Genomic DNA, 110,711 nt, shown 5'->3' on the forward strand with positions numbered 1-110,711 from the left:
ATGGTCCCGGCGACATAGAGGCTGGTCAGCTCGATGACCGCGCCGCCGCTCCAGCGCTCGCCGATGTAGGCCACGCTGCTGGCGAACAGCAGGGGAATCAGCATCCCTTCGGCGAAGCGCCAGAGCAGGAAGGCGGCGAAGCTGCCGGCATGGGCGGCCAGCAGCATGGGCACGCAGAGCAGGCTGGCGGCGAAGGCGATCACCCGGCTGCGCTCGCGGCCGCCGCTGAGTCGGCCGACGAAGGGCGCGGCGAGAGCCACCGCCAGGGTGGTGGCGGTGATGCTCCAGTTCGATTGATGGGCGCTGATGTGGAAGCTCGCCGCCAGTTCGTCGAAGATGCCCTGGGTGGTATAGAGATTGAGGAACGCAGCGCAACCGCAGAGAAACAGCGCGAGGCGGGGGAAACCCTGGGACGAATTCATGGAACGCTCTGCCTGGACGAGAAACCCCCTGTTATAGGGGCGCTCCCGACGGGCTGGCCAATACCGATTCAGGACCGATCGATACCGAGGAACCGCATGCTCGACCTACGCCGCCTGCGCTGCTTCGCAGCCGTTGCCGAAACCCTGCATTTCGGCCGCGCCGCCCAGCGCCTGCACATGGCGCAGCCGCCCTTGACCCGGCAGATATCCGCGCTGGAGGAAGAGCTGGGCTTTCGCCTGTTCGACCGCTCCAGCCGGGCGGTGACCCTCACCGCCGAGGGCAGCCTGTTCCTGCCTTACGCACGCGCCCTGCTGGACCAACTGGAGCGCACCGCCGGCTTCGCCCGCAAGCTGGCGCAGGGGCTGGCCGGCCACCTGACCCTCGGCTACGCCAGCTCCATCGCCCTGTCGGACCTGTTCACCGAGGCGATCCGACTGTTCCGCGAGCGCCATCCGGAGGTGCAACTGGAGCTGCTCGAAGGCGCTTCGGCGGCGCAATGGGCGCAGATCGCCGAAGGCGGCATCGATGTGGGGCTGGGGCGCCTGCCGCCGCCGGAAGGCCAGGTCGGCATCGAGGTGCTGGCCCTGGGCGGCGAGCCGCTGGTGGTGGCCGTGCCCAACGGCGATCCGCTGGCGCGGCAAGAGCGGATCGACCTGTACGATCTGCGTGATCGGCCGCTGATCCTGTTTCCACTGGACTACGGCTCCGGCCTCAACGAACTGATCGAGCGCCTCTACCGGAAGGCCGGGCTGGCGCTGACGAGGGGGCCGGCCGGACGCCAGATCACCTCGATCATCGCCCTGGTCGCGGCCGGCCAGGGCGTTGCCCTGGTGCCGCGTTGCAGCACCGCGCTGGCCCGGGCCGGAGTCGTCTATCGCCCGCTGGCCGAGCCCGAGGCGCTGGCCGATTTCCTCGTCTTCACCCGCCGCCATGGCCGCAGCGCCGCGGTGGAGGCGTTCCTCGCCATCCTCGGTGGCTTGGACGCAGGCGAAACACCCCGACACATTTAGTCGCGCGGGTTCGCAAGCGAGATTTCTTATCATTCGTGCCTACGTTCCGCTGACGAGGCTGTTCTTCATGCAGGCAAGCAAAGCTCTACTCGCCGCCCTGGCCCTGGGCATCACCGGCCTGGCCCAGGCCGCCGACGAAGTGGTGGTGTATTCCTCGCGCATCGACGAGCTGATCAAGCCGGTGTTCGATGCCTACACCAGCAAGACCGGCGTGAAGGTCAAGTTCATCACCGACAAGGAAGCGCCGCTGATGGCGCGGATCAAGGCCGAAGGCGCTAACACCCCGGCCGACCTGCTGCTCACCGTGGACGCCGGCAACCTCTGGCAGGCCGAGCAGATGGGCCTGCTGCAACCGTTCAAGTCGGCCACCATCGAACGGAACATTCCCTCGCAGTATCGTTCCAGCACCGATAGCTGGACCGGACTGTCGCTGCGCGCGCGGACCATCGTCTACTCCACCGAGCGGGTCAAGCCGGAAGAGCTGAGCACCTACGAAGCCCTGGCCGACAAGCAATGGGAAGGCCGCCTGTGCCTGCGCACGGCGAAGAAGGTCTACAACCAGTCGCTGACCGGGACCCTGATCGAGACCCACGGGGCGCAGAAGACCGAGGAAATCCTCCAGGGCTGGGTGAACAACCTGGCCACCGACGTATTCGCCGACGACAACGCGGTGATCCAGGCGGTGGACGCCGGCCAGTGCGACGTCGGCATCGTCAATACCTACTACTACGGGCGCCTGCACAAGCAGAACCCGAACCTGCGGGTCAAGCTGTTCTGGCCGAACCAGGCCGACCGCGGCGTCCACGTCAACCTGTCGGGCATCGGCCTGACTCGCCACGCGCCGCATCCCGAGGCAGCCAAGGCGCTGGTGGAATGGATGACCGGGCCCGACGCCCAGGCGCTGTTCGCCGGGATCAACCAGGAATTCCCGGCCAACCCGCAGGTCGCGCCGTCAGCCGAAGTCGCCAGCTGGGGCAGCTTCAAGGCCGACAGCATCCCGGTGGAAGTTGCCGGCAAGCGCCAGGCCGAGGCGATTCGCCTGATGGACCGCGCCGGCTGGAACTGACCGCCGGTTATACTCGGCGCCCCGGCTCGTCCGAGCGGGGCGTCGTTCGTTCCGCACCGAGGATTTCGTGGCCCATCCCGCTCCCCGCCGCTGGTACCCCATCACCTTCACCGTTGCCGCGCTGGTGCTGCTGCCGCTCAGCGTGCTGCTGCTGAGCTGGCTGGAGATCGACCGGGAAATCTGGAGCCACCTGTGGGATACCCAGTTGCCGCGCCTGCTCGGCAACACCCTGACCCTGGTGCTCGGCGTCGGCATCGGCGTGACTCTACTCGGGGTCAGCCTGGCCTGGCTCACCAGCCTCTGCGAATTCCCCGGGCGGCGCTGGCTGGACTGGGCGCTGATGTTGCCGTTCGCGATCCCGGCCTACGTCCTGGCGTTCGTCTTCGTCGGCCTGCTGGATTTCGCCGGACCGGTGCAGAGCCTGCTGCGCGAGTGGTTCGGCAGCGGCCTGCGGTTGCCGCGCGTACGCTCCACCGGCGGGGTGATCCTGGTCCTGGTGCTGGTGTTCTATCCCTATGTCTACCTGCTCGCGCGCAGCGCCTTCATCGCCCAGGGCAAGGGCCTGATGGAAGCCGCGCGGGTTCTCGGCCTGTCGCCCTGGCAGGCGTTCCTGCGGGTCGCCCTGCCGATGGCGCGGCCGGCGATCGGCGCCGGCCTGGCGCTGGCGGTGATGGAAACCCTGGCCGACTTCGGCGCGGTATCGGTGTTCAACTTCGACACCTTCACCACCGCCATCTACAAGACCTGGTACGGCTTCTACAGCCTCTCCAGCGCCGCCCAGCTGGCCAGCCTGTTGTTGCTCGGGGTATGCCTGGTGCTGCTCGGCGAGCGCCACACGCGAGGCCGAGCCAAGGCCGCCAGCGAGCGTCCGCGCGGCGCGCCGCTGTATCGCCTGCGCGGCGCCAGGGCGCTGGCGGCGAGCGCCTGGTGCGGGCTGGTGTTCCTCTGCGCCTTCGTGATTCCCGTGGCGCAACTGGTTGTCTGGTTCTGGCGCCAGGGCCGTTTCGACCTCGACGAGCGCTACTGGGACCTGATCGGCCATACCCTGACGCTGGGCGGCATCGGCGCGCTGGCGACGGTCGCCGTGGCCCTGCTGCTGGCCTTCGCCGTGCGCCTGGCGCCGACTCGCGCTATCCGCGGCGCGGTGGGCCTGGGCAACCTCGGTTATGCGCTGCCGGGCTCGGTCCTGGCGGTTTCGATCATGCTGGCCTTCAGCTGGCTGGACAATCACTGGGTGATCCCGCTTTCCAGCGCCCTCGGCGGCGCCGGCAAGCCGCTGCTGCTGGGCAGTCTGTTCGCCCTGCTGCTGGCCTACCTGATCCGTTTCATGGCGGTGGCCTACGGGCCGCTGGAAAGCGGGCTGGCGCGGATCCGCCCGTCGCTGCCGGAAGCTTCGCGCAGCCTCGGCGTGGGCGGCCCGCTGCTGTTCCTGCGGGTCTACCTGCCGCTGTTGCTGCCGGCCTCGCTGAGCGCCGCGCTGCTGGTCTTCGTCGACGTGCTCAAGGAGATGCCGGCGACCCTGCTGATGCGTCCCTTCGGTTGGGACACCCTGGCCGTACGGATCTTCGAGATGACCAGCGAGGGCGAATGGGCGCGCGCCTCGCTGCCGGCCCTGACCCTGGTGCTGGTCGGCCTGCTACCGGTGGTCGGGTTGATTCGTCGTTCTGCCCATCATTCAGATCGCTGAGCCCAGTATCCATGCAGGTCGTAGGGTCTATGCACGGATCGCGGCACGCTTCCATGGTGTCCTGCTCCGGGGCTTGCGGCTACAATGCGCGCGATTTCGTGCCGGCGGTCCCTGCCGACGGCACCCGCTACGCCCGGAAGGAGAATACCCATGGGATTGCGCACCCCGCTTTACGAGCTGCACGTCGCGCTCGGCGCCAAGATGGTCGATTTCGGCGGTTGGGACATGCCGCTGCACTACGGTTCGCAGGTCGAGGAGCACCATCAGGTCCGGCGTGACTGCGGCGTCTTCGACGTGTCCCACATGACCGTGGTCGACGTCGCCGGCGAGCAGGCCACGGCCTATCTGCAGCATCTCCTGGCGAACGACGTGGCGCGTCTCGGCGAAACCGGCAAGGCGCTCTACAGCGCGATGCTCAACGAAGAGGGCGGGGTGGTCGACGACCTGATCGTCTACCTGACCGAGCACGGCTACCGGGTGGTGGTCAATGCTTCCACCCGCGACAAGGACATCGCCTGGATGCAGGCGCAGGCCGCCGGCTTCAAGGTCGACCTGCAGGAACGCGGCGACCTGGCGATGCTCGCCATCCAGGGCCCCAACGCCCGCGTGCACAGCTCCGAACTGGTATCCCCGGCACGCGCCGCGCTGATACGCGAACTCAAGCCGTTCCAGGGCCGTGCCGAGGGCGACTGGTTCATCGCTCGCACTGGCTACACCGGCGAGGACGGCCTGGAAATCATGCTGCCGGCCGCCGAGGCGCCGGGTTTCCTCAACGAGCTGGTTGGCGCCGGGATCTCCCCGGCGGGCCTGGGTGCGCGCGATACGCTGCGCCTGGAGGCCGGGCTCAATCTCTACGGCCAGGACATGGACGAAAGCGTTTCCCCGCTTGCCGCCAACATGGGCTGGACCGTAGCCTGGGAGCCGGTTGCGCGGGACTTCGTCGGCCGCCGCGCGCTGGAAGCGCAGAAGGCCGCCGGCGACCAGCCGAAGCTGGTCGGCCTGGTACTGGAGGAGCGCGGCGTGCTGCGCGCCCACCAGGTGGTGCGGGTAGCTGGCATTGGTGAGGGGGAGATCACCAGCGGCAGCTTTTCGCCTACCCTGAACAAGTCCATCGCGCTGGCCCGCGTGCCGGCCGCCACCGGCGACCGCGCCGAGGTGGAAATCCGCGGCAAGTGGTACCCGGTACGGGTGGTCCAGCCCAGTTTCGTGCGTCACGGCAAGCCCCTGATCTAACCTGGCAATGGCGACCGCCGTCGCCCCCGACTTCGAGGAAAACAAGATGAGCAATATTCCCGCCGAACTGCGTTACGCCCAGAGCCACGAATGGGCTCGCCTGGAAGCCGACGGCAGCGTTACCGTGGGCATTTCCGACCATGCCCAGGAAGCCCTTGGCGATGTGGTCTTCATCGAGCTGCCGGAGCTGGGCAAGACCCTCGCCGCCGGGCAGGAAGCGGGCGTGGTCGAGTCGGTGAAGGCCGCCTCCGACATCTATTCGCCGATCGGCGGCGAAGTCATCGCCATCAACGAAGCCCTGGCCGACACCCCGGAAGACGTCAACAACGACCCGTACGCGTCCTGGTTCTTCAAGCTCAAGCCGAGCAATCCGGCCGAGCTGGACAAGCTGCTCGATGCCGCTGGCTACCAGGCCGCCGTCGACGCGGAAGGCTGAGCCGCCGCGTAGTCGCGACAAAACCCGCTATCCTTGGACAAGGCCTCGATCATTCGAGGCTTTGTTCTTTTTGCAGCGGCGAAATGCGTTTTCGCCGTCGTTGCTTTCTCATTCGATATCCGTTCGGCGACGATCGCTGGCAGGGCGATGCCGCCCCCAACGAGACCGAAGCCATGTCGCAGACGCCGTCCCTCGCCCAGCTCCAGCCCGCCGATGCCTTCCTGCGCCGCCACCTCGGCCCCGATCCTGCGGAACAGCAGGCCATGCTGGACTTCCTCGGAGTTTCCACTCGCGCCGAACTGATCGTGCAGACGGTGCCGCCGGCGATCCGCCTCAACCGGCCGCTGGAACTGCCCGCCGCGCTCGACGAACAGGCCGCCCTGGCGCGCCTGCGCGGCTACGCCGGGCTCAACCAGCGCTGGACCAGCCTGATCGGCATGGGCTACTACGGCACCGTGACGCCGTCGGTGATCCTCCGCAACGTGCTGGAGAATCCCGGCTGGTACACCGCCTATACGCCCTACCAGCCGGAAATCGCCCAGGGCCGCCTGGAAGCGCTGCTGAATTTCCAGCAACTGACCATCGACCTCACCGGACTCGACCTGGCCAGCGCCTCGCTGCTCGACGAAGCCACTGCCGCCGCCGAGGCCATGGCCCTGGCCAGGCGGGTGGCAAAGGCCAGGAGCAACCGGTTCTTCGTCGATGCGCATTGCCATCCGCAGACCGTTTCGGTGTTGCGTACCCGCGCCGAGGCGTTCGGTTTCGAGCTGGTCGTCGACGAGCCGGACAATCTTGCCGCCCACGCGGTGTTCGGCGCCTTGCTGCAATACCCGGACAGTCGCGGCGAGATCCGCGACCTGCGCCCGCTTATCGAGGCGTTGCACGGCCAACAGGCGCTGGCTTGCGTCGCCAGCGACCTGCTCGCCCTGTTGTTGCTGACCCCGCCGGGGGAACTCGGTGCCGACGTGGTGCTCGGCAGCGCCCAGCGCTTTGGCGTACCGATGGGCTACGGCGGGCCGCACGCGGCGTTCTTCGCCACCCGCGAAGGGTACAAGCGGGCAATGCCGGGGCGGATCATCGGCGTTTCCCGCGACGCCCGCGGCAACCCGGCGTTGCGCATGGCCCTGCAAACCCGCGAGCAGCACATCCGTCGGGAAAAGGCCAACTCGAACATCTGCACCGCCCAGGTGTTGCTGGCCAACATTGCTTCGCTGTATGCCGTCTACCATGGGCCGCAGGAGCTGAAACGCATCGCCCAACGCGTCCAGCGCCTGACCGCGCTGCTGGCGGCGGGCCTGGAAAGCAAGGGACTGCGGCGGCTCAACCGGCACTTCTTCGACACCCTGACCTACGAGGTCGGCGAGCGTCAGGCGGCGATCCTCGAACGGGCGCGGGCGGCACGGGTCAACCTGCACGTGGTCGACGACCGGCGGCTGGCCCTGAGCCTCGACGAAACCTGTGACGCGGCGACCCTGGCGACCCTGTTCGAGATCTTCCTCGGCGCCGGCCACGGGCTGGATGTCGCGCACCTGGATGGCGGGGCGGTGGCCGACGGCATCCCGGCGGTCCTGCAACGCACTTCGGCCTACCTGCAGCATCCGGTGTTCAACGCCCACCACAGCGAGACCGAGATGCTTCGCTACCTGCGCCAGCTGGAAGGCAAGGACCTGGCGCTGAACCAGGCGATGATCCCGCTCGGCTCCTGCACCATGAAGCTCAACGCCAGCAGCGAAATGATCCCCATCACCTGGCCGGAATTCGCCGAACTGCATCCGTTCGTGCCGCGCGAGCAGGCCGAGGGCTATCGCCGGATGATCGACGAACTGGAAGCCTGGCTGCGGGCGATCACCGGCTTCGACGCCATCTGCATGCAGCCGAACTCGGGAGCACAGGGCGAATATGCCGGGTTGCTGGCGATCCGCCGCTACCACCAGAGCCGCGGCGATAGCCAGCGCGACATCTGCCTGATCCCCGCATCGGCGCATGGCACCAACCCGGCCTCGGCGATCATGGCCAGCATGCGGGTGGTGATCGTCGAGTGCGATCCCTGCGGCAACGTCGACCTCGACGACCTGCGCCTCAAGGCGGCCGAGGCGGGCGACCGGCTGTCCTGCCTGATGATCACCTATCCCTCGACCCACGGCGTCTACGAGGAGGGGATAGGCGAGATCTGCGAAGTGGTCCACCGCCACGGCGGCCAGGTCTACATGGACGGCGCCAACCTCAACGCCCAGGTCGGCCTGGCGCGACCGGCGGACATCGGCGCGGACGTCTCGCACATGAACCTGCACAAGACCTTCTGCATCCCCCATGGTGGTGGCGGGCCGGGCATGGGGCCGATCGGGGTCAAGCGGCACCTGGCGCCGTTCGTCGCCAACCATCCGGTGATCCGCGTCGAAGGGCCGAACCCGCTGAACGACGCGGTCAGCGCGGCGCCCTGGGGCAGCGCCAGCATCCTGCCGATCAGTTGGATGTACATCGCCATGATGGGCCCGCAGTTGGCCGACGCCAGCGAGGTGGCGATCCTCTCCGCCAACTACCTGGCGAACCGCCTGGACGGGGCGTTCCCGGTGCTCTACCGCGGGCGCAACGAGCGCGTCGCCCACGAATGCATCCTCGACCTGCGACCGCTCAAGGCGCAGACCGGGATAACCGAGGAAGACGTGGCCAAGCGCCTGATGGACTACGGCTTCCACGCCCCGACCATGTCCTTCCCGGTGCCGGGCACGCTGATGGTGGAGCCGACCGAGAGCGAGTCGAAGGCGGAGCTGGATCGTTTCGTCGAGGCGATGCTGAGCATCAGGGCCGAGATCGGCAAGGTGGAGAGCGGCGCCTGGCCGGCGGAGGACAACCCGCTGAAACGGGCGCCGCATACCCTGGCCGACGTCACCGGGATCTGGCAGAGACCCTACGAGATCGCCGAGGCGGTGACCCCGAGCGAACATGCGCGGGCGTTCAAGTACTGGCCGGCGGTTAACCGGGTGGACAACGTCTACGGTGACCGCAACCTGTTCTGCGCCTGCGTGCCGCTGGACGACTACCGCGAGTGACCTCGCCTCCGGGCGGAGGCGAGGTCGCCGTGGCCTACTGCTGGACGGCGGACTGCTCGCCGCCGGCGAGGATCGCGCTGGCCAGTTCCATGTCGCTGGCCTGCAGGTCCGGGTTGTCGTTGCGCAGCTTCTGCAGGGCGGCTTCCAGGTACGGCCCGCGGATCGCGCCGTCGCTGGCGATGTAGCTGCCGGCGTCGTCCTGCGCGGCGACGATCAGCTTGTGGTCGTGGCGGAAGGTCAGGTAGGTGGAGGCCGTGGTGGCACCCGAGGAAATGATGTTGCGCCAGAAGGTATCGGCCATGGCCGAGCCCAGCGGCAGGGCGGCGATGACCAGGGTGGCGGCGGCGAGTTTGACGGAACGCATGGGGGAACTCCTGATAGGGGGCTGCGTGTTACATCAGATCGCGTTTGCCGTCCCGGAGTTCCAGTGGGGATGACCGTCCGGTCGCTTTTTCCACTGCCGTACAGCCCCCGCCGGCCGGGAGCTACAGCGATTCAGGGCGCGGCAGGCTCGACGTGCAGCAGGGCGCCGTCCTGGCCGGTGACCCGGACCAGGGCGCCGCGCGGCAGGTCGGGACCGCTGACCAGCCACGACGCGTCCTCGACGCGCAGCTCGCCGAGCCCGCCGACGATCGCCCGGTGCAAGGGAAAGGTGCGGCCGAACAGGTCGTCGCCGCGTCGCTGCAACCCTGGCGTTTCCTCGACGCTACCGGCCTTGCGGCGACGGCGTCGATGCAAGGCGGCGACCAGCCCGGAGAGCAGGACGAACAGCCCTACCTGCCAAGGCCAGGCCAGTCCCGGCAGGAGCGCGCCGAGCGCACCGACACAAGCGGCGGTGAGGCCGACCCGCAGCAGATAGCCGCCGGCACCGAAGATTTCCAGGAGCAGGAGGGCGGTACCGAAGGCCAGCCAGTCCCAGAAGTCCAGGCGTAGCAGCAGGATTTCCATCGGCCGGCCCTCAGCGCCGGCTCGGCGGCCGGCCGAGCCATATCGGGCCAGGGACGCCGCTCGCGGCTCGCCGCAGGTGCGGTGCGCCACGGCTGGGGAGCGTCGGCGCGGGGACGGCGGGGGGAACGCTCGTCATCGTCTACATCCTTGTCTGTGGGCCTGGCAGGCCCGTCCGGCGTTGTGCCGTGCAACCGTCGGAACTCCGCCGACGGGATGTGCCGCTACTTCTGTTCGCTCTGCGGGGTCACCCGCAGTACTTCCTCCAGCGTACTGATACCTGCGGCGACCTTCTGCGCGCCGGACAGGCGCAGGCTGCGGGTGCCTTCCTTGTACGCCTGGCGGCGCAAGGCGACCAGGTCGGTGTCGGCGGTGATCAGTTCTTTCAGGCTATCGCTGAGCAGCATGATTTCATAGACGCCGGCGCGCCCGCGATAGCCGGTGTCGCGGCACTCCAGGCAACCCACGGCCTGGTGCGCGCCGCTGGGCGGCGGGGCGCTCCAGGGGCGGGTCAGTTCGTGCCAGTCGCTGTCCGCCAGTTGCATCGGCGCCTTGCAGTGCGGGCAGAGCGTGCGCACCAGGCGCTGGGCCATGACCCCTAGCACCGTGGCGCGGATCAGGTAGTAGGGCACGCCCAGTTCGAGCAGGCGGGTGATCGCCGTGGGGGAGTCGTTGGTGTGCAGGGTGGAGAGCACCAGGTGCCCGGTGAGCGCCGCCTGGATCGCCATCTCGGCGGTCTCCAGGTCGCGGATCTCGCCGACCATGATGATGTCCGGGTCCTGCCGCAGCAGGGCGCGTACGCCGCTGGCGAAGGTCAGGTCGATGTTGTGCTGGACCTGCATCTGGTTGAACGAGGGCTCGATCATCTCGATCGGGTCCTCGATGGTGCAGACGTTCACCTCATCGGTGGCCAGTTGCTTGAGCGTGGTGTAGAGCGTGGTGGTCTTGCCCGAGCCGGTGGGGCCGGTGACCAGGATGATGCCGTTGGGCTGGCTGGTCATGCTCTGCCAGCGGCGCAGGTCGTCGGCGGAGAAGCCGAGCTGGTCGAAGCTCTTGAGCAGCACCTCGGGGTCGAAGATGCGCATCACCATCTTCTCGCCGAAGGCGGTGGGCAGGGTCGACAGGCGCAGCTCCACCTCGGCGCCGTCCGGGGTCTTGGTCTTGACCCGGCCGTCCTGCGGCTTGCGTTTCTCCGCCACGTTCATCCGTCCCAGCGACTTCAGGCGGCTGACCACCGCCATGGTCACCTGCGGCGGGAACTGGTAGACGTTGTGCAGCACGCCGTCGATACGGAAGCGCACGGTGCCCTGCTCGCGGCGCGGCTCGATGTGGATGTCGCTGGCGCGCTGCTGGAAGGCGTACTGGAACAGCCAGTCGACGATGGTGACGATGTGCGCGTCGTTGGCGTCCGGCTCCTGGTCGGCGGCGCCGAGGTTGAGCAACTGCTCGAAGTTGCCGACGCCGCTGATCTTCTGGTCCGGCGAGGTGGCGCCGCTGACCGAGCGGGCCAGGCGGAAGAACTCGACGGTGTAGCGCTGGATGTCCGCCGGGTTCGCCACCACCCGCTTGATCGGTCGCTTGAGCACATGCACCAGGTTGCTTTCCCAGCCCTGTACGAAGGGCTGGGCGCTGGCGATGGTGACTTCCTCCGGACTCAGCGCGACGGCGAGGATGCCATGGCGCTGGGCGAAGGCGTAGGACATCAGCGGAGTCACCGCGGCGACGTCGATCTTCAGCGGGTCGATGCGCAGGTAGGGCTGGCCGGCGTACTCGGCCAGCCACTGGGTGAGGGTCTCCAGGTCGAGCTTGCGTCCGGGGCGCTTGAGATCCTCGACCTGCTGCGCGGCGAGGAACTCCAGCGGATGCTGCTGGTTGCGCACTGCGCTGCGGCGGATCGCCAGGCACTGTTCGGCCTGCTCCTGCCCGACCCGGCCCTGGGCGACCAGCTCGCGGAGCAGGTCGCCGAGGTCCAGCAGGCGGTCCTGGGCGGCGGTGGCGAACACGGACATGCAGACTCCCTTCGGATGATGGCGGTAGCGGCGAAGCTTATTTCATCAGCGCCTTCCAGGGTTTGAGCGTCAGCACAGTATGGGCCTGCGTGGCGCGGGCAGCCAGGCGCTCGGCATCGACAGGTTGCCGCAGCAGCTCCAGCAACTTGGCCAGTTCGCCGTAGAGGCGGTCGGCTTCCGGCAGGTCGAGCACGCCGCGCGCCAGGCGCAACCAGGTAAGCATGCGCTGCAGGCGCGGCGCTTGGTCGGGGAGCAGCTCGGGATGCTGGTGGGCGCGCGCCAGCGGCGTGGCCTGGGCTTCTTCGGCAAGGCTGCGCAGCAGCCACTTGCCCAGCGCGGCAGAGCCCTGGCGGTTGCCGCGCTCGTTGCGCGACTCGGTCCAGGCCTTGGCCAGCAGCCAGCGCGAGGCATTCAGGGAGAACAGGCCCCAGCGGGTCTCGTCGAGTTCGCCGCGGAACAGTTGCGGCGCCTGCTGGCGTAGCGTCTCGTCGTCACGGCCGCGCTCGATGCGCGGCGCCCAGTCGGCGAGGAGAGCGTCCAGCGCTTCGCGCAGCTCGCGACTGCTGGCGCGTGGCACCGCCTGGCCGAGGCTGCCGAGCAGGGTACGCAGGTCCTGCAGGTGTTGCAGCCAGTCCTCCAGCAGGCGCCAGTGGCCGTTGAAGCGATACTGTTCGGCCAGTCGCTGGCTGCTGCCGAGCAGGTACCAGGCGATGGCGGCGAAGGCACCGTCCAGCGGGGTTTCCGCCAGCAGTTTCTGGGCCGGGGGATCGACCTCGTAGCTGTTCGGGTCGAACAGGCGGTAGCCGCGCTCGGCCTTGCTGATGTCGCAGGGCATCAGCGGCAGGTCGGCGGCCAGTTCCGCGGCCAGCTCCAGCAGCGCGGCGGCATCGCCCTGGCGCAGTTCCAGCTCCAGTTCGCAGATTTCCTCCTGGTTGTCGCCGGCGACCACCTTGCCCAGGTCGAGCGCCGCCTCCACGACTACCCTGGCCTTGCCGCGGCCCCAGGCGATCTCGGCGCGCTGGCGGACGAAGTCGGTGCTGAAGATCGGCTTGAGCTGCTTCTTGTCGAGATCCTTGAGGGCCGCCGGCCAGCACTTGTCGTCGAGTTTCTTCAGGTCGAGCTTGTTCTTTTCCAGGTACCAGTCCCACTCGTTGCGTTCGGACAACCCGGCCACGCTCTGCCCGCGGCTTTTCAGCGTCTGGATGTACTGCTCGCCGTCGCGGCGCATGCGCAGCGCGACCTTGGCCCGGGCCAGCTCGCGGCCGGGGGTGTCGTAGTACTGGTTGTACAGTTCGCGGCGCTCCCAGCCCGATTTGTTGCGCTTCTTCAGCAACGGGTGCTCCTGCAAGGCTTCCAGGGTGGCGCGGCTGACGCGGAGTTTGATTTCGGTTTCTTTCTGCATGGGGCGATGTCCGGCTCGGGACGCCAGGCGTCCGCGGGTGAAGGTGTTCCAGATCAAAGGCGCGCGGGGTGGGTGGCCTATACTTTTCGGCATTTCCACCAGGGAGGCGTTCCATGCCGACCAATCCGTTCATCAGCCTGTTCGGCCGTTCGCCGATCGGGCCGATGCAGCAGCACATCGCCAAGGCCCACGAATGCGCGGCCGGCCTGTTGCCGTTCTTCCGCGCGGTGATCGCCGAGGACTGGGCGCAGGTCGAACAGGTTCAGCAGGACATGGTGCGACTGGAGCAGGAAGCCGATCGGCTGAAGAAGAACGTCCGGATGCACCTGCCCAAGAGCCTGTTCCTTCCGGTGCCGCGCTCCGATCTGTTGGAGCTGCTCAGTGTACAGGACAAAGTCGCCAATCGCGCCAAGGACATCGCCGGGCTGATGCTGGGCCGGCGCATGCGCATCCCGCTGCCGCTGCAGGGCCAGATGCTCGCCTACGTGCAGCGCTCGGTGGACGCCAGCGCCCAGGCGTTGCGGGTAGTCAACGAACTCAACGAACTGCTCGAGACCGGCTTCGGCGGGCGCGAGACCAGTCTGGTGGAGAGCATGGTGGAGGAACTCGAGGCGATCGAGAACGACACCGACCGCATCCAGGTCGAGGTGCGCCGCGAGCTGTTCCGCCTGGAAAGCGAGCTGCCGCCGGTGGACGTGATGTTCCTCTACCAGATCATCGAATGGATCGGCGATGTCGCCGACCGCGCCCAGCGGGTCGGCAACCGCCTGGAGCAATTGCTGGCGCGTTGAGCGCCAGGTTTCTTTCCGCCTTCTGCCCGCATACGGATCCCCGCCCATGTCCCTGATCGCCGACCACGGCTTCGCCTTCCTCGTACTCGCCTGCCTGTTCGGTTTCTTCATGGCCTGGGGCGTCGGCGCCAACGACGTCGCCAACGCCATGGGCACCTCGGTGGGCTCACGGGCGCTGACCATCCGCCAGGCGATCCTGGTGGCGATGGTCTTCGAGTTCTGCGGTGCCTACTTCGCCGGCGGCGAGGTCACCGAAACGATCAGGAGCGGCATCGTCGACCCGCAGTACATGACCCCCGACCTGCTGGTCTTCGGCATGCTCTCGGCCTTGCTGGCCGCCGGGGTCTGGCTGTTGCTGGCGACGATCAAGGGCTGGCCGGTGTCGACCACCCACTCCATCGTCGGCGCGATCATCGGCTTCGCCTCGGTCGGTGTCTCGGTGCACGCGGTGCACTGGGGCGCGATCGGCCCGATCGTCGCCAGTTGGGTGGTGACGCCGGTGCTGTCCGGGCTGCTCGCCTTCGCCCTGTTCAGGAGCGTGCAGTGGCTGGTACTGCATGCCGAGGACCCGTTCCGCAGCGCGCGCCGCTACGTGCCGCTGTACATGTTCCTGGCGGGCTTCATGGTCGCGCTGATGACCGTCGGCAAGGGCCTGAAGCATGTCGGCCTGGAGCTTTCCGGCCTCCAGACGCTGGGCCTGGCGTTGCTCGCCGGCGGCCTGGTGATGGGCCTGGGCATCGTCCTGCTGTTGCGCATCCGACCCACTGGCGGAGCCGATCCGCGTGGCGGCTTCGCCAGCGTCGAGCGGGTCTTCGCGGTGCTGATGATCTTCACCGCCTGCTCCATGGCTTTCGCCCATGGTGCCAACGACGTGGCCAACGCCATCGGCCCGGTGGCGGCGGTCGTCGCGGTGGTCCAGGCCGGCGGCGACCTGGATCTGGTGAGCCGTTCGCCGGTGCCGTCCTGGGTACTGCTGCTGGGCGCGGTGGGCATCGTCATCGGCCTGGCTACCTATGGCTACCGGGTGATCGCCACCATCGGCCGGGAGATCACCGAGCTGACCCCCAGCCGCGGCTTCGCCGCCGAGCTGGCGACCGCCTCCACGGTGGTTGGCGCCTCGGCCATCGGCCTGCCGGTATCCACCACCCATACCCTGGTCGGCGCGGTGCTCGGCATCGGCATGGCGCGCGGCATAGGCGCGCTCAACCTGCGGGTGATCGGCTCGATCTTCCTGTCCTGGGTAGTGACCCTGCCGGCCGGCGCGGTGCTGGCGATCCTGTTCTTCCTGGTCCTGCGCGCGCTGTTCGGCGCCTGAGCGCGATCTTCGTCGGCTGGCGCAGGCGGAACCGGAACGGACGGTTTTATCCACTGTCGCGATAGGCCATGATGGGGCTCGATCCGTGTGGAGAGTCCCATGCCGTTGCCGTCTCTGAAAGACCAGTTCGGCGCGCTGATCGCCGCGTCTTCCGTCAGTTGCACCCAGCCCGAGCTGGACCAGACCAACCGCCCGGTGGTCGACCTGCTGGCCTCCTGGCTGGGCGATCTAGGCTTCCGCTGCGAGATCCGGGAAGTCTCGCCGGGCAAGTTCAACCTGCTGGCCAGCTACGGCAGCGGTCCCGGCGGGCTGGTGCTGGCCGGCCACACCGATACCGTGCCCTACGACGAAGCGCTGTGGAGCAGCGATCCGCTGCGCCTGGACGAGCGCGACGGCCGCTGGTACGGCCTCGGCAGTTGCGACATGAAGGGCTTCTTCCCGCTGGCCATCGAGGCCTTGCTGCCGCTGCTCGACCAGCCGTTCCGCCAGCCGCTGATGATCCTCGCCACCTGCGACGAGGAAAGCTCGATGGCCGGCGCCCGTGCCCTCGCCGAAAGCGGGCGACCGCTGGGTCGCGCCACGGTGATCGGCGAGCCGACCAACCTGCGGCCGATCCGCCTGCACAAGGGGGTGATGATGGAGCGCATCGAGATTCTCGGGCAGAGCGGCCATTCGTCCGATCCGAACCTCGGCCGTAGCGCCCTGGAGGCCATGCACGCGACCATCGGCGAGCTGATGGCGCTGCGCGGGGAATGGCAGCGGGCCTGGAACAACCCGCAGTTCAGCGTGCCCCAGCCGACCCTGAACTTCGGTTGCATCCACGGTGGCGACAATCCCAACCGCATCTGCGGCCAGTGTTCGCTGGAATTCGACCTGCGCCCGCTACCCGGCATGCAGCCTGAGCAGTTGCGCGAGGCGATCCGCCAGCGCCTGCGGCCGCTGGCCGAACGGCACCAGGTGAGCATCGACTACCAGCCGCTGTTCCCTGCCGTGCCGCCGTTCGAACAGGCGCAGGACAGCGAACTGGTACGCGTCGCCGAACGCCTGACCGGGCATCGCGCCGAGGCCGTGGCGTTCGGTACCGAGGCGCCGTACTTCCAGCGCCTGGGCAGCGAGACCCTGGTCCTCGGTGCCGGCGACATCGCCTGTGCCCACCAGCCCGACGAGCACCTCGAACTGGCGCGTATCGAACCGATGGTCGGCGTGCTGCGCCGGCTGATCCAGCATTACTGCCTGACGCCCGCCGCCGACTGAAGCGCGGCGTGGCCGGCGACCAGCTCGAAGCCGCCGTTGATGACGAACTGCACGCCCATCGCCACCAGCAGGAAGCCGACCACTCGCGAGATGGCGTCGATCCCGGATTCGCCGAGGAACTTCATGATGCGCCCGGAGCTTTGCAGGGCGATCCAGAAGATCAGCGCGGTGAGCAGGGTGACGGTGATCGCCGCGAGGTGGATGAACAGCGGAATGCTTCCGTAGGTGGATTGCAGCGTCGACGCCGAGCTGACCACCAGGGCGATGGTTCCCGGCCCCGCGGTACCCGGCAGGGCCAGCGGAACGAAGGACAGGTCGCGGAAGTGCGGGGTGATCTTTTCCTCGTCCGACAGCAGGTCGTGCTGGACTTCGGTCTCGTCCGGCGTGGTGGCGGGGAACAGCATGGTGAAACCGATATAGGCGACGATCAGCCCGCCGGCGATGCGCAGGCCGGGAATGGAGATGCCGAACACCTGCATCACCAGGCTGCCGCCGTAGAAGCTGACCAGCATGATCAGCGCCACGTAGAGGCTGGCCTTGAATATCTGCCGGTTGCGCTCCGCCGGCGGCAGGCTGCCGCCGAGGCCGAGCAGTAGCGAGACGCTGGTCAGCGGGTTGGCCACCGGAAGCACGGCGAGCAGTCCGATCAGGACGTGATGGAAGTATTCGCTCATGAATTTTCCTCGTTCGCGTGGTTGCGCGCCGGACGGCACGGCGAACGAGGCAGCCTAGCGAAAAAGCGCTGTGCGAGTTAACCGGGGTTTTCGGATAGTTTTTTTCAAAAATAGTGGTAAAACGGTTGGTTCCGGCCCCAGGCCCCGTACCATGGTCGAATCCCGCGGCCGGGGGGCCGCCGAGGGTTTAAACTCGCGCGTGATCCATCCGTCTCGTTAACCAGAAAGTGAGGAGAAGCCTGTCGATGTTGCTGCGACGACGATAACGGCGCCCTTCGGGCCGTCCCGGCCGCTCACGCTTTGCTCTCGCTCACGAAACGACAGGCTTTCCCCACCATGCCCGACTACGTCAACTGGTTACGTCACGCTTCGCCCTACATCAACTCGCACCGGGACCGCACCTTCGTGGTCATGCTCCCCGGCGAAGGGGTGGAGCATCCCAATTTCGGCAATATCGTCCACGACCTGGTCCTTCTCCACAGCCTCGGTGCGCGCCTGGTGCTGGTGCACGGTTCGCGTCCGCAGATCGAGGCGCGCCTGGCCGCGCGCGGCCTGGCTCCGCGCTATCACCGCGACCTGCGAGTGACCGATGCACCGACCCTGGAGTGCGTCATCGACGCCGTGGGTAGCCTGCGCATCGCCATCGAGGCGCGGCTGTCGATGGACATGGCCGCCTCGCCGATGCAGGGCGCGCGCCTGCGGGTCGCTGGCGGCAACCTGGTCACCGCGCGGCCGATCGGCGTGGTCGAGGGTGTCGACTATCACCATACCGGTGAGGTCCGTCGCATCGACCGCAAGGGTATTGGCCGCCTTCTCGACGAGCGCAGCATCGTTCTGCTCTCGCCGCTGGGCTACTCGCCGACCGGGGAAATCTTCAACCTGGCCTGTGAAGACGTGGCCATGCGCGCCGCCATCGACCTGGAAGCGGAAAAGCTGATTCTCTACGGCGCCGAACAGGGCTTGCTGGACGCATCCGGCAAACTGGTCCGCGAACTGCGCCCGCAGCAGGTGCCCGCGCACCTGCAACGGCTGGGCAACAGCTACCAGGCCGAGCTGCTGGACGCCGCGGCGCAGGCCTGCCGGGCCGGGGTCAAGCGCAGCCATATCGTCAGCTACACCGAGGACGGCGCGCTGCTCAGCGAGCTATTCACCCGCACCGGCAACGGCACCCTGGTCGCCCAGGAGCAGTTCGAGCAGTTGCGCGAGGCGGGCATCGAGGACGTTGGCGGGCTGATCGAGCTGATCCGCCCGCTGGAAGAGCAGGGTATCCTGGTACGCCGTTCCCGCGAGGTGCTGGAACGCGAGATCGAACAGTTCAGCATCGTCGAGCGCGAAGGGCTGATCATCGCCTGCGCCGCGCTCTACCCGATCGCCGATTCCGAGGCGGGCGAGCTGGCCTGTCTGGCGGTCAACCCGGAGTACCGCCACGGCGGGCGTGGCGACGAACTGCTGGAGCGGATCGAGGAGCGCGCGCGCGGACTCGGCCTGAAGACCCTGTTCGTGCTCACCACGCGGACCGCGCACTGGTTCCGCGAGCGCGGCTTCCAGCCCAGCAGCGTCGAACGGCTACCGGCGGCGCGGGCCTCGCTGTACAACTTCCAGCGCAATTCGCAGGTATTCGAGAAGAGCCTGTGATCCGCCGGCGCGTCCCTGGGCGCAGGGGCGCGCCGGCTTGGCTCAGTTGCTGATCAGGCCGAGGATGCTCGCCTGGTAGGCGGCGACGAAGGTATCGAAGTCGCCATCCTGGTCGCGTTCCAGCTCCGTCTGTTCGGCCAGGGAGTCGCTGGCCATCTTCTCGAAGCGCGCCTGCTCTTCGGCGGCCAGCGGATGCTGGCGGAAATACTCCGCGTGTTCGCGGCTCTGGCGCAGGGAGAACGCTTCGAAGCTCTCGCCGCGCTCGCGCATGACCTTCAGCACCTGCGCCGAAGGCGTCAGTTCCGCATCGGCCACCTTCGCCCGCTGCGCCGCCAGCGCCGCCGCGTGGGCTTCGCCGCCGCGCGCGCGGTCGAGCAGTGCCGCGGTGTCGGCGATTCGTTCGAGCAGCTCGTTCGCCCAGACCTGCAATTCCACCGGCTGGCCGCGGCGTTGCAATTGCAGGCCCGGCCGCCTGCCTTCCTTGACCACGGCGAGGAAGTTGTCGGTGGCGTCGCTGCACTCGCCGTTCAGCAGCGGGCTGTCGCTGAACGCGCAGAACAGCAGGAAGGCGTCGAGGAAGCGCGCCTCGTCCAGGTCGATGCCCAGCGGCAGGAACGGGTTGATGTCCAGGCAGCGCACTTCCACGTACTGCACGCCGCGAGCGGCCAGGGCCTGCACCGGACGCTCGCCGGTGTAGGTGACGCGCTTTGGCCGGATGCTCGAGTAATACTCGTTTTCGATCTGCAGGATGTTGGTGTTCAGCTGCACCCATTCGCCATCCTGCTTGGTGCCGACCTTCTCGTAGGGCGGGTAGGGCGTGCTGACCGCCTGGCGCAGGCTGTCGATGTAGCTCTGCAGGTCGTTGTAGCAGGGCGTCAGGCCGGCCTGGGCGTTGTTCTGGTAGCCCAGGTCGCTCATCCGCAGGCTGGTGGCGTAGGGCAGGTAGAGCGTGTGTTCGTCGAGGCGCTCCAACTGGCTCGGGCGGCCACGCAGGAAGCCGGCGTCGAGGGCCGGCGAGGCGCCGAACAGGTACATCAGCAGCCAGCTGTAGCGGCGGAAATTGCGAATCAGGGCGATGTAGGCGGCGGACTGGTAGTCGCGTTCCGATAGCTCGCTGCCTTCGGCCTGGCGCAGCAGCGGCCAGAGCCTCTCCGGCAGGGAGAAGTTGTAGTGGATGCCGGCGATGCACTGCATGGTCTTGCCGTAGCGCAGCGCCAGGCCCTTGCGGTAGACGTACTTCAGGCGGCCGATCAGCGAGCTGCCGTAGCGGGCGATCGGGATGCTCTCCTCGTCCGGCAGCTCGCAGGGCATCGATGGACTCCACAGGTACTCGCCGTCCAGTTTCGAACTGGCGAAGCGGTGGATGCGCTCGAGATCGCCCAGAGTGTCGGCGACGTCGGTTTCCGTGGGCGTGATGAACTCCAGCAAGGCCTCGGAGTAGTCGGTAGTGATCTGTGGATGGGTCAGGGTCGAACCCAGGGCCCGGGGGTGGGGGGTGAGCGCCAGCTTGCCGTCGCTATCGACTCGCAGGCATTCGCGTTCGATGCCATGCAGGCACTCGGTCAGCAGGGGCAGGTTGGCTGCGGCGCCGAGCAGAGCCAGGCGGCGGGAGAGAAGATCGCTCAAGTCGGGATTCCTTGTGATCGCGTCCCAGATCGGTCGCCCCAATATGAGGGTGGACCGAGCGGTCTACAAGAGGGAGGACGTAAATGCGTTTTCGCTTCGTCCTGGGGCCGGTCGCCGCGACTTCGGCGGGAGCCGTCGAGGCGGGCGCCCGGCACGGATCGGGATCGCCGTTGCGCGCCATTCTGCCGCATGGCGGTCGCGCCGGTTTACAACTGGGCGAAGGTACCTTGTCCTTTCGCGACCAGTTTGTCGCCTTGCCGCACCTCGGCTTCCACCACCAGGCTGCGGCGCCCGGCATGGAGGACGCGGGCGACGCAGCGCACCTCGCCGTCGGCGACGGCGCGGATGTAGTTGATCTTGCATTCCAGGGTGACGCTCTGGCGGTCGAAACCATGGGAACTGGAGCAGGCCAGCCCCATGGTCACGTCCATCAGCGAGAACAGCACGCCGCCATGCATGACCCCGCCGCGGTTGCGCAGGTGCGCGGCCATCGGCAGGCGTACCTCGGCGACGCCGTCGCCGAGGCTGACCGGGTCCAGGCCGACCAGTTCGCTGTAGGCGCTGATCATCTGCTCGCGGGCGGGCATCTCGCTCATGGACGGCTCCGTCACTTCTTCTTCAGTTGCTTGGCGTTGGCGAACAGCGCGGCCATGGCGTTGTTCGCCGGCGGCGCGCTCTGTCCGCGCGGGGCGCCACGCTCCTGGCGCGGCTGGCCGCTGCCGGTGGGACGCCCGCCGCGCTGGCCTTCGACCTTCTCGCCGGGGGTGTCGCTCATGCGCATGGACAGGCCGACACGGTTGCGCGGGATGTCCACTTCCATGACCTTGACCTTGACGATGTCGCCGGCCTTGACCACTTCGTACGGATCCTTGACGAACTTCTCGGACAGCGCCGAGATATGCACCAGGCCGTCCTGGTGGACGCCGATGTCGACGAACGCGCCGAAGTTGGTGACGTTGGTCACCACGCCCTCCAGGACCATGCCCGGCTTGAGGTCCTTGAGGCTCTCGACGCCTTCCTGGAATTCTGCGGTCTTGAACTCCGGACGCGGGTCGCGGCCGGGCTTGTCGAGTTCCTTGAGGATGTCGGTGACGGTCGGCAGGCCGAAGGTCTCGTCGGTGAACTTCTTCGGGTCGAGGCGCTTGAGGAACGCCGAGTCGCCGATCAGCGAGCGGATGTCGCGCTCGGTGTCGGCGGCGATGCGCTGCACCAGCGGATAGGTCTCCGGGTGCACCGCCGAGGCGTCCAGCGGGTTGTCGCCGTTCATCACGCGGAGGAAGCCGGCGGCTTGCTCGAAGGTCTTTTCGCCCAGGCGGCTGACTTTCTTCAGCTCGTCGCGGGTGCGGAACGCTCCGTTGGCGTCGCGGTGCGCGACGATGTTCTGCGCCAGCGTCGAGTTGAGGCCGGAGATGCGTGCCAGCAGGGCGGCGGAGGCGGTGTTGACGTCGACGCCGACGGCGTTCACGCAATCCTCGACCACCGCGTCCAGGCTACGCGCCAGCTTCAGCTGGGACACGTCGTGCTGGTACTGGCCGACGCCGATCGACTTGGGCTCGATCTTCACCAGCTCCGCCAGCGGGTCCTGCAGGCGGCGGGCGATGGACACGGCGCCGCGCAGGGACACGTCCAGCTCGGGGAACTCCTTCGCCGCCAGTTCGGAGGCGGAATACACCGATGCGCCGGCTTCGCTGACCATGATCTTGGTCAGCTTCATGCCCGGATATTTCTTGATCAGTTCGCCGGCCAGCTTGTCGGTCTCGCGGCTGGCGGTGCCGTTGCCGATGGCGATCAGCTCGACCTGGTGTTTGGCGCAGAGCGCGGCGAGCACGGCGAGGGTCTGGTCCCACTGGTTCTTCGGCGCATGCGGGTAGACGGTGGCGGTGTCCAGCAGCTTGCCGGTGGCGTCGACCACCGCGACCTTGACCCCGGTGCGCAGGCCCGGGTCGAGGCCGAGGGTGGCGCGCGGTCCGGCCGGGGCGGCCAGCAGCAGGTCGTGCAGGTTGCGCGCGAACACGCTGATCGCCTCGTCCTCGGCGCCGTCGCGGAGCTCGCCGAACAGGTCGGTTTCCAGGTGGGTATAGAGCTTGACCTTCCAGGTCCAGCGCACCACCTCGGCCAGCCACTTGTCGGCGGCGCGGCCCTGGTTGGACAGGCCGAAGCGCTCGGCGATCATGACCTCGCATGGGTGCAGGGTGCCCGGCGCTTCCTCGCCGATCTTCAGCGAGGCGCTGAGGACGCCTTCGTTGCGTCCGCGGAAGATCGCCAGGGCGCGGTGCGACGGGGCGCTTTTCAGCGGCTCGTCGTGTTCGAAGTAGTCGCTGAACTTGGCGCCTTCCTGTTCCTTGCCGGGGACCACGCGGGCGGTCAGGGTCGCTTCGTTCTTCATGAACACGCGCAGCTTGTCGAGCAGCGTGGCGTCTTCGGCGAAGCGCTCCATGAGGATGTACTTGGCGCCTTCCAGCACCGCCTTGACGTCGGCGAAGCCTTTCTCGGCGTCGACGAAACGCGCGGCCTCGCTTTCCGGGACCAGGGTCGGGTCGTCGAACAGTGCGTCGGCCAGCGCGCCGAGGCCGGCTTCCAGGGCGATCTGGCCCTTGGTGCGGCGCTTCTGCTTATAAGGCAGGTAGAGGTCTTCGAGACGGGTCTTGGTGTCGGCGAGCTTGATGTCGCGGGCCAGTTCGGGGGTCAGCTTGCCCTGTTCCTCGATGCTGGCGAGGATCGCGCCGCGGCGTTCTTCCAGTTCGCGCAGATAGCGCAGGCGCTCTTCCAGCATGCGCAACTGGGTATCGTCGAGGCTGCCGGTGACCTCTTTGCGGTAACGGGCGATGAAGGGAACGGTGGAGCCTTCGTCGAGCAGGGCGACGGCAGCGGCGACTTGCTGCGGTTGAACGCGGCCGGAGGGCAGTGCGGAGAGCTCTTCGGCGATACGGGTGTTGATGCTGTCCATTGATCCACCTGGTAAAACGAACGAAAACGGGCCGTGTAGACAACGCCCCGCCGCAAAAGCGCCGCATTATACCTGCCAAGTTTCGCCTTGGAGGGCGGCTGGTCGGGGAAAAATCTGCTAACAATGGACAGTCCGGCCCAGCCGCTACCTGGGCGATAATGCCCGCCTGACTCATTCTGGGAGTTTCTATGTCGAACCCTGCCGCCCTGGCCGAAGGTGAAAAGATCCTCGTCGTCGACGACGACGCCCGCCTGCGCCGCCTGCTCGAACGTTTCCTCGACGAGCAGGGCTACCGCGTCCGCGCGGTGGAGAACACCGAGCAGATGGATCGCCTTCTATCCCGCGAACTGTTCCAGCTGGTTGTGCTCGACCTGATGCTTCCCGGCGAGGACGGCCTCACTGCCTGCCGCCGCCTGCGCGAACAGAACAACCAGGTGCCGATCATCATGCTCACCGCCAAGGGCGACGAGGGCAGCCGCATCCAGGGCCTGGAACTGGGCGCCGACGACTACCTGGCCAAGCCGTTCAACCCGCGCGAACTGCTGGCGCGGATCAAGGCCGTGCTGCGCCGCCAGGCGCCGCTGGTGCCCGGCGCGCCTGCCGGTGCCGACGAGGTGGTGACCTTCGGCGACTACCAGCTGTTCCTCGCCACCCGCGAACTGAAGAAGGGCGACGAGGTACACATGCTGACCACCGGCGAGTTCGCCGTGCTCAAGGCCCTGGTGCAGCACGCCCGCGAACCGCTGACCCGGGACAAGCTGATGAACCTCGCCCGTGGCCGCGAGTGGGATGCCCTGGAGCGTTCCATCGACGTGCAGATCTCGCGCCTGCGCCGGCTGATCGAGCCGGATCCGTCCAAGCCGCGCTATATCCAGACGGTCTGGGGCGTCGGCTACGTGTTCGTGCCGGACGGCAACGCGCGCAAGGCCTGAGTCTCCGCGCGGCCGGTGCAGCGATGCACCGGCCGCGTCGTCTTACCCGCAACAGGCGTCGGCCCCGTCCGCCGGCGCGCAACCGGTCCGATCGATGAAAACGCCGCTCTGGTTCCCGCAAAGCTTCTTCGCCCGCACCCTCTGGCTGGTGCTGATCGTCGTGCTGTTCTCCAAGGCGCTGACCCTGGTCTACCTGCTGATGAACGAGGACGTGATCGTCGACCGCCAGTACAGCCACGGCGCGGCGCTGACCATCCGCGCGTTCTGGGCTGCCGACGAGGAGTCGCGCGCGGCCATCGCCAAGGCTTCCGGCCTGCGCTGGGTGCCGAGCAGCGCCGACCAGCCCGGCGAGCAGCACTGGCCGTACACGGAAATCTTCCAGCGGCAGATGCAGATGGAGCTGGGGCCGGACACCGAGACCCGCCTGCGTATCCACCAGCCGTCGCAGCTCTGGGTGCGCGCACCGAGCCTCGGCGAAGGCTGGCTGGCGGTGCCGCTGTATCCGCATCCCTTGCGTGGCCAACGGATCTGGAGCGTGCTCGGCTGGTTCCTCGGCATCGGCCTGCTCTCCACCGCCGCCGCCTGGATCTTCGTCCGCCAGCTCAGCCAGCCGCTCAAGCGCCTGGTGGTCGCCGCCCGCCAGTTCGGCCAGGGGCGCAGCGTGCGCCTGCCGCTGGGACCGGAGACGCCGAGTGAAATGGCCGAGGTGTATCGCGCCTTCAACCAGATGGCCGAGGACATCGAGCAGGGCGGGCGCGAACGCGAATTGATGTTGGCCGGTGTCTCCCACGACCTGCGCACCCCGCTGACGCGCCTGCGCCTGTCGCTGGAGTTGCTGCCGGAGAGCGAACGGGAGATGGTCGAGGACATGGTCCGCGACATCGAGGACATGGACGCGATCCTCGACCAGTTCCTCGCCTTCATCCGCGACGGCCGCGACGAGCCGGTGGAGGAGGGCGACCTGACCGACCTGGTGCGCGAGGTCGTGGCGCCGTTCAACCAGACTCGCGAGCAGGTGCGCATGGCCTTGCAACCGGTACCGGCGATGCCGTTGCGGCGGGTGTCGATGAAGCGTCTGCTGGGCAACCTGATCGACAATGCCCTGAACCACGGTGGCGGTTCGGTGGAGGTGGCCAGCTACGTGGCCGGCGAAAGCGCGGCGCCCTACGTGGTGCTGAGTGTGCTCGATCGCGGCCAGGGCATCGATCCCGCGGAAGTGGACAGCATCTTCAATCCCTTCATCCGCGGCGACAAGGCGCGTGGCGGCAAGGGCACCGGCCTCGGCCTGGCGATCGTCAAGCGCATCGCCGCCCAGCACGGCGGCAGCGTCGAACTGCGCAACCGCGATGGCGGCGGCCTGGAAGCGCGGGTCTGCCTGCCGCTGGGGTTGCTGCTACCGCGCGGCGCGGCCTGATACTCGACGGGTTTGTGCCGTTCCAGCGGCACTTCCCAACCCCTCTCGCGCTTACGGAGAGGGGCGCGCCCCGTCCCTACCAGCGCAACCGGTTTCCCTCGAGCACCGCGGTCTTCCCGTAAGGCCAGGCTCGGTTCTGCGCACCATGCCCGCTGGGCAGGTGGTGGTAGAGCGGCACCTCGATGGCGGCGGCGTATTCGCCGAAGATCCGCTCCAGGCTGTGGGCGACTTCCTTGCGCGGGCAATCGGTGAACGAGCCCAGGCAGATCGCGCCGAGCTGGCGCGCGTCGATGCTTTCGAGCAATTGCCAGAGGCTGCGCTCCAGGCGGTAGTAGGGTTCGCCGACGTCCTCCAGGACCAGGATCGACCCCGCCGGGGCGTGCAGGCCGCCGAGGGTGCCGGCCATGCAGGCCAGGGCGGTGAGGTTGCCGCCGATCAGCGCGCCTTCGACGCGTTGCTTGTGTCCGCCGAGGTGCTGCACCGGGAGTTCATGGTCGATTCCGGCCAGCAAGCGGCTGACCGAGGCCAGAGAGGCTAGCCGCTCCTGCTGCTCGCGGGGGGCGCTCAGCGGCGACAGACCGAGTCCGGTGGCCACCGGGCCGTGGATCGCAGGCAGGCCGTGGCGGTGGAAAGCGCTGAGCAACACCGAGATGTCGGAGAAACCGATCAGTGGCCGCGGCGAGGCCGCCTGCAGGCGCCCCCAGTCCAGGCCCGGCAGCAACTGGCCGCAGCCGTAGCCGCCGCGCAGGCACCAGACCGCGGTGATGTCCGGCATGTCGAAGGCGTTGTGCAGGTCTTCCAGGCGCTGCTCGACGGTCCCGGCGAGGTAGCGGTAGCGGGCTTCGACGTGGCGGCCGAGATGGTAGTCCACGCCGTGCACTTCCAGTTGCCGCAGGGTCGCCTCCAGCACGTCGGTGGCGATGGCCGAGGCTGGCGCGATCAGCGCCACCCGGCCGTCGATGGGCTGCCAGGTCTGGTCGGAGGAGGGACGAGGGGTCATGCGGCGATTCCATGAAGCGTCAGGAAAGGATTCGAGTGCCGGAATAGCCCAGGGTTCGGCGGGGTTTCCGGCATCGGTTGCGGCGGTGCTTCATTCAAGCGTGGCATGGACCTTCTGTCGAGGCCGGGATCGCCAGCGTAACGCGGTGCGTCCGATGGGCCGGGACAACGCATGCGTTGTCTGGTCCGGCTCACCCCTTTCCCTTCGTCCTGGCCAGGTGGGGGCCGCCGTTCTTTTCCAGGTACTGGATGATGATCCCGGCGATGTCCTTGCCGGTGGTGGATTCGATACCTTCCAGGCCCGGCGAGGAGTTCACCTCCATTACCAGCGGACCATGGTTGGAGCGCAGGATGTCCACCCCGGCGACGTTCAGGCCCATCACGCGGGCGGCGCGGATGGCGGTCATGCGTTCTTCCGGGGTGATCTTGATCAGGCTGGCGCTGCCGCCTCGGTGCAGGTTGGAGCGGAACTCGCCGGGCGCTGCCTGGCGCTTCATCGAGGCGATCACCTTGTCGCCGACCACGAAGCAGCGGATGTCGGCGCCGCCGGCTTCCTTTATGTACTCCTGGACCATGATGTTGTGCTTGAGCCCCATGAAAGCCTCGAGCACCGATTCGGCGGCCTTCTCGGTTTCGCAGAGGACCACGCCGATGCCCTGGGTGCCCTCCAGCAGCTTGATCACCAGCGGTGCGCCTCCGACCATCTCGATCAGGTCCGGGACGTCGTCCGGGGAATGAGCGAAGCCGGTCACCGGCAGGCCGATGCCCTTGCGCGACAGCAGTTGCAGCGAGCGCAGCTTGTCCCGCGAGCGAGCGATGGCGACCGACTCGTTGAGCGGGAACACGCCCATCATCTCGAACTGGCGCAATACCGCGCAGCCGTAGAAGGTCACCGAGGCGCCGATGCGCGGGATCACCGCGTCGAAGCCCTCCAGCGGTTGTCCCCGGTAGTGGATCTGCGGCTTGTGGCTGGCGATGTTCATGTAGGCGCGCAGCGTATCGATGACCACCATTTCATGGCCGCGCTCCCGCCCGGCCTCCACCAGGCGACGGGTCGAGTAGAGCCGGGGATTGCGCGACAGCACGGCGATTTTCATTCAGCACCTGTGGATGGGTTGGACCGGCTGGCGGGCAGCGGCGGCGAGGCTGTGGGTTGTCGTCGCGGCAGGCATCGGACCGGCCGTTTCGGGAATGGATGGAGGTTGGACAGGTGCTGCCGGCGAATGGCTCAAACCGGGCTCCCGTCGAGCAGGTCGATGCTCGTCGCCGCGGGCAGGGCGGCCGGCGACTCGGGACGATCCTGGACGTAGGCCAGGGCCGGGTTGACCACCAGTTGCCCGGCGATCAGCGCCTTGGAGCCGAGCAGCACGCGATAGCGCATGGACTTGCGGCAGGCCAGGGTGAACTCTACCGGCCACATGCGATCGCCCAGCGCCAGGGTGGTGCGGATCACGTAGCGGGTCTGGGCCTGGCCGTTGGAGCTGCGAATGCTCTTGCGCGCGACCATCGGCGCTTCGCAACGGTGCCGGCGCTGCACCAGCGTGCCGAGGTGGGCGGTGAAGCGCACCCACTTCTCGCCGTCGCGCTCGAAGGGAACGATGTCCGAGGCATGCAGGCTGGAGGTGCTGGCGCCGGTGTCGATCTTCGCGCGCAGCCCGACCATGCCCAGTTCGGGAAAGGCGATCCACTCGCGCAGACCGATGACGGAAAGCTGGTCGAATGTCTTCACGGGTAGGCATTCCAGGCGTTTTGCCGGCATTCTAGCAGGGCTATGGGCGGCCGCCAGACGGCTGCCCGAGGATGCCGAAGACGAACCTAGCGGCTGTCGATGACAGTCGCGAGACAGCGGCGGAACGAATACGGGAAATGCCAGTGAGCGAGAAAGACGACGACAAGGTGCGCCTGGACAAGTGGCTCTGGGCGGCGCGCTTCTTCAAGACCCGGGCGCTGGCCAAGGCCGCGATAGAGGGCGGCAAGGTGCATTGCCGGGGCGAGCGGTGCAAGCCGAGCAAGGAACCCAGGGTAGGGGAGGAGTTGACCATTCGTACGGGCTTCGACGAGCGAACCGTGACCATTCGCGCGCTTTCCGTAGTCCGGCGTGGCGCGCCGGAGGCCCAGGCTCTCTACGAGGAAACCGCGGACAGCGTGGCAAGCCGCGAGCGCGCGGCGGCCATGCGCAAGGCCGGGGCGCTGGGCGTACAGACAGAGGGGCGGCCGAGCAAGAAGCAGCGGCGGCAGATCCACCAGTTGCGCGGCGGCCAGGACTGAGAAGCGCCGGTCTCCCGCAGGGGAGACCGGGATGGCCTCAGGCCGAGTCGCGGACCACGCCGAGGCGGCCGATCAGCGGCAATTTCGCCAGCAGGCGGAACAGCGGTTCGGTCACCTGCACCAGCCAGCCGCTGGCCTTCGCCGCCAGCGGTGTGTAGCAGCCCCAGGCGAGGGCCAGCAGGGCCATCTGCAGGCCGCCGATGTAGTCGTCCTGGCCCCAGTGCGCGCCGGCTACCAGGCGCGGCATCATGAACAGCACGGCCAGGGTCCAGATCAGCAGGAACTGCCCGGCGCGGCGAGCGAACAGCGACATGAACAGCGCCCAGACCAGCAGCACCGAGGCGTGGTCGCCGGGGAAGCTGCGCTTGGAGCGGTCCTTGATTTCCCACACGCGTTCCCAGTCCGGGAAGTGGTCGCTGAGGTGGATGGCCTTGTCCATCAGCATCGACAGGCTGGCGTGCTGCCAGTGCAGGTGGTGGGCGATCTTCGCGTAGAGCACGCGGATCACCACCAGGATCAGCAGGGTCACGATGAAGCCGAAGGTCAGCCGCCGTACCTGGTTCGCCGGCAGCAGCCAGTCGCCGCGAATCAGCAGGCAGAGCAGGATCACCCCGACCACCGCGTCGAACGGTCGGGTACTGAGCAGGCCCCAGAGTTTCAGCCAGGTTTCGTTGAGGGCGAGGGAGCCGTTGAGCTTGTCGAAGAGCCAGAAGTCGAAGCCGTTCATCAGCTCGCGGGTGGGGCCCCAGAGCCACAGGATCAGCAGCAGGAGCGCCAGAAGATGACAGATGGCGAACTTGCGCCATTGCCAGGCCGCTTGGAACGGAGAGGCATTATCCATAAAATCGTTTCCCCCTATCGGCGCCGGGTCGGCGTACGACTGTCACGAAGCGCGCTTTTATAGGCCTTTGTCACTCACTTGTCATTCCCTCATTCGTAGCGTTGTGTCCCGCATGTCCCATTCAGATCAGAGCCAGCGTTTCCTTTTCGACGATACCGACGTGCGCGGCGAGATGGTCGATCTCGAGCGCAGCTACAGCGAAGTGCTGGCCAAACATCCCTATCCGGAACCGGTCGCGCAGCTGCTCGGGGAGATGCTCGCGGCGGCCTCGCTGCTCTGCGGCACGCTCAAGTTCGACGGCCTGCTGGTATTGCAGGCGCGTTCCAGCGGCGCGGTGCCGCTGTTGATGGTGGAGTGTTCCAGCGACCGCCAGGTGCGTGGCCTGGCCCGCTATTCGGCGGAATCCATCGGCGCCGACGCCGGCATGCAGGAACTGATGCCCGAAGGCGTGCTGACCCTCACCGTGGACCCGGTCAAGGGCCAGCGCTACCAGGGGATCGTCGCCCTGGAAGGGGTGAACCTGGCGGAATGCCTGTCCAACTACTTCGCCAGCTCGGAACAGCTGCCGACCCGTTTCTGGCTCAACGCCAACGGCCGCCGCGCCCGCGGCCTGCTGCTGCAGCAGCTTCCCGCCGACCGCCTGAAGGACCCCGAGGCCCGCGAGGCCAGTTGGCAGCACCTGACCACCCTGGCCGACACGCTGACCGCCGAAGAGCTGCTGGCGCTGGACAACGAGACCGTCCTGCACCGCCTCTACCACGAGGAAACCGTGCGCCTGTTCGAGCCGCAACCGCTGGTCTTCCATTGCAGTTGCTCGCGGGAACGTTCGGCCAACGCCCTGGTCAGTCTCGGGCAGGCCGACTGCGAGCGGCTGCTCGAGGAGGAAGAAGGCTCGATCAGCATCGACTGCCAGTTCTGCAACCAGCGCTACCTGTTCGACGCCTCCGACGTCGCCCAGTTGTTCGCTGGCGCTGGCAGCCAGGGGCCTTCCGAGACCCGCCACTGACGATTTTTCATCCAGCGGGCTTTTCTGGCATAATCCCGCCACTTTTTTCCTGTAGTGAGTTTTTTGAAGCGCTACGAAGTTTGGAGGACTCGGCCTCTGGCCGACGGGGAACCACATGACGCAAGCCAACAACGCCGTGTACACCGATATCAGCGCCGCCCAACTGGTAGAAGAAGCCATTCGCCGCGGTGAGGGCGAACTGGCCGCCAACGGCTCGCTGGTCGTACGTACCGGCCATCGCACCGGCCGTTCGCCGGTCGACCGTTTCATCGTCGAAGAGCCGAGCACCAAGGACGCGATCGCCTGGGGCAACATCAACCGTCCGTTCCCGGCCGACAAGTTCGATGCGCTGTGGGCCCGCGTGGAAGCGTTCAACAACGCCCAGGACCATTTCGTTTCCCATGTTCATGTAGGTTCCGCCGAGGCTTACTACCTGCCGGTGAAGATGACCACCGCTACCGCCTGGCAGAATCTGTTCGGCCGTTGCCTGTTCATCGAGCCGGAGCAGTACAACCCGGCCGGCAAGGACGAGTGGCAGGTCCTCAATGTCGCCAACTTCGAATGCGTGCCCGAGCGCGACGGCACCAACTCCGACGGTTGCGTGATCCTCAATTTCGCCCAGAAGAAAGTGCTGATCGCAGGCATGCGCTATGCCGGCGAGATGAAGAAAGCCATGTTCTCCGTGCAGAACTTCCTGCTGCCCGAGCGCGACGTGCTGCCGATGCACTGCGCTGCCAACATCGGCGAAGCGGGCGATGTGACCCTGTTCTTCGGCCTGTCCGGCACCGGCAAGACCACCCTGTCCGCCGATGAAAGCCGTTACCTGATCGGTGACGACGAGCACGGCTGGGGCGAGGGCGTGGTGTTCAACGTCGAAGGCGGTTGCTATGCCAAGTGCATCGACCTGTCCGAGAAGAACGAGCCGGTCATCTGGAAAGCCATCAAGTTCGGCGCCGTGCTGGAGAACGTGGTTCTCGACGAAGAGCGCGTGCCCAACTACGCCGATGACAGCCTGACCCAGAACAGCCGCGCCGCCTACCCGCTGGAGCACGTCGAGAAGCGTTCGGAGAAGAACCTCGGCGGCGAGCCCAACGCGGTGATCTTCCTGACCTGCGACCTGACCGGCGTACTGCCGCCGGTATCGATCCTGAACAATGAGCAGGCGGCCTACCACTTCCTGTCCGGCTACACCGCGCTGGTCGGCTCCACCGAGATGGGTTCCGGCGGCGGTATCAAGTCGACCTTCTCCACCTGCTTCGGTGCTCCTTTCTTCCCGCGTCCGGCCGGCGTTTATGCCGAGCTGCTGATCAAGCGCATCAAGGCCTTCGGCTCCAAGGTCTACCTGGTCAACACTGGCTGGACCGGCGGTGGCTACGGCGTCGGCAAGCGCTTCAACATCCCGACCACCCGTGGCGTGATCGCGGCGATCCAGAGCGGCGCGCTGATCGGCGCGGAAACCGAGCACCTGGAGATCATCAACCTGGACGTGCCGAAGGCCGTTCCGGGCGTCGAGACCAATCTGCTCAACCCGCGCAACACCTGGGCTGACAAGGCTGCCTACGACGAGGCGGCGAAGGGCCTGGCCAAGCAGTTCATCGAAAACTTCAAGAAATTCGAGGTTTCCGATGCGATCAAGGCCGCCGGCCCGCAGCTGTAAGCCACGTTTCGGCACCATGAAAAAACCGCCTTCGGGCGGTTTTTTCATGGGCGAACGTCAGGGGTAGGTGACGGTGATCAGGTAGTTGCCGGAGCGGCGACCGCTTCCGGCCAGCTCATAGCGCGCCGAGAAATCCCGTTCATCGATGACCGTATCGCTGGGTTGCAAGTGGCGCACCTCGCCGGTCTTCATCGAACGGATGCTGACATCCGCGGTGCGCGCCTGCATGGGACAGCCACTGAGGTGGAAACTGCCCTTGCTTTCGTCTTGGCGGGGAGCGCTCATCGAGCATGGTGGCTCGACAAGGGCGCCGGTGAAGCGGATGACGCCGCTGATGCTGCCGGGGGCGGCGAACAGGTTGCTGGAAGTTCCTACAAGAAGACCGAACAAAGCCAGTTGGCCCATCCTGTTCATGAGCTTACTCCTACGTGAGTTCATCCTTATTTTTCTGCGTTCGTGCGTCCCGGGAGGGGCCCTCTCCCAGGCGCTGGCATTGGAGTGGAATATAGGACAATTCCTTAGGAAAATTCCTTCCTAGGAATAGTCCTAGTCCTAATTCTGTAAGTAGCTGCTGTGGGGCTGCGTCGGATTTATTGAAGTCTGGTTTATCTTCTCGCCAATGCCCTAGAGTGGGCGCCCCTTTTTTCCCTCGCAGTGGATTTCCCCCATGCATATCGAAGACGCCGTTCGTAGTCGCCGTGCCATCAAGGGCTACGACTCATCCTTCAGCCTGACTCGCGAAGAGAAGGACCATCTCCTGGACCTGGCGCTGCATGCGCCTTCCGCCTTCAACCTGCAACACGTGCGGCTGGTCGAGGTCAGCGATCCGCAATTGCGCGTGCAGTTGCGTGAAGTGGCCTGGGACCAGGCTCAGGTCACCGACGCGGCGATGCTGGTGGTGGTGTGCGCCCAGCTCGACAGTTGGGAGCGCAACGCGCAGCGGGTCTGGGACGGTGCTCCCGAGGCGGTACAGGCGTTCATGGCAGGCGCCATCGACACCTACTACCGCGGCAAGCCCCAGGTACAGCGCGACGAAGCCATGCGCAGCTGCGGCCTGCTGGCGCAGACCCTGATGCTGGTCGCCCGCGGCCAGGGCCTGGATTCGTGTCCGATGGATGGTTTCGACTTCGATGCCGTGGCCCGGCTGATCAACCTGCCGGACAACCATGTGATCGGCCTGATGGTCGCGGTCGGGAAAAAGGCCGTTGAACCCTGGCCGCGCAGCGGCAAGCTGCCGCGGGAAGAACTGGTCATTCGCGACCGCTTCTGACTGCCCGGATTCCCCTAGTCCGGTCCGGCGGCCCCGACCTGGCGGATCTGTTCGACCAGCCATTGCAGGGCGATGTCGCGTTCGCGCTGGGCCAGAAACACCAGTTCCAGGTGGAACGGGCCGAGGTCGAACGGCAGGTCGAACGATTGCAGGGGCAGCAATCGTTCGAAGTAGTGCGCCAGTTGTCGCGGCAGGACGCCGACCAGGTCGCTGTACGCGGCGATGTGCGCTGCCTGCAGGTAGTTCGGCGTGGTGTAGGCCACTTGCCGCTTGAGCCCCTGGCTGCCCAGCCACTGGTCGACCATCCCCTTGGTCTGCCCGCCGTGCACCCACAGGTGCTGCAGCTCCAGGAAGGTGGCCAGGTCGGGAGCCTGCGCCAGCAGCGGGTGCTGACGCCGGGCGACCAGTTGCAGGGTCTCGCTGGCCCAATGGCGGCGCTGGAAGCGCGCCGGGACGTTTTCGAAGCGGCCTAGCACCAGGTCCAGTTCGCCTTTGTCCAGCGCCTCGGCCGGCAAGGTCGGGGTCAGGTGCTGGATGGCGATGGAGATTCCCGGCGCCCGCTCACTCAGGCGGCGCATCAGGGCGGGCATGCAGATCAGTTCGACGTAGTCGGTCACCGCTACGGTGAAGCGCTGCCGGCTGCGCCCCGGATCGAAGCCCTCGCCGTCGCCCAGGCTCTGTTCGATCTGCCGCAGCGCCGCGCGGATCGGCGCTTCCAGCGCCAGCGCCCGGGGCGTCGGCTGCATCGCACGACCGGCGCGGACCAGCAGCGGGTCGTCGAGCAGCTCGCGCAGGCGGTTCAGCGCATTGCTCACTGCCGGCTGGCTCAGCGCCAGGCGCTCCGCCGCGCGCGAGACGTTGCGTTCGCGCAGCAGCGCGTCAAGGACGCGTAGCAGGTTGAGGTCGAAGGTTTGGATATTCACTGCCTGAATTCCAGCTATCACAAGACTAAATTTCAAAAATAGTACGACCTTCCCCTAAGGTAGTGGTCGCTTTTTGTGCGGTCGGACTGCCCCAGGTTTCGTCCACCGTTCCTCCTGCGCTCGCTACAACGAGGACAAGACCATGAGCCAGAACTTTTCCTTCCGCCAGGCCGCGGTGATCGGCGCCGGCACCATGGGTCGCGGTATCGTCATGTGCCTGGCCAACGCCGGTCTCGACGTGCAGTGGCTGGACAGCAACCCGCAGATGCTCAACCAGGCGCTCGGCGCCGTGGCCGACACCTACGCGCACAACGTGCGCCAGGGGCGCATCGGCGAAGAGGAAGCGGCCGCGCGCCGCGCCCGCATCACGCCGGTCCAGCACCTCGCCGCGATGCGCGAGGCGGACCTGGTGATCGAGGCGGTCTACGAGAACCTGGAACTCAAGCAATCGATCTTCCGCGAGCTGGACGCGGCGCTGAAGCCCTCCGCGGTGCTGGCCAGCAATACCTCCTACCTGGACATCGACGCCATCGCCGCGGTCACCGCGCGTCCGCGTCAGGTGCTCGGCCTGCACTTCTTCAGCCCGGCGCACATCATGCGGCTGCTGGAGATCGTGCGCGGCGCGCAGACCGCGCCGGCGGTGCTGGAGGCGGCCCTGGCGCTGGGCGAGCGGATGGGCAAGGTCAGCGTGGTGGCCGGCAACTGCCACGGCTTCATCGGCAACCGCATGCTCGAACCCTACGCCACCGAGGCCCGCCTGATGCTGCTGGAAGGCGCCCTGCCGTACCAGGTGGACCGGGCTCTCCAGGCGTTCGGTTTCGCCATGGGGCCGTTCCGCATGTACGACGTGGTCGGTATCGACCTGGAGTGGCGCGCCCGCGAGTTGGCCGGGGTCGGCCAGGACCAGCCGGCCGTGCAGGTGGACAACCGCCTTTGCGAGATGGGCCGCTTCGGCCAGAAGAGCGGTGCCGGCTACTACCGCTACGCGCCGGGCAGCCGCCAGGCGGAGCACGATACCGAGGTGGATGCCCTGGTGCTCCGGGTTGCCGAGACGCTGGGCTACCCGCGGCGCGATTTCGCCGACGAGGAAATCCTCGAGCGTTGCCTGCTGGCGCTGGTCAACGAGGGCGCGAAGATCCTCGACGAGGGTATCGCCGCCCGTAGTGCCGACATCGACACTGTCTACCTGAACGGCTACGGCTTCCCCGCCGCGGAGGGCGGTCCCATGGCCTGGGCCGATCGCCTCGGCGCGGCCGAGCTGCTGCAACGCTTGCGTTTCCTCGAACAGCGCCACGGCGCGCGCTGGAAGCCGGCGTCCCTGGTCGAGCGCCTGGCCGCCGAGGGCGGAGCCTTCGCCGACCTGCAGGAGGTGCGCTGAGATGGATTACCAGGCCCCCTTGCGCGACATGCGCTTCGTTCTCCATGAACTGTTCGATGTCGGCGCGCATTGCGAACTGCTGGGCAACGGCATCGATCGCGAACTGATCGACGGCGTGCTCGAGGAAGGCGCGCGCTACACCGGCCAGGTGGTGGCGCCGCTCAATCGCAACAGCGACGAGGAAGGCGCGAAGCTGAAGGACGGCGTGGTGACCACCCCCACCGGCTTTCGCGAAGCCTACCGGCAGTACAGCGAGAACGGCTGGGCGAGCATGACCGGACCCACCGAGTACGGCGGCCAGGGCTTCCCGCAGATGGTCTCCGCGTGCTTCCACGAGATGCTGATGGCCGCCAGCCTGTCCTTCCGCGTCTATTCGGGGCTGACCGAGGGCGCCGTGCTGGCCCTGTACAAGCATGGCGACGAGGCGTTGCGGCGCGACTACCTGGGCAAGCTGGTGAGCGGCGAATGGGCCGGCACCATGTGCCTGACCGAACCCCAGGCCGGCACCGACCTCGCCCTCCTGCGCACCCGCGCCGAGGCGCAGGCCGACGGCAGCTACGCGATCAGCGGCAGCAAGATCTTCATCAGCGGTGGCGAGCAGGACCTCACCGAGAACATCGTCCACCTGGTGCTGGCGCGCCTGGCGGACGCGCCGGCCGGGGTGAAGGGCATCAGTCTGTTCCTGGTGCCGAAGTTCGTCGCCAATCCCGATGGCTCCCTGGGCGAGCGCAACAGCCTAGGGTGCGGCGCCATCGAGCACAAGATGGGGATCAAGGGCGCCTCCACCTGCGTGATGAACTTCGACGGCGCCAGGGGCTGGCTGCTGGGCCAGGCGAACCAGGGCCTGGCCTGCATGTTCACGATGATGAACGACGCGCGCTTCCAGGTCGGCCTGCAGGGCCTGGGTATCGCCGAACGGGCCTTCCAGGGCGCCCTCGGCTACGCCCGCGAACGCCTGCAGTCGCGCGCCCTGGTCGGCCCGCAGGCACCGGACAAGGTCGCCGACCCGATCATCGTGCACCCCGACGTGCGGCGCATGCTGCTGACCCAGAATACCCTGGTCGAAGGCTGCCGCATGCTGGCGGCCTGCTGCGCACGCCAGCTCGACCTGGAACACGGCCATCCGGATGCCGACGGCCGGCGCGCGGCGACGCGCCGTGCAGCGCTGCTGATCCCCATCGTCAAGGCCTTCCTTACCGATGTCGGCCAGGAAGTCGCCAGCCTCGGCGTACAGGTCTATGGCGGTCACGGTTTCATCCGCGAATGGGGCATGGAGCAGTTGATGCGCGACAGTCGCATCACCCAGATATACGAAGGCACCAATGGCATCCAGGCGCTCGATCTGGTCCGCCGCAAGCTGCTCGGCGACCAGGGCGGCGAACTGCTGGCGCTGCAAGGCGAACTGGCGGTGGCCAGCGAGGCGCTGCAAGGGCGTGCTGCGCTGGCGCCACTGGCTGAGCCGGTGCTGCAACGCCTGGAGGAGTGGCGGCAGCTCACCGGCCAGGTACTCGAGGCCTGCGCCCGCGATCCCCAGGAGATCGGCGCCACTTCGGTGGACTTCCTCCAGTACAGCGCCTACGTATTGCTCGCGGCCCTCTGGTTGCAAGCCGCGGCACGAGCCCAGGAAGCGCTGGACGGCGGCTCCGGCGAGGGCGATTTCTATCGGGCCAAGCTGCGCAGCGCCGATTTCTACCTGCGGCGCATCCTGCCGCGGGCGAGCATGCACCGCGAAGCCTTGCTCGGTGGCGCCGACTGCCTGATGGCCCTGCCCGAGGAGCATTTCTCGTTCTGACGGGCGTCTCGCCCAAGGAGACCGATATGCAAGCTTTCAGTTTCGCCACTACCGCGCAGATCCTCTGCGAGGCCGGCTCCGCCATCCGCCTGGCGGAACTCTGCCGCGAGCGAAGGGCGCGCCGCGTGTTGATCGTGACCGACCCGGGGATCACCCGGCTCGGCTTGCTGGATGCGATCCTGCCCGGCTTCCCGCGCCTGGGCCTGGCCGTCGAGGTGTACGACCAGGTGCTCGCCGATCCGCCCGAGGCGGTGGTCGAGGCCGCGCTCGGGCGGGCGCGGGGCATGGCTGCCGAGCTGGTGGTCGGTTTCGGCGGCGGCAGCTCCATGGACGTAGCCAAGCTGGTCGCGCTGCTCGCCCACCCAGAAGCAGGGCAGGGGCTCGGCGAGGTCTTCGGGGTCGGCAACGCACGCGGGCCGCGCCTGCCGCTGATCCAGGTGCCGACCACCGCCGGGACCGGCTCCGAGGTGACGCCGATCGCCATCGTCACCACCGGCGAGACCACCAAGATGGGCGTGGTCTCGCCCCACTTGCTGCCCGACCTGGCGCTGCTCGACGCCGACCTGACCCTCGGCTTGCCGCCGGCGGTCACCGCGGCGACCGGTATCGACGCGATGGTGCATGCGATCGAGAGCTATACCAGCAAACTGAAGAAGAACCCGCTGTCCGACCTGCTGGCGCGGGAGGCGTTGCGCCTGCTGGCGGCCAACCTGGAACGCGCGGTAGGCGACGGCGGCGACCGCGAGGCGCGCCAGGCCATGCTGCTGGGCGCCTGCCTGGCCGGGCAGGCCTTCGCCAATGCGCCGGTGGCGGCGGTGCATGCCCTGGCCTATCCGCTGGGAGGGCATTTCCACATTCCCCACGGCCTGAGCAATGCGCTGGTGCTACCGGAGGTGATCCGTTTCAACGCTCCCGCTGCCGCTGGACTCTATGCCGAGCTGGCGCCGCTGCTGCTGGGCGACCGCTTGCGTCCGGGCGATCGCGACGCGCTTACCGTGCAGCTGATCGACGAACTGGCCCAGCTCAGTCCGCGCAACGGCCTGCCGAGCCGCTTGCGCGACGCCGGGGTGGACGAGGCGATGCTGCCGCGCCTGGCCGCCGACGCGATGCTCCAGCAGCGTCTGCTGGTCAACAACCCGCGCGAGGTCGGCGAGGCGGATGCCCTGGCGATCTATCGCGCGGCATACTGAATCCCTTCTACGAGGACCGGGCATGGCGACCGCCCTGCGACCGCTGCGCGAGCAGTACCTTCATTTCCAGCCGATCACCACGCGCTGGCACGACAACGACATCTACGGACACGTGAACAACGTGACCTACTATGCGTTCTTCGACACGGCGGTGAATACCTACCTGATCGAGCGCGGCGGCCTGGATATCCAGGGCGGCGAAGTGATCGGCCTGGTGGTCAGTTCCAGCTGCGACTATTTCGCGCCGGTGGCCTTCCCCCAGCGGATCGAGATGGGCCTGCGGGTGGCGCGCCTGGGCAACAGCTCGGTGCAGTACGAACTGGCCTTGTTCCTCGAAGGGCAGCGGGAGGCCTGCGCGGCCGGGCGTTTCGTGCATGTCTTCGTGGAGCGCCGAAGCAGCCGCCCGGTGGCCATTCCGCAGGAACTACGCGATGCGCTGGCCGCGCTTCAGAGCGCGGCCCAGTGACAGAGATCGCCCGCCGCCCGTGACAGGGCGATGGCGTGCAGCTCGTCCAGGCGATCGTCGCGTACCTGCCGTTGCAGCGCCTGGTTGAGCCTCGGCCGGCAGTCGTCGACGCGCAGTTCGGCGAGCGCCGGGGCGTAGCCGCGCAGCAGCTCCAGGTTGAGCTGATTGAGGCGGCTGCGGATGCGCTCCAGGTCGACCGCCTGGCCAGCGTCCGGTAGCGGCCGGCTGAGCAGGCGGTACTGGACCAGCTTGTTCGCCTCGATCTGCGCGGCGAACAGCAGGCGCACCTGCTCGGCGCCGACCCCGTGGCTCCCGGCTTGTCCGGCGAGCATCTGCAACTGTTGTTCTTCCCGCGGGCTGTCCTGTACCGCCTTGCCCGACTGGGCCTTGCTCTGGGCTACCTGATCGGCTAGTTGCAAACGCTGGCTGCTCAGGCTCAACAGTTGCTGGAGAGCCGGTGACAGCGGCTGGGCCTGGAGCAACGGGCCTTGCAGGAGCAGGAGGGCAAGCAGGCCCCAACTGGCGAACGACGGGCGCATCTGGAAATCTCGGATGGAATTGATGTCCGGCACGCTAGCAAAGCGAGCCCGGTGCGACAATCCATGACATGGCGTGAGGCGAACAGGAAGCGCTGGATGGGACATTTCTGATTGAACGTTTGCAGTCTCGACGCTGGAGCAATGTTCTGTGACCATCCCTCCACACCATTTCATTCACCAAAGGGGCCGGTTTGCCCCTGCTATGACTGGCAAGGACGCGGAACATGGGTTTCCTGATACTCTCCCGCCGAGAAGGCGAAGGCATCACCCTGTCCCTCAAGGCCGACTACCCGGCGGAGGAACTGATTCGGCAATTGCGCGAAGGCGGCATCCGGATCCTGGTCACCGATATCATCGGCAACCAGGCCCGGGTCGGGATCGAGGCGCCGCGTGGCGTCCTGATCGTTCGCGACGAGTTGAAAACGGCACCGAAAGGCTGACGAACGGTAGAAAGTAAAAGCCCCGCGTTCGCGGGGCTTTTACACATCAGCTTCGGCAAGCATGCCGATCAACGATGCTTGTGCTTGCGGTGTTTCTTGCCGCGGTGACCGCTGTCGTTGTCCTTGCCCAGGTTGTTACCGACCGCGCCACCCGCTGCGCCGCCGAGGCCTGCACCTATGGTCGCGCCGGTGCTGCCGCCCAGCTTGTTGCCGATCACCGAACCGCCGGCCGCGCCTAGCCCGCCACCCAGGGCGGCTTCGGTCTTGCGCCCGTCCTTGGCGGTCATCGCGCCGCCGGCCGCGCCACCCAGGCCGGCGCCTATGGCGGCACCGGTGCTACCGCCGATGGCGCCGCCCACGACGTTGCCCAGGGCACCGCCTACGCCGCCGCCCACCGCGGTCTTGGTGGAATCGCCGGCGAGCGCGGCTTGTGCGCTCAGCAGGCCGAACGCGATTACCAGGAGAGATTTACGCATCGTGCGTGCCTCATCGTTTCAATCGGGAGGGAAATACGGTCGTTCGCACAAAGGCCGGACCATCCGGCCCGGCCTTTGCGTCGTAGGGAGCGGCGGGTTCAGTCGTCGTAGTAGCGACGATGATGCTTGTGGCGCTTCCACTTCTTGTACTGGCCATAGTGATGGCCGTTGTCATGCCGGTAATAGCCATCGCGATAGCCGGCGCGGCGGTAGTAGCGACGGTCGCGGTAGTCGTCATCGTCGTCGTAGCGGCGGTTGCCGTCGCCATAATGGTTGCCCAGCGCGCCGCCGCCGGCGCCGCCGAGGGCCGCGCCGATCAGGCCACCGGTGCTGCCACCGATCTGCCGGCCGATGACGTTGCCGCCTGCGGCACCGAGGCCGCCGCCGATCGCGGCTTCGGTCTTGTTGCCGCGTCCGGCGCCGACTGCACCGCCCGCAGCGCCACCGATGCCACTACCGATCGCGGCGCCAGTGCTGCCGCCGACCGCATCGCCGACGACCGAACCCAACACCCCGCCCAAGGCGCCGCCGATGGCCGCGCGGGTGTCGTCGCCTGCGAAGGCGGTACTACCGACCAGACTCAGGGACAACAGGAGTATCGAGGAATACTTCATAGAGAGTTTCTCTCTGTGGGGATGACGGCTGCGATGCTGGGGTTGGCCCAAACCGCTGACAAGCGCCAGCCGACGATTGGTAGAGCAAATTCGAAATATTCCAAGTACTTGTTTTGTATGGGGAACTTTCTTAAGTAGAGGCGGTCGTAGACCGAATGTGAAGCGCGATTTCAGGGTCGAAATCGGTATTTTTGCTGGCGGGATGCTGGCCATTCTAACGCCGACGAGCGGCCTGCCTTCAAGGCCTTTCATCGACTTTTTCCTTAAGACGCCGCCTCCTGTTGCAGGAGGCGGCGTTTTTCATGGGCTTCAGATAATGCGCCCGTCGCCCGTGGCCTTTTCCAGGCGTACCGCGATGAACTTCGAAGTCGGCGTATGGCTGCCGACGCCGACGCTCTCCAGCGGCACCAGGGGATTGGTTTCCGGGTAGTAGGCGGCTGCCTGGCCGGCCGGGATGTCGAAGGCGAGCAGGGTGAAGCGGCGTACCCGGCGTTCGATGCCATCGCTCCACAGCGAGACCAGGTCGACCTTGTCGCCCGGCTGGTAGCCCAGGCGGCGGATATCCGCCTCGTTGGCGAATACCACTTCGCGCTGACCCTTCACTCCGCGATAGCGATCGTCCAGGCCGTAGATGGTGGTGTTGTACTGGTCATGGGAGCGCAGGGTCTGCAGGATCAGGTCGGGTTCGAGGCCGCTGTCGCGCACCTGTGCCGGCAACAGGTCGCGGGGCAGCGGGTTGGCGACGAAGTTGGCCTTGCCGCTGGCGGTGTTCCAGCGTCGTTCGCCGGCGGAGTTGCCGAGGTAGAAGCCACCGGGATGGCGGACGCGGCGGTTGAAGTCGGCGAAACCGGGGATGGTGTCGGCGATCAGCTCGCGGATGCGCTCGTAGTTGGCGATCAGCGCGTCCCAGTCCACCGGATGGTTGCCCAGGGTTGCCTTGGCGATGCCGGCGATGATCGCCGGCTCCGAACGCATCTGCTGCGAGAGCGGCTCCAGTTGCCCGTAGGATGCGTGGATCATGCTGAACGAGTCTTCCACCGTGACCGCCTGCGGGCCTTCGGCCTGGCGGTCGATGTCGGTGCGCCCCAGGCAGGGCAGGATCAGTGCGTCGCGGCCGGTGGTCAGGTGGCTGCGGTTGAGCTTGGTGCTGATGTGCACGGTCAGGTCGCATGACGCCAGGGCGGCGTGGGTGCGCGGACTGTCCGGGGTGGCCTGGGCGAAATTGCCGCCCAGGCCGATGAAGACCTTCGACTTGCCGGCGAGCATCGCGGCGATCGCCTCGACGGCGTTGTGCCCGTTGTGGCGTGGCACTTCGAAGCCGAAGCGCCGTTCCAGTGCGTCGAGCAGCGCCGCCGGCGGCCGCTCGTTGATGCCCATGGTGCGGTCGCCCTGCACGTTGCTGTGGCCGCGGACCGGGCAGAGACCGGCGCCCGGGCGGCCCAGGTTGCCGCGCAGGAGTTGCAGGTTGACGATTTCCTGGATGATCGCCACCGAATGATGGTGTTGGGTGATGCCCATCGCCCAGCAGACGATGACCCTGTTCGCCCGCCGGTACATCCGCGCAGCCTGTTCGATTTCCGCCAGGCTCAGCCCGGACTGGCGCTCCAGGTGTTCCCAGGGGGTGGCATCCAGTTCGGCCAGGTAGGCCTCGAGGCCGTCGGTGTGCTCGGCGATGAAGGCGTGGTCGAATACCGGCTCGCTACCCTCGGCCTGGGCTTCGCGCTCCCAGGCGAGGAGGAACTTGGCGATCCCGCGGATCGCCGCCATGTCGCCGCCCAGTGCCGGACGGAAGAACGCGGTGTTCAGCGGCGAGGACCCGTTGGTCAGCATTTCCAGCGCGTTCTGCGGATGCTGGAAGCGCTCCAGGCCGCGCTCCTTGAGAGGGTTGAAGCAGACCACCTGGGCACCGCGCTTCACTGCCTCGCGCAGCGGCTCGAGCATGCGCGGGTGGTTGGTGCCGGGGTTCTGCCCAAGGATGAAGATCGCGTCGGCGTGTTCGAAGTCGTCGAAGGTCACGCTGCCCTTGCCGACCCCGACGCTGCGACCCAGTGCCACGCCGCTGGCTTCGTGGCACATGTTCGAGCAGTCGGGGAAGTTGTTTGTGCCGAACGCGCGGACGAACAACTGGTAGAGGTAGGCCGCCTCGTTGCTGGCCCGCCCGGAGGTATAGAACTCCGCCTGGTCGGGGCTATCCAGGCGGCGCAGGTGCTCGGCGACCAGGGCGAAGGCGGCGTCCCAGGTGATCGGCTGGTAGTGGTCGCTGAGCGGGTCGTAGCGCATCGGTCCGGTGAGGCGGCCCTGGTATTCCAGCCAGTAGTCGCTCTGTTCGCGCAGGGCGCTGACGCTGTAACGGGCGAAGAACGCCGTGTCGACGCGGCGCTTGGTGGCTTCCCAGTTGACTGCCTTGGCGCCGTTCTCGCAGAACTTCACCCGGCCGTCTTCCGGCGAGTCGCCCCAGGCGCAGCCGGGGCAGTCGAAACCGCCGTTCTGGTTGGTCTTGAGCAGGGCGCGGAGGTTCTTGAACGGCTGTTTGCTGTCCAGCCAGAAGTGCGCCACGCTGCGCAGCGCGCCCCAGCCGGCGGCGGCACCGGCGTAGGGCTTGTAGCGGGGTTGGAGAGGTTGCAGGCTCATGACGGACTCACTCGGTTACGGCCGGCGCCGGGCTGTAGACCCGCGGGGCACTGTGATGGGGCTGGTGGATCAGGTTCAGCTGGTGGCGGCGCGCCCATTGCACGGTCAGGGCGGTTGGCGCGGAGAGGCTGACCAGGGTGCCGATCCCGGCGCGTACGGCCTTGTGGATAAGCTCCAGGCTGCAGCGGCTGGTGACCACGGCGAAGCCCTGCGCAGCATCCAGTCCCTGTCCATGCAGGGCGCCGATCAGCTTGTCGAGGGCGTTGTGGCGGCCGATGTCCTCGCGACACAGGCGCAGCTCGCCATGCTCGTCGAAATACAGCGCGGCATGCAGGGCGCCGCTATGGCGCGCCAGTCGCTGGGCCTGCTCGATACGCTGGCGCAGGGCGCCGAGATGGACGGCGGGAGGCAGCGCCTGCGGCGACCGCTCCGGCAGTTGCGGCAGCGCCTGCTCCAGGGCTTCGACGCCGCACAGGCCGCAGCCTGACGTGCCGGCCAGTTGCCGGCGCTGGCGCTTGAGGTTCCAGAATGCGCGGCTGCTGATCTCGACCTCGGCGTGGAGGGATTCGCCCTGGCCGCTGACGCGGATTTCATAGATTTCGTCGATGGCCTGTACGAAGCCACTGCTGAGGCTGAAGCCGCGGACGAAATCCTCGATGTCCTCGGGCGAGGCCATCATCACCGCCTGGTTCAGTCCGTTGTAACTGATCGCCAGGGCACACTCGGCGGCAAGGGAGGCCTGGCCGATCTGCTGCGGCAGGTGCAGGTCGGCGTAGCGGTAAACGTCGGGAACGGCGGAAGGCGCCCAGGTATCGGCGGATACCGGGCATGCAGGCTGGCAAGGCATGGGCTGGGCCCTATCGTTCTAGGTGTGGAGCCAGCCTAGGCCTGTCGCGGAGCGGCGTCTAATCGGTTGTGCCGATACCCTGATCGACAGGGTCTATCAAGCCGGCGGGCGCCAGCCAGGTCCGGGCCTCCTCGAAGCAGGCTTCGGCCAGCGCCGAGCGCGGCTGTCCGCTGCGAATGATCAGGCCGAGCGCTGCCAGGGTATGGGCGTCCTCGATGGGGACCAGGCGCAACTCGTCGTCGACTTCGCTGCCCAACGGCATGATCGCGCAGCACAAGCCACGCTGCACCGCCTGCAGCAGTTGCTGTACCGAGTCGGTTTCCAGGCGCGCGATGGGGCTCAACCCGCGGCTGCGGAAGTTGTGGTCGATGGATTGGCGGAAGTGCATGCCCGCCGAGAGCAGGCCTAGCGGCAGGCCAGCCAGCGCTTCCCAGTTCAGCAGCGCGGCGTCGAGCGGGAAATGGCTGGGGTGATGGAGCAGGCCCATGCGGGTCTCCGCCAGTTCGATGCCCTCGAAATGGCTGCGGTCCAGACGGTCCAGATAAGAGACGCCGAGATCGAACTGGTTGCGCGCCAGGCCTTCGAGTACCTGTTCCGAGCTCAGGGAATAGAGCTGGAAACGCAACTCCGGGTGGCGCCCGGCCATGTGCTGGACCAGGCGCATCGGGTCGAAGCTGGCCAGCGGCACCACGCCCAGGCGCAGGGTCCCGACCAGTTGCCCGCGGCAAGCGGCGGCTTCCGCGTACAGCCCTTCCTGGGCCGCCAGCAGGCTGCGTGCCCAGGCCAGTACGCGCTCGCCGGCCTCGGTGAAGCCTTCGAAGCGCTGGCTGCGTCGCACCAGTTCCAGGCCGAGTTCTTCCTCCAGGCTGCGCAGGCGCATGGACAGGGTCGGCTGGGTGACGTGGCAGCGTGCGGCGGCCTGGCCGAAGTGGCGGGTTTCGTCGAGGGCGCAGAGGAATTTCAGTTGCTTGATGTCCATCGGCGCTTCCGTGGCGGGGGTGTCGCCGAATCTTAACGCGAATGGGCGCAGTGTTATGGGGTGGCGAAGGAGGCTAGGGATATTTCGCCGGTTTTTGCAGTCTAGACTTGGCTAGTCGCGGATCGGGATTGCGCCGGCCGCTTGCAACCGTAACCGTAAAGGGAGAACCAAAGATGGGTATTTTCGCGTTCGTGAAGGAAGCCGGTGAAAAGCTGTGGGATACGCTGACGGGGCATGAGGCACAGGCGGCCGAGTCGCTGAAGGAGCACGTCGCCAAGGTCGGCCTGGGCAACCCGAACATCCAGGTTTCGGTGGAAGGCGACAAGGTCATCGCCTCGGGCGAGGTGGCCAGCCAGGAGGAGAAAGAGAAGATCCTGCTGGCGCTGGGCAACGTCGCCGGCGTCTCCTCGGTGGAAGACAAGATCACCGTGGCCCAGGCCGCTCCGGAGGCGCGCTTCGTCACCGTGAAGAAAGGCGACACCCTGAGCGCCATCGCCAAGGCCGAATACGGCAATGCCAACGCCTACATGAAGATCTTCGAGGCCAACAAGCCGATGCTCAGCCATCCGGACAAGATCTACCCCGGCCAGGTCCTGCGCATTCCCGAGTGATCCCGGCGTTTCGCCAACCCCGCCCGCGTGGCGGGGTTTTCGTTTCCGCGGCTACGGCAGTCCTTCGAGCAGCCGCCGGTAGTCCTCCTGGGCAGCGAACTCCTCGGTGTCCCGGACCTGGCCACGGCTGTCTGGGTGGCGTACCGCCAACAGGTGGGCGACACCATAGGCGCGGGCGCTGCGCAGGATCGGCAGGCTGTCGTCGATGAACAGGCTGCGCTGTGGGTCGAAGCCGAAATCGGCTTGCAGGGCGCTCCAGAAGCGCGCGTCCTCCTTCGGGTAGCCGTAGTCGTGGGAGCTGATCAGTCGGTCGAAATAGGGCGCCAGTTCGATCCGTTCCAGCTTCAGCGACAGCGAGTCGCGGTGCGCGTTGGTGATCAGCGCCACGCGCTTGCCGGCCCGGCGCAGGGCGGCGAGGAAGGTATCGGCGTGCGGACGCAGCGAGATCAGGTGCGCCACCTCGTGCTTGAGTTCGCGGATCGACAGGTCCAGTTCCCGGCTCCAGAAATCCAGGCAGTACCAGTTGAGCTGGCCGGCGTGTTCGCGGAACAGCGGCTCGAGCACGGCGTCGGCTTCGGCGCGACTCAGGCCGTTGCGTTCGGCATAGCGCTGGGGCAGGTGTTCCAGCCAGAAGTGGTTGTCGAAGTGCAGGTCGAGCAGGGTGCCGTCCATGTCGAGCAGCACGGTGTCGATGGCGGACCAGGGCAGGGTGGGCATGGCGGCTCTTGTCGCGGTTCGTCGCGATCGATGCGGAAATCTGTCGCTTCCCATCAATCTCCGACAGGGATAATCGGAAAAGCCGGGGTATGATAACCCGCCGGCTTCGCCAAGGAGTTATCCACATGCGTCAGAAACCCACCGTACTCGCCAGCGAGATCGTCGCGAAGAGCCGACTGTTCGCTGTCGAGGAGTTGCAACTGCGCTTCAGCAATGGCGTCGAGCGCACCTACGAGCGTCTGGTCGGCAAGGGCCAGGGCTACGGTGCGGTGATGGTGGTGGCCATGCTCGATGCCGAGCACGCGGTGCTGGTGGAGGAATATTGCGCCGGGGTCGACGAATACCAGTTGTCGCTGCCCAAGGGCCTGGTCGAGCCGGGCGAGGACATCCTCGCGGCGGCCAACCGCGAGCTCAAGGAGGAAGCGGGCTACGGTGCCCGGCAACTGGAGCACATCACCGAACTGTCGCTGTCGCCGGGCTACATGAGCCAGCGCATCCAGGTGGTGCTGGCGCGCGACCTCTACGAGGAGCGCCTGCCGGGCGACGAGCCGGAGCCGATGGGCGTCGATCGCATCAGCCTGCGCGAACTGTCGAGCCTGGCCCAGCACGCCCAGTTCAGCGAAGGCCGCGCCCTGGCTGCGCTGTACCTGGTACGCGACCTGCTCACTCAGCGCGGCGAGTACCAGGCATGAGACCGGTGCCCTGGGGCGAATTGGTGGCGCTGGTGCGGCGCGCCGGCGAGGCGATCCTGCCGCACTGGCGCGCCGACGTGGCGGTGCGCTCGAAGGCCGACGAATCGCCGGTTACCGCCGCCGACCTTGCCGCGCACCATATATTGGAGGCGGGGTTGCGGGCGCTGGCGCCGGACATTCCGGTGCTTTCCGAAGAGGATTGCGAGATACCGCTGAGCGAGCGCGGCCACTGGCGGCGCTGGTGGCTGGTGGACCCGCTGGACGGCACCAAGGAGTTCATCTCCGGTAGCGAGGAGTTCACCGTCAACGTGGCCCTGGTCGAGGATGGCCGGGTGCTGTTCGGCCTGGTCGGCGTGCCGGTGAGCGGCCGCTGCTACTACGGTGGCGCCGGTCTCGGTGCCTGGCGCGAGGAGGCCGATGGCCGCGCGCAACCGATCAGTGTGCGCCTGGAGCCCGAGGAGGCCTTCACCGTGGTGGCCAGCAAGCGCCATGGCAGCCCGGCCCAGGAGCGCCTGCTGGATGGCTTGAGTGAGCGCTTCGGCGACCTGCGGCGAGCCAGCATCGGCAGTTCGCTGAAGTTCTGCCTGCTGGCCGAGGGCGCTGCCGACTGCTATCCGCGCCTGACGCCAACCTCGCAATGGGACACGGCCGCCGCCCAGGGTGTGCTGGAAGGCGCCGGCGGCGAGGTGCTCGACCTGCATGGCGCGCCATTCACCTACGAGCCGCGCGAGGACTACCTCAACGGCTCCTTCCTGGCCCTGCCGCGCGCTGCCGAGTGGCGCAGCGAGCTGATCCAACTGGCGCGCGCGCTGCACTGAAACGAAAAGGCCCGGTCTAGCCGGGCCTTTTCCGTTGTGGCGGCGCTCAGTCGAGCATGTCGCTGAAACGCGCGTCCTTCTTGTATACCAGCGGCTGGCTGAAGCCGGGCACCGTCACCTGTTCGGCGCTGACCTCGATGGCATGTTCGTCGATCAGGTCCTGGCCGAAGTTGTAGATGATCTCCAGGTCGCCCTGCAGCGCGCGCTGGTCGTAGGCGCGGGCGGCGGCGCGGGTCTGCTCGCGCTTCTCGACGTAGGCGGCGAAGGCCGCTTGGCCATGGCGCTTGCGCAGCATCTTCTCGGCGATTCGCGGCGACAGCACCACGCCGCTGGCGTTGTTGCCGCCGAAGCCCTTGGAGTTGATGAAGCATACCTCCAGCGGCTTGTCCTGGCGCATGTCGCGATTGGAGATGCTCAGGCGCTGCTGGTGGACGTCGTCGGCGACCTTGTCGATGGTCTTGATCCCAGGGAGGATGCCGTACTTGAAGGTGCCCAGGGCGGAAATCAGTTGATCGGCGCTGGCGGTGGCCAGGGAGTGGCCGACGTAGGCCTTCACCGCGGTGACCGGCCAGCCGTCGATGCCGAAGGCGCTGGCCACGCGGTCGAGGATTTCCGATTCGGTGACCCGGTTGGCCGGCGTGCTGGAGCCGTGGGCGTGGACGAAGCTGGCGTGGCGCACGGTGTCCAGGCCGACGATCTGCACCGCGCTGGCCACCGCCTTGGCTACCGTCAGGTAGTTGCCCGGGCCGGGGGCGGAGATGGACTTCTTGAAACCGTCGGCGTTGATGAACACGTCGGTTACCGCGCCGTGGATATCCGCGCCCAGGCGCAGGGCCAGTTCGTCGTCCATCAGCACTACGTATTGGCTGGACTCGGCCAGGGTGAAGCCGCAGTTCTCGCCGAACGGCCGGCTGGCGCGGCGGAAGTCCACGTCGTCGCGGCCTTCGATCAGGCGCAGGCCTTCTTCGGTGGCCAGTGCGCCCATGGCACTGTAGCCCTCGATGCACTCCGGCAGGATCGGCGCCTCGCTGTTGCCGACGATGACCACCCGGGCCTGGCCGCTGGTGATGACGTCGATACCCTTCTGCAGGTTGTAGAGGAAGGTGGCGCAGGCGCCTGTGATGCTGCCGGTCATGCCGACGCTGCCGAGCACGTAGGCATTGATGAAATCGGTGGGCATGCTGTTGAAGCCCAGCGGCAGTTGCTTGGCCGAGACCCGGTGGCCCTTCAGGCGGGATTGCATCAGGCCGCCGAAACCGTTGTCGTCGAGCTGGCTCATGATGCTGCCGGAGAATACCGCGATCTCGTCGGGCTGGACGTTGTCGACGATGGTCTTCCAGTCGATGCCGGTGGAGCGGATCGCGTCGGTCGCGGCGACCACCGACATCTGCAGGCCGCGCGGGTGGAAGCGCGAGTTGTACAGCTCGCCCGGTTCGAAACCGGTGGGCAACTGGCCGGCGGACTTCACCGTCAGCGCACGGTAGCTGTCCACCTTGAACTCGCAGCGCTCGTGGATGCTCACCAGCACCTCGCCGTCCTCCGCGGGAGCGATCGACCAGTTGGCCGGCAGCGGCTCGGGCAGTTGCTTGGGCGAGGCCTTGAAGGTCAGCGCCTGGCCTTCGGCAGGGGACAGCTCGAGGACCTTGTGCCAGTGGACTGCATCCGGGTCGAGGTACTGCGGTTCGATGCGTCGCACCAGGGTAGAGGCGAAGATGCGTTCGGCGTAGCGCCGCTCGATGTCCTCCGGGGACAGCGGCGTGCCGTCTTCGGCCAGGTAGCGGCCGCCTTCGGCCTTGACCAGTTTCATCATGACCGCCAGGCCGGCTAGGGTTTCCTGGCGCGCCTGCGGGTCCATCGATTCGATGACCATGCGGCGGAAGCCGTGGTGGAAGGAACTACGGCCTGCTGCGTTGTAGCCACCGAAACCAACAATGACCGGTAGTCGAGACATCACTCAGAAACTCCTTCGAATAGTCGTTCGCGTGCCGGGCTGCTGCCTGGTCCGGAGCGGGAAGCGCGTGGCGGCGATGGCGGCCTTTCCCGTCGGCGAGGCGAGCTTCACGGACCCGGGCACGAGCCAGTGGCCGTTGAAATGATCAGGGTGACTATGCTGACGTGAATCATGACTATCGAGTCACGTATTTTCCTACTGAATACCGCGTTGCGTGGGCTTTCCACAAGTGCTGGCGGTCTGCCGTGGGGGGATTGACGCCCATGGCCGGGCTGTTGGCAGAGGTGGGGCGTGGGCGAGTGTTGCGGGACTTGCTTGAAAGTCCGCGCGCAGAGGCGTGGCGCTATCCACCTTTCGCCCGATGCCGGCAGAGGAGAATGAAGAAGGGCCGCGAAGCGGCCCTGGGGGTGGTGTATCAGCGGTACTCGATGCCCGCCTTGCGTGTGCTGACCCGTGTTCCCGCCTTGCCCTCGGTGATCGCGACGATGTCCGCGAGCGAACCGATCACCGCGTCCTTGCCGGTGGCGCGGGCGAACTCGATGGCGGCCTGGACCTTCGGACCCATGGAGCCGGCGGCGAAGCCGAGGCGCTCCAGTTCGTCCGGGTGGGCCTGGGCGATGGCCTTCTGGGTCGGCTTGCCCCAGTCGACGTAGGCCGCGTCGACGTCGGTGGCGATGATCAGGATGTCGGCCACCAGCTCCTGGGCCAGCAGCGAGGAGCAGAGGTCCTTGTCGATCACCGCCTCGACGCCGCTGAGCTTCTTCCCGGCCTCGTCGTACATGGTCGGGATACCGCCGCCGCCAGCGCAGATGACGATGGTGCCTTTCTCCAGCAGCCACTTCACCGGGCGGATCTCGAAGATCCGCTTCGGCCGCGGGCTGGGCACCACGCGGCGGAACTTGTCGCCGTCCGGGGCGATGCTCCAGCCCTTCTCGGCGGCCAGGCGCTCGGCTTCTTCCCTGGAGTAGACCGGGCCGATCGGCTTGGTCGGGTTCTGGAACGCCGGATCCTTACCGTCCACCTCGACCTGGGTGAGGATGGTGGCGAACGGCACTTCGAACGGCAGCAGGTTGCCCATTTCCTGTTCGATCATGTAGCCGATCATGCCCTCGGTTTCCGCGCCGAGGACGTCCAGCGGGTAGGGCGAGACCTTGTCGTAGGCGGCACCCTGGAGGGCCAGCAGGCCGACCTGGGGGCCGTTGCCGTGGGCGATCACCAGCTCGTTGCCGGGCGCCACCTTGGCGATCTGTTCGGCGGCGATCCGCACGTTTTCCCGCTGGTTGTCCGCGGTCATGGGTTCGCCACGGCGTAGCAGGGCATTACCGCCCAATGCGACGACGATACGCATATCGGTTACCTCCGGAAGGCGGCTGCGCCCGGCCGCGTGGGCCGGGGCGCAGGAGCGCGGTCAGATGTCGGCGAGGGTCGAGACGAGGATCGCCTTGATGGTATGCATGCGGTTCTCGGCCTGCTCGAAGGCGATGTTGTAGGGCGACTCGAAGACGTCCTCGGTCACCTCGATGCCGTTGGCAAGGTTCGGATACTGCTCGGCGATCTGCTTGCCGACCTTGGTCTCGCTGTTGTGGAACGCCGGCAGGCAGTGCATGAACTTGGCCCGCGGGTTGCCGGTGGCCTTCATGATCTCCATGTTGACCTGGTAGGGCAGCAGTTCCTTGATCCGCTCGCCCCAGGCTTCCACCGGCTCGCCCATCGACACCCAGACGTCGGTGTGGACGAAGTCCACGCCCTTCACGGCTTCCTTCGGATCCTCGGTGAGGGTCAGCTTGGCGCCGCTTTCCTCGGCGAACTTCTTGCACTGGGCGACGAACTCGTCGTGCGGCCAGAGCGCCTTCGGCGCGGCGATGCGTACGTCCATGCCGAGCTTGGCGCCGATCAGCAGCAGGGAGTTACCCATGTTGTTGCGCGCGTCGCCCAGGTAGGCGTAGCTGATGTCGTGCAGCGGCTTGTCGCTGTGCTCGCGCATGGTCAGCACGTCGGCGAGCATCTGGGTCGGGTGGTATTCGTCGGTCAGGCCGTTGAACACCGGAACGCCGGCGAACTTCGCGAGTTCTTCGACGATTTCCTGCTTGAAGCCGCGGTACTCGATGGCGTCGTACATCCGGCCGAGAACCCGCGCGGTGTCCTTCATGCTCTCCTTGTGGCCGATCTGCGAGGAGTTCGGGTCGATGTAGGTGACGTTGGCGCCCTGGTCGTAGGCGGCCACCTCGAAGGCGCAGCGGGTGCGAGTGGAGGTTTTCTCGAAGATCAGGGCGATGTTCTTGCGCTTCAGGTGCTGCTGCTCGGTGCCGGTGTACTTGGCGCGCTTGAGGTCGCGGGACAGGTCGAGCAGGTAACGCAGCTCGCGGGTGCTGTGGTGCATCAGGCTGAGCAGGTTACGGTTGTGCATGTTGAAAGCCATGATTGATCTCCTTGTGGGAAGTCGGTGGGCGGCGCCCCTCCTGGGGACGCCGCCGTTCAGCTCGAGAGCGGGTTGTCTGTCAGTAGTCGATCGGGTCGCGGATGATCGGGCAGGTCATGCAGTGGCCGCCGCCGCGACCGCGACCCAGTTCGCTGGCGCTGATGGTGATGACCTCGACGCCGGCCTTGCGCAGCAGGGTGTTGGTGTAGGTGTTGCGGTCGTAGCCGACCACCACGCCCGGCTCCAGGCAGACCACGTTGTTACCGTCGTCCCATTGCTCGCGCTCGGCGGCGAAGCTGTTGCCGCCGGTCTCGACCACGCGCAGTTTCTTCAGGCCGAGGGATTCGGCGACCACTTCGAGGAAGGTTTTCTCCTCGCGGCGGATGTTCATGCCGTAGGGGCTGCTCGGATCGGGGCGCAGGCTGAAGGGCACGATTTCCTTGACCACTTCCGGGAAGACCGTGACCAGGTCGCGGTCGCAGAAGCTGAACACGGTGTCCAGGTGCATCGCGGCGCGGGACTTCGGCAGGCCGGCGACGATCACCCGCTCGGCGGCGCCCTTGGCGAACAGCGACTGGGCGACCTGACCGATGGCCTGGCGCGAGGAGCGCTCGCCCATGCCGATCAGGACCACGCCGTTGCCGATCGGCATCACGTCGCCGCCTTCCAGGGTCGAGGAGCCGTGGTCCTTGTCCGGGTCGCCGTACCAGATCTCGAATTCGGCGTTGGCGAACTCGGGATGGAACTTGTAGATGGCGGTGGTCAGCAGGGTTTCCTGTCGTCGCGCCGGCCAGTACATCGGGTTCAGGGTCACGCCGCCGTAGATCCAGCACGTGGTGTCACGGGTGAACTGGGTGTTCGGCAACGGCGGCAGCAGGAAGCTGGAATGGCCCAGGTACTCGCGGTACATCTTGAGGATGTCGGCGCCTTCGCTGGCGGGCAGGTCGTCAGCGGCGACGCCGCCGATCAGGTACTCGGCCAGCTTGCGCGGCTCCAGGCTCTCCAGCCAGGAGCGCAGCTCGCTGGTCAGGCCCAGGCCGACGCTGTCGGCGGTGATCTTGCGATCGAGGATCCACTTCAGCGCTTCCGGGTTCTGGATGGTCTCGGTCAGCAGATTGTGCATCTCGAGGACGTCGATGCCGCGCTCGCGCATCTTGGTGACGAAGTCGAAGTGGTCGCGCTTGGCCTGGTTCACCCAGATCACGTCGTCGAACAGCAACTCGTCGCAGTTGCTCGGGGTCAGGCGCTGGTGGGCGAGTCCGGGCGAGCAGACCATCACTTTGCGCAGTTTGCCGGCTTCGGAGTGGACGCCAAGTTTGGTTTTTTCCGTGCTCATTTCACGTCTCCAGTGGAGTAATCAGAGGGTGAGGAAACCGTCGTAGAGGCCGTAGGCAGCCACCAGGGCGCCAATGACGACTGCGGCGAAGATCAGTTTTTCGATTCCGGTGAAGATCGGCTGGCCGACCTCGTGCTTGGCCTTGGCGAAAAGGATCGCGCCGGGCGCATACAGCAGGGCGGACAGCAGCAGGTACTTCAGGCCCCCGGCGTAGAGCAGCCAGACCGCGTAGGCCACGGCGATGCCGGCGATGACCAGGTCCTTGCTGCGTTCGCGGGCATCGTTCTCGTAGGTCTCGCCCTTCAGGGTCAGCAGCAGGCCATAGGCGGCGGACCAGAAGTACGGGATCAGGATCATCGAGGTGGCCAGGAGCAGCATCTTGGTGTACGGGTCCATGCCGTCCGGGTCGCCCGAGGTGAAGAACACCACCACCAGGAACACCTGTACGCAGATGTTGGTCAGCCACAGGGCGTTGGCCGGCACCTGGTTGGCGTTCTCGCGGCGCAGGAACTCCGGCATGGTGTGGTCCTTGGCGGCGGCGAACATGATCTCGGCGCACAGCAGCACCCAGGAGAGCAGCGCGCCCAGCAGCGAGATCAGCAGGCCGACGCTGATCAGCACGGCGCCCCAGTGGCCGACCACATGCTCGAGTACCAGCGCCATCGACGGGTTCTGCAGCTTGGCCAGTTCCGGCTGGGTCATCACGCCCATGGACAGCACGTTGACCAGCACCAGCAGGAGCAGGACGGTGATGAAGCCGATCACGGTGGCCTTGCCGACGTCGGAACGTTTTTCCGCGCGGGAGGAGAAGATGCTCGCGCCCTCGATGCCGATGAACACCCAGACGGTGACCAGCATCATGTTGCGTACCTGGTTCATCACGCTGCCCAGGTCCGGGTTGCTCTTGCCCCAGATGTCGGCGGTGAAGATGTCCAGCTTGAAGGCGAACAGGCAGATCAGGATGAACAGGAACAGCGGCACGACCTTGGCCACGGTGGTGACGGTGTTGATGAACGCCGCCTCCTTGATCCCGCGCAGCACCAGGAAGTGCAGGGCCCAGAGCAGGACCGAGGCGCAGACGATCGCCGCGACGGTGTCGCCCTTGCCGAAGATCGGGAAGAAGTAGCCGAGGGTGCTGAACAACAGGACGAAGTAGCCGACGTTGCCCAGCCAGGCGCTGATCCAGTAGCCCCAGGCCGAGGAGAAACCCATGTAGTCGCCGAAGCCGGCCTTGGCGTAGGCGTACACGCCGCCGTCGAGTTCGGGCTTGCGGTTGGCGAGGGTCTGGAAGACGAAAGCGAGGGTGAGCATGCCGACGGCGGTGATCGCCCATCCGATCAGGACGGCGCCGACGTCGGCGCTGGCTGCCATGTTTTGCGGGAGGGAGAAGATGCCCCCTCCGATCATCGAGCCGACAACCAGAGCCGTTAGCGCTCCTAGTCGGAGTTTTTGGCTGGATTCTTGGGACATTTTCGGAATCTCCCTATAGGAATTGAGAGTGAAGCCATTAGGCGGCAGCGGCTATTGTTGAATGCTGATCCACGTCAATAGCTTCCTACTCAAAGTAATTAGATGACGCATTCCTGTAAGTTGCGAGTGCCAAAGATAGAAGAGGAATCTAAGACCTGCCCGCAATAGGGCGGTTTTTTCATGTGATAGGGGAAGTCTTGCCATCCGCTACGGGGAAAGCTTGAAATTGCTCGAAATCGGGCTATAAGCCGCGGATCAAGCCGGATTGTTGATGCCGATCAATGAATTTCGCGAGACGGTATTCTGACTTTCAGGTGGGTGGTCGCCGGCTTGTTGACGGTCCGTCGAAAAACCGCCGCGACTTTCCAGGGAAGTGTTGCAGTATTTCGAGAGGAGTATTTTTTATTTATAAGTAAAAATAATTTTCCGCTCTTATCAAAGAACGAAAAAGCACAAGGAAAGAAATGAAGAAGCCCGGCGTTCGCCGGGCTCTTCATTTGGGCTTCAGGGTATGAAGACCGCTGGGGGGACGGGATCGCCGCCCACCCGCCGCGCGTGCTGGCGCACGTCGGCACAGGGGAAGGGGCCGCCATCCGGTTCGTGGCCGAAGGGCGCGGTTCGCTGGGCGAACCGAAAGCCGGTGCCAGGGGCACTGCGAGCGATTGAGCAAGCGGCGTGCCAGCCATCGACAGGTGGCCCGGCCCGTCAACTGCGGGGCACGGGCCTGCGGCATGAGCGGATTTTTGCCGAAGGCCCGAGCGCAGGGCGGGGTTTTCCGCCGTCGTTACCGTTCCGTCAGCTCATCCCCAGCCAGTTCGGCAATGCCAGGGATACCGCCGGGATGTAGGTCACGATGATCAGGAACACCAGCAGGATCATCAGCCACGGCAGCGCTGCGCGGATGGTCGCGCCCAGCGGCATGCCGGTGACCGCCGAGGTGACGAACAGGTTGAGCCCGACCGGCGGCGTGATCAGGCCGATCTCCATGTTCACCACCATGATGATGCCGAGGTGGATCGGATCGATGCCCAGCTCCATGGCGATGGGGAAGAAGATCGGCGCCAGGATCAGGATGATCGCCGAAGGCTCCATGAAGTTGCCGGCGATCAGCAGCACGATGTTCACCACCAGCAGGAACATCCATGGCGAAAGTCCCAGTTCCGTGACCCAGCTGGCGATGCTCTGCGGTATCTGCTCGGTGGTCAGCACGTGGGCGAAGAGCATGGCGTTGGCGATGATGAACATCAGCATGATGGTCAGCTTGCCGGACTCCAGCAGCACCTTCGGGCATTCGCTCAGGCGCATGTCGCGGTAGACGAACAGTGCGACGAAGGCCGAGTACACCGCGGCGACGGCGGCGGCCTCGGTGGGGGTGAAGGCGCCGGAATAGATGCCGCCGAGGATGATCACCATCAGCAGCAGCCCCCACAGCGCCTTGCGCGCGCTGGCCAGCCATTCGCGCAGACTGACCCTTGGCATGGCGGGCAGCTTCTTGACCCGGGCGACGATGTAGATCACCACCATCAGGATCAGTCCCAGCAGCAGCCCCGGAACCACGCCGGCGATGAACAGCTTGCCCACCGAGGTCTCGGTGGCGGCGGCGTAGACCACCATCACGATCGATGGCGGGATGAGGATGCCGAGGGTGCCGGCGTTGCAGACGATCCCAGCGCCGAACGCCTGTGGATAACCCGAGCGGACCATGCCGGCGATGGCGATCGAACCCACTGCCGCCACCGTTGCCGGAGACGAGCCGGATAGCGCGGCGAAGAGCATGCAGGCGAGCACCGCGGCGATCGCCAGGCCGCCACGGATGTGTCCGACGCAGGCGTTGGCGAAGTCGATCAGGCGCCGCGCCACGCCACCGGTGGTCATGAACGCGCCGGAGAGCAGGAAGAACGGGATCGCCAGCAGGGTGTAGTGCTCGGAGGTCTCGAACAGCTTGATCGCCAGCGAGCGTACCGAGTCCGGGCTGAACAGGAGGATCGTCAGTGCGCCGGAGAGACCCAGGGAGACGGCGATCGGCACGCCGATGAACATCAGCAGGAAGAGCAGCAGGAAGAGGAACAGAATGGTCATGCCTTGGGCTCCTCGTGCTCGGTCAGCTTCAGCGCGTCGGCAGCCTCGTCGGCCAGTCCCAGTCCGGTCTGGCGGTTGCGCAGGATGCGCACGAGGATCTCGGCGAAACGGATGAACACCAGGGCGAAGCCGACCGGCACGATCAGGCCGATGTGCCATTGGCGGATGCCGAAGTGGTCGAGGTCCTCGGCGCCGATGCCGGCGATGAACAGGGTCTTCACCCAGTCGTAGCTGGCCACGCAGAGCAGGCCGGCGTAGCCGAGGCAGGCCAGGCAGGCGATCACGCCGAGCACTCGCTGTACCGGTCGCGAGGCCAGCTTCACCAGCACGTCCACGCCGAGGTGCCCGGCGGTGCGTACGCCGTAGGCGATGCCGAGGAAGATCAGCCAGGCGAACAGGGCCTTGGTCAGGGCGTTGCTCCAGGTCATCTCCTGGGCCAGGGTGAGGACCCCATCGCCGATGGCGAGCAGCGTCTCGTTGCCGCCCTCCCAGAGATCGGCGAGATCGTAGAGCAGCGTATAGAGGTTATTGAGGACTACATAAACGAAGGTAACCAGCGTCATGGCGGCGAGGAGGAAGGCGATCAGGCCTTCCTCCAGGCGCGCCCAGACGCGCGCGAGCGCGTGCATGGGCTTTCCCTCTTCTTCTTATTGGGCCTGGTTGGCGGCTTCGGCGGCCTTGATCAGGTCGGCGCCGATCTCGCCTTCGAACTTCTTCCACACCGGCTGCATGGCCTTGCGCCATTCGGCCCGCTGTTCGGGAGTGAGTTCGATGATCTCGCTGGTCTTGGCCTCGACGATGCGCTGCTTGTCGCCCTGGTTGAGCGCCTCGGCCTGCTTGTTCACCTCCACGGTGACCTCGTCCATGGTCTTGGCCAGCACGCCGCGCACGTCTTCCGGCAGGCCGTTCCAGAACTTGGTGTTGGTGATCACCATGTAGTCCAGCACGCCGTGGTCGGACTCGGTGATGTACTTCTGCACTTCGTGCATCTTCTGCGAGTAGATGTTCGACCAGGGGTTCTCGGTACCGTTGACCACGCCGGTCTGCAGGCCCTGATAGACCTCGGCGAAGCTCATCTTGCGCGGGTTGGCGCGCACCGCCTTGAACTGTTCCTCGAGCACCTTGGAGGCCTGCACGCGGAACTTCAGGCCGCGGGCGTCCTTCGGCTCGCGCAGGGGCTTGTTGGCGGACAACTGCTTCATCCCGTTGTGCCAGTAGCCGAGGCCAGTGATGCCCTTGTCCTGCATCGAGGTCAGCAGCTCCTTGCCCTGCGGGCTCTGCTGGAAGCGGTCGACCGCCTGGATGTTGTCGAACAGGAACGGCAGGTCGAAGATCTGCAATTTCTTGGTGTACTGCTCGAACTTGGCCAGCGACGGCGCGATGATCTGCACGTCGCCCAGCAGCAGGGCTTCCATCTCCTTGCCGTCGCCGAACAGCGACGAGTTCGGGTAGACCTCCACCTTGACCTTGCCCGGCAGGCGTTCCTCCACCAGTTTCTTGAACAGCAGCGCGCCCTGGCCCTTGGGCGTGTGCTCGGCGACGACGTGGGAGAACTTGATGACGATCGGGTCGGCTGCCTGGACGATTCCGGCGACGGTCAGGGAAAGTGCGCAGACGAGCGCCTTCGCGGTGTGCTTGAGCATGAGACTTCCTCTTTGTTCTTGTCTGTCTTTTATGAAGAGGACGGGTGTCCTCTCGGCGTGGCCGAACAAGGGAAGTCTAGGCAGCGCAGCGGCAGATGCTGCGTGAATCGGAAAAGCGCCTGGTCTTCTGCTTGTTGGAACGCTCGGGAAGCCGTGAGCAAGCCCTGTGCCAGTCGGGCAAGGGTACGCAGGGGAGATGCTGCGGGCGCGGATGGCGAACGGTTGGCGGTAATCCGCCATTCATTCGCCATCATCTGGCGGATTTTCGCCAGGCGTGTTGAACGGCAGGCCGTGCTTGCGCAGCTTGTCGTGCAGGGTCTTGCGCGGGATACCGAGGGCCTCGGCGACGCTGCGCAGCGAATTGTGCGGGCGTTCCAGTTCGGCAGCGATCAGCGAGCGCTCGAAGGCCTCGACCTTGGCGCTGAGGTTGTGCGGCTCGTCGGCGGCGTCGGGCAGGACTCCGTCGTCCAGGCTCAGGCCGAGACCCAGGGCGAAGCGCTCGGCGGCGTTCTGCAATTCGCGCACGTTGCCCGGCCAGTCGTAGGCCAGCAGCCGCGCCGACTGGCCGGCGTCCAGTTCGCGTGGCGTCAGGCCATGACGCATGGCGCCGGCTTCGGCGAAATGGCGGAACAGCAGCGGGATGTCTTCGCCGCGCTCGCGCAGCGGTGGAATGCGCAGGCTGGCGACGTTGAGGCGGTAATAGAGGTCGGCGCGGAAGCGGCCCTGGTCGGCGGCCTGGCGCAGGTCTTCCTTGGTTGCCGCGATGATGCGGATATCCAGCGGGATCAACTGGTTGGAGCCGAGCCGCTCGACTACCCGTTCCTGCAGCAGGCGCAACAGCTTGACCTGCACGTCCAGGCTCATGCTCTCGATCTCGTCGAGGAACAGGGTGCCGCCATTGGCGTACTCGAACTTGCCGATGCGGCGCTTCTGCGCGCCGGTGAAGGCGCCGGCCTCGTGACCGAACAGTTCGCTTTCCACCACCGATTCGGCGAGGGCGCCGGCGTTGATCGCGACGAACGGTCCGTCGCGTCGGCTCGACAGGTCATGCAGGGCCCGCGCGACCACCTCCTTGCCGGCGCCGGTTTCGCCAAGGACCAGCACGTCGGCCTGGATCGCCGCCAGCGAGCCGACCTGCTCGCGCAGGCGCTGCATGCCGGCCGAGCGTCCGATCAGGCGCCCATGCAGCTCGTGGCGTTCGGCCAGGGCCAGGCGCAGGGTGCGGTTCTCCAGGACCAGCCGGCGCACCTCCAGGGCGCGGCGCACGCTGTCGAGCAGGGCGTCGCTGGGGAAGGGCTTTTCCAGGAAGTCATAGGCGCCGCCGCGCATGGCCTGGACCGCCAGCGGCACGTCGCCGTGGCCGGTGATCAGGATCACCGGCAGGTCGGCGTCCTGTTCGTGCAATTGGCGGAGCAGTTCCATGCCATCGATGCCGGGCATGCGGATGTCGCTGACCACCACCCCGGGCCAGTCCTTGCACTGCGCGGTATCCAGCTGGCGCGCGTCGTCCAGGGTCGCGACCTTGAGCCCGGCGAGGTCGAGCGTCTGGCGCAGGGCCTGGCGCAGGTGCGGATCGTCGTCGATCAGCAGGACCTGGGTCTGGGCATCGAATGGCGCGAAGGGACTCATGCGCGGGTTTCCTCCTGGGGCATGGCGGCGACGCCGGGAACTCCCGGCAGCAAGTGCAGGCGCACCACGGCGCCGCCTTCGAGATGGTTGCCCATTTCCAGGCGGCCGCCGAGGGCGCGCAATAGGTTATCGCAGATGGCCAGGCCGAGGCCGAGCCCTTTGGCGGTGGTCTTGGTGGTGAAGAAGGGTTCGTGGGCGTGGGCCAGGGCGTCCTCGGAAAACCCCGGGCCGTTGTCGCGCAGAGTCAGGGTCACGCCGTGCTGGTCCTGGCTGGCGATCACCCACAGGCGCCGCGGCGGAGCTTTCTCGGCGAGCGCGTCGAGGGCATTGGTGAGCAGGTTGCCGAGGATCTGCCGCAAGCGGGTCTCGCCGGCCTGGACCCACAGCGGGGCGTCCGGCACGTCGCGCAGCAGTTCGACGTTCATCGCCCGCCGCCGGCTGGCCACCATCGACAGGGCGTCCTCGATCGCCGGCTGCAACTGCACGTTCTCCGGCGCCCGGCGCGCACCGCGGGCATAGGCCTTGAGGTGGGCGATGATCGAGGCCATGCGGGTGGTGAGGTCGCTGATCTGCTCGAGATTGCCGCGGGCGTCCTCGGTGCGCTGGTGGTCGAGCAGCACCCGGGCGTTGTCGGCGTAGCTGCGGATCGCCGCCAGCGGCTGGTTGAGTTCGTGGCTGATGCTCGCCGACATGGTGCCGAGGGCCGTGAGCTTGCCGGCCTGGACCACTTCGTCCTGGGCGCGCATCAGCTCGCGCTGGGCCTGCTCGCGTTCGTGGACTTCCTGCTGCAACTGCGCGTTGGCGTTCTCCAGCTCGCGGGTGCGTTCCAGTACGCGCTCTTCCAACTGGCGCTTGGCCTCGGCCTCGAGAGCGATGCGGTCCAGGTAGTGACGGCGGCTGAGGGTCAGCAGGGTAAGCAGCAGGAGCAGGGCGAGCAGGGTCGCGCCGCCGATCAGCAGGACGCTGCGCACCGGCCGTTCGATGAGGGTGCGGGGGGCGTAGATGCTCACCGTCCAGCCGGTTTCCGGCAGCGTCCGGCTCTGGCTGAGCCAGGCGCTCTGTTGCAGGCGCAGGGGCTTCGGGTCCTGCACCGGGTAGGGGATGTTGGCGTGGATCTCGTCGCGCTCCGCCGCGCTCAGCGGCCGACTGGCATGGAAGCGCCAATCCTCGCGCGAGGAGAGGATCACCACGCCGTAGTTGTCTATCACCAGCAGTTGCTCCGGGGAATTGCCCCAGAGCCGTTCGATGTGTTCGAGATCGACCTTCACCACCAGCACGCCGATGATCCGCGAGCCTTCCTTCACCGCACTGGCGAAGTAGTAGCCGCGCTTGATCGAGGTGGTGCCCAGGCCGAAGAAGCGCGCCAGGCGGCCCTGCATGGCCTCGCGATAATAGGGGCGGAAGGCGAAGTTGCGGTGGACGAAACTGTCCGCCTGGGCCCAGTTGGAGGCGACCTGGGTGGTGCCGTCCGGTTGCAGCAGGTAGATCACGTCGGCGCCGGTGCGTCGGCGGATGTCGGCCAGCGCCTCGTTGGCGATCTTCTGCAGCAACGGGTCGCCAGGTTGTTGCAGGGCCTGGCGCAGCACCGGCAGGCCGCCGAGGATCTGCGGCAGTTCTTCGTAGCGGCGCAGCGTGCCGAGCAGGTTGGCGACGTAGAGGTCGAGCGTCTGGCGGTTCTGCTCGGCCAACTGCTCGCTGTAGTAGCGCTCGGCGAAATATTGCAGGGGCCAGAGCAAGGGCGCGAGAAGCAGGGCGAGGATGACCAGCGAGCGCCAGCGATGGAAATAGGCTTTCAAGACGAACGAACCTGCCGTGGCTGCGAGTATCCGGGGCATCCCGGACGGGATGCCCTAAATTATCACGCCTTGCGCCGAGTCCGGTCGCTCCCTGCCGTTCAGGGGAAGCAGTCGGCGTCGGCGAATGCCTTGCCCTGGCGGTCCTTCTCCGAAAGCAGGGGGGCATCCTGCAGCGGCCAGTCGATCTTCAGCTCGGGATCGTTCCAGACGATGCAGCGTTCGTGTTCCGGCGCCCAGAAGTCGGTGGTCTTGTAGAGGAACTCGGCGTATTCGCTGAGCACCACGAAGCCGTGCGCGAAGCCGGCCGGAATCCACATCTGGCGCTTGTTCTCCGCGCTCAGGCGTTCGCCTACCCACTGGCCGAAGGTCGGCGAGCCGCGACGCAGGTCGACGGCCACGTCGAATACCTCGCCGAGAGTGGCGCGCACCAGTTTTCCCTGGGCTTGCCGGATCTGGTAGTGCAGGCCGCGGAGGACGCCACGGGCGGAACGCGAATGGTTGTCCTGGACGAAGCTGACCGGATGACCGCAGGCCTCCTCGAAGGCGCGCTGGTTGTAGCTTTCGAAGAAGAATCCGCGATCGTCGCCGAACACCCGGGGTTCGAAGAGGATGACGTCGGGGATTGCCAGGCGGGTCGCTTTCATCAGTACACGGTCTCGGTCAGCAGGCGCTTGAGGTATTGGCCGTAGCCGTTCTTGGCCAGCGGCGCGGCGAGTTTTTCCAGTTGCGCGGCGTCGATCCACTTCTGCCGGTAGGCGATCTCTTCCGGGCAGGCCACCTTGAGACCCTGGCGGTTCTCCAGGGTGGCGATGAACTGGCCGGCCTCGAGCAGCGAATCGTGGGTGCCGGTATCCAGCCAGGCGTAGCCGCGGCCCATGATCTCCACGCTGAGCTGGCCGCGCTCCAGATAGGCGCGGTTGACGTCGGTGATCTCCAGCTCGCCGCGCGGCGAAGGCTTCAGGTCCCTGGCGATGTCCACCACCTGCTGGTCGTAGAAATACAGGCCGGTGACCGCGTAGTTCGACTTCGGCTCCAGTGGCTTCTCTTCCAGGCTGATGGCCTTGCCGCCCTGGTCGAACTCGACCACGCCGTAGCGCTCCGGGTCCAGCACGTGGTAGGCGAAGACGCTGGCGCCGGTCTGGCGCTGCGAAGCGCTGCCGAGCAACTCGTGGAAGTCGTGGCCGTAATAGAGGTTGTCGCCCAGGACCAGCGCGCTGAGGTCGTTGCCGATGAACGACTCGCCGATCAGGAAGGCCTGGGCCAGGCCGTCCGGCGACGGTTGCACGGCATATTGCAGGTCCAGGCCCCAGTTCGAACCGTCGCCCAGCAACTGCTGGAAGCGTGGGGTGTCCTGTGGGGTCGAGATGATCAGTATCTCGCGGATGCCCGCCAGCATCAGGGTACTGAGCGGGTAGTAGATCATCGGCTTGTCGTACACCGGCAGCAACTGCTTGGAGATGGCCAGCGTTGCCGGGTGCAGGCGGGTGCCCGAGCCTCCGGCGAGGATGATGCCCTTGCGTTTCATAGTGGTCCCTGCTCGCTCAGTTCCTGGATCATGCGTCCGGCATGGTAGCGCCAGTCTGGCAGTACCAGGCCGAAGACCTGTTGCAGCTTGCGGTTGTCGAGGCGCGAATTGGCCGGACGCTTCGCCGGCACCGGGTAGTCCTCGGTGGCGATCGGCAGGACCCGCTGCGGCGTCGCCTGCAACTCCCAGCCCCGCTCCAGCGCCTGTTCGATGACGAAGCGCGCATAGAGGTGCCAGGACGTCTCGCCGCTGGCGACCAGGTGGTAGGTGCCGCTGGCCCGTGCTGCCAGCTCGGCGTCCCAGCGCAGGCGCTGCAGGGCCTGGGCGGTGACGTCGGCGATCAGCTCGGCGCTGGTCGGCGCGCCGAACTGGTCGGCCACGACCTTGAGTTCGTCGCGTTGCCCGGCCAGGCGCAGCATGGTCTTGGCGAAGTTCCCGCCGCGCGCGGCGTAGACCCAGCTGGTGCGGAAGATCAGGTGGCGGCAGCCGCTGGCGCGGATGGCCTGCTCGCCTTCCAGCTTGGTCTGCCCGTAGACGCTCAGCGGGCCGGTCGGCGCGTCCTCGGCGAAAGGCGCGTTGCCCGCGCCGTCGAACACATAGTCGGTGGAGTAATGCACCAGCCAGGCGCCGCAGCCCGCGGCCTCCTCGGCCAGTACCGCGACGGCGCGGGCATTGATCAGGCGGGCGTTGTCGGCATCGCTCTCGGCCTTGTCCACCGCGGTGTAGGCGCCGGCGTTGACGATGAACTGCGGCCGCTCGGCGCGAACCAGTCGCGCCAGGCCTTCGGGGTCGGCGAGATCGGCGCGCCGGCGGTCGCAGACCAGCAGTTCGCCCAGCGGCGCCAGGGCGCGCTGCAGCTCCCAGCCGACCTGGCCGTTGGCGCCGAGGAGAAGGATCCGGTTCATGCGTACTGCTTACCCACCCACTCGCGGTAGGCACCGCTGGTTACGTTGGCCACCCAGTCCTGGTTGTCCAGGTACCAGCGCACGGTCTTGCGGATACCGGTCTCGAAGGTTTCCGCCGGCTTCCAGCCCAGCTCGCGCTCCAGGCGCGTGGCATCGATGGCGTAGCGGCGATCATGGCCCGGACGATCCTTGACGAAGGTGATCTGCTCGCGATAGCTGCGGCCGTCGGCGCGCGGCTGCTCCTGGTCGAGGATGGCGCAGAGGGTCTCGACCACGTCGAGGTTGGCCTTTTCGTTCCAGCCGCCGACATTGTAGGTCTCGCCCAGTTGCCCGGCTTCGAGGACCCGGCGGATGGCGCTGCAATGGTCCTTGACGTAGAGCCAGTCGCGGATCTGCTGGCCGTCGCCGTAGATCGGCAGCGGCTTGCCGGCCAGGGCGTTGTGGATCACCAGTGGGATGAGCTTTTCCGGGAAGTGGTACGGGCCGTAGTTGTTCGAGCAGTTGGTGGTCAGCACCGGCAGCCCATAGGTGTGGTGATAGGCCCGCACCAGGTGGTCGGAGGCCGCCTTGGACGCCGAGTAGGGACTGTTCGGCTCGTAGCGGTTGTTCTCGGTGAAGGCCGGATCGCTCGGTGCCAGCGAGCCATAGACTTCGTCGGTGGAGACGTGGAGGAAGCGGAATGCCGCCTTCGCTTCCGGCTCCAGCGCGCCCCAGTAGGCGCGCACTTCTTCCAGCAGGCGGAAGGTGCCGACGATGTTAGTCTGGATGAAGTCCTCGGGGCCGTGGATCGAGCGGTCCACATGGGATTCCGCGGCGAAGTTGAGGATCGCCCGCGGCTGGTGCTCGGCGAGCAGGCGGGCTACCAGCTGGCTATCGCCGATATCGCCGGCGACGAAGGTGTGCCGGGCGTCGCCGTCGAGGCTGGCGAGGTTCTGCCGGTTGCCGGCGTAGGTGAGCTTGTCGAGGCTGACCACCGGCTCGTCATGCAGGGCCAGCCAGTCGAGCACGAAATTGGCGCCGATGAAGCCGGCGCTGCCGGTCACGAGAATCGTCATGAGTCATACCTTGTTCAAGCAGTGGTTGTCCGTAGGGCTGCTTCGACACGTCCCGCCAAGGTGTACCAATCGATCGTGAAGACGACGATTAGTACGGGAAAAATGGCGATCCTGCCAACCCCAGATCTGGTAGGTGCATCTGACCCGGCATTCTATTCGAAGTGCCATCACTGGGTAAAAGGAAGCAGGGTAAAACAAAAAGCCCCGCGCGAGGCGGGGCTTTTCGGGGATTCGTGGTGCCGGCACCAGGAGTCGAACCCGGGACCTACTGATTACAAGGCGGTTTCTATGACGTTTCTCCTGGTTTCTCGGTGTTTCTGCGTTTTTCGATAAAGTCTATTTAAAACAGTATGTTGGCGTGATTCGTGTTCCTTGGTGTTTCAGCGTGTTACTTTGAGCACACCGAGAAACATTGACCTAACGTTGACCTGAAAATGGCGAGAGTCCGAGCTGCATTCGTAAACGATCAGATGCTCAAGGGTATGCAGCCGGGCTGCAAGCCGCTTAGTGAAAGTCTCCCAGGGCGTGGCACTGGTGCCATCATGTTCAAGCGTCCTGGTGAGGCCGCGCCGTCTGCTTTCTTCCGCTACTACCTGGACGGTAAGCAGAAGCTCATCAAGATCGGTGACTACCGGCTGACGCATCGGTCCGGCGGTATGACGCTGACGGAGATCCGGGATAAGGCCCAAGCACTTTCGAACCGACTACGCCATGAGCCGGACCTGCGCGCAGCTATGGAGGCAGACGAGGCGCTACGGGAAGCCGAGCGCCGGGAGCGTATACGGCAGTTCGAGGCATTGAAGGCCAAGCAGGCCGAGGAAGCTGCGCGGGGTTCGCTCGGCGACCTTCTGGGTGACTACGTTGGGTCTCGGCGTGGGAAGGTCGGTCAGCGTCAACTTAATGAGTGGAGGAGGGTTATCGATAGCGATATCCCCGCCTCTGTCATTTCGATGAAGTGCAGTGCCGTGACTCCCGCCGTGATTGAGAAGATCCTCACGCCAATCTGGAATCGAGGCGCGCCAAGCCAGGCCGAGAAGGTCCGGGCACTGCTACGAGCGGCATTTCAGTTTGGGTTAACGGCGGAGCACACCATTGGCAGGTCCAGCGGTAAACGCTACGCCTTGACGGTCAATCCCGTTGACGCGGTGAGGGTCAACCACGAGTCGCAGCCGGTAGAGCGAGCACTCACCGATGCAGAGCTGCGGCAGTTCTGGACGACCATCGAAGTAACGGACGGCATCGGTCCGGTAATGGCCTTGCTATTCAAGTTCGTCATTGCCACGGGAGGACAGCGCATCGCCCAGGTCGCCCGGGAACCGTGGTCGAGCTTCGACGTGGAAAAGCGGGTGATGCGTCTAATTGACTCGAAGGGCAGGGGGAGTGTGAAGCGCATTCACCTGGTGCCTTTGAGTGACCAGGCCGTGGGTATCTTGCAGGACGTGTTCGAGATCACGGGCGGGTTCGACTGGCCCTGGACGACTCGCGGCAAAGCCCCATTCGTTGTAACGAGTTTTACCCACGCCATTGCAGACTGGTGCCGTTCTGAGCATGCGATGCTCAACGGAACGAGAGTTCCCCGCTTTACGCCGAGAGATCTGCGCAGAACTTGCACTCAGCTTATGCAGCGGCATGGTGTGCCGGATGAGCAGTCCGATCTGCTGCAAAGCCACGGTCAATCCGGAGTTGTGGGCCGCCACTATCGGAACAGTCCAGAGGCTTACTTGCCAATGAAGGTTCAGGCTATGGAGGCATTTGATAGGGCGTTAAACACGGTAATAGCTGGGCTGGAAAGGCCCTAGATAACTAATTATTTTACTGTCTGACGAATGGTATATTTTTGGCGATGGACGGTCTGTTTGGGAATATTGATCGTATATGTTCCTACATATTCCGAAAATGTTCCTCACGAATCTGCTAATTCGTGACGCAAAAGATAAGAAACGTTCCGCTAGCGTCTGGCCACAATTGCATGGGAAAGAAATGCCTCGCTAATATCTGCGCACTGGCAAACAGGCCGCGCACATACTGAAACCCTATGAAACAAGGGGCTTCGGGCGTGCAAGACACCATGTAACCAATGCATACAGAAAAGAAAAAGCCCCGGTATTGGCGTACCGGGGCTGATCGGAAAAGGACGTTGGCGCGTCCTCTGTATACCGGAACTAGCCAGTACACCATCCGAGGGGCGAAGCTTTTAGAGGGGCTTCTTTGCGGCATATTTGCCGCAGCGGCACTGTATTGCCTGACAGGCACTGATGCAATGACCATCTGTCACGGTATATGCGGTCCGCCTTCTCGGTTTTTCCATTCGTAGTTGGAGAAATCGATCCATGACGCATGCCGTCGCCGTGACCCACTCCAATGGGTTTTCCTGTCCTGGGAACTGGTCCACTGTCCAGCAACTGTGCCGCCTGTATCAGGTCAGTCGTACCACCTGGTGGCGCTGGAGCAAGGCTCCGGGCTTTCCCGCTCCAGTCCGCTTTGGACGTGCAGTGCGCTGGGATGCCGCCGCCGTTGAGGCGTTTCTAACTCAGCGCGAGGTCTGAGTATGAACCTCGCATCTCGGCCATTGCATGGGGTTGCAAAGCGTTTCAATCGGGTCTATCGTCGCTCTGTCGTCGCAAAATCGGCGACCGGGTGTGGAAGCCCGACCAGCAGTAGGCGCAGCAGCGCCCATAACTCCATTGCAGGCGCTTTTTTTGTGTCTGCGGTATCGTGTTATGGCGGCTGTGCGCGGGAGACCTTCGGGTCTGCCGGGTTCCTATTGCCCCGGTCTTCCACACCTGCGTACAGCCGCCGCCCTATTCGTGTGGAAGCGAAAGGCGGTGGCTCCCATCACGCAATAGGAGCTACGCCCATGGAGCGTTTACACGCCCTCAGTCCGTCTTCTCCCCTGCATGCCCATGCCTTGGCCATCCTCGGTGAGGCCGTCATCGTCAATCGTGTCACCGGCACGTCCGCCAGTCGGACCCGTCTGCTTGCCCTGGTCGATATGGCCTATGCCGTGTCGGTAGTGTCTGCCAGTGAGCGCCAAGCAGTGATCGGGGGTGCCAAATGACCAGTCTGACCCCAGCTCAAGTGATCGATAACGCCCGCCAGCGGATCGAAGCCGCGCAATGCCGCGAAGGTTTGGACGTTGCCTGGGACCAAGGGCTTGGTGCGTTGCACACGCTGCTGGCCTTGGGGCGCATCGACTTGTCCACCTGGCGCTGGCATCACGCCGATTTCGACAGCCGCGCAGAGCTTCGTGCGTTCGCCCTGGAGCAAGGGGGTGGGCAATGACCGTACCACGCCGTAAAGCCACCCCGGCCCCGGTCCTGCCCGAGTGGCTCAGCGCGTTGCAAATCTGTGCCAAGTACCAGGTCAGCCGCACCACGCTTTGGCGCTGGGCGAAGTCTCCAGACTTTCCAGCGCCCGTTCGCATGGGGCGCGTGCTGCGTTGGGATGCGGGTCAAGTTGACACCTTCCTGTCCAAAGGGCTGAGTGCCGACGAGTTGTGCGAGCGCTACCAGATCAGCCGGACCACCCTGTGGCGTTGGACGAAGTTGCCGGGCTTCCCTGCGGCTTCCGGTATCGGCCGGATGCTGCGCTGGAACCCGCAGTTGGTGGACGCCTTCCTCTCCAGATCGCGACCATCAGGCACAGAACAGGATACGTCGGCGTAAGCGCCGTATAGCGGGCTGTAGGCACTGCCTGCGGCCTTTCCCCATTCGTTTGGGAATCTATGCGATGAAGAATATTCAAGAGCGCCGTTCGGCGCTGACGGGATCGGCTTGCCCGGAAAAAGCCAACGACACTTCGCACCAGGACCAGAGCGCGAGCCCTGACGGCTACGTCGCGCCGCAGCGCACTTGTCGTCATGTCGGTGACCGCCAGTGCATCCAGGTCGGCGACTTCGGCACAGCGGTAGCCGGTGAGCGTGGTCATGCCATGGTGGGCGAAAGCGGATTCGCCCTAGCCGGTGATCGTGGTACGGCGCGGGCGGGGGACTTCGGCACCGCTATGGTCGGCGAGTTCGGCAAGGCGATTGCCGGTGACTGCGGTATGGCGTCCGCGTGCGATGGCGGCAGTGCTCGGGCCGGTTTCCGGGGCATTGCCAGTGCCGGTTTTCAGGGGGCGGTCGCAGCGGGTGAGTTCGGCGAACTGCGCCTCACCTACTGGGACAGTCCGAGCAAGCGCTACCGCACGGCGGTCGGCTATATCGGCGAGGATGGTTTGCTGGCGGACACCTTCTACACCCTCGACAGTAACCACCAGTTTGTCCCGGCCAGGCCGGACCAGGAGGTGGCCCGATGAGTCGGCTATCGCCTGTCGAACTGATTCGCCACGCGGCGACTGAGGCATTGGCCGCGGCTGAAATGTTGGTGCCTGAGTGGTTGCCCGAAGGCAAGCGGCAGAAGCGCGAATGGGTGGCTCGAAACCCTGTTCGGGGGGACCGCCACGCCGGTTCCTTCGGCGTTTCGCTCGATACCGGGCGCTGGCATGACTTCGCCGACAGCAGCGCCCACGGCGGCGACCTGGTGTCGCTGCTGGCCTATTTGCGCCGATGCGGGCAAATGGATGCTGCTCGCGAGATCGACGAACGCCTGCGCCTGGGGCTATTCCGCCTGGGGGCGCTCGATGCCCAGCAGATCGAACAGCGCCGCCGAGAGGCCGAGCAACGGCGGCAGGAGTTCATGCTGCGCGAGGAACTGAGCCAGCAGGAAACGCAGCAGGAGGCTTGCCGGCAGGCCAGTCAGCTTTGGCGGCTGGGCAGACGACCGGAGCCGCTGCACGCCTACCTCCAGCGAAAGGCCGTCCAGGGCTATGGACTGCGGCAACTGGGTCAGGGCCGCCTGATGGTGCCGGTGGTGCGGGATCGGGCGCTATTCAACCTGCAATTCATCGACCCGGACGGCAGCAAACGCTACCTCTCCGGCGGGCGGGTGCAGGGCTGCTATTCGCCGCTGGGCAAGGTTACGCCGGATTGCCGTTTGTACGTGTGCGAAGGGTGGGCCACCGGGGCAACGATTCACGCTGATACCGGGTGCCCGGTGGTCTGCGCAATGAACGCCGCGAACCTTAAGCCGGTAGCCATGGCGATGCGCGAGCGTTTCGGCGAGCGCGTCGAGCTGGTGATTGCCGGCGATGATGACCGGGCCGTCTTCGGCAATCCGGGCCGTATGGCTGCGACTCAGGCGGCCAGCGCTGCCGGGGCGCTCGTGGTGTTTCCCGAATGGCCGGTGGGCGTCCCGGTCGAGCTTTCGGATTTTAACGACCTGCACCTGTGGCGCATCGGGCAGTGGCAAGAGAGGAAGGCATGAGCAGCCGTAAGAAATCGCCGGACTTGGCGTTGGTCGGGGAACCGAAAACACCCAAGCCCGACAAGCTGGAGCGGCCCTGTTTCGCCGTATATGACGAAGATACCCGTGTGGAGGGAAAAACCTTCCGTGCGGGCACTTGGCTTCACGGCGTCAAGTTCAGCGGGCCGGAGGAAAAGCCGGTGCCGTTCGATCACCGCATCTGTGCGCCGCTGCATGTCGATGCATTGACGCTGAACAGTGAAAACGGCGGCGTCGGTCGCCTACTGCGCTTCGAGTTCCTGGGCAAGTCGATAGAGTGGATCGCACCCATGGACCTGCTCATGGGGAAGGGCGACGATCTGGTCAAGACGTTGTCGCTCATGGGGCTGGAGGTTGAGTATCAGCATCGCCGCCATATCGCGGCCTATCTGGGAGGGCATGAGCGCCCTGAGCGGATCATTCGCACCACGACAAAACCCGGGTGGCATGAGTCCGGGGTTTTTGTTCTTCCTGACCGGGTGATTGGTGCCGGGGACGTGCGATTCCAAAGCTCAGGTCGTGGCGTCAACCTGTTCACCAGCAAAGGCACCCTGAAGGCGTGGCGCAAGGAAGTGGGCAGCTACTGCCAGGGCAACCCGGTATTGATCCTGTCGGTCTGTGCGGCTCTGGCAGGGCCGTTGCTCGCCAAGGTGGGGGTGAACGGGGGCGGCGTGCACCTGGTCGGCGACTCTTCCAGCGGCAAGTCTCTGGCGCAGTTGATCGCGGCGTCAGTGTGGGGGAACCCGGCTACATTCGCCGCGTCCTGGGACATTTCCAAGGGTGGCGTGGAGATCGAGGCTGCATCGCGTAATGACACGGTGCTGATCCTGGACGAAATCAAGCGTGCCGACCCCAAGCGCGTCCAGGAAATGGCCTACTTGATCGCCAACGGTACTGGCCGCTCCACCATGACCCGCGAGCGGGAAAGCCGGGCTCGCCTCGACTGGCGCATCCTGGCGCTCTCCAGTGGCGAACGATCGTTGTCCGAGCATGCGGCCATCAGCGGTAACAGCGCTCATGCCGGCGCAGAACTCCGCCTGGTGGACGTGAACGCCGGTACTCGCCCATTCAGGGCGTTCGACGACGTGCACGGTATGAGCGGCCAGCAGTTTCACCGCTGCCTGAGTGATGCGGTGATGCAGCACTACGGCCACCTCGGCCCCGCCTTCGTGGAAAGCCTGCTGACTGACAAGCATCCCGATGTGTTGCTGGATGCCTTCCGAGAAATGTCGTCCGCCTTCACCGTGGAAAGCTCCCAGGCGGGACGGGTGGCGGATCGCTTCGCGCTTATGGCGCTGGCCGGGGAGCAGGCTATTGCCCGCAAGCTGCTCGATTGGCCAGGCGGGACGGCGCAGCAAGCCTGTCGGCAACTCTTCGGCGAGTGGATTGCCACGATGGGGGATGGCAACGTCGAAGACCGGCAGATCCTGCGCAGCATCGGAGACTTCATCGCCCTGCACGGCGACAGCCGGTTCTCCGATGCCCATTCCGATTACAACAATGCACTGATACGGGATCGGGCGGGCTACTACGAGATTGAGGAAGGGAGGCGCTTGTATCTGTTCAACCGCCCAGCCTTGACCGAGGCGGCACCTGGTTTTGGCTGTGATCGGATCGTACGTGCCCTGGTCAGTGTAGAAGCGCTCGCCAAGGTGGACGTGGAGGCCCACCAGAAGCGTTTCACCAAGAGCTATCGGCGCTTGCCTGGAAAGCGGTTCTACGTGATCGATCCGGACAAGCTGGATGGCACCGCAGACAAGGCATAGCGTGTGGCGCTGGCAGTTGCATGAGGCCGCTAGCGCTTTCCGACCTGGTGCTGTCTTCCAAGCTCAAATTTGCTAGCAGGGGAAAACTGCAATGCTGTTGACCATTCGTGATGTTCCTGAGTACCTGGTGCGCCAGGCCAAGATCGAAACCGGTAAGGGTACTGGCAGTCAGGCGTTCATCGCCGGTATCGAGCTGATGCTTAAACAGCGTGAACGCATTGACGAAATGCAGGAAGAGATTCGGCTGCTGCGGGAGACCCTGGGAGTCTTCCAGGGCGTGCTGGCTGATGCTCATGCGGCCGCCGTCCAGTTGGCAGAGATTGCCGGCCAGAAGGATCTGCTCATTTCAGATGATCCGCTCCGCCCTGGGTATCGTCACCGCTAGCATTTTTCGTCCTCGAGCTGCTGCACCAGGTCGAGAACTGCTAGCAGAAATTCCTGCAGGACGATTCCAGGATCTCGCATTCTGCTAGCAGCAAGTCGAGGCACCAGGTTCCGGTCCAGCACCTGGCCACCCCTTCCCTCAACTGAAGCCCCGGCATAATCCCGTGCTGGGGCTTTTTCTTGCCGCCGATCCTGGAGCCCTTCCGCAAGGCTCGACCTGGACGCGCGCAGTCTGGCGTATAGCAGGAGGAATGCATGTTCTCATGCTGTACTTGGTCAGGGAACGGAGGGAACAGGGGGACGCCCAGCAAACAAGCGGGCTGTAGCAATCCCTTATAGATATGGATATGAGGGAACAAGGGAACACAACTCTGTTTTATAGAGTGAGCCTCTTCCTCTGCCTGTCCCCTTGAAAAAGCGCCGGGAACGCCTCTGGGAACGGGTTTGTCCTCTGAAAGCCGCGTGGCACTAGGGCTGCGTAATTTGGTCCCTTGCTCCCTGGGTTTTCCGAAACTAGGCACACATATACGGGGTTACAGGAAAAAGTGCTTGACAGAAACTTCAGCCCTTGATCCTTCTCGGCGGTTGGGGTATTGGCACACGCCGTCCATTCATCCCCCTCCCTTGGCGAGCAAAGAGGCTGTCCGCTCGCTCAAGAGGTACCGGCAGACGTTCGACGAGGCGGGCGGGCACGGACGCGAGGGCCGTAGGCCCGCTGCAAGCAAGGCATGAGTCCTCTGCCCGCAGGGCAGGCATTCCCCTTCTTGGCTCTTGAAACAACAAAGCCCCGCACGGTCTCCCGGCGGGGCTTTGTTGTTGCCGTTGTGTTTAGGCGCTGCGGTCCGCGACAGTCACGCTTTCCAACTGATCGAACAAGGTACGGCGCTCCTTGCTCGGCATTTCGCGCAGCCGGTCAAACAGCAGCTTGTCCAGTGGGCTGGATGGCCCGAGTAGGGCATGCGAGAAAGTCAGTTGCATGACGAACCGCTGGCCGCAATGTCCGTTAGTGCACTGGCAATACAGCTTCACGAACTGCCGGGAAATCTCTTCACGCGTTGCTATCCGAGCCTTGCTGTCGCACTCGGGGCAATAGATTCGCACTTCTACCTCCTGCTAGAATCGATAAAACACAACATGTAGTGTCGTATTCTACATTCATGTACACATATTGTGTTTTCGCTTGAGGCGTCGAGCGCTTGTGCAATGGCCTGAACGAAAAAGCCCCGAGTAACGGGCCGGGACGAGAATCCGGCACGCACTCAGGGCTTGGATGGCCCCACAAACCCATCGAAAGCGGAGCCGGGCGCAAGTCTAGCAGACCCACACGCAGCATCTCCCCAACCAAGGACCCCATGATGAGCAAATACCTTAGCGCTCGGGCCTCGACCCAGTATTTCCAACTGCAACGCACCGTGGCCGAGGCGTACCACGTTGACGACGCGGCTCGGACCTTCGCCGTCCAACCGACCCACGCCCAGGAACTCAATGACCAGATCACCGAGCGCGTGGACTTCCTGGGTCGCATCAACGTGATTCCGGTCAGCGAGATCAAGGGCGAGAAAGTGATGCTCGGCCTGTCCGGCCCGGCGACCAGCCGCACCGACACCAACGCCAGGGACCGCGAGCCGCGCCACCTGCTGGACCTGAAGAACAACACCTACGAACTCGCGCACACGGAAACCGACGTGGCGCTGTCCTTCGCCACCATCGACGCCTGGGCCAAGTTCCCGGACTTCGTTGACCGCTACCTGACGGCGGTACAGAAACGCATTGCTCTGGACCGTATCCTGGTCGGCTGGTCGGGCACACACGCCGCTGTCCAGACCGACCCGGCGAAATACCCCCAACTCGAAGACGTGAACAAGGGCTGGCTCCAGATCGCCCGCGAGCAGATCCCCGAGCAGGTGCTCAAGTCCGAAGACCCGGCTAAGAAAATCACCCTTGGCCCAGGCGGCGACTACGCCAACCTGGATGCCCTGGTGCATGACGTGAAGCAGATGATCGACCCGGTAATGCGTGATGAAGGCGACCTGGTGGCGATCATCGGTTCCGACCTGCTGGCAGCGGAGAAGAGCACGCTGTACGCCGCTCAGGGCCAGAAGCCGACCGAGAAGGAGCGAATCGAAGAGGTCAAGGTCACTGAGACCTATGGCGGCCTGCCCTCGCTGCTGGTGCCGTTCTTCCCAGTGATGGGCGTCGTCGTTACCAGCCTGGACAACTTGTCGATCTACTACCAGGACAGCAGTTGGCGGCGTCATCTGCTGGAGAACCCCAAGCGCTCCCGCGCTGAGGACTTCAACGGGCGTAACGAAGGCTACGTGATCGAGCAGCTCGGCAAGTTCGCCGCGCTGGAGGGATCGTCGCTGGAACTGGTGCGCTGAGACAGAAACAGGAGACCACCCCATGAGCTTCAAGACCATCGACCGCGGTGAGCTGAATCCCGCGCTGAAAGAGCGCCTGGCGCACTTCGAGATGAACCGTCACGCCTACGCCGACGCCCAGCAGCGCTTCAGCGATATCGCCCAGGAAGACACGCGCCTGGCCGCCGAGGCATCCAAGCTGGAGGCCCAGGCCGAGGCCACCGAACAGGCATGGCGCAAGCGGGCCATTCAGCCGCAAGTGGATCAGACCGAGATCAGCTCGGAGATCGAGCGCGGCGCGGCCCTCAAACGTCAGGCCCAGGCGCTCCGGGCGACTATCGAGGCGCGTAGCGGCCTGACCGCGCCCGTACTGCTCGAAATGGCTGAGTTACGCGCAGAGCTGCACAAGGAGCCAGGCGCGATCAATGCGGCCTACTGGCGGGAGATGCTCGACCAGGTGCTGAGCCAAGACGGCTTGCGTGACGCTCTGCTGCAAGCCTTCACCCTGAGTCGCGATATTTACCTGAGCCAACTGGACAGTCTGGAACCCGTACTGGCGGCCCGTTGCAGCGGTCAGCGGGAGCGGCAGGCGTTCATCGCCCAGGGTATCTGGGAAGCCTTTGCCGATGAGCTGAAGCGGCTATTTGCGGGGACGGAAAACGGCATGGGTTCGCCTATGCTCGCCAGCCTGCCATCGCCTCTGCGCGGCGAATTGCTGGCCGAGACGCCGGGCGAGCTGTACCGGCTCCGGCAGGCGTCCGCCAGTCCGCTCAATGGGCGCACCGCACTACGCTGAGGCCGCTTTCGCCCCACTTGCCCAAGCCGCACGCCTGTGCGGCTTTTTTACGCTCCGCAGAAGGCCATAGGCGCGTTTCGAACGAACAGCAGTGGTCGGGCCTCGGCGTTGAGCGGATCGCCTCGCCTCGCGTCGATCTAGGCGGTTGCTGGGTCTGGAAAGAAACCCGCCAGAAAAAAATTCGACTCGAAAACGCACTTATCCCCCTCCCGCCGACGCGCCCTGTCTCAGAATTTCGTGAGAACCCCGGTGGTAGTGAAACCGTACCGCCAGGGCGCGCCGTTACTGAGCCTTACACAGGAAGGCAGAATTTCATTCTGTGAAAAAAGTTGAAGAAATTGGAAAGAAAACTTCAGCCGCAAAGGCGCAGCCGGACACCACTGAAAACCGCTACAGCCCACGGCTACCAAGGGTCTGAGGTGGATTTTTTTAAACGCACATCCATACGCGGACGCTGTGAAAAAGCGCGAGGCGTGAACAATGGGAAACGGCTGCAAGCCAAGCGGGACACAGGAAGCAGGCCGATCAGCAGTCGTTTGGAAATTTCCAAGCCTTGCGCGGCGGCGACATAGCTACGGCAAGTCGTCTGGAGCCTGCCGAAGGCCCGGAGCAGCGCCAGAGGAGTTTCCGTTACGCATAACGGAAAATAGAGGCCCCCGCTGGGGCGATGCGTACTGAGCTGGTGGGGCGGGCAGGGGAAGCGATTGCCAACCCTGCGCCCCGGGCTGTTCCGGTGCGCTACAGGCGTTGGTATCGGTGTCTATCGCTACGTTGACCTGGACATTGACCAATCGGTGGTCATTTCAGGTTACGTTGACCTAGCAATTTCCGCTAAGTGCTTGATTTACTTGGTGCCGGCACCAGGAGTCGAACCCGGGACCTACTGATTACAAGTCAGTTGCTCTACCAGCTGAGCTATACCGGCGAAGAGGGCGACATTATAGCCAGCCGCCGCCAGGAGTAAACCACTGATTTTCCTGCCCGAATGCCGTTCGTCCTCAGTGCCCGGAGGCGGCCGCGCCGGGCTTGGCGCCGAACGGCGGGCGGGCCAGCCAGATGATCACCAGCAGGGCGAGGAACAGCCAGCCGAGCATGGTGAAGTAGTCGATGGTGGACATCATGTAGGCCTGGCTCTGCACCATCCGGTCGAGCAGCGCCGCGTTCGCCTGGGTGTTGCCGCCGAGCTGGGCGAGGGTTTCGTGGGTGGCCGGGTCGTAGAGGCTGATGTTTTCGCTGAGGTAGGCGTGGTGTTGCGTGGCGCGGCGGTTCCAGATCCAGGTGGTCAGCGAGGCGGCGAAGCTGCCGCCGAGGGTGCGCAGGAAGGTGGCCAGGCCGGAGCCGTCGGCGATCTGGTCGGGGGGCAGGTCGGAGAGCAGGATGCTCAGGATCGGCATGAAGAAGAACGCCACGCCGAGCCCCATGATCAACTGCACGATGGCGATGTGCTGGTAGTCGACCTCGGTGGTGAAGTTGGCGCGCATGAAGCAGGTGATGGCCATCGCCAGGAACGACAGGCCGGCGAGCATGCGCAGGTCGAAATGGTTGGCGTAGCGGCCGACCAGCGGCGAGAGGAACACCGGGAGGATGCCGATTGGCGCGGCGGCCAGCCCGGCCCAGGTGGCGGTGTAGCCCATCTGGGTCTGTAGCCATTGCGGGAGCAGCAGGTTGATGCCGAAGAACGCGGCATAGCCCAGCACCAGCGCCAGGGTGCCGGCGGCGAAGTTGCGGTGGGCGAACAGGCGCAGGTTGACGATCGGATGGCGGTCGGTGAATTCCCAGATGATGAAGAAGGCCAGGGCGATCGCCGCGATCAGCGCGCCGCCGACGATGAAGTTCGACTCGAACCAGTCCAGGTCGTTGCCCTTGTCGAGGACGATCTGCAGGGCGCCGACGCCGATCACCAGGGCGATCAGGCCGACGTAGTCCATCGGCGCCTTCTTGATCACCACCGGGCGTGCCTTCAGTTGCTGGTAGACGACGAAGGCGGCGAACAGGCCGACCGGCACGTTGATGAAGAAGATCCACGGCCAGCTGTAGTCGTCGGTGATCCAGCCGCCGAGGATCGGCCCGGCGATCGGCGCCACCACCGTGACCATCGCCAGCAGGGCCAGGGCCATGCCGCGCTTCGCCGGTGGGTAGATGGAGATCAGCAGGGTCTGGGTGATCGGATACAGCGGCCCGGCGACGAAGCCCTGCAAGGCGCGGAAGCCGACCAGAGAAGGCATCGACTGGGCGATGCCGCAGAGGAACGAGGCGAGTACGAACAGCAGCGCGGCGGCGATGAACAGGCGCACCTCGCCGACCCGCCGGGCCAGCCAGCCGGTCAGCGGCAGGGCGATGGCGTTGCTCACGGCGAACGAGGTGATCACCCAGGTGCCCTGTTCCGAACTCACCCCGAGGTTACCGGAGATGGTCGGCAGGGCGACGTTGGCGATGGTGGTGTCGAGCACCTGCATGAAAGTCGCCAGGGACAGGCCGATGGTCGCCATCACCAGGCTGGGCGGGGAGAAGCTGCTGCTTTCGCTCATGCTGGCGGGCTCAACGCTGGGCGGTCTTGCCGTGGTCTTCGGCGAGGTTGGCTTCGATCAGGCGTTCGATCAGCTTGTCGGCCGAGGCCAGTTGCTGCTGGTAGACATCGGTGGAGAACAGCGCTTCGCGCGGTGGCTGCTGGGCCAGGGCCGGGCCGCTCTGGTCGTGCAGGTCGACCTTGACGTCCATCGACAGGCCGATGCGCAGCGGATGCTTCTGCAATTCTTGCGGATCGATATGGATGCGCACCGGCACCCGCTGGACGATCTTGATCCAGTTGCCGGTGGCGTTCTGCGCCGGCAGCAGGGAGAACGCGCTGCCGGTTCCCACGCCGAGGCTGTCGACGGTGCCGCTGTAGCGCACGTCGCTGCCGTAGAGGTCGGAGCGGATCTCCACCGGCTGGCCGATACGCATGTGCTTGAGCTGGGTTTCCTTGAAGTTGGCGTCGATCCAGATCTGGTCCAGCGGGACCACGGCCATCAGCGCAGTGCCCGGTTGCACGCGCTGGCCGACCTGTACGCTGCGCTTGGCGACGTAGCCGGTGACCGGCGCGACGATGGTCGAGCGGGCGTCGTCCAGGTAGGCCTGGCGCAGTTGCGCGGCGGCGGCCTTGACGTCCGGATGGGAGGTGATCTGGGTGTCGTCGACCAGCGCGCGATTGGTGTTCAACTGCTGTTCCGAGCTGGTCAGCGAGGCTTTCGCGCTGTCCAGGGCGTCGCGGGCGTGGGCCAGTTCCTCCTGGGAAATGGCGCCGTCGTCGGCGAGGTTCTTGCGCCGCTTGTAGTCGGCCTCGGCCTTGGCCAGCGCGACCTTGCGGGTGGCGACCTCGGCGCGATAGCCGTCGACGTTGCTGAACAGCCCGCGCACCTGGCGTACGGTGTGGGCCAGGTTGGCCTCGGCGCGTTGGAGGGCGATGTCGGCGTCGCTGGGATCGAACCTGACCAGTTCCTGGCCCTTGCGCACCAGGTCGCCGTCGTCGGCGCCGATGCTGACCACGGTGCCGACGATCTGCGGGGTGATCTGTACCACGTTGCCGTTGATGTAGGCGTCGTCGGTGTCCTCGTGCCAGCGGCCGTAGAAGAACTCCCAGGCCACGCTGGCCAGGGTGGCGAGGACGATCACGGCGAGCAGGATCAGCAACCAGCGCTTGCGCTTCGGGTTGCCGGCGGGGGTTTCGCTGTTGGCGGTAGTCATGGTGGGTGCCTCGTTCATTCTGCCGGCGCTTTCGCGGTAGCGAGCGCAGCGGAGCGGGAATCGGGTTGGAAACCGCCGCCCAGGGCCTGGACCAGCTGGACGGAAAGATCGATCTGCTGGCTCTCCAGGCTGGCCAGCTGGCGTTCGGTGACCAGCAGTTGCTGTTGCACGCTGAGGGCGTCGAGGTAGCTGCCGACGCCTTCGCCGTAGCGACGCATGGCCAGGTCGAAGTTGGACCTGGCGATATCGCGGGCCTGGCGCTGGTCGACCACCTGCTGCGCCAGCGAGCGCAACTTGCCGAGGTCGTCGCTGACCTCGCCGAGGGCCTGGACCAGCGTCTTGTTGTACTGGCCGACGGCCAGGTCGTAGTCGGCGTCGCGTTCGGCCAGGTTGGCGCGGCGGCGGCCACCGTCGAAGATCGGCAGGGAGATCGCCGGCGCCACCTGGAAGAAGCGGCTCGGCGCCTGCAACACGTCGCTGGTGTGCAGGGCGGCGAGGCCGGCCATCGCGCCGAGATTGAGGTTGGGATAGAACTCGGTCTTCGCCGAGTCGATGTTGCGGCGCGCCGCCTCGACCCGCCAGCGCGCGGCAACGATGTCGGCGCGGCGGCCGAGCAGTTCCGCCGGGAGCACCGAGGGCAGGCTCAGGCTGGCCGGGTTCAGCGGTTGCGGGCGCTGCAGTTCGAGACCGCGATCGGGCCCCTTGCCCAGCAGCACGGCGAGAGCAATGCGGGCGCTGGCGATGTCCTGCTCGGCGGCGCTGAGCTGCTGGCGGGCGGTAGCCAGCTGGGTCTGCGTCTGTTGCAGCTGGACCTTGCTGTCGAGCCCGGCGCTCATGCGCTTCTGGCTCAGCTCGGTCATGCGCTGCGAGCGCTTCAGTTCTTCCTCGGCGAGATCGCGCACGGTAAAGGCGTGGGCGAGGTCGCTGTAGGCGCGGGCGATGCTTGCCGAGAGGCCGATGCGCGCGGCCTGGCTGTCGATCCGCGCGGCATTGGCCTGGCCGAGGGCGGCTTCCCAGGCGGCGCGCTCGCCGCCCCAGAGGTCGAAGTCGTAGTTGAAGCCGAGCGACAAGTACTTGATCGCCGAATAGCGGCCGCCGAGCGGTGCCGGGGCCACGCTGGTCGGCGCGCGGATGCCGGAGTAGCTGGCCTTGGCGTCCAGCGTCGGCTGGCGCGCGGCATCTTGCGCCTGGGCCGTTGCCGCCGCCTGGCGCGCACGCGCCTCGGCGATCTGCAGGTCGGGGGTGCCTTGCAGGGCTTCGCCGATCAGTTGGTCGAGCTGCCGGTCGCCGAGCCCGGTCCACCAGTCCTGGCGCGGCCAGGCCGCTGGCGAAAGGGCTACGCCTTCCAGGCTCCTCCCCGCCTGGAGGGCGCCTGCCGGTTGCAGGCGGGCGTTCGGTTCCAGGCCTTCGGAAGTGACGCAGCCGGCGGCCAGCAGTATCGCCGAGGCCAGCGCCAATCGCTGCGGCCAGAGATGGAGAGGAGGGAACGGCATGGATCAGGACTCCTGCAGGCTGGCCCGCGGGCAGCCGGCGTGTAGCAGAACCTTGGTCAGCAGATGGGTCAGCGTCTGCAATTCTTCCGTGCTCAGGCAGGCGACCAGCTCGTTCATCGCCGCCGAGGCGATCAGCGGAAGCTGCTCCTGGACCTTCCGTCCCGCTTCGCTGAGATCCAGGCGCAGGCAACGGCGGTCTTCGGGACAGCGACCACGCAGCAGCAGCCCTTTTTTCTCCAGGCGCGCCAGCATGCGAGTCATCGAGCCGCTGTCCACCGACAGCTCGCGACACAGTTCGACCGGACTGTTGGCACGGTTGAGACCGACGAAGATCAGCACCTTGAACTGGGCGGCGGTTATGTCCAGCGCGGCGAGGTGCTTCTCGAGGATGCGGTCCTTGGTCGCGGCACTGACGCCGATGAGCTGGCCAATGGAGCCCTTGAAGGGAAAGTCGGAGGCGCTGTAGTGACCCATGGTGGAGGGGATCGCTGTCTAGGCAGGGAAAGTGTTTCAAAATAATACTGCCTAGGCAGCGATTAACAAGAGGTCAACCGTTGCAATAAAAGAACAATCCGTTCCTTCGAACGTCATACGATGCCGTTTTGCAACTATTGCCGGTGCCGAAGTCCACTTTCGGATTAACCGGAAAGCCAGGCTTATGCACAAGCGGGCAAGGGATAGGAAGGAAACGCTCTAAGAGTCGCTGCGGTTATTTCGGTTGTTATCAAGATATTGTTTTATATGGATTTTATTTTTTCTGTTCATTTTTTGAGCAGCATTGCCCGCCCCTGGATACGGGCCCCTCGGCAGATGTTTCCCAGAACTTGTCACCAGACTTATCCACAGGTTGTGTGGGCAACCATCCGGAACACCCGTATCAGCTGCGCTCCGCAAGGATCAGCAGGTTTCGCGGAGACAGGGAGGTCGGACAGAACTCGCCCAGGCGGACGCTATAGCCCTGTTCGACCAGATACAGGCAGCGGTCCAGCAGCAGCCAGAGTTCCAGCGGGCGGCGGAACAGGGCGCGCACCAGTTCCAGGTTGCGAACCATCGCCAGGCGCTTCCAGCCGGCCGCTTCCAGCGCCTGCCAGTCGCGCGCGGCCGGTTCGGGAAGTCCCTTGAGGGCGGCGAGTTCGCGACAGTAGTCGGCGTATGGACGTTCCAGCCAGGCCACCGGAAGGGAAGGCACGCTGAGGTACTGGTCGATTCCGCGTAGCTCGCGCTGCAGCAGGTCGAAACCCAGGCGCCGGGCCATCGACTGGTCGCGCTGGCGACGGACCCGTTGGCTGGCGGTGACTGTCTCGCTCAGGGGTAGGCGCAGGTCGTCAAGCGATAGCGCGAGCAGCGATCGGCCTGCTGCTTGCGAGAGTGGCTGGTAGAAAGGCCCCGGAATGCGGTTGTAGCAGCATGGCGCCACCGCCAGTTGGCGACAGCCGGCCTGGCTGGCCAGGCGCAGCAGGCGCAGGTGCAGTTCGCCGCAAGCGTGCAGGGCCACTGGCGTATGCCCGGGAAGCAGGCGCTCGGCGCAGTCCACGGCCAGCACATCCTGGCGGAGGTGGTGGGCGGAGAGCCCCAGGCGGTCGCTCAGGCGCTGTCCGTCGGCGACCAGCGCGGGATCGTGTTCGAGGCAGGTCAGCGGTTGCCCCGCATGGGCCAGCAGGCGGCCCAGATGGCCCTTGCCGGAGCACCAGTCGAGCCAGTGGACGACCGGCCGGGCGAACTGCAGGCGCCCGGCGAACAGGCCGATCTGCTGCCACTTGCGTCCCGGTACGTCGACATTGAAGCGGTTCGGTGCCTGCGGGCGTTCCGCCAATGGCAGTTCGCCGACCGCGCCCAGCGCCGCGGCTTGGGCGGCGAGCTGCGGATAAGGCGCGGGCGCGGCCAGGCGGGTGGGCTGGTTGTGCTCCGCGTCGGCCTGTTCGAGGCTGCGCCCGCGCAGCCAGGACGCCAGCTCGGTGTGTTCGGCTTCCCACGCCAGGGTCGGTTCGCTGAACGGGCGGGGTCGCCAGAGCCGCTGGTGTTCGAGGAGGAACGCGTCCAGCGCGAGGAAGCGCTGCGACAGGGCGTCGCCAGTGAGGAACGGGAAGGTTTCGGACACGATGCGAGCGGCAGCGGGAAAACGGGGCGGCGATTATAGCCGCCCCGCAGGCATCGGAAAGCGCCCGCTCAGCGGCCCTGGGTGGCGTCGACCCGCAACCAGCGTTCGATCAGGCGGAAGATCCGCGTCAGCACGATGGTGATCACCAGGTACAGCGCGCCGGCCAGGCAGAAGAACAGCATCGATTCGTAGGTGCGGGCGATGATGGTCCGGGCCATGCCCATGATGTCGAACAGGGTCACGGTGTAGACCACCGCGCTGGCCTTGAGCATCAGGATCACTTCGTTGCTGTAGGCCGGCAGGCCGATGCGCACCGCGCGCGGCAGGATGATGTGCCAGAGCGCCTGGCGCCGCGACATGCCGAGGGCGCGGGCGGCCTCCACCTCGCCGACCGGCACCGAGTGGATCGCGCCGCGGAGGATCTCGGCGATATAGGCGGCGGTGTGCAGGGTCATGGTCAGCAGCGCGCACCAGTACGGATCGCGCAGGTAGGGCCAGAAGGCGCTCTTGCGCACTTCCTCGAACTGCGCCAGGCCGTAGTAGACGATGAACAGTTGCAGCAGCAGCGGCGTGCCGCGGAAGAAGAAGATGTAGGCGTACGGCACCGCGCGCACGTACCAGTGCCGCGAGGCGCGGGCGATGCCCAGCGGCAGGGCCAGGGCGAGCCCGGCGACCACCGCGATCGCCAGCAGCTCCAGGGTCAGCGCCGCGCCCTGGAGCATCTTCGGCATCCACTTGAGGATCAGCTCCCACTCGCTCATAGCTCGTTCCTCACGAAACCACGGCCGGCGCGACGTTCGAGGAAGTGCAGGGCGACCATGATGACGACCGTGAGGCTCAGGTAGATGGCGGCCGCGGTCATGTAGAAGGTGAAGGGTTCCTTGGTCGCGTTGGAGGCGACCTGCGCCTTGCGCATGATCTCGTCGAGGGTGATCAGCGACACCAGCGCGGTGTCCTTCAGCAGGATCAGGTACAGGTTGCCGAGGCCGGGCAGGGCGACCCGCCAGATCTGCGGCAGGACGATGCGCCAGAATATCCGACCGGGCGACAGGCCGAGCGCCTGGCCGGCCTCGCGATGGCCGCGCGGAATGGACAACAGCGCGCCGCGGAACACCTCGGTGGCGTAGGCGCCGAAGCACAGGCCGAGGGCCAGGGTGCCGGCGGCGAACGGCGAGAGCGCCAGGTCCGGCTTGCCGAAAAGGTCGCCGAGGGCGTTCAGGCCGCTCACCGTGCCGAAATAGATCATCAGTACCCAGAGCGTTTCCGGCACGCCACGGACGATGGTGGTGTAGGTGCCGCCGAGGAAACGCAGGGCCGCGTACTTCGAAGTCTTCGCGATGGCGCCGAGGAGGCCGAGCAACAGCCCCACGCAGACCGCCGCCAGCGACAGCTTGAGGGTCATCCAGGTACCGGCGAGCAGTTGCTCGCCGAACCCATGCAGGTCGAGAATCATGAGAAGTCAGGCCTGAAGGCGGCCACCGCCGGGACGCGCCCGGCGGTGGCCTGGCTTGGCATCAATAGATGCTGAAGGGGAAGTACTTGTCGTTGATCTTCTTGTAGGTACCGTCGGCGACGATTTCCTTCAGCGCGGCGTTGAGCTTCTCGCGCAGCGGGTCGCCCTTGCGCACGGCGATACCGATCTTGTCGTTGTCGAACACCGGTTCGCCCTTGAACTCGAACTCCTTGCCGGCGTCGCTCTTCAGCCAGTCGTACTGCACGAACTTGTCGGCCAGCACGCCGTCCAGGCGCCCCGAGGAGAGGTCGAGGTAGGCGTTCTCCTGGGTGTCGTAGAGCTTGATGGTGACCACGTCGGCCATGTTGTCTTCCAGCCAGGTGCCGGCGATGGTGGCGCGCTGGGCGCCGATCACCTTGCCCTTCAGGGAGTCCTTGTCGGTCTTGAAGTCGACGCTCTTCGGCGCGACGAACTGCAGCTTGTTGGTGTAGTAGGGATCGGTGAAGTCGACTGCCTGCTTGCGCTCGTCGGTGATCGACATGGACGCGACGATGAAGTCGAACTTCTTGGCGTTCAACGCCGGGATGATGCCGTCCCAGTCGGAGGTCACCACCTCGCACTCGGTCTTCATCTTGGCGCACAGCGCCTTGCCGATGTCGAGGTCGAAGCCGACCGCCTGGCCGCTGGCATCGATGCCGTTGAAGGGCGGGTAGGCGCCTTCGGTGCCGATGCGCAGCTTGTCGGCGGCGCTGGCGTCGAGGGCGAAGGCCAGGGTTGCAGCGGCGGCCAGCAGGATCTTCTTATAGTTCTTCATGCGGTGTTGCTCCGTTAGCGGTGGCTGGACATGAACTGTTTGCAGCGCGCCGACTGGGGGTTTTCGAAAACCTGTTGCGGCGTTCCCTGCTCTTCTACCAGGCCCTGGTGGAGGAATACCACCTCGCTGGAAACCTGGCGGGCGAAGCTCATTTCGTGAGTGACCAGCAGCATGGTCCGGCCCTCTTCGGCGAGCGCACGGATCACGTTAAGCACTTCCTGTACCATTTCCGGGTCGAGCGCCGAGGTGGGCTCGTCGAACAGGATCACCTTGGGTTGCATGGCCAGGGTCCGGGCGATGGCCGCGCGCTGCTGCTGGCCGCCGGAAAGTTGCGCGGGATAGCTGTGGCGCTTGTCGGCGATGCCGACCTTGGCCAGCAGGCCCTCGGCGATCTCGATCGCTTCGGCCTTGCTCTTGCCCAGTACGCGACGTGGCGCCTCGATCACGTTGTCGAGGATGCTCATGTGCGGCCACAGGTTGAAATTCTGGAAGACGAAACCGAGTTCGCTGCGCAGCCGGTTGATCTGCTGGCTGTCGGCGGCGACCAGGTCGCCGTTCTTGCTCTTCTTCAGGCGCAGCTCTTCGCCGGAGACCAGGATCTGGCCCTGGTGCGGGTTCTCCAGCAGGTTGATGCAGCGCAGGAAGGTGGATTTGCCCGAGCCGGACGATCCGAGGATGGAGATCACGTCGCCGTCGCGGGCGGTGAGGGAGATGCCCTTGAGCACTTCGAGGTCGCCGTAGCGCTTGTGCAGGTTACGGATTTCCAGTGCGGGGGTGGCCTCGGCCATGGATTTTCCTCTTGTTATTCGGATTGGAAGGGCCTTCCTGGCGAAGGCAAGCTAGCACAGCGCTTCAACCGGAGCCAAGCAGGCTGCGTGCCTCTGGAGCGGGGTTGGCGGCATCTTGTCGCATCGCTGCAGTGCGCTGTCGCGTAGGAACAAAACTGTCGGCTTTCGAAGAAAACTCCTGGCGAACCCTGACCTGAAGCAGAGCCTGGAGGTCGGTGCGCGCCCCGTTCCCGGGCATGCGGGACCGCCTATGGAGCCGCCGGCGGCTGCTCCGCGCGCGGCTCCGCCAGCACCTTGGCGGCGGCCAGCGGCGGCGGTGGGGTGATGCCCATCGACACATAGATGCTGGTGAAGGTGTCCATGCCGATCTGTGCCGGTTTCACCCATTCCACCGGAACGTAGAGCAGGCCGCCGCCCACCGGGATCGGCGCGGTCGGCACCAGGATCGCGTAGTGCGCGCGGCCGTCCAGTTCCACCGCTTCGGGGTTGGGCATCAGCGCCAGCACGGCGGCGCCGTCGCCGCCGAAGAAACACCACACCGGACTCATCGCGGCGATGTCGGCGTCCTGCTTCTTGTCCAGCAGGCCGACGAAACGGTCGGCCAGGTTGTACAGGTTGCCGATCAGCGGGGTGCGCCGCAGGGTCAGGTCGAACAGGTTGGCCAGCGGCCGCTTCAGGCCTAGCTGTACGCCGAGGCCAAGCAGGTAGATGGCTACCAGCAGTAGCGCGGTACCGAGCAGGTAGGCCAGTGGCGAATCGCCGGCGAGCGGCTGGCCGATGGCGGCGAAGCCGCGACCGATCAGGCTGGATGGCCCGACGAAGCGGTTCAGCAAGCTGACCACCCAGGCCAGCAAGGCTAGGGTGAGTACCAGCGGCAGCATCACCAGCAGGCCGGCGAGCCAGGTGGTGAGCAGGGAGTTGAAGCTTTTCTTCAGCATCGATCGGGGGTCCGGACAAGGTCCGCCTAGTCTATCGGCACTGCCTGGCTCACGCTCGGCCGTTCGCCGGGATGGGCGAAAGATCCGCCGCGGCGATTCGTCATTCCTTGTAGGCTGTGCGAGTCGCGTTCATTCCAGCAGGCCTTCACGGAGGGCGTATGGCGGAGAGAAAGACCCTGTTGCTGACCGGGGCGAGCCGCGGTATCGGGCATGCCACGGTGAAGTACTTCAATGCCGCGGGTTGGCGGGTGTTCACCGCGTCGCGGCAGAGCTGGGCCAGCGAATGTCCCTGGGCGGACGGCGAGGAAAACCACATCCATCTGGACCTGGAGGACATTCCCGGCGTCGAGGCCAGCCTGGAACTGATCCGCGAGAAGCTTGGCGACGGCCGGCTCCACGCGCTGGTGGACAATGCCGGCATCTCGCCCAAGGGCGAAGGCGGCGAGCGCCTCGGTGTGCTGGAAACCGACTACGCCACCTGGCTGCGGGTGTTCAACGTCAACCTGTTCTCCACCGCGCTGCTGGCGCGCGGCCTGTTCGCCGAGCTGAAGGCGGCGCAGGGAACGGTGATCAACGTGACCTCCATCGCCGGCTCGAAGGTGCATCCGTTCGCCGGGGTGGCCTACGCCACTTCCAAGGCGGCGTTGTCCGCGCTGACCCGCGAGATGGCCCACGACTTCGGCCCGCATGGGGTGCGGGTGAACGCCATCGCGCCGGGGGAGATCGACACCTCGATCCTGTCGCCGGGCACCGAGGAGATCGTCGAGCGCAGCATCCCGCTGCACCGCCTCGGCCGGCCGGAGGAGATCGCTTCGCTGATCTACTTCCTCTGCACCAGCGGCGCATCCTACGTGAATGGCGCGGAAATCCACGTCAACGGCGGGCAGCACGTCTAGGCGAACGGCGGAAAGCAAAAAGGCCCACCCGGAGGTGAGCCTTTTCGTCGTATTCATGGTGCCCAGGGACGGAATCGAACCGCCGACACGGGGATTTTCAATCCCCTGCTCTACCAACTGAGCTACCTGGGCAACGGGGCGCAATTAAACGGGTTTAGCGCGGCAGTGTCAACACCGGCGAAGAAATTTTTTTTGTTTTTTAACGCCTTACGATCCCCTCGCGGTTTCCGCCGGACTGCCGGGCCTCAGTTCCAGGCCTGGCGTTCCTCGTCGCGCAGCTCCACCGGCAGGCTTCGGCCTTCCTCGGCGGAGCGTCGTGCCAACTCCAGCAGGGCCATCAGCGCGCAGGCCTGTTGCGCCGACACCGGGTTGCGCGACTGGCCGCGGATGGCGGCGGCCAGCGCCTGGTAGTAGCGGCTCTGGTCGCCTGCCGGGGTGACCAGCGACTGGCGCAGGCCCTGGCCATCGATGTGCTGCAGCAGGTCGGGATCGCGGCCCCAGCCGGCGGAACCGGGGTGCAGTCCCTGGAGCAGTTGCGCTTCCTGGATGTCGGCGCCGGCCTTGAGCAGGCTGCCGTGGTCGCCGTGCACATTGAAGCGTGGCGCCGGATTGGCGGCGAGCATGCTGGCGCGCAGCGCTACCTGGCAGTGCGGATAATCGAGCAGGACCTCGAACCAGTCGTCGGTCAGCGCGCCCTCGCGCAGCCGGCGCAGGTGTCCGTGCACACGCTGCGGTACGCCGAACAGGCACAGTGCCTGGTCGAGCAGGTGCGGGCCGAGGTCGAACCACAGCCCGGAGCCGGGCAGGTCGTGTTCGCGCCAGCGGTCGCGGACCTGCGGACGGAAGCGCTCGATGGCCGACTCGAAGTAGCGCACCGGGCCGATGCTGCCGGCCTGCAGGGCGGCCTCCACGGCGAGGAAGTCGCTGTCGAAGCGCCGGTTCTGGAACACCGAGAGGACCTGCCCAGGCCGTTCACGGGCGAGGTCGGCGAGGCGCCGGGCTTCGGCCAGGGTGACGGTGAACGGCTTGTCCACCACCACGTGCTTGCCGGCGCGCAAGGCCCGTTCGGCGAGGCTGGCGTGGGTGGCATTGGGCGAGGCGATGACCACCAGGTCGATGTCGGCGGCCTCGATGGCCTCATCCGGATCGGCGCTGACCCGGGCTTCGGGCAGGTCGGCGTGCACCCGCCCAGGGTCGCGGGAGACCACGTGCTCCAGGCACAACGCCGGTACCGCGCGGATCAGCGGGGCGTGGAAGGTCTTGCCGGCGAAGCCGTAGCCGATCAGCGCGGTGCGGATCGGAGGCAGGCCAGAGAGGGATGGGGTCATGGCGGCCTCCGTCGGGCGGGGTGGGGGTCAGGCGGATGGCGGCACGTAGCCGTCGGCCTTGGCGTAGTCCTCGCCGGAGAGGAACTTGTCCATCTCCTGCTGGAGGAACTTGCGGTCCTCGGCGTTCATCATGTTCAGGCGACGCTCGTTGATCAGCATGGTCTGGTGCTTCTGCCACTCGTCCCAGGCCTTGCGCGACACGTTGTTGTAGATGTCCTCGCCCTTCGCGCCAGGATACGGCGGGCGGTCGAGGCCGGGCAGCTCTTCGTGGTATTTGCGGCACATCACGGTGCGGCTCATGGTCGTTCTCCTGCAGTTGCCGCCGGGCCCGCGGGCCCGGCATTCACGCGGCCGTGCCGCGTCCGAGTTCCTGTTCTGCGCGCTTGAGCAGCTTCTTCACCGGAGCGGCGAGGCCCAGGCGCGGCGGGGTGGCGAGGTTATACCAGAGCCAGTCGCCCTCGGCCACGGCGCGCGGAGCGCTTTCCACCGCCACCAGCCAGGGCTCGATGGCGAGCTGGAAATGACTGAAGGTATGGGTCAGGCCGCTCAGTTCGCGGCGCTCGCCGAGGGCCAGGGAATGGCGCGCGGCGAGCGGTTCGAGGCCGTCGAGGTCGTCCAGTTCGGGGAGGCTCCAGAGCCCGCCCCAGAGTCCGCTGGAAGGCCGCCGGTAGAGCAGTATGGCGCCGTCGCGGTTGGCCAGGATCGGCATCAGCGTGCGCTTCTGCGGCAACGCCTTGCGCGGCTTGGGCTGCGGATAATCGGCTTCGCGGCCGAGCAGGTGCGCGCGGCAGCCGGAGACCAGCGGGCAAAGCAGGCAACTGGGCTTGCTGCGCGTGCAGAGGGTGGCGCCGAGGTCCATCATCGCCTGGGTGTAGTGGTTGACCCGTGCGTGCGGGGTGAAGCGTTCGGCGGCTTCCCACAGCGCCCTGGCCACCTTCGGTTCGCCGGGATAGCCGTCCTGCGCCAGGTAGCGCGCCAGTACGCGCTTGACGTTGCCGTCGAGGATCGGTGCGCGCAGGCCCATCGACAGGCTGGCGATGGCTCCAGCGGTGGAGCGGCCGATGCCGGGCAGTTCGGCGAGTTGCTCGACGTCGCGGGGGAACTCCCCCGCATGCCGCTCGACCACGATCTGCGCGGTCTTGTGCAGGTTGCGCGCACGGCTGTAGTAGCCGAGCCCGGTCCACAGGTGCAGGACTTCGTCCTCGGCCGCCGCGGCCAGTGCCTCGACGTCGGGCAACGCTGCCATGAAACGGTCGAAGTAACCGAGCACGGTGCTGACCTGGGTCTGCTGCAGCATGATTTCCGAGACCCACACCCGGTAGGGGGTGATGCCCTGCTGCCAGGGCAGATCCTTGCGACCGTGACGGTCGTACCAGTCGAGGACCGCGCCGTTGAAGCCTTCAGGTGTCATTTGCGGTTGAACAGCCCTTTGAGTGCGTCTTTCAGCTCCGGACTGACCTTGTCGCCGAGCTTCTCTTCGAGTTTTTCGTTGAGGCGATTGCCGGCCAGTTTCGCGGCGACCTTGCCCATGCCTTCCTTGTCCAGGCGGCAGGCCTTGGCGCCGAGTTCCAGCGGGCCGCGGCAGAGCAGCGGCCATTCGATGCCGGCGTAGCGCTGGTTGACCTGGCAGGCCGGGTCCGGCATGTCGCTCTTGTCGCCCTGGATCTCCACGCCGATGCGATAGTCCATGCCCAGCACGCGCAGGTCGATATCGCCGTGGCCGCTGACCGCCAGGCCGGGAATGGCCACTTTCAGGTCAGGGTTGCTGGCCACGCCGTTGGTGAAGTTCAGGCTGCCCTTGAGCTCGCGGAAAGGCGTGTCCTTGCCGCCGTGAGTACCGGCAAGGGCCTTGCGGTTGAGGGTAGCGATGCCCTGGCAGAGCTGTTGCTCCAGGTTGGCGTCGGGCAGCACGCCGTTGATCAGGCTGAAGCGTGCGTTGCCGTTGAGATGGTCGATCCAGGATTTCTCGCTGTTGCCGCTGGTGCGGATGTCGGCGTCGAGGTCGAGCAACCCCTTCACCGGCGGTTTCTTGCCCTGGGCTTCGAGCAGGCGCTCCACCGGCACGTTGGCGATGTGCTTGGTGGCGGTCAGCACGGCGCTGTCCTGGCGTACATCGAGGTTGGCCTTGGCGTTGAAGCGGCCGTTGTACAGCCCGCCGCGCATGTCGTCGAGGCTGATCACGCCGCCCTGGCCGCGCAGCTTCAGGCTGGCGTCGTCGATCGGCAGCTTCTCGACGGTCAGCCGGCCGAAGTTCAGCGCCACGTCCAGGTCGAGCTTGCGCAGGGTCGCGATGGGCAGCAGCGGCGCGTCGCTCCAGGCCTGCCTGGTCGGTTTTTCCGGTAGCGGCGTGTTGCCCTGGGCGGCACTGGCCACGGTGGCGTCGACTTCCGCCTTGCGCGTGGCGCTGGCGGCATCCTGGGCTTGCTTGGCCTTGGCCGGCAGGTAGCGGTCGAGGTCGAGCTTGTCGCCCTTGAGCTGGGCGCGCAGCGATTGCCTGGCGAAATCGGCGATGCCGAAGCGGCCGCTGAAGGCAGTGTCGTCCAGACCCAGCTTGAGGTCTTCGAGATTCAGGCTGTTGCGGCTGCCGGCCAGGCGGGTGTTCAGCTCGAACTTGCCGAGGGTGTTGGCATCGGCCATGGCCGGCAGGGTCACGCCGATGCCGGCGAGGAACTCGCGCAGGTTCATCGGCGCGATCGACAGGCCGCCGCTGAACTTGGTGTCCTTGTCCAGCTCGCGGGCCTTCAGTTCGCCGAGGGCGCGCAACTGGTTGACGCTCAGCTTCAGGCCGTTCCACTCGGCGATCTGCGCCGACTGGTCGAGCAGCAACTGGCCCTGGGCGGAGAAGGTGGCGGTCTTGCCTTGCAGCGGCTCGCCCGAGGCTTCGCCGGAGAGCCTGGCGTCTTCCAGTTGGTAGCGCCTGAGCGCGGTGTCGAAGCGCAGGTTGCCGGTCAGCTCGGTCTTGACCCGTACCACCGGCTGGTTGGTGCCGAGGTAGGCGTTGAGCTTCAGCGGAATGCTGCTGCCTTCGCGAATGGCGCCGGTGCTCAGCTCGATGCCCTCGACGTTGTACTGCTTGCCGCTGGCTTCGTCGGTATAGGTGACGCGGGCGTTGTTGACGTTGAGGCTGTCGATGTCGAGCTTGATCGGGGTGCGCGGGCTGTCGTTCTGCGGCGCCTGCTCCGGTGCCTGCGCCTGGGCGCCCTTGCCGTCCGCTGCCGGCGGGGTGGCGGAAGGAGCGGCCGGGGCCTGGGGCTGGGCCGGCTTGCCGATGTTTTCCCAGTTGCCCTTGCCCTGCTTGTCGCGGACCAGGTCCAGGCTCAGGCCTTCGACGCGGATCGCGCTCATCTGCACGTCCTTGCGCAGCAGCGGCAGGACCCGCACCGACAGGCCGAGCATCTGCAGGTCGGCGAACGGCTTGGTCGGCGTGGCGGCGCTGGCGATGCTGGTGTCGTGCAGTTCCAGGCCCAGCCAGGGGAACAGGCTCCAGCCGATGTCGCCCTTCAGGTCCAGCTCCAGGTTGGCCTTGTCGCGGGCGATCTGGCGGATTTCGTCCTTGTAGTCATTGGGATCGAACAGGTGGGTCAGGGCGAAGCCCAGGGCCACGACGAGCAGTAAGAGTCCCAGGAAGAACAGCCCCAGGACCTTGCCGAATGCTTTCATGGACGAATCCTTTGTGCTGGCAGCGGTGAATGTGCGGGCGAGTATAACAACGCCGTTTTGCCAGGCCGACCCTGCGCGCGGCGAAACCTCGTCTCAGAGTGCGCGGGCGACCCGTTCGGCGAGCGCCAGGCTGGCGGTGAGGCCGGGCGACTCGATGCCGAACAGGTTGACCAGGCCGGGCAGGCCGTGTTCGGCAGGGGTTTGGATGATGAAGTCGGCGGCGGGTTCCCCCGCCCCGCCGAGCTTGGGCCGGATGCCGGCGTAGCCGGCGGCCAGGCGCCGAGGATCGATGCCGGGGAAGTAGCGCGAGATGGCCTGGGCGAAGGCGGGGCGGAGGGATTCGTCGACGCGGTAGTCGAGGTTGTCCACGTAATTCACGTCGGGACCGAAGCGCAACTGGCCGCCGAGGTCGAGGGTGGCGTGGATGCCGAGCCCGGCGGTGCGCGCCTCGGGCATCGGGTAGACCAGGTGGCGGAACGGCGAGCGGCCGCTGTAGGAGAAATAGCGCCCCTGGCACAGGTGCAGCGCCGGCACCAGGCGCGGATCGAGGCCTTCGGTGCGTTGCGCCAGCGCCTGGGCGAACAGGCCGCCGGCATTGACCACCCAGCCCGCGCGCAACCGGAACGCTTCGCCGACGCTCTGTCCTTCGGCGCGCCAGCCGCCGGCGTGGCGCTCCAGGCGGTCGACCCGGGTGTCCAGCGCCAGTTGTGCGCCGTGGCGTTCGGCGACGGCCTGCAGCGATTGCAGGTAGGCGTGGCTGTCGATGATTCCCGTGCTCGGCGAGAGCAGGGCGGCGACCCCGCGGACCTGGGGCTCCAGCGCGCGCAGCGTGGTGCCGTCCAGCGGCATCAGGTCGTCGACCCCGCAGGCGCGTGCGTTGGCCGCCAGGGCCTGGAGCTTCTCGCGCTCGTTTTCTTCCACCGCCACCAGCAGCTTGCCGATGCGCCGGTGGCCGACGCCGTGGCGGGCGCACCAGGCGTACAGGCGTTCGCGGCCTTCCAGGCAGAGATCGGCCTTGAGCGAGCCGGGCGGGTAGTAGAGGCCGGCGTGGATCACTTCGGAATTGCGACTGGAGGTGTGGCTACCGACCAGCCGTTCGCGCTCCGCCACCAGTACGCCGTGGCCGGCTTCGGCCAGGCGCGCGGCGCAGGCCAGGCCGAGGGCGCCGGCGCCGACTACCAGTACGTCGACGTCGTTCATGCGTCGCTGGCTGCGCGCTGCAGCACGGCGACGATCGCTGCCCGCGCCTGCGGGCTGTTCTTCCAGCAACTGGAGCCGGTCAGGGCCGCGCCCTGGGCGAGGATACTCGCGGCGTCGCAGTCGCGCAGCCGGACGAAGCTGTCAAGGCCCATCTGCTCCAGGCGTTGCAGCACGGTCGGGCCGACCCCCTTGAGGGCAAGCAGGGCGGCGCGTTCGGCGGAGGAAAAGGACATGGCGAAGCTCCGTGGCGGGGACCGCCACCGAGCATATCAGAGGCTGTCCAGCGGCAGCCCGTGGCGTGCCGCGAGGGCACGGGCCTCCAGGTGCCCGTCCGGGGCGACCAGGCGCAGCGGCTTGCCGGCTTCGGCAGCCAGGCGCCGGGCCTCGTCGAGGAGGCGTCGGCCGACCCCGCGGCCGCGGGTGATGCCGCGCACGCAAAGGTGCGACAGCTGCCAGGCGTCGTCGCCGCGCCGCAGCAGGGCGGCACCCAGCAGGCGGTCGTTGAAGCGCCCGGCGATCAGCTCGCCGGCGGCCAGCCCGGCCGCGACCAGCGCCGCGCCGTCGGCATGCGGGGCGAACAGCCAGTCCGGTGCGTCGGCGTAGATCTTCGCCAGGTCCAGGCGATCCTGGGCGCTGGGTTGGGCGAGGGTTTCGACGATCACGGGCATGCGGCTCTCCGCGGCGGGATGAAAGGAGCGCAGTGTAAGGCCTGGCCCGCCGCCCGTGGGGCGATTCGCGCCGACGGTCGCGGCTGGCAGCGCCAGCCCGGGCCTGCCTATAATGCTGGCCCTCTTATAATTACGTGCAGTGTTAGCTGTGGAGCTGGTGATGGCCGAACGCAAGGCATCCGTCGCGCGCGACACCCTGGAGACCCAGATCAAGGTCTCCATCGACCTGGATGGGACCGGCAAGGCCCGGTTCGATACCGGGGTTCCCTTCCTTGACCACATGATGGACCAGATCGCCCGCCACGGCCTGATCGACCTGGACATCGAGTGCAAGGGCGACCTGCATATCGACGATCACCACACCGTCGAGGACATCGGCATCACCCTCGGCCAGGCCTTCGCCAAGGCCATCGGCGACAAGAAGGGCATCCGCCGCTACGGCCACGCCTACGTGCCCCTCGACGAGGCGCTGTCGCGGGTGGTCATCGACTTCTCCGGGCGGCCCGGCCTGCAGATGCACGTTCCCTTTACCCGTGCCAGCGTCGGCGGCTTCGACGTCGACCTGTTCATGGAATTCTTCCAGGGCTTCGTCAACCACGCCCAGGTGACCCTGCACATCGACAACCTGCGCGGGCACAACACCCACCACCAGATCGAGACCGTGTTCAAGGCCTTCGGCCGCGCGCTGCGCATGGCCATCGAGCTGGACGAGCGGATGGCCGGGCAGATGCCGTCGACCAAAGGGTGCCTGTGATGCAGACGGTAGCCGTGATCGACTACGGCATGGGCAACCTGCACTCGGTGGCCAAGGCCCTTGAGCACGTCGGTGCCGGCCGGGTGCTGGTTAGCAGCGACGCGGCGGTGATCCGCGAGGCCGACCGGGTGGTGTTCCCCGGGGTTGGCGCGATCCGCGACTGCATGGCCGAGATCCGCCGCCTGGGCTTCGACGCCCTGGTCCGCGAGGTCAGCCAGGACCGCCCGTTCCTCGGCATCTGCGTCGGCATGCAGGCATTGCTGGAGCGCAGCGAGGAGAACGACGGGGTCGACTGCATCGGTCTGTTCCCCGGCCAGGTGCACTTCTTCGGCAAGGACCTGCACGAAGCCGGCGAGCACCTGAAGGTGCCGCACATGGGCTGGAACCAGGTGAGCCAGGCGGTGGAGCACCCGTTGTGGCACGAGATTCCCGACCAGGCGCGCTTCTACTTCGTGCACAGCTATTACATCGAGGCCGGTAACCCGCGCCAGGTGGTGGGGCACGGGCACTACGGCGTCGATTTCGCCGCCGCGCTGGCCGAAGGCTCGCGTTTCGCCGTGCAGTTCCACCCGGAAAAGAGCCATACCCACGGCCTGCAACTGCTGCAGAACTTCGTGGCCTGGGACGGGCGCTGGTAGGTCATGGCCAGGGCGAAGAGCAATACGCCGATCCTCCAGCTGGACGCCGCGCAGACTCAGGACGCGGTACTGGCGATCAAGCGCTTCATGGAGGACCGCTTCGAACTGGAGCTGGGTTCCTTCGAAGCCGAGGAACTGCTCGATTTCTTCGCCCGCGAGTTCGCCCCGTACTTCTACAACAAGGCCATCCTCGACGTGCAGTCGTACCTGAAGGAACGGTTCGAAAGCATCGAGAGCGATGTCTGGGCGCTGGAAAAGAGTTGAGTTTCCGCGCGCCTGTCCACCGAATACAGACTTGAACAGGGTTCACCGATGCTGATCATTCCCGCGATCGACTTGAAAGACGGCGCCTGCGTGCGTCTGCGCCAGGGCCTGATGGAAGACGCCACGGTCTTCTCCGACGATCCGGTGGCGATGGCCGCCAAATGGGTCGATGGCGGTTGCCGCCGCCTGCACCTGGTGGACCTGAACGGCGCTTTCGAAGGCAAGCCGGTCAACGGCGAGGTGGTCACCGCCATCGCCCGTCGCTACCCGGACCTGCCGATCCAGATCGGCGGCGGCATCCGCTCGCTGGAAACCATCGAGCATTACGTTCGCGCCGGCGTCAGCTACGTCATCATCGGCACCAAGGCGGTCAAGCAGCCTGAGTTCGTCGGCGAGGCCTGCCGCGCCTTCCCGGGCAAGGTCATCGTCGGCCTGGATGCCAAGGACGGTTTCGTCGCCACCGACGGCTGGGCCGAGGTCAGCGAAGTCCAGGTGATCGACCTGGCTCGTCGCTTCGAGGCCGACGGGGTGTCCGCCATCGTCTACACGGATATTTCCAAGGACGGCATGATGCAGGGCTGCAACGTCGAGGCTACCGCCGCGCTGGCCAATGCCACGCGGATCCCGGTGATCGCCTCCGGCGGCATCCACAATCTCGGCGACATCCAGAAGCTGCTGGACGCCCGCACCCCGGGGATCATCGGCGCCATCACCGGCCGGGCGATCTACGAAGGCACCCTGGACGTGGCCGAAGCCCAGGCGCTGTGCGACAACTTCAAGGCCTGAGGCGAACCGCATGGCACTGGCAAAACGCATCATCCCCTGCCTCGACGTGGACAACGGCCGAGTGGTCAAGGGCGTCAAGTTCGAGAACATCCGCGACGCCGGCGACCCGGTCGAGATCGCTCGCCGCTACGACGAGCAGGGTGCCGACGAGATCACCTTCCTCGATATCACCGCCAGCGTCGACGGGCGCGACACCACCCTGCATACCGTCGAGCGCATGGCTAGCCAGGTGTTCATTCCGCTGACCGTGGGCGGCGGCGTACGCAGCGTGCAGGACATCCGCAACCTGTTGAATGCCGGCGCGGACAAGGTCTCGATCAACACCGCCGCGGTGTTCAACCCCGAGTTCGTCGGTGAGGCCGCCGACCGCTTCGGCTCGCAGTGCATCGTGGTCGCCATCGACGCGAAGAAGGTTTCCGCCCCGGGCGAGGCGCCGCGCTGGGAAATCTTCACCCATGGCGGGCGCAAGCCCACCGGGCTGGATGCCGTGCTCTGGGCGAAGAAGATGGAAGACCTGGGCGCTGGCGAGATTCTCCTGACCAGCATGGACCAGGACGGCGTGAAGAGCGGTTACGACCTGGGCGTGACCCGCGCCATCAGCGAGGCGGTGAACGTGCCGGTGATCGCTTCCGGCGGCGTCGGCAACCTGGAGCACCTGGCCGCCGGTATCCTCGAGGGCAAGGCCGACGCGGTGCTCGCGGCGAGCATCTTCCACTTCGGCGAGTACACCGTGCCGGAAGCCAAGGCCTACCTGGCCAGCCGCGGTATCGTGGTGCGCTGAGGCGCGTTGCGCCGCAGCGCACAGGGCCGGTGATCGGCTAGCCATTCCTGAGCGCGAGTCGACACTCGCGCGGCTTTCTTTCAGGTACAGTCACGCCCCCCGCATCAGGTGCCGCTAGAGCGCCGATGCCCTGCCATAACGACAAACATTGCGACCGACAGGGAGTCCTCCATGTCCATCTTCCGTCTGGCTCTCGGCTGCGTCGGCAGCCTGGCCCTGCTATGCGCTAGCGCCCTGGCGCGCGCCGAAACCCTGGTCCTGCTGACCGAGAACCTGGTGCCGTTCAACATGGCGGTGAACGGCGGCAACTACGCCAAGGACGATGGCATCAGCGGCATCAGCACCGATACCGTGCGCGCCGCCTGCGAGCGCGCGCAGATCGAGTGCCAGCTGATCCTGCGCTTCCCCTGGGACCGGGTCTACCAGCAGGCGCTGAGCGAGCCCGGCTATGGCGTGTTTTCCACCGCCCGTACGCCGGAGCGCGAGGACAAGTTCAAGTGGGTCGGCCCGCTGGCGGTCAACGACTGGGTACTGATGGCCCGCGGCGACAGCAGCATCCACCTGAACAGCCTGGAAGACGCCGCGCGCTACCGGATCGGCGGCTACAAGAACGACGCCATCAGTCAGCACCTGGTCGACCGCGGCCTGCAGGTGCAACTGGCGCTGCGCGACAACGAGAACGTCGACAAGCTGGCCAGTGGGCAGATCGATCTCTGGGTCACCGCCGATCCGAGCGGGCGCTACGTCGCCCAGCGCGAGGGCCTCAAGGAGGTGAAGGTGGTCCAGCGTTTCCATACCGCCGAGCTGTTCCTGGCGCTGAACAAGGACACCCCGGACGAGCTGGTGCAGAAGTTGCAAACGGCGGTCGACGCGCTGCGCAGCGAAGGCTTGTTGAAGCAGATCCGCGAGCGCTACTGACGCCTCGCCGGCGATGCTGGCAAAAGGCTGGCCTGGCGGCGCGGCGCTGGTTATTCTGCCTCGCTCCAGGCCCCTGACAGGATGACAACAATGCAAAGAAGCCTGCTCTTCGCGCTGCTCGCAACCCTGCTGCTGGTCGGCGGCGCGCGCGCCGAAACCGATCCCGACTACAGCATGGTCCTGCTCACGGAGAACTTCCCGCCGTACAACATGGCGATCAACGGCAAGAACTTCGCCCAGGAAGACAACATCGACGGCATCGCCGTGGATATCGTCCGCGAGATGTTCAAGCGCGCCGGCATCAAGTACAGCCTGACCCTGCGTTTCCCCTGGGACCGCATCTACAAGCTGGCGCTGGAGAAGCCCGGCTACGGGGTGTTCGTCACCGCCCGCCTGGCCGAGCGCGAGGACAAGTTCAAGTGGGTCGGTCCGATCGGCCCGGACGACTGGGTGCTGCTGGCCAAGGGCGACAGCCCGATCACCCTGGGCAGCCTGGACGAGGCGAAGAAATACCGGATCGGCGCCTACAAGGGCGATGCCATCGCCGAGTTCCTCGGCAAGAACGGTTTCGAGGCCGACCTGGCGCTACGCGACCAGGAAAACGCGCAGAAGCTGGTCAAGGGCCAGATCGACCTCTGGGCCAGCGGCGATCCCGCCGGGCGCTACCTGGCCAAGCAGGAAGGCGTGACCGGCCTGAAGACGGTGCTGCGCTTCAACAGCGACCAGCTGTACCTGGCGCTCAACCGCGAGACTCCCGACGAAGTGGTGCAGAAGCTCCAGGCAGCCCTGGACGGCATGCGCAAGGAAGGCTTCGTCGAGGACATCCTCAACAGCTATCTCTGATTCGCTCCGTCCGGCCAACAGGGGGCCGGGCGGGGAAACGCCTTTGCCGGCCCCGCCGGCAATGCCATGGAAGGCCGACGAGCCAGGTATTTCGTCCTGACGCAGGGATGCCGCTAGCCAATAACGATAACCAAGCGAGCGGTGTGACCATGCTGAAAGTCCTGATCCAGACCCTGATCCTGGGGGTGTTGCTGGGGGCCTCCGCGGCCCGTGCCGAATTGCCCGCCGACTACAAGGTGGTGCTGCTGACCGAGAACTTCCCGCCCTTCAACATGGCGGTGGACGACAAGAACTTCGCCCGCGACGACGGCATCGACGGCATCAGTGCCGACATCGTCCGGGAGATGTTCAGGCGCGCCGGCATCGGCTATTCCCTGAGCCTGCGCTTCCCCTGGGACCGCCTGTACCGGTTGACCCTGGACAAGCCCGGCTACGGGCTGTTCTCCATGACCTACACCCCCGAGCGGGTGCCGCAGTTCAAGTGGGTCGGCCCGCTGGCCGACACCAGTTGGGTGTTGCTGGCGCCGGCCGGCAGCAAGATCGCCGTGAAGAATCTCAAGGACGCCGCCCGCTACAAGCTCGGCGCCTACAAGAACGACGCGGTCAGCCAGCACCTGGAGGCCCAGGGCATCCCGGTGATCAACGCCCTGCGCGACCAGGAAAACGTGAAGAAGCTTACCGGCGGGCAGATCGACCTGTGGGCCACCACCGATCCGGTCGGCCGCTACCTGGCCAAGCAGGAAGGCGTGTCCGGCCTGCAGACGGTGCTGCGTTTCAACGAGGCCAAGCTCTACCTGGCGTTGAACAAGGACACTCCGGACGAGGTGGTGGAGCGCCTGCAAAAGGCCCTGGAGCAGATGCGCCAGGAAGGCTTCGTCGACGAAGCCGTCGCCAACTACCTCTGACTGGCGGGCGCCCCTCCGCCGGCGCGGCGAGGGGGCTCAGTCCAGGTCGTAGGCCTGGACGCCGAGGTCGCGGCTGTCGTACCAGTTGCCGCGGGCCCAGAACACCCGGTCGTGCGCCTCGTCGAAACCGAGCACGCCGAGGTAGCCGGCGATGTCCAGGCGGCGCCAGGATGAGCCCCAGTCGTCCGAGTAGTACACCGCGTTGGCGGAGACGCTCGCCGGCTCTTCGTCGGGATACAGCCACAGCGGCACTTCGTAGTGGCTCATGGTGTTGGCCAGCAGCACATTCCTGCCCATGTAGAACTCGCGCAGCCCGGAACTGGACGGCAGGGGCCAGAACGGGCTGGGCAGCTTGCCGGTGATCTTCCATTCGAGCGCGTCGCGATCGAGCTCGGCGATCAGCGAGCGCGATTCGTCCGGGTGGTCGAGCACTGCGATCACCCGACCGTCCATGTTCTGTTCCAGGCGCTCGACGGCCACGCCGTCGGTGCGCCGGATCGCGCCCATCTGCCAGCGTCCGCCCTCGCGGCGCAGTTCGGCCTGGGTGGTGACCAATATCGAGCTGGTCAGGTAGCGCCCCTCGGGTGGGCCATAGCGGAAGGTCTGGCTTACCCAGATCGCGGCGCGCTCCGCGTCCAGTTGGGCGACGTGTGCCTTGATCTGCCCGTGCTTGCCGTTGTAGTCGCCCCAGCTGACGCCGTTCGGCGCCAACTCGCGGGCGTAGGCGAGGTCGACCAGCAGCGGCGCGGAGGTGGCGATCGACTCGACACTGGCGCCGCGGTCGGGCGAATAGAACAGCCCGCTCGGCTGGCCGGGTTCCCGGCCGCCATCGGCACCGCCGTATTCGAAATCACCCCAGACCCAGACTTCGTCCTTGCCGTGGAAGCGCGGTGCGAGAGCCCAGCCCAGTCGATTCGCCTCGGCCATGAAGCCTTCCTCGAGCCGCCGCCAGCTCTTGCCCTGGTCGTCGCTGCGCAGCACCACTGTCTGCTCGCGCTGACCGTTGTCCTTGCCCGGGCGCCGCAGGCCGGTGAGCAGGAAGACGCTGGAACCGTCCGGCGTGACTTCCAGGCAGGCGGTCTCGCCGAGCCGCGCCACTTCGTGGAACACGCCGTCCGCGCCCAGGCGCGAGACATAGGTGGTTTCCGGATCGCCGCCGGATAGCAGCATGCCGTTGAGGAAGTTGAAGAGGTGGGGTTCGGACTCTTCTTCCCTGGGCTGGGCGGCCGCCACCAGGTCCAGGTCGATGACGCCCTCGGGCAGAGCCTGCTCGTCGCGGCCGACCTCGCGCCGGCCTACCAGCCAGGTGCCGGCGGGCGTCGCCCGCACGCCGGTGCAGAATTGCTCCATGGCGCGCTGGTCGATGTTCTCGACCTTGCCGACGGTGCTCTCGCCGGGGCTGGCGCCGCCTATCTCGAACTTGGCGCTGGTGAGGATCCAGATGAAACCGAGGGGAATCGCGCCTGCGACCAGCAGGGCGGCGGCGAGCAGGGGCATGGGAGGGGAAGGGCGGGCCATCGGTGCGTCCGTGCAGGAATGACGAGGACGTCACCTTAACCGCTGCCGCGACGCCGGTAAACCCGGCTTCAGTGCGGCGCCTGGCGTGGGTTGACGTTGCGGTTGCCGCGCTCGCCGATGAGCATCTGCGGCGGTACCAGCTCGATGCCCTGGGCGCGCAGCTTCGGCAGCTCCCGCGCCAGCACGTCGAGGGTGGCCTTGTGCGGGTGGCCAATGAGCAACGCCGAACCCTGCTTGCGGGCCAGGGCGACGCCGGCCTGCAGTTGTGCGGAGACCGCTTCCGGTGTGGCTTCGTTGTCGAGGAACACATCGCGCGAGACGCTCGCCAGGCCGATCCGCTGCGCCTCGCTGGCGGCCACGGTGGCGGCGCTGGTGCGGCTGTCGACCAGGTACAGGCCGCGACGCTGGAGTTCCTCGGCGAGCCAGGCCATCGCCGGGCGCACCGCGGTCATGCGGCTGCCCTCGTGGTTGTTCAGGCCTTGCACGAACGGCACCTTGGCCAGCGCCGCGTCCAGCCGCCGCGCACGCTCTTCCTGGGTCAGCTCCGGCCGCCAGGCGTAGGGACCGCCGGCCGGGTCCATCGGCATGTGCAGGATCACCGTGCGCCCGCGCTGGTGCGCCTCGCGGGCCAGTTCGGCGGCATGCGGGGTTTCCGGGATGATCGCCAGGGTTACGCCGGGGGGCAGGTCGAGAACCCGGCGGTCGCGTGCCAGGTTCTGCCCGAGGTCATCGATGACCACGGTCAGCAGCGGCGGGCGCTGGTAGGGGACGGGGTCCTGGCGGGCCTGGGCCTGGTTGAACAGCAGGCACAGGCCCAGCAGGGCAACGCGGAACGCCGACATCAGTTGCCGCGGGTGACGCTCAGGCCTTTCAGCAGGCTAAGGGCCTGGCTGAGCTGGTAGTCGGAATCCTGCGGGCGCTCGCTCGGCGCGGCACGCTTGCCGGTGGGGCGGTCGGCGCCGCCGTTGCCGTTGGCCAGGTGGCCCTGCAGGTCGGCTTCCTTGAAGCCCTCGAAGCTGCTCCGCTCCTGGGTCACCTTGGCGCGTCCGACTTCGATGTCCGGAACGATGCCCTGGGCCTGGATGGAGCGCCCGTTGGGGGTGTAGTAGAGCGCGGTGGTGAGCTTCAGGGCGCGGTCGTTGTTCAGCGGCAGCACGGTCTGCACCGAGCCCTTGCCGAAGCTGTCGGTGCCCATCAGGATCGCGCGCTTCTGGTCCTGCAGGGCACCGGCGACGATTTCCGCCGCCGAGGCGCTGCCACCGTTGATCAGCACCACCAGCGGAACCTTGTCGCTGGGATCGGCCGGGTCGGCGCTGAAGCGCAGCTCGGAGTTGGCGATGCGGCCCTTGGTGTAGACGATCAGGCCCTTGGTGAGGAAGGCGTCGGCTACCTCGACGGCGGACTGCAGCACGCCGCCGGGGTTGTTGCGCAGGTCCAGGACCAGGCCCTTGAGACGGCCCTTGTTGTCCTTGCGCAGCTGGTTCAGCGCCTTGACCACTTCCTCGCCGGTGTTGACCTGGAACTGGGTGATGCGCAGGTAGGCGTAGCCGGGTTCGAGGACCTGGCTCTTGACACTCTTGACCTTGATGATGGCGCGCTTGAGTTCGACGTCGAACGGTCTGCCGCCATCGCGGACGATGGTCAGGGTGATCGGGGAGCCGGCCTTGCCGCGCATGCTGTCGACCGCTTCGGTCATCGACTGGCCCTTGGTCGGCTTGCCGTCGATCTGCACGATCAGGTCGCCGGGCTGGATGCCGGCGCGGGCCGCGGGGGTGTCGTCGATCGGCGAGACCACCTTGATGAAGCCGTCTTCGCTGCCGACCTCGATGCCCAGGCCGCCGAACTCGCCGCTGGTGCTTTCCTGCAGCTCGGCGAAGTCCTCCGGGCCGAGGTAGGCGGAGTGCGGGTCGAGGTTGCTGAGCATGCCCTTGATGGCGTTCTCCAGCAGGGTCTTGTCGTCCACTGGCTCGACATAGGCGGCCTTCACCCGGTCGAGAACCTCGGCGAAGGTACGCAGCTCGTCGAGGGGCAGCGGGGCACTGCTACCGTTGGCCAGTGGCGCGGCGTCGGCCGGGGCGTCGGCAGCCTGGGCCGCGCCCGCGCCGAGCAGCAGGGCCAGCGCCAGGGTGGTGGGACGGAAGCAATGCAGCATGTTCAGCTCCTAATCACGAGTTCGGCGCCTATCCCTGTGCGCGGCACCAGGTAGTAGGGTCCGCCGGGCGGCCCTGATGGCGAATGGCGAAGTACACGGCCGGGCTACTCTGGCCGCCGCTGGTTCCAACGGTGGCGATCGGGTCTCCGGCCTTCACGGTGTCGCCGGCGTCTTTCAGCAGGCTTTGATTATGGCCATAAAGGCTGAGGTAGCCGCCACCGTGGTCGAGGATGACCAACAGGCCGGCTCCGCGCAACCAGTCGGCGAATACCACGCGTCCGCCGTGCACCGCGCGGACGGTGCTGCCGGCGCTCGCCGAAATCAGTACGCCGTCCCATTTCGCCCGCGGATCGTCGCCGCGCTGGCTGCCGAAGCGCGCCACGACGCGGCCATTCACCGGCCACGGCAGCTTGCCGCGGGCCGAGCCGAACGCGCCGCCGTAGACCGCGCCAGTGCTTGAGACCAGCGGGCCCGGCGCAGGTTCGCGCGGCGGGCTGGTGACTCGTCCGGGGGCGGCCTGCTGCTGGCGCGCACGCTCGCGTTCGGCGGCCAGCGCGCGCTGGCGCTCGCGCTCCGCCGCGGCGGCGGCTTCGCGGGCCTGGCGGGCCAGGGTTTCCTCGATGGTCCGCAGTACCTTGGCCAGCTCGGCCTGGTCCTGTTGGCGGGACTTGAGCTTCTGGTCGCGTTCGCGGTAGTCGCTGTTCAGCTTGGCCAGGGCTTGCTGGCGCTCCTTGCGGGTCGCTGCCAGCGCCTCGCGGCGGCTGTCCAGCTCGCCTTGCTTGCTCAGTTGTTCGGCTTTCTGCGCAGAGATGTTCTGCTCGACGTTGGCCAGCTGGCGGAGGGTTTCGTTGAAGCTGGCGAGCTGTTCGAGACGGGCTTTGTTGATGTAGTCGTAGTAGGTGAGGGTGCGGCTGAATTTTTCCGGGTGTTCCTGGTTCAGCAGCAGCTTCAGGTATTCCTCGCGTCCACTCTGGTAGGCCGCGCGGGCCTGGATGGCGAGGAGGCGCTGCTGCTCAATGCGCGCGTCCTGGAGTTTTTTTTTCTCCCCATCCAGCCGTTTCAGCTCGGCTTCGCTCTTGTCCAGCTCGTCCTGCAGGGCCTTGATCTGTTTTTCCAGGTCGCCCATCTCGGTCTCGGTGGACTTCAGCTGCTTCTGCACGCCGCTCTTTTCCTGCTGGATGCCGTCCAGCAGCTTCTTCAGCTCGCCGATGTCCTTCTGCGTCTGTTCCAGCTGGCGTTGGGTGTCGGCGCGCTCGTCGGCGAAGGCCGGAGCGAGACAGGCGAGGGATAGCAGGAGAGGAAGGAGGCGGAGCATGGGGTGGCGGGCACCTGGGAATTGGACCGGCCTAGTATGCCCGTGGCCGCCGTTAAAAAAAACGCCCCGCACCGCGCGCTGTGGGGCGCTTCCACGTATTTCAGCCGGATGGCAGCGGCGGATGTCGTCGACGACGAAGGCCACGGGCATCAGGCGGGGCTGTAGAGCGGGTAGGTGAACAGCAGCAGATGCGTCAGGTTCAGCCCGAAGTGGAACAGCGTCGCCACCCACAGGCGGCCGCTCCACAGCCAGGCCAACCCGTAGATCAGCCCGGCGAGGCCGGCGAACAGCATCAGCAGCGGGCCGCCGGCGAAGTGCGCCAGGCCGAACAGCGCCGAGGCCAGCGCCAGGGCGGGCCAGGGGCCCAGCCATTGGCCCAGGCGTTGCTGCAGGTAGCCGCGGAACAGCGCTTCCTCGGCAAGGGAAACGAAGAACAGGTTGGCCAGGATGAACTGCCAGAGCCAGGCCGGCGCGTGGAGTTCCGGCCGCAGCAGGCCGACGCCGACAGCCAGCAGAAGCAGCGCCGGCACCGCCGCCACGAGCAGCAGCCAGTACCAGGGGCGGCCGGGAGCGCGGGCTTCGTCGCGGAACAGGCTCGGCAGGCAGGCCAGTAGCAGGAACGGCACCAGTGCCTTGTCGAAGTTGAAGTACATGGTGAACGGCAGGCTCTGCGGGCCGACCACCGCCTTGTCCAGGATCCTGGGGTTGGCGAAGCCGGGTAGCAGGTGCAGGAACAGGCCCACCGCGCCGGCGACCAGCAGCAGCTCCAGGCCCAGGGCCCAGGCGCGGCGTGCCGCCAGGCGCCGGCGCAACAGGGCGAGGACGCCCAGTGCAGCCAGGGCGGCGACCGCAGGCGGAGCGAGAACCCCGTCGTAGAAGGCGAGACAGCAGGTCGCGAGCAGCAAGACGAGGGCCAGCAGGCGCTGGAAGGACAGGGCGAGGAGCGAGGTGGCGAGGAGGAACCACATCGGCGGAAATCCTTGTAGGGCAGATGGAAAAGACAGCGCGGGCAAGGCTAGCACGGGCCTCGGCGACGTAGCGGGAGGCAGGGGGGGAGACGCGGAAAATGAAAACCGCGGCACACGTCTCGACGCCGCGTGGCCAGGCCTGTCGGCCGATCGGCAGCGTTAAAGCGGGGAAGGTGGCGTCGTGGAAACAGGGCGCGGCGCCCGGCCCGCTACGGCGGATAACGTCGCAGGCGTTATCCGTCGATGGCCTGCAGAAGCGGCGGATAACCGCGACGCGGTTATCCGCCCTGCGCGGGAGTTCGTCGTTCGCGGATCAGCCGAGGGTGACGATGCTGCGACCGGTCATTTCCGCCGGCTGCTCCAGCCCCATGAGGGTCAGCATGGTCGGCGCCACGTCGGCCAGCACGCCGCCTTCGCGGATGCTCAGCTTGCGCTTGCCGACGTAGACGAAGGGCACCGGTTCGCAGGTGTGCGCGGTGTGCGCCTGGCCGGTGGACTCGTCTTCCATCTGCTCGACATTGCCGTGGTCGGCGGTGATCAGGGCTTCGCCGCCGACCTTGTCCAGCGCCTCGACGATACGGCCCATGCAGGTGTCCAGGCACTCCACGGCCTTGACCGCGGCCTCGAACACCCCGGTGTGGCCGACCATGTCGCCGTTGGCGTAGTTGACCACGATCACGTCGTAGCGCTGTTGCTCGATGGCCTCGACGATACGGTCGGTGACTTCCGGCGCGCTCATCTCGGGTTGCAGGTCGTAGGTGGCGACCTTCGGCGAGGGGATCAGGATGCGCTCCTCGCCCTCGTAGGGTTCCTCGCGGCCGCCGGAGAAGAAGAAGGTCACATGGGCGTACTTCTCGGTCTCGGCGATGCGCAGCTGGGTCTTGCCATGCTTGGCCAGGTACTCGCCGAGGACGTTGGTCAGCGGCTCCGGCGGGAAGGCGCAGGGCGCCGGGATGCTCGCCGCGTACTGGGTCAGCATGACGAAACCTGCCAGCTGCGGGGCTCGTTCGCGGGGGAACTCATTGAATGCCGGCTCGACGAAGGCGCGGCTCAGCTCGCGGGCGCGGTCGGCGCGGAAGTTCATGAAGATCACCGCGTCGCCATCCTCGACCCGCACCGCTTCGGCGCCGGCCGGGACCACCGCGGTGGCCTTGACGAATTCGTCGCTCTCGCCGCGGGCGTAGGCGGCCTCGAGGGCTGCCACCGAGGAGTCGGCGGTGAACTCGGCCTTGCCGTCGACAATCAGTTCATAGGCGGCCTGGACGCGGTCCCAGCGGTTGTCGCGGTCCATCGCGAAATAGCGGCCGATGATCGAGGCGATGCGGCCCTTGCCGAGCCCGGCGAAGGTGGCGTCGAGACGCTCCAGCGACGGCTGCGCGCTTTTCGGCGGGGTATCGCGGCCATCCAGGAAGGCATGCAGGTAGATCTTGCCGGCGCCGCGCCTGGCGGCCATCTGCGCCATCGCCACCAGGTGGTCTTCATGGCTGTGTACGCCGCCCGGGGAGAGCAGGCCGAGGATGTGCACCGCCTTGTCGGCGGCGACGGCCTTGTCGACCGCGCCGGCGATCACCGGGTTTTCGAAGAATTCGCCGTCGCGGATGGCCTTGGTGACGCGGGTGAAGTCCTGGTACACCACGCGGCCTGCGCCGAGGTTCATGTGGCCGACCTCGGAATTGCCCATCTGGCCGTCGGGCAGGCCGACGTCCATGCCGGAGCCGGAGATCAGGCCGTGCGGCTGGGTTGCCAGGAGGCGATCCCAGACCGGCTTCTTCGCGGCGTAGATGGCGTTGTAGTCAGGGCTTTCGCTGTGGCCGAAGCCGTCCAGGATGATCAGGACCAGGGGTTTGGGCGTGGCAGTCATATGTCCGGCTCTATTTCCGCGGGGTTCAGAAACTGACCAAATTTAGTGGGAACATTGTCGTTCAAGACGTAGGAAGAGGCTGATTGATTAAACCGATGACGCCGATCCGCAACCGAATGCCGCTATCCTCGCTCCCTCTGTCCCGCCCGAACCGTGCCCGGGCCGGAACTGGCCAGCTTCACAGAAAAGGACCGGCATTCTAACCGTGAAGTTTCCCGCGACGCCATTTCCTGGAGCCGAGCGGGGCGCCGCCCGGCGGGTTCCCCCCTGGCCGGCGCGGTCTGTATACTGGCCGGCATTTTTACGCCCTGGATATCCGTCACCATGCAATTCGTTTCCCGTCTGATCGAGTTCGCCACCAACCACTACCTGCTGGTCGCGGCGCTGCTGGTCCTGCTGGTCCTGCTGTTGCTGCACGAGCTGCGCAAGGGCGGCAAGAGCCTGTCGACCCGCGAGCTGACCGCGCTGGTCAATGCCGACCAGGCGGTGGTCCTGGATATCCGTCCGGCCA

105 protein-coding genes and 2 tRNA genes (2 of these 107 only partly in view) are annotated in these 110,711 nt (G+C 66.3%); 45 read left to right on the plus strand and 62 right to left on the minus strand.

Features of this window, described 5'->3' with window-relative positions; all coding sequences use genetic code 11:
• On the minus strand, positions 1-422 hold the 5' end (the start) of the coding sequence (locus JHD77_RS07730) for an MFS transporter (RefSeq protein ID WP_003124861.1). 772 nt of this gene lie to the left of the window's left edge; only the first 422 of its 1,194 coding nucleotides appear in the window; the start codon lies at positions 420-422; its stop codon lies off the left edge, out of view.
• Positions 423-518: 96 nt separating this feature from the next.
• Between JHD77_RS07730 and JHD77_RS07735 the strand changes: the two genes are divergently transcribed.
• The 6 genes from JHD77_RS07735 to gcvP all read left to right on the plus strand — a co-directional run bounded on the left by JHD77_RS07735 (position 519) and on the right by gcvP (position 8,905).
• The gene (locus JHD77_RS07735) at positions 519-1,433 is read left to right on the plus strand and encodes a LysR family transcriptional regulator (RefSeq protein WP_003099180.1); all 915 of its coding nucleotides are present in this window, start codon (positions 519-521) and stop codon (positions 1,431-1,433) included.
• Positions 1,434-1,500: 67 nt separating this feature from the next.
• Positions 1,501-2,499 (plus strand): extracellular solute-binding protein, encoded by a 999-nt coding sequence (locus JHD77_RS07740; RefSeq protein ID WP_003096289.1) that lies wholly within the window; start codon positions 1,501-1,503, stop codon positions 2,497-2,499.
• A 67-nt stretch (positions 2,500-2,566) separates the two neighbouring features.
• Positions 2,567-4,186, plus strand: a complete 1,620-nt coding sequence (locus JHD77_RS07745) for an ABC transporter permease (protein ID WP_034022342.1) — start codon at positions 2,567-2,569, stop codon at positions 4,184-4,186.
• A gap of 150 nt (positions 4,187-4,336) precedes the next feature.
• Positions 4,337-5,419: a glycine cleavage system aminomethyltransferase GcvT gene (gene gcvT, locus JHD77_RS07750; RefSeq protein ID WP_003114049.1), complete on the plus strand. Its 1,083-nt coding sequence runs from the start codon at positions 4,337-4,339 to the stop codon at positions 5,417-5,419.
• Between the two features lie 46 nt (positions 5,420-5,465).
• On the plus strand, positions 5,466-5,855 hold the full coding sequence (gcvH, locus tag JHD77_RS07755; protein WP_003107397.1) for a glycine cleavage system protein GcvH: 390 nt from the start codon (positions 5,466-5,468) through the stop codon (positions 5,853-5,855).
• A gap of 173 nt (positions 5,856-6,028) precedes the next feature.
• On the plus strand, positions 6,029-8,905 hold the full coding sequence (gene gcvP, locus JHD77_RS07760) for an aminomethyl-transferring glycine dehydrogenase (protein ID WP_019727023.1): 2,877 nt from the start codon (positions 6,029-6,031) through the stop codon (positions 8,903-8,905).
• 34 nt (positions 8,906-8,939) lie between these two features.
• Here gcvP and JHD77_RS07765 read toward each other — a convergent pair whose 3' ends face one another.
• From JHD77_RS07765 to JHD77_RS07780, 4 genes are all read right to left on the minus strand, one after another.
• Positions 8,940-9,269 carry a DUF2388 domain-containing protein gene (locus tag JHD77_RS07765; protein WP_003096280.1) on the minus strand — a complete coding sequence of 110 codons (330 nt, stop codon included), beginning with the start codon at positions 9,267-9,269 and terminating at the stop codon, positions 8,940-8,942.
• Positions 9,270-9,400: 131 nt separating this feature from the next.
• Positions 9,401-9,853 (minus strand): NfeD family protein, encoded by a 453-nt coding sequence (locus JHD77_RS07770; RefSeq protein ID WP_019727022.1) that lies wholly within the window; start codon positions 9,851-9,853, stop codon positions 9,401-9,403.
• 221 nt (positions 9,854-10,074) lie between these two features.
• Positions 10,075-11,859: a GspE/PulE family protein gene (locus JHD77_RS07775; protein WP_003096276.1), complete on the minus strand. Its 1,785-nt coding sequence runs from the start codon at positions 11,857-11,859 to the stop codon at positions 10,075-10,077.
• Between the two features lie 37 nt (positions 11,860-11,896).
• Positions 11,897-13,261, minus strand: a complete 1,365-nt coding sequence (locus JHD77_RS07780; RefSeq protein ID WP_003100082.1) for a CYTH domain-containing protein — start codon at positions 13,259-13,261, stop codon at positions 11,897-11,899.
• 113 nt (positions 13,262-13,374) lie between these two features.
• On the opposite strand from JHD77_RS07780, the gene JHD77_RS07785 reads away from it, so the two are divergent.
• From JHD77_RS07785 to argE, 3 genes are all read left to right on the plus strand, one after another.
• The gene (locus JHD77_RS07785) at positions 13,375-14,052 is read left to right on the plus strand and encodes a TIGR00153 family protein (RefSeq protein ID WP_003096272.1); all 678 of its coding nucleotides are present in this window, start codon (positions 13,375-13,377) and stop codon (positions 14,050-14,052) included.
• Between the two features lie 46 nt (positions 14,053-14,098).
• Complete coding sequence (locus tag JHD77_RS07790; RefSeq protein WP_003100079.1) at positions 14,099-15,367, plus strand: inorganic phosphate transporter; 1,269 nt, start codon at positions 14,099-14,101, stop codon at positions 15,365-15,367.
• A gap of 99 nt (positions 15,368-15,466) precedes the next feature.
• Entirely contained in the window at positions 15,467-16,621 is a 1,155-nt protein-coding gene (gene argE, locus JHD77_RS07795) for an acetylornithine deacetylase (protein ID WP_003100077.1), read from the plus strand.
• On the opposite strand, the gene JHD77_RS07800 is transcribed toward argE, so the two are convergent.
• Positions 16,594-17,295, minus strand: coding sequence for a MarC family NAAT transporter (locus JHD77_RS07800; RefSeq protein ID WP_003114055.1), 702 nt, complete (start codon positions 17,293-17,295; stop codon positions 16,594-16,596). The two genes, argE and JHD77_RS07800, sit on opposite strands and share 28 nt — an antisense overlap.
• 336 nt (positions 17,296-17,631) lie before the next feature.
• Here JHD77_RS07800 and argA point away from each other — a divergent pair, with 336 nt between their 5' ends.
• On the plus strand, positions 17,632-18,930 hold the full coding sequence (gene argA, locus JHD77_RS07805; RefSeq protein WP_003096265.1) for an amino-acid N-acetyltransferase: 1,299 nt from the start codon (positions 17,632-17,634) through the stop codon (positions 18,928-18,930).
• 42 nt (positions 18,931-18,972) lie between these two features.
• Here argA and gshA read toward each other — a convergent pair whose 3' ends face one another.
• The 3 genes from gshA to JHD77_RS07820 form a co-directional block, all read right to left on the minus strand.
• Positions 18,973-20,556: a glutamate--cysteine ligase gene (gshA, locus tag JHD77_RS07810; protein WP_003100075.1), complete on the minus strand. Its 1,584-nt coding sequence runs from the start codon at positions 20,554-20,556 to the stop codon at positions 18,973-18,975.
• A gap of 206 nt (positions 20,557-20,762) precedes the next feature.
• A complete protein-coding gene (locus JHD77_RS07815) occupies positions 20,763-21,125 on the minus strand; it encodes a PaaI family thioesterase (RefSeq protein ID WP_370695156.1) in 363 nt (120 codons plus the stop codon).
• A 38-nt stretch (positions 21,126-21,163) separates the two neighbouring features.
• Entirely contained in the window at positions 21,164-23,503 is a 2,340-nt protein-coding gene (locus tag JHD77_RS07820; RefSeq protein ID WP_031755287.1) for a Tex family protein, read from the minus strand.
• A gap of 188 nt (positions 23,504-23,691) precedes the next feature.
• On the opposite strand from JHD77_RS07820, the gene amgR reads away from it, so the two are divergent.
• Complete coding sequence (gene amgR / locus JHD77_RS07825; protein ID WP_003096259.1) at positions 23,692-24,435, plus strand: two-component system response regulator AmgR; 744 nt, start codon at positions 23,692-23,694, stop codon at positions 24,433-24,435.
• Between the two features lie 94 nt (positions 24,436-24,529).
• A complete protein-coding gene (gene amgS, locus JHD77_RS07830) occupies positions 24,530-25,849 on the plus strand; it encodes a two-component system sensor histidine kinase AmgS (RefSeq protein ID WP_003109988.1) in 1,320 nt (439 codons plus the stop codon).
• Positions 25,850-25,925: 76 nt separating this feature from the next.
• On the opposite strand, the gene JHD77_RS07835 is transcribed toward amgS, so the two are convergent.
• The 3 genes from JHD77_RS07835 to rimB all read right to left on the minus strand — a co-directional run bounded on the left by JHD77_RS07835 (position 25,926) and on the right by rimB (position 28,577).
• Positions 25,926-26,849 carry an LD-carboxypeptidase gene (locus JHD77_RS07835; protein ID WP_003109987.1) on the minus strand — a complete coding sequence of 308 codons (924 nt, stop codon included), beginning with the start codon at positions 26,847-26,849 and terminating at the stop codon, positions 25,926-25,928.
• Positions 26,850-27,039: 190 nt separating this feature from the next.
• Positions 27,040-27,945: a 30S ribosomal protein S6--L-glutamate ligase gene (rimK, locus tag JHD77_RS07840; protein WP_003096254.1), complete on the minus strand. Its 906-nt coding sequence runs from the start codon at positions 27,943-27,945 to the stop codon at positions 27,040-27,042.
• Between the two features lie 131 nt (positions 27,946-28,076).
• Entirely contained in the window at positions 28,077-28,577 is a 501-nt protein-coding gene (gene rimB, locus JHD77_RS07845) for a retropepsin-like aspartic endopeptidase RimB (protein WP_003096250.1), read from the minus strand.
• Positions 28,578-28,720: 143 nt separating this feature from the next.
• On the opposite strand from rimB, the gene JHD77_RS07850 reads away from it, so the two are divergent.
• A complete protein-coding gene (locus tag JHD77_RS07850; RefSeq protein WP_003120401.1) occupies positions 28,721-29,116 on the plus strand; it encodes an RNA-binding S4 domain-containing protein in 396 nt (131 codons plus the stop codon).
• A 37-nt stretch (positions 29,117-29,153) separates the two neighbouring features.
• Here JHD77_RS07850 and JHD77_RS07855 read toward each other — a convergent pair whose 3' ends face one another.
• Positions 29,154-29,957, minus strand: coding sequence for a phosphatase PAP2 family protein (locus JHD77_RS07855; protein ID WP_003100069.1), 804 nt, complete (start codon positions 29,955-29,957; stop codon positions 29,154-29,156).
• A 112-nt stretch (positions 29,958-30,069) separates the two neighbouring features.
• Between JHD77_RS07855 and hslO the strand changes: the two genes are divergently transcribed.
• Together hslO and JHD77_RS07865 are read left to right on the plus strand one after the other, a co-directional pair.
• The gene (gene hslO, locus JHD77_RS07860) at positions 30,070-30,963 is read left to right on the plus strand and encodes an Hsp33 family molecular chaperone HslO (RefSeq protein WP_003096245.1); all 894 of its coding nucleotides are present in this window, start codon (positions 30,070-30,072) and stop codon (positions 30,961-30,963) included.
• 115 nt (positions 30,964-31,078) lie between these two features.
• On the plus strand, positions 31,079-32,620 hold the full coding sequence (locus JHD77_RS07865; protein ID WP_003100068.1) for a phosphoenolpyruvate carboxykinase: 1,542 nt from the start codon (positions 31,079-31,081) through the stop codon (positions 32,618-32,620).
• A gap of 57 nt (positions 32,621-32,677) precedes the next feature.
• Here the strand turns inward: JHD77_RS07865 and JHD77_RS07870 are convergent, their stop codons facing one another.
• Complete coding sequence (locus tag JHD77_RS07870; protein WP_003100066.1) at positions 32,678-33,034, minus strand: hypothetical protein; 357 nt, start codon at positions 33,032-33,034, stop codon at positions 32,678-32,680.
• Between the two features lie 253 nt (positions 33,035-33,287).
• Between JHD77_RS07870 and JHD77_RS07875 the strand changes: the two genes are divergently transcribed.
• Positions 33,288-33,890, plus strand: a complete 603-nt coding sequence (locus JHD77_RS07875) for a nitroreductase family protein (protein ID WP_003100063.1) — start codon at positions 33,288-33,290, stop codon at positions 33,888-33,890.
• Positions 33,891-33,904: 14 nt separating this feature from the next.
• On the opposite strand, the gene JHD77_RS07880 is transcribed toward JHD77_RS07875, so the two are convergent.
• Positions 33,905-34,813 carry a LysR family transcriptional regulator gene (locus tag JHD77_RS07880; protein ID WP_003096239.1) on the minus strand — a complete coding sequence of 303 codons (909 nt, stop codon included), beginning with the start codon at positions 34,811-34,813 and terminating at the stop codon, positions 33,905-33,907.
• Between the two features lie 142 nt (positions 34,814-34,955).
• Here JHD77_RS07880 and JHD77_RS07885 point away from each other — a divergent pair, with 142 nt between their 5' ends.
• Genes JHD77_RS07885 through JHD77_RS07900 form a run of 4 tightly spaced genes read left to right on the plus strand, consistent with a single transcriptional unit; the run spans position 34,956 to position 39,639 of the window.
• Complete coding sequence (locus JHD77_RS07885; protein ID WP_009877227.1) at positions 34,956-36,191, plus strand: 3-hydroxyacyl-CoA dehydrogenase; 1,236 nt, start codon at positions 34,956-34,958, stop codon at positions 36,189-36,191.
• A 1-nt stretch (position 36,192) separates the two neighbouring features.
• Positions 36,193-37,983, plus strand: coding sequence for an acyl-CoA dehydrogenase C-terminal domain-containing protein (locus JHD77_RS07890; protein WP_191519375.1), 1,791 nt, complete (start codon positions 36,193-36,195; stop codon positions 37,981-37,983).
• A 26-nt stretch (positions 37,984-38,009) separates the two neighbouring features.
• Entirely contained in the window at positions 38,010-39,173 is a 1,164-nt protein-coding gene (locus tag JHD77_RS07895) for an iron-containing alcohol dehydrogenase (RefSeq protein WP_003123674.1), read from the plus strand.
• A 22-nt stretch (positions 39,174-39,195) separates the two neighbouring features.
• On the plus strand, positions 39,196-39,639 hold the full coding sequence (locus tag JHD77_RS07900) for an acyl-CoA thioesterase (RefSeq protein WP_016254019.1): 444 nt from the start codon (positions 39,196-39,198) through the stop codon (positions 39,637-39,639).
• Here JHD77_RS07900 and JHD77_RS07905 read toward each other — a convergent pair.
• Positions 39,621-40,178 carry a chorismate mutase gene (locus tag JHD77_RS07905; RefSeq protein WP_003118024.1) on the minus strand — a complete coding sequence of 186 codons (558 nt, stop codon included), beginning with the start codon at positions 40,176-40,178 and terminating at the stop codon, positions 39,621-39,623. The genes JHD77_RS07900 and JHD77_RS07905 overlap by 19 nt on opposite strands.
• Positions 40,179-40,402: 224 nt before the next feature.
• Between JHD77_RS07905 and JHD77_RS07910 the strand changes: the two genes are divergently transcribed.
• Positions 40,403-40,618, plus strand: coding sequence for a carbon storage regulator (locus JHD77_RS07910; RefSeq protein WP_003096222.1), 216 nt, complete (start codon positions 40,403-40,405; stop codon positions 40,616-40,618).
• A gap of 68 nt (positions 40,619-40,686) precedes the next feature.
• Here JHD77_RS07910 and JHD77_RS07915 read toward each other — a convergent pair whose 3' ends face one another.
• From JHD77_RS07915 to JHD77_RS07935, 5 genes are all read right to left on the minus strand, one after another.
• Complete coding sequence (locus JHD77_RS07915; protein ID WP_003100051.1) at positions 40,687-41,094, minus strand: glycine zipper domain-containing protein; 408 nt, start codon at positions 41,092-41,094, stop codon at positions 40,687-40,689.
• Positions 41,095-41,192: 98 nt separating this feature from the next.
• Positions 41,193-41,708 carry a hypothetical protein gene (locus tag JHD77_RS07920; protein ID WP_003100049.1) on the minus strand — a complete coding sequence of 172 codons (516 nt, stop codon included), beginning with the start codon at positions 41,706-41,708 and terminating at the stop codon, positions 41,193-41,195.
• 309 nt (positions 41,709-42,017) lie between these two features.
• Positions 42,018-44,339, minus strand: coding sequence for an FdhF/YdeP family oxidoreductase (locus JHD77_RS07925; RefSeq protein ID WP_015649804.1), 2,322 nt, complete (start codon positions 44,337-44,339; stop codon positions 42,018-42,020).
• Between the two features lie 7 nt (positions 44,340-44,346).
• A complete protein-coding gene (gene fdhD / locus JHD77_RS07930) occupies positions 44,347-45,186 on the minus strand; it encodes a formate dehydrogenase accessory sulfurtransferase FdhD (protein WP_015649803.1) in 840 nt (279 codons plus the stop codon).
• A 58-nt stretch (positions 45,187-45,244) separates the two neighbouring features.
• Complete coding sequence (locus tag JHD77_RS07935; protein ID WP_016254016.1) at positions 45,245-46,165, minus strand: LysR family transcriptional regulator; 921 nt, start codon at positions 46,163-46,165, stop codon at positions 45,245-45,247.
• A gap of 173 nt (positions 46,166-46,338) precedes the next feature.
• On the opposite strand from JHD77_RS07935, the gene lysM reads away from it, so the two are divergent.
• Positions 46,339-46,776 (plus strand): peptidoglycan-binding protein LysM, encoded by a 438-nt coding sequence (lysM, locus tag JHD77_RS07940; protein ID WP_003096210.1) that lies wholly within the window; start codon positions 46,339-46,341, stop codon positions 46,774-46,776.
• Positions 46,777-46,827: 51 nt separating this feature from the next.
• Here lysM and yrfG read toward each other — a convergent pair whose 3' ends face one another.
• Positions 46,828-47,493, minus strand: a complete 666-nt coding sequence (yrfG, locus tag JHD77_RS07945) for a GMP/IMP nucleotidase (protein ID WP_003096208.1) — start codon at positions 47,491-47,493, stop codon at positions 46,828-46,830.
• Between the two features lie 125 nt (positions 47,494-47,618).
• Here yrfG and nudE point away from each other — a divergent pair, with 125 nt between their 5' ends.
• Together nudE and cysQ are read left to right on the plus strand one after the other, a co-directional pair.
• On the plus strand, positions 47,619-48,185 hold the full coding sequence (nudE, locus tag JHD77_RS07950) for an ADP compounds hydrolase NudE (protein ID WP_003096206.1): 567 nt from the start codon (positions 47,619-47,621) through the stop codon (positions 48,183-48,185).
• Positions 48,182-49,003, plus strand: coding sequence for a 3'(2'),5'-bisphosphate nucleotidase CysQ (gene cysQ / locus JHD77_RS07955; protein WP_003100038.1), 822 nt, complete (start codon positions 48,182-48,184; stop codon positions 49,001-49,003). The genes nudE and cysQ overlap by 4 nt, the downstream gene beginning before the upstream one ends.
• Before the next feature lie 46 nt (positions 49,004-49,049).
• On the opposite strand, the gene fabY is transcribed toward cysQ, so the two are convergent.
• The 14 genes from fabY to rfbB form a co-directional block, all read right to left on the minus strand.
• The gene (gene fabY, locus JHD77_RS07960) at positions 49,050-50,954 is read right to left on the minus strand and encodes a beta-ketoacyl-ACP synthase FabY (RefSeq protein ID WP_003114068.1); all 1,905 of its coding nucleotides are present in this window, start codon (positions 50,952-50,954) and stop codon (positions 49,050-49,052) included.
• Between the two features lie 415 nt (positions 50,955-51,369).
• Entirely contained in the window at positions 51,370-52,302 is a 933-nt protein-coding gene (arcC, locus tag JHD77_RS07965; protein WP_003100033.1) for a carbamate kinase, read from the minus strand.
• Positions 52,303-52,362: 60 nt separating this feature from the next.
• Positions 52,363-53,373 (minus strand): ornithine carbamoyltransferase, encoded by a 1,011-nt coding sequence (locus JHD77_RS07970; protein WP_003100031.1) that lies wholly within the window; start codon positions 53,371-53,373, stop codon positions 52,363-52,365.
• Positions 53,374-53,452: 79 nt separating this feature from the next.
• Positions 53,453-54,709, minus strand: a complete 1,257-nt coding sequence (gene arcA, locus JHD77_RS07975) for an arginine deiminase (protein WP_003100029.1) — start codon at positions 54,707-54,709, stop codon at positions 53,453-53,455.
• Positions 54,710-54,730: 21 nt separating this feature from the next.
• Positions 54,731-56,179 carry an arginine-ornithine antiporter gene (arcD, locus tag JHD77_RS07980; RefSeq protein ID WP_003123669.1) on the minus strand — a complete coding sequence of 483 codons (1,449 nt, stop codon included), beginning with the start codon at positions 56,177-56,179 and terminating at the stop codon, positions 54,731-54,733.
• A 795-nt stretch (positions 56,180-56,974) separates the two neighbouring features.
• Entirely contained in the window at positions 56,975-58,258 is a 1,284-nt protein-coding gene (dctM, locus tag JHD77_RS07985) for a C4-dicarboxylate TRAP transporter large permease protein DctM (RefSeq protein ID WP_003105529.1), read from the minus strand.
• Complete coding sequence (gene dctQ, locus JHD77_RS07990) at positions 58,255-58,887, minus strand: C4-dicarboxylate TRAP transporter small permease protein DctQ (protein ID WP_003105527.1); 633 nt, start codon at positions 58,885-58,887, stop codon at positions 58,255-58,257. Before dctQ ends, dctM begins: the two co-directional genes overlap by 4 nt.
• An 18-nt stretch (positions 58,888-58,905) precedes the next feature.
• Positions 58,906-59,901: a C4-dicarboxylate TRAP substrate-binding protein DctP gene (gene dctP, locus JHD77_RS07995; protein WP_003105525.1), complete on the minus strand. Its 996-nt coding sequence runs from the start codon at positions 59,899-59,901 to the stop codon at positions 58,906-58,908.
• A gap of 240 nt (positions 59,902-60,141) precedes the next feature.
• The gene (gene dctD, locus JHD77_RS08000; RefSeq protein ID WP_003096187.1) at positions 60,142-61,530 is read right to left on the minus strand and encodes a two-component system response regulator DctD; all 1,389 of its coding nucleotides are present in this window, start codon (positions 61,528-61,530) and stop codon (positions 60,142-60,144) included.
• The gene (gene dctB / locus JHD77_RS08005) at positions 61,527-63,365 is read right to left on the minus strand and encodes a two-component system sensor histidine kinase DctB (protein WP_003123664.1); all 1,839 of its coding nucleotides are present in this window, start codon (positions 63,363-63,365) and stop codon (positions 61,527-61,529) included. Before dctB ends, dctD begins: the two co-directional genes overlap by 4 nt.
• 59 nt (positions 63,366-63,424) lie before the next feature.
• Positions 63,425-63,970, minus strand: coding sequence for a dTDP-4-dehydrorhamnose 3,5-epimerase (gene rfbC / locus JHD77_RS08010; protein WP_003096184.1), 546 nt, complete (start codon positions 63,968-63,970; stop codon positions 63,425-63,427).
• Positions 63,970-64,851 (minus strand): glucose-1-phosphate thymidylyltransferase RfbA, encoded by an 882-nt coding sequence (gene rfbA / locus JHD77_RS08015; RefSeq protein ID WP_003105518.1) that lies wholly within the window; start codon positions 64,849-64,851, stop codon positions 63,970-63,972. The genes rfbC and rfbA overlap by 1 nt, the downstream gene beginning before the upstream one ends.
• Positions 64,848-65,756: a dTDP-4-dehydrorhamnose reductase gene (gene rfbD / locus JHD77_RS08020; protein WP_023087898.1), complete on the minus strand. Its 909-nt coding sequence runs from the start codon at positions 65,754-65,756 to the stop codon at positions 64,848-64,850. Before rfbD ends, rfbA begins: the two co-directional genes overlap by 4 nt.
• On the minus strand, positions 65,753-66,811 hold the full coding sequence (gene rfbB, locus JHD77_RS08025; protein ID WP_003096179.1) for a dTDP-glucose 4,6-dehydratase: 1,059 nt from the start codon (positions 66,809-66,811) through the stop codon (positions 65,753-65,755). The genes rfbD and rfbB overlap by 4 nt, the downstream gene beginning before the upstream one ends.
• A 542-nt stretch (positions 66,812-67,353) precedes the next feature.
• On the opposite strand from rfbB, the gene JHD77_RS08030 reads away from it, so the two are divergent.
• The 9 genes from JHD77_RS08030 to JHD77_RS08070 all read left to right on the plus strand — a co-directional run bounded on the left by JHD77_RS08030 (position 67,354) and on the right by JHD77_RS08070 (position 74,283).
• Positions 67,354-68,610, plus strand: a complete 1,257-nt coding sequence (locus tag JHD77_RS08030; RefSeq protein ID WP_223697225.1) for a tyrosine-type recombinase/integrase — start codon at positions 67,354-67,356, stop codon at positions 68,608-68,610.
• 531 nt (positions 68,611-69,141) lie between these two features.
• Positions 69,142-69,357 carry a helix-turn-helix transcriptional regulator gene (locus JHD77_RS08035; RefSeq protein ID WP_071534834.1) on the plus strand — a complete coding sequence of 72 codons (216 nt, stop codon included), beginning with the start codon at positions 69,142-69,144 and terminating at the stop codon, positions 69,355-69,357.
• 311 nt (positions 69,358-69,668) lie between these two features.
• Entirely contained in the window at positions 69,669-69,869 is a 201-nt protein-coding gene (locus tag JHD77_RS08040) for a hypothetical protein (protein ID WP_033936503.1), read from the plus strand.
• Positions 69,866-70,093, plus strand: a complete 228-nt coding sequence (locus JHD77_RS08045) for a hypothetical protein (RefSeq protein ID WP_033936501.1) — start codon at positions 69,866-69,868, stop codon at positions 70,091-70,093. Before JHD77_RS08040 ends, JHD77_RS08045 begins: the two co-directional genes overlap by 4 nt.
• Positions 70,090-70,476 carry a helix-turn-helix transcriptional regulator gene (locus tag JHD77_RS32315; RefSeq protein ID WP_033936500.1) on the plus strand — a complete coding sequence of 129 codons (387 nt, stop codon included), beginning with the start codon at positions 70,090-70,092 and terminating at the stop codon, positions 70,474-70,476. The genes JHD77_RS08045 and JHD77_RS32315 overlap by 4 nt, the downstream gene beginning before the upstream one ends.
• 64 nt (positions 70,477-70,540) lie before the next feature.
• On the plus strand, positions 70,541-71,107 hold the full coding sequence (locus JHD77_RS08055; RefSeq protein ID WP_033936499.1) for a hypothetical protein: 567 nt from the start codon (positions 70,541-70,543) through the stop codon (positions 71,105-71,107).
• Positions 71,104-72,114 (plus strand): toprim domain-containing protein, encoded by a 1,011-nt coding sequence (locus JHD77_RS08060; RefSeq protein ID WP_033936497.1) that lies wholly within the window; start codon positions 71,104-71,106, stop codon positions 72,112-72,114. Before JHD77_RS08055 ends, JHD77_RS08060 begins: the two co-directional genes overlap by 4 nt.
• Entirely contained in the window at positions 72,111-73,898 is a 1,788-nt protein-coding gene (locus JHD77_RS08065) for a DUF927 domain-containing protein (RefSeq protein ID WP_033956370.1), read from the plus strand. Before JHD77_RS08060 ends, JHD77_RS08065 begins: the two co-directional genes overlap by 4 nt.
• Before the next feature lie 91 nt (positions 73,899-73,989).
• Positions 73,990-74,283 carry a hypothetical protein gene (locus JHD77_RS08070; RefSeq protein WP_033956367.1) on the plus strand — a complete coding sequence of 98 codons (294 nt, stop codon included), beginning with the start codon at positions 73,990-73,992 and terminating at the stop codon, positions 74,281-74,283.
• 827 nt (positions 74,284-75,110) lie between these two features.
• On the opposite strand, the gene JHD77_RS08075 is transcribed toward JHD77_RS08070, so the two are convergent.
• Positions 75,111-75,383 (minus strand): ogr/Delta-like zinc finger family protein, encoded by a 273-nt coding sequence (locus JHD77_RS08075; RefSeq protein WP_015649798.1) that lies wholly within the window; start codon positions 75,381-75,383, stop codon positions 75,111-75,113.
• 254 nt (positions 75,384-75,637) lie between these two features.
• Between JHD77_RS08075 and JHD77_RS08080 the strand changes: the two genes are divergently transcribed.
• Positions 75,638-76,663: a phage major capsid protein, P2 family gene (locus JHD77_RS08080; RefSeq protein WP_015649797.1), complete on the plus strand. Its 1,026-nt coding sequence runs from the start codon at positions 75,638-75,640 to the stop codon at positions 76,661-76,663.
• Between the two features lie 22 nt (positions 76,664-76,685).
• A complete protein-coding gene (locus tag JHD77_RS08085; RefSeq protein WP_033956354.1) occupies positions 76,686-77,438 on the plus strand; it encodes a hypothetical protein in 753 nt (250 codons plus the stop codon).
• An 849-nt stretch (positions 77,439-78,287) separates the two neighbouring features.
• On the opposite strand, the gene JHD77_RS08090 is transcribed toward JHD77_RS08085, so the two are convergent.
• The 11 genes from JHD77_RS08090 to JHD77_RS08140 form a co-directional block, all read right to left on the minus strand.
• Positions 78,288-78,363: transfer RNA gene (locus JHD77_RS08090), tRNA-Thr, on the minus strand.
• A 73-nt stretch (positions 78,364-78,436) separates the two neighbouring features.
• Positions 78,437-79,966, minus strand: a complete 1,530-nt coding sequence (locus JHD77_RS08095; RefSeq protein ID WP_003096173.1) for a DHA2 family efflux MFS transporter permease subunit — start codon at positions 79,964-79,966, stop codon at positions 78,437-78,439.
• A 10-nt stretch (positions 79,967-79,976) separates the two neighbouring features.
• On the minus strand, positions 79,977-81,161 hold the full coding sequence (locus JHD77_RS08100) for an HlyD family secretion protein (RefSeq protein ID WP_003105511.1): 1,185 nt from the start codon (positions 81,159-81,161) through the stop codon (positions 79,977-79,979).
• Positions 81,162-81,175: 14 nt separating this feature from the next.
• The gene (locus JHD77_RS08105) at positions 81,176-82,654 is read right to left on the minus strand and encodes an efflux transporter outer membrane subunit (protein ID WP_031755732.1); all 1,479 of its coding nucleotides are present in this window, start codon (positions 82,652-82,654) and stop codon (positions 81,176-81,178) included.
• A 3-nt stretch (positions 82,655-82,657) separates the two neighbouring features.
• On the minus strand, positions 82,658-83,128 hold the full coding sequence (locus JHD77_RS08110; protein ID WP_003110596.1) for a MarR family winged helix-turn-helix transcriptional regulator: 471 nt from the start codon (positions 83,126-83,128) through the stop codon (positions 82,658-82,660).
• Between the two features lie 403 nt (positions 83,129-83,531).
• On the minus strand, positions 83,532-84,752 hold the full coding sequence (locus JHD77_RS08115) for a methyltransferase (protein ID WP_031755731.1): 1,221 nt from the start codon (positions 84,750-84,752) through the stop codon (positions 83,532-83,534).
• Between the two features lie 68 nt (positions 84,753-84,820).
• Positions 84,821-85,513, minus strand: a complete 693-nt coding sequence (locus JHD77_RS08120; protein WP_003096163.1) for an ABC transporter permease — start codon at positions 85,511-85,513, stop codon at positions 84,821-84,823.
• Positions 85,510-86,205 (minus strand): ABC transporter permease, encoded by a 696-nt coding sequence (locus tag JHD77_RS08125; RefSeq protein WP_003105543.1) that lies wholly within the window; start codon positions 86,203-86,205, stop codon positions 85,510-85,512. Before JHD77_RS08125 ends, JHD77_RS08120 begins: the two co-directional genes overlap by 4 nt.
• 61 nt (positions 86,206-86,266) lie before the next feature.
• A complete protein-coding gene (locus JHD77_RS08130) occupies positions 86,267-87,019 on the minus strand; it encodes an ABC transporter substrate-binding protein (RefSeq protein ID WP_003096156.1) in 753 nt (250 codons plus the stop codon).
• 14 nt (positions 87,020-87,033) lie between these two features.
• The gene (locus JHD77_RS08135) at positions 87,034-87,807 is read right to left on the minus strand and encodes an ABC transporter ATP-binding protein (protein ID WP_003096153.1); all 774 of its coding nucleotides are present in this window, start codon (positions 87,805-87,807) and stop codon (positions 87,034-87,036) included.
• Between the two features lie 248 nt (positions 87,808-88,055).
• On the minus strand, positions 88,056-88,745 hold the full coding sequence (locus tag JHD77_RS08140; RefSeq protein ID WP_003105540.1) for a DUF502 domain-containing protein: 690 nt from the start codon (positions 88,743-88,745) through the stop codon (positions 88,056-88,058).
• Between the two features lie 158 nt (positions 88,746-88,903).
• Between JHD77_RS08140 and JHD77_RS08145 the strand changes: the two genes are divergently transcribed.
• The gene (locus JHD77_RS08145; RefSeq protein ID WP_003096148.1) at positions 88,904-89,641 is read left to right on the plus strand and encodes an SDR family NAD(P)-dependent oxidoreductase; all 738 of its coding nucleotides are present in this window, start codon (positions 88,904-88,906) and stop codon (positions 89,639-89,641) included.
• A 56-nt stretch (positions 89,642-89,697) separates the two neighbouring features.
• Here JHD77_RS08145 and JHD77_RS08150 read toward each other — a convergent pair.
• From JHD77_RS08150 to JHD77_RS08185, 8 genes are all read right to left on the minus strand, one after another.
• Positions 89,698-89,773, minus strand: a tRNA-Phe gene (locus JHD77_RS08150).
• Between the two features lie 113 nt (positions 89,774-89,886).
• Positions 89,887-90,969: an oxidoreductase gene (locus tag JHD77_RS08155; RefSeq protein WP_003112619.1), complete on the minus strand. Its 1,083-nt coding sequence runs from the start codon at positions 90,967-90,969 to the stop codon at positions 89,887-89,889.
• 27 nt (positions 90,970-90,996) lie between these two features.
• The gene (locus JHD77_RS08160) at positions 90,997-91,269 is read right to left on the minus strand and encodes an oxidative damage protection protein (protein ID WP_003096100.1); all 273 of its coding nucleotides are present in this window, start codon (positions 91,267-91,269) and stop codon (positions 90,997-90,999) included.
• A 43-nt stretch (positions 91,270-91,312) separates the two neighbouring features.
• Positions 91,313-92,380 carry an A/G-specific adenine glycosylase gene (gene mutY, locus JHD77_RS08165; protein ID WP_004352428.1) on the minus strand — a complete coding sequence of 356 codons (1,068 nt, stop codon included), beginning with the start codon at positions 92,378-92,380 and terminating at the stop codon, positions 91,313-91,315.
• On the minus strand, positions 92,377-94,629 hold the full coding sequence (locus JHD77_RS08170) for an AsmA family protein (protein WP_003105535.1): 2,253 nt from the start codon (positions 94,627-94,629) through the stop codon (positions 92,377-92,379). The genes mutY and JHD77_RS08170 overlap by 4 nt, the downstream gene beginning before the upstream one ends.
• A 93-nt stretch (positions 94,630-94,722) precedes the next feature.
• Complete coding sequence (locus JHD77_RS08175; protein WP_003105534.1) at positions 94,723-95,829, minus strand: NAD(P)/FAD-dependent oxidoreductase; 1,107 nt, start codon at positions 95,827-95,829, stop codon at positions 94,723-94,725.
• Complete coding sequence (locus JHD77_RS08180) at positions 95,826-96,062, minus strand: hypothetical protein (protein WP_003112622.1); 237 nt, start codon at positions 96,060-96,062, stop codon at positions 95,826-95,828. The genes JHD77_RS08175 and JHD77_RS08180 overlap by 4 nt, the downstream gene beginning before the upstream one ends.
• 36 nt (positions 96,063-96,098) lie before the next feature.
• Positions 96,099-96,497 (minus strand): acetyl-CoA sensor PanZ family protein, encoded by a 399-nt coding sequence (locus JHD77_RS08185; RefSeq protein ID WP_003112623.1) that lies wholly within the window; start codon positions 96,495-96,497, stop codon positions 96,099-96,101.
• 160 nt (positions 96,498-96,657) lie between these two features.
• Here JHD77_RS08185 and hisB point away from each other — a divergent pair, with 160 nt between their 5' ends.
• From hisB to JHD77_RS08225, 8 genes are all read left to right on the plus strand, one after another.
• Positions 96,658-97,251, plus strand: coding sequence for an imidazoleglycerol-phosphate dehydratase HisB (gene hisB, locus JHD77_RS08190; RefSeq protein WP_003096088.1), 594 nt, complete (start codon positions 96,658-96,660; stop codon positions 97,249-97,251).
• The gene (gene hisH / locus JHD77_RS08195; protein WP_023122410.1) at positions 97,251-97,889 is read left to right on the plus strand and encodes an imidazole glycerol phosphate synthase subunit HisH; all 639 of its coding nucleotides are present in this window, start codon (positions 97,251-97,253) and stop codon (positions 97,887-97,889) included. The genes hisB and hisH overlap by 1 nt, the downstream gene beginning before the upstream one ends.
• Positions 97,890-97,892: 3 nt before the next feature.
• Positions 97,893-98,153, plus strand: a complete 261-nt coding sequence (locus JHD77_RS08200) for a DUF2164 domain-containing protein (RefSeq protein ID WP_003112624.1) — start codon at positions 97,893-97,895, stop codon at positions 98,151-98,153.
• A 48-nt stretch (positions 98,154-98,201) separates the two neighbouring features.
• Positions 98,202-98,939, plus strand: coding sequence for a 1-(5-phosphoribosyl)-5-[(5-phosphoribosylamino)methylideneamino]imidazole-4-carboxamide isomerase (gene hisA / locus JHD77_RS08205; RefSeq protein WP_003106336.1), 738 nt, complete (start codon positions 98,202-98,204; stop codon positions 98,937-98,939).
• 10 nt (positions 98,940-98,949) lie between these two features.
• On the plus strand, positions 98,950-99,720 hold the full coding sequence (gene hisF, locus JHD77_RS08210) for an imidazole glycerol phosphate synthase subunit HisF (protein ID WP_003106334.1): 771 nt from the start codon (positions 98,950-98,952) through the stop codon (positions 99,718-99,720).
• Between the two features lie 171 nt (positions 99,721-99,891).
• Positions 99,892-100,638 (plus strand): substrate-binding periplasmic protein, encoded by a 747-nt coding sequence (locus JHD77_RS08215; RefSeq protein WP_003106332.1) that lies wholly within the window; start codon positions 99,892-99,894, stop codon positions 100,636-100,638.
• A 90-nt stretch (positions 100,639-100,728) separates the two neighbouring features.
• Complete coding sequence (locus tag JHD77_RS08220; RefSeq protein ID WP_003106330.1) at positions 100,729-101,481, plus strand: substrate-binding periplasmic protein; 753 nt, start codon at positions 100,729-100,731, stop codon at positions 101,479-101,481.
• Between the two features lie 149 nt (positions 101,482-101,630).
• Positions 101,631-102,386: a substrate-binding periplasmic protein gene (locus JHD77_RS08225; RefSeq protein ID WP_003096075.1), complete on the plus strand. Its 756-nt coding sequence runs from the start codon at positions 101,631-101,633 to the stop codon at positions 102,384-102,386.
• Positions 102,387-102,422: 36 nt separating this feature from the next.
• On the opposite strand, the gene JHD77_RS08230 is transcribed toward JHD77_RS08225, so the two are convergent.
• The 6 genes from JHD77_RS08230 to gpmI form a co-directional block, all read right to left on the minus strand.
• On the minus strand, positions 102,423-103,904 hold the full coding sequence (locus JHD77_RS08230; RefSeq protein ID WP_021204963.1) for a hypothetical protein: 1,482 nt from the start codon (positions 103,902-103,904) through the stop codon (positions 102,423-102,425).
• 68 nt (positions 103,905-103,972) lie between these two features.
• Complete coding sequence (locus tag JHD77_RS08235; RefSeq protein WP_003096069.1) at positions 103,973-104,746, minus strand: divergent polysaccharide deacetylase family protein; 774 nt, start codon at positions 104,744-104,746, stop codon at positions 103,973-103,975.
• On the minus strand, positions 104,746-106,056 hold the full coding sequence (gene cptA, locus JHD77_RS08240) for a proteolytic complex protein CptA (protein WP_003096067.1): 1,311 nt from the start codon (positions 106,054-106,056) through the stop codon (positions 104,746-104,748). Before cptA ends, JHD77_RS08235 begins: the two co-directional genes overlap by 1 nt.
• A 28-nt stretch (positions 106,057-106,084) precedes the next feature.
• On the minus strand, positions 106,085-107,371 hold the full coding sequence (locus JHD77_RS08245) for a murein hydrolase activator EnvC family protein (RefSeq protein ID WP_012614643.1): 1,287 nt from the start codon (positions 107,369-107,371) through the stop codon (positions 106,085-106,087).
• 149 nt (positions 107,372-107,520) lie between these two features.
• Positions 107,521-108,339, minus strand: coding sequence for a CPBP family intramembrane glutamic endopeptidase (locus JHD77_RS08250; protein WP_014603391.1), 819 nt, complete (start codon positions 108,337-108,339; stop codon positions 107,521-107,523).
• Positions 108,340-108,652: 313 nt separating this feature from the next.
• A complete protein-coding gene (gpmI, locus tag JHD77_RS08255) occupies positions 108,653-110,200 on the minus strand; it encodes a 2,3-bisphosphoglycerate-independent phosphoglycerate mutase (RefSeq protein ID WP_003114478.1) in 1,548 nt (515 codons plus the stop codon).
• 324 nt (positions 110,201-110,524) lie between these two features.
• On the opposite strand from gpmI, the gene JHD77_RS08260 reads away from it, so the two are divergent.
• On the plus strand, positions 110,525-110,711 hold the 5' portion of the coding sequence (locus JHD77_RS08260; protein ID WP_003096058.1) for a rhodanese-like domain-containing protein. The gene runs 233 nt beyond the window's last position; only the first 187 of its 420 coding nucleotides appear in the window; the start codon lies at positions 110,525-110,527; its stop codon lies beyond the right edge, outside the window.

Source organism: Pseudomonas sp. P20 (genome assembly GCF_016463925.1).
Lineage (GTDB): Bacteria > Pseudomonadota > Gammaproteobacteria > Pseudomonadales > Pseudomonadaceae > Pseudomonas > Pseudomonas aeruginosa.

Coding starts and splice junctions, on each gene's coding strand:
- mutY (WP_004352428.1), bottom strand. CDS start 92,380: ATGACACCTGAAGGCTTCAACGGCGCGGTCCTCGACTGGTACGACCGT.
- JHD77_RS08095 (WP_003096173.1), bottom strand. CDS start 79,966: ATGAGCGAAAGCAGCAGCTTCTCCCCGCCCAGCCTGGTGATGGCGACC.
- JHD77_RS07735 (WP_003099180.1), top strand. CDS start 519: ATGCTCGACCTACGCCGCCTGCGCTGCTTCGCAGCCGTTGCCGAAACC.
- JHD77_RS07895 (WP_003123674.1), top strand. CDS start 38,010: ATGCAAGCTTTCAGTTTCGCCACTACCGCGCAGATCCTCTGCGAGGCC.
- JHD77_RS07910 (WP_003096222.1), top strand. CDS start 40,403: ATGGGTTTCCTGATACTCTCCCGCCGAGAAGGCGAAGGCATCACCCTG.
- JHD77_RS08045 (WP_033936501.1), top strand. CDS start 69,866: ATGACCAGTCTGACCCCAGCTCAAGTGATCGATAACGCCCGCCAGCGG.
- JHD77_RS08070 (WP_033956367.1), top strand. CDS start 73,990: ATGCTGTTGACCATTCGTGATGTTCCTGAGTACCTGGTGCGCCAGGCC.
- JHD77_RS08250 (WP_014603391.1), bottom strand. CDS start 108,339: ATGTGGTTCCTCCTCGCCACCTCGCTCCTCGCCCTGTCCTTCCAGCGC.
- JHD77_RS07915 (WP_003100051.1), bottom strand. CDS start 41,094: ATGCGTAAATCTCTCCTGGTAATCGCGTTCGGCCTGCTGAGCGCACAA.
- cptA (WP_003096067.1), bottom strand. CDS start 106,056: ATGCTGCATTGCTTCCGTCCCACCACCCTGGCGCTGGCCCTGCTGCTC.
- hslO (WP_003096245.1), top strand. CDS start 30,070: ATGTCCCATTCAGATCAGAGCCAGCGTTTCCTTTTCGACGATACCGAC.
- rfbC (WP_003096184.1), bottom strand. CDS start 63,970: ATGAAAGCGACCCGCCTGGCAATCCCCGACGTCATCCTCTTCGAACCC.
- JHD77_RS07905 (WP_003118024.1), bottom strand. CDS start 40,178: ATGCGCCCGTCGTTCGCCAGTTGGGGCCTGCTTGCCCTCCTGCTCCTG.
- JHD77_RS07870 (WP_003100066.1), bottom strand. CDS start 33,034: ATGAACAGGATGGGCCAACTGGCTTTGTTCGGTCTTCTTGTAGGAACT.
- JHD77_RS08080 (WP_015649797.1), top strand. CDS start 75,638: ATGAGCAAATACCTTAGCGCTCGGGCCTCGACCCAGTATTTCCAACTG.
- rfbD (WP_023087898.1), bottom strand. CDS start 65,756: ATGAACCGGATCCTTCTCCTCGGCGCCAACGGCCAGGTCGGCTGGGAG.
- JHD77_RS07865 (WP_003100068.1), top strand. CDS start 31,079: ATGACGCAAGCCAACAACGCCGTGTACACCGATATCAGCGCCGCCCAA.
- JHD77_RS08110 (WP_003110596.1), bottom strand. CDS start 83,128: ATGGGTCACTACAGCGCCTCCGACTTTCCCTTCAAGGGCTCCATTGGC.
- JHD77_RS07790 (WP_003100079.1), top strand. CDS start 14,099: ATGTCCCTGATCGCCGACCACGGCTTCGCCTTCCTCGTACTCGCCTGC.
- JHD77_RS08035 (WP_071534834.1), top strand. CDS start 69,142: ATGACGCATGCCGTCGCCGTGACCCACTCCAATGGGTTTTCCTGTCCT.
- hisF (WP_003106334.1), top strand. CDS start 98,950: ATGGCACTGGCAAAACGCATCATCCCCTGCCTCGACGTGGACAACGGC.
- JHD77_RS07835 (WP_003109987.1), bottom strand. CDS start 26,849: ATGACCCCTCGTCCCTCCTCCGACCAGACCTGGCAGCCCATCGACGGC.
- JHD77_RS07770 (WP_019727022.1), bottom strand. CDS start 9,853: ATGGAAATCCTGCTGCTACGCCTGGACTTCTGGGACTGGCTGGCCTTC.
- JHD77_RS08180 (WP_003112622.1), bottom strand. CDS start 96,062: ATGTCCTTTTCCTCCGCCGAACGCGCCGCCCTGCTTGCCCTCAAGGGG.
- gcvT (WP_003114049.1), top strand. CDS start 4,337: ATGGGATTGCGCACCCCGCTTTACGAGCTGCACGTCGCGCTCGGCGCC.
- JHD77_RS08130 (WP_003096156.1), bottom strand. CDS start 87,019: ATGAAGAACTATAAGAAGATCCTGCTGGCCGCCGCTGCAACCCTGGCC.
- JHD77_RS08060 (WP_033936497.1), top strand. CDS start 71,104: ATGAGTCGGCTATCGCCTGTCGAACTGATTCGCCACGCGGCGACTGAG.
- JHD77_RS08160 (WP_003096100.1), bottom strand. CDS start 91,269: ATGAGCCGCACCGTGATGTGCCGCAAATACCACGAAGAGCTGCCCGGC.
- JHD77_RS07765 (WP_003096280.1), bottom strand. CDS start 9,269: ATGCGTTCCGTCAAACTCGCCGCCGCCACCCTGGTCATCGCCGCCCTG.
- JHD77_RS08175 (WP_003105534.1), bottom strand. CDS start 95,829: ATGAACGACGTCGACGTACTGGTAGTCGGCGCCGGCGCCCTCGGCCTG.
- arcA (WP_003100029.1), bottom strand. CDS start 54,709: ATGAGCACGGAAAAAACCAAACTTGGCGTCCACTCCGAAGCCGGCAAA.
- JHD77_RS07775 (WP_003096276.1), bottom strand. CDS start 11,859: ATGTCCGTGTTCGCCACCGCCGCCCAGGACCGCCTGCTGGACCTCGGC.
- gpmI (WP_003114478.1), bottom strand. CDS start 110,200: ATGACTGCCACGCCCAAACCCCTGGTCCTGATCATCCTGGACGGCTTC.
- JHD77_RS07920 (WP_003100049.1), bottom strand. CDS start 41,708: ATGAAGTATTCCTCGATACTCCTGTTGTCCCTGAGTCTGGTCGGTAGT.
- rfbA (WP_003105518.1), bottom strand. CDS start 64,851: ATGAAACGCAAGGGCATCATCCTCGCCGGAGGCTCGGGCACCCGCCTG.
- arcC (WP_003100033.1), bottom strand. CDS start 52,302: ATGCGTATCGTCGTCGCATTGGGCGGTAATGCCCTGCTACGCCGTGGC.
- JHD77_RS07780 (WP_003100082.1), bottom strand. CDS start 13,261: ATGCAGAAAGAAACCGAAATCAAACTCCGCGTCAGCCGCGCCACCCTG.
- gcvH (WP_003107397.1), top strand. CDS start 5,466: ATGAGCAATATTCCCGCCGAACTGCGTTACGCCCAGAGCCACGAATGG.
- cysQ (WP_003100038.1), top strand. CDS start 48,182: ATGAGACCGGTGCCCTGGGGCGAATTGGTGGCGCTGGTGCGGCGCGCC.
- JHD77_RS08085 (WP_033956354.1), top strand. CDS start 76,686: ATGAGCTTCAAGACCATCGACCGCGGTGAGCTGAATCCCGCGCTGAAA.
- JHD77_RS08225 (WP_003096075.1), top strand. CDS start 101,631: ATGCTGAAAGTCCTGATCCAGACCCTGATCCTGGGGGTGTTGCTGGGG.
- JHD77_RS08145 (WP_003096148.1), top strand. CDS start 88,904: ATGGCGGAGAGAAAGACCCTGTTGCTGACCGGGGCGAGCCGCGGTATC.
- arcD (WP_003123669.1), bottom strand. CDS start 56,179: ATGTCCCAAGAATCCAGCCAAAAACTCCGACTAGGAGCGCTAACGGCT.
- JHD77_RS08055 (WP_033936499.1), top strand. CDS start 70,541: ATGAAGAATATTCAAGAGCGCCGTTCGGCGCTGACGGGATCGGCTTGC.
- JHD77_RS07855 (WP_003100069.1), bottom strand. CDS start 29,957: ATGGATAATGCCTCTCCGTTCCAAGCGGCCTGGCAATGGCGCAAGTTC.
- rfbB (WP_003096179.1), bottom strand. CDS start 66,811: ATGACGATTCTCGTGACCGGCAGCGCCGGCTTCATCGGCGCCAATTTC.
- dctM (WP_003105529.1), bottom strand. CDS start 58,258: ATGACCATTCTGTTCCTCTTCCTGCTGCTCTTCCTGCTGATGTTCATC.
- JHD77_RS08105 (WP_031755732.1), bottom strand. CDS start 82,654: ATGCCGTTCCCTCCTCTCCATCTCTGGCCGCAGCGATTGGCGCTGGCC.
- JHD77_RS08185 (WP_003112623.1), bottom strand. CDS start 96,497: ATGCCCGTGATCGTCGAAACCCTCGCCCAACCCAGCGCCCAGGATCGC.
- JHD77_RS07970 (WP_003100031.1), bottom strand. CDS start 53,373: ATGGCTTTCAACATGCACAACCGTAACCTGCTCAGCCTGATGCACCAC.
- JHD77_RS07900 (WP_016254019.1), top strand. CDS start 39,196: ATGGCGACCGCCCTGCGACCGCTGCGCGAGCAGTACCTTCATTTCCAG.
- JHD77_RS07875 (WP_003100063.1), top strand. CDS start 33,288: ATGCATATCGAAGACGCCGTTCGTAGTCGCCGTGCCATCAAGGGCTAC.
- JHD77_RS07785 (WP_003096272.1), top strand. CDS start 13,375: ATGCCGACCAATCCGTTCATCAGCCTGTTCGGCCGTTCGCCGATCGGG.
- JHD77_RS08140 (WP_003105540.1), bottom strand. CDS start 88,745: ATGCTGAAGAAAAGCTTCAACTCCCTGCTCACCACCTGGCTCGCCGGC.
- JHD77_RS08235 (WP_003096069.1), bottom strand. CDS start 104,746: ATGTCGGCGTTCCGCGTTGCCCTGCTGGGCCTGTGCCTGCTGTTCAAC.
- argA (WP_003096265.1), top strand. CDS start 17,632: ATGCCCGACTACGTCAACTGGTTACGTCACGCTTCGCCCTACATCAAC.
- dctP (WP_003105525.1), bottom strand. CDS start 59,901: ATGCTCAAGCACACCGCGAAGGCGCTCGTCTGCGCACTTTCCCTGACC.
- JHD77_RS08040 (WP_033936503.1), top strand. CDS start 69,669: ATGGAGCGTTTACACGCCCTCAGTCCGTCTTCTCCCCTGCATGCCCAT.
- JHD77_RS07925 (WP_015649804.1), bottom strand. CDS start 44,339: ATGAGCCTGCAACCTCTCCAACCCCGCTACAAGCCCTACGCCGGTGCC.
- JHD77_RS08120 (WP_003096163.1), bottom strand. CDS start 85,513: ATGAGCGAGTGGGAGCTGATCCTCAAGTGGATGCCGAAGATGCTCCAG.
- fdhD (WP_015649803.1), bottom strand. CDS start 45,186: ATGCCTTGCCAGCCTGCATGCCCGGTATCCGCCGATACCTGGGCGCCT.
- rimK (WP_003096254.1), bottom strand. CDS start 27,945: ATGAAAATCGCCGTGCTGTCGCGCAATCCCCGGCTCTACTCGACCCGT.
- amgR (WP_003096259.1), top strand. CDS start 23,692: ATGTCGAACCCTGCCGCCCTGGCCGAAGGTGAAAAGATCCTCGTCGTC.
- JHD77_RS08125 (WP_003105543.1), bottom strand. CDS start 86,205: ATGATTCTCGACCTGCATGGGTTCGGCGAGCAACTGCTCGCCGGTACC.
- fabY (WP_003114068.1), bottom strand. CDS start 50,954: ATGTCTCGACTACCGGTCATTGTTGGTTTCGGTGGCTACAACGCAGCA.
- hisA (WP_003106336.1), top strand. CDS start 98,202: ATGCTGATCATTCCCGCGATCGACTTGAAAGACGGCGCCTGCGTGCGT.
- JHD77_RS08100 (WP_003105511.1), bottom strand. CDS start 81,161: ATGACTACCGCCAACAGCGAAACCCCCGCCGGCAACCCGAAGCGCAAG.
- JHD77_RS07815 (WP_370695156.1), bottom strand. CDS start 21,125: ATGATCAGCGCCTACAGCGAACTGGTCGGCCTGGACCCGGTCAGCCTC.
- yrfG (WP_003096208.1), bottom strand. CDS start 47,493: ATGCCCACCCTGCCCTGGTCCGCCATCGACACCGTGCTGCTCGACATG.
- hisB (WP_003096088.1), top strand. CDS start 96,658: ATGGCCGAACGCAAGGCATCCGTCGCGCGCGACACCCTGGAGACCCAG.
- JHD77_RS07935 (WP_016254016.1), bottom strand. CDS start 46,165: ATGGACATCAAGCAACTGAAATTCCTCTGCGCCCTCGACGAAACCCGC.
- dctD (WP_003096187.1), bottom strand. CDS start 61,530: ATGAGTCCCTTCGCGCCATTCGATGCCCAGACCCAGGTCCTGCTGATC.
- nudE (WP_003096206.1), top strand. CDS start 47,619: ATGCGTCAGAAACCCACCGTACTCGCCAGCGAGATCGTCGCGAAGAGC.
- amgS (WP_003109988.1), top strand. CDS start 24,530: ATGAAAACGCCGCTCTGGTTCCCGCAAAGCTTCTTCGCCCGCACCCTC.
- dctQ (WP_003105527.1), bottom strand. CDS start 58,887: ATGCACGCGCTCGCGCGCGTCTGGGCGCGCCTGGAGGAAGGCCTGATC.
- JHD77_RS08030 (WP_223697225.1), top strand. CDS start 67,354: ATGTTCAAGCGTCCTGGTGAGGCCGCGCCGTCTGCTTTCTTCCGCTAC.
- JHD77_RS07885 (WP_009877227.1), top strand. CDS start 34,956: ATGAGCCAGAACTTTTCCTTCCGCCAGGCCGCGGTGATCGGCGCCGGC.
- JHD77_RS07890 (WP_191519375.1), top strand. CDS start 36,193: ATGGATTACCAGGCCCCCTTGCGCGACATGCGCTTCGTTCTCCATGAA.
- JHD77_RS08245 (WP_012614643.1), bottom strand. CDS start 107,371: ATGCTCCGCCTCCTTCCTCTCCTGCTATCCCTCGCCTGTCTCGCTCCG.
- JHD77_RS08135 (WP_003096153.1), bottom strand. CDS start 87,807: ATGGCCGAGGCCACCCCCGCACTGGAAATCCGTAACCTGCACAAGCGC.
- JHD77_RS07800 (WP_003114055.1), bottom strand. CDS start 17,295: ATGAGCGAATACTTCCATCACGTCCTGATCGGACTGCTCGCCGTGCTT.
- JHD77_RS08155 (WP_003112619.1), bottom strand. CDS start 90,969: ATGACCCCATCCCTCTCTGGCCTGCCTCCGATCCGCACCGCGCTGATC.
- hisH (WP_023122410.1), top strand. CDS start 97,251: ATGCAGACGGTAGCCGTGATCGACTACGGCATGGGCAACCTGCACTCG.
- JHD77_RS08215 (WP_003106332.1), top strand. CDS start 99,892: ATGTCCATCTTCCGTCTGGCTCTCGGCTGCGTCGGCAGCCTGGCCCTG.
- JHD77_RS07740 (WP_003096289.1), top strand. CDS start 1,501: ATGCAGGCAAGCAAAGCTCTACTCGCCGCCCTGGCCCTGGGCATCACC.
- JHD77_RS32315 (WP_033936500.1), top strand. CDS start 70,090: ATGACCGTACCACGCCGTAAAGCCACCCCGGCCCCGGTCCTGCCCGAG.
- argE (WP_003100077.1), top strand. CDS start 15,467: ATGCCGTTGCCGTCTCTGAAAGACCAGTTCGGCGCGCTGATCGCCGCG.
- JHD77_RS08200 (WP_003112624.1), top strand. CDS start 97,893: ATGGCCAGGGCGAAGAGCAATACGCCGATCCTCCAGCTGGACGCCGCG.
- JHD77_RS08230 (WP_021204963.1), bottom strand. CDS start 103,904: ATGGCCCGCCCTTCCCCTCCCATGCCCCTGCTCGCCGCCGCCCTGCTG.
- dctB (WP_003123664.1), bottom strand. CDS start 63,365: ATGCCCCGGATACTCGCAGCCACGGCAGGTTCGTTCGTCTTGAAAGCC.
- JHD77_RS08220 (WP_003106330.1), top strand. CDS start 100,729: ATGCAAAGAAGCCTGCTCTTCGCGCTGCTCGCAACCCTGCTGCTGGTC.
- JHD77_RS08065 (WP_033956370.1), top strand. CDS start 72,111: ATGAGCAGCCGTAAGAAATCGCCGGACTTGGCGTTGGTCGGGGAACCG.
- lysM (WP_003096210.1), top strand. CDS start 46,339: ATGGGTATTTTCGCGTTCGTGAAGGAAGCCGGTGAAAAGCTGTGGGAT.
- gcvP (WP_019727023.1), top strand. CDS start 6,029: ATGTCGCAGACGCCGTCCCTCGCCCAGCTCCAGCCCGCCGATGCCTTC.
- JHD77_RS07820 (WP_031755287.1), bottom strand. CDS start 23,503: ATGGACAGCATCAACACCCGTATCGCCGAAGAGCTCTCCGCACTGCCC.
- JHD77_RS08170 (WP_003105535.1), bottom strand. CDS start 94,629: ATGAAAGCATTCGGCAAGGTCCTGGGGCTGTTCTTCCTGGGACTCTTA.